General features: G+C 34.7%; 111 protein-coding genes, 6 tRNA genes, 1 rRNA gene, 2 other RNA genes, 1 pseudogene and 1 other annotated feature (1 of these 122 running past the window's edge). Of the genes and pseudogenes, 19 read left to right on the top strand and 102 right to left on the bottom strand.

The annotated features are described in order from the left end of the window. Positions 1-779, bottom strand: the 5' portion of a protein-coding gene (locus tag BHU33_RS00605; protein ID WP_054646462.1) for a class I SAM-dependent methyltransferase. It extends 397 nt beyond the left edge of the window; the window shows 779 of its 1,176 coding nt (coding positions 1-779); it begins with the start codon at positions 777-779; its stop codon lies beyond the left edge, outside the window. A 118-nt stretch (positions 780-897) separates the two neighbouring features. Here BHU33_RS00605 and BHU33_RS00600 point away from each other — a divergent pair, with 118 nt between their 5' ends. The 3 genes from BHU33_RS00600 to BHU33_RS00590 all read left to right on the top strand — a co-directional run bounded on the left by BHU33_RS00600 (position 898) and on the right by BHU33_RS00590 (position 3,390). Further along, positions 898-1,671 (top strand): Cof-type HAD-IIB family hydrolase, encoded by a 774-nt coding sequence (locus tag BHU33_RS00600; protein ID WP_054646461.1) that lies wholly within the window; start codon positions 898-900, stop codon positions 1,669-1,671. A 34-nt stretch (positions 1,672-1,705) separates the two neighbouring features. Continuing rightward, positions 1,706-2,072: a transfer-messenger RNA gene (gene ssrA, locus BHU33_RS00595) on the top strand. Positions 2,073-2,247: 175 nt separating this feature from the next. Then, positions 2,248-3,390 (top strand): ArgE/DapE family deacylase, encoded by a 1,143-nt coding sequence (locus BHU33_RS00590; protein WP_056997659.1) that lies wholly within the window; start codon positions 2,248-2,250, stop codon positions 3,388-3,390. 64 nt (positions 3,391-3,454) lie between these two features. Here BHU33_RS00590 and BHU33_RS00585 read toward each other — a convergent pair whose 3' ends face one another. From BHU33_RS00585 to glmS, 10 genes are all read right to left on the bottom strand, one after another. Continuing rightward, entirely contained in the window at positions 3,455-4,576 is a 1,122-nt protein-coding gene (locus BHU33_RS00585) for an alpha/beta hydrolase (protein WP_054646458.1), read from the bottom strand. A 117-nt stretch (positions 4,577-4,693) separates the two neighbouring features. Beyond that, complete coding sequence (locus tag BHU33_RS00580) at positions 4,694-6,046, bottom strand: FAD-dependent oxidoreductase (protein ID WP_056997660.1); 1,353 nt, start codon at positions 6,044-6,046, stop codon at positions 4,694-4,696. A 158-nt stretch (positions 6,047-6,204) separates the two neighbouring features. After that, positions 6,205-7,305 carry a M24 family metallopeptidase gene (locus tag BHU33_RS00575; protein ID WP_056997661.1) on the bottom strand — a complete coding sequence of 367 codons (1,101 nt, stop codon included), beginning with the start codon at positions 7,303-7,305 and terminating at the stop codon, positions 6,205-6,207. Between the two features lie 86 nt (positions 7,306-7,391). Beyond that, positions 7,392-8,048, bottom strand: a complete 657-nt coding sequence (locus tag BHU33_RS00570) for a class A sortase (RefSeq protein ID WP_056997662.1) — start codon at positions 8,046-8,048, stop codon at positions 7,392-7,394. 92 nt (positions 8,049-8,140) lie between these two features. Beyond that, complete coding sequence (locus tag BHU33_RS00565; protein ID WP_056997663.1) at positions 8,141-9,544, bottom strand: MFS transporter; 1,404 nt, start codon at positions 9,542-9,544, stop codon at positions 8,141-8,143. Between the two features lie 97 nt (positions 9,545-9,641). After that, complete coding sequence (asnS, locus tag BHU33_RS00560) at positions 9,642-11,036, bottom strand: asparagine--tRNA ligase (protein ID WP_054646456.1); 1,395 nt, start codon at positions 11,034-11,036, stop codon at positions 9,642-9,644. A gap of 289 nt (positions 11,037-11,325) precedes the next feature. Continuing rightward, positions 11,326-11,568 carry a hypothetical protein gene (locus tag BHU33_RS00555; RefSeq protein WP_054646455.1) on the bottom strand — a complete coding sequence of 81 codons (243 nt, stop codon included), beginning with the start codon at positions 11,566-11,568 and terminating at the stop codon, positions 11,326-11,328. Between the two features lie 20 nt (positions 11,569-11,588). Then, complete coding sequence (locus BHU33_RS00550; protein WP_054646454.1) at positions 11,589-12,632, bottom strand: lactonase family protein; 1,044 nt, start codon at positions 12,630-12,632, stop codon at positions 11,589-11,591. A 71-nt stretch (positions 12,633-12,703) separates the two neighbouring features. Then, positions 12,704-13,018: a hypothetical protein gene (locus BHU33_RS00545; RefSeq protein ID WP_054646453.1), complete on the bottom strand. Its 315-nt coding sequence runs from the start codon at positions 13,016-13,018 to the stop codon at positions 12,704-12,706. A 216-nt stretch (positions 13,019-13,234) separates the two neighbouring features. After that, positions 13,235-15,052, bottom strand: coding sequence for a glutamine--fructose-6-phosphate transaminase (isomerizing) (gene glmS / locus BHU33_RS00540; protein ID WP_054646452.1), 1,818 nt, complete (start codon positions 15,050-15,052; stop codon positions 13,235-13,237). A 246-nt stretch (positions 15,053-15,298) separates the two neighbouring features. Here glmS and BHU33_RS00535 point away from each other — a divergent pair, with 246 nt between their 5' ends. Next, positions 15,299-16,297: a LacI family DNA-binding transcriptional regulator gene (locus BHU33_RS00535; RefSeq protein WP_054646451.1), complete on the top strand. Its 999-nt coding sequence runs from the start codon at positions 15,299-15,301 to the stop codon at positions 16,295-16,297. A gap of 38 nt (positions 16,298-16,335) precedes the next feature. Here BHU33_RS00535 and BHU33_RS00530 read toward each other — a convergent pair whose 3' ends face one another. The 6 genes from BHU33_RS00530 to cdaA all read right to left on the bottom strand — a co-directional run bounded on the left by BHU33_RS00530 (position 16,336) and on the right by cdaA (position 20,993). Then, positions 16,336-16,593 carry a Txe/YoeB family addiction module toxin gene (locus BHU33_RS00530; RefSeq protein WP_103422766.1) on the bottom strand — a complete coding sequence of 86 codons (258 nt, stop codon included), beginning with the start codon at positions 16,591-16,593 and terminating at the stop codon, positions 16,336-16,338. After that, positions 16,586-16,849, bottom strand: coding sequence for a type II toxin-antitoxin system Phd/YefM family antitoxin (locus BHU33_RS00525; RefSeq protein ID WP_054646449.1), 264 nt, complete (start codon positions 16,847-16,849; stop codon positions 16,586-16,588). Before BHU33_RS00525 ends, BHU33_RS00530 begins: the two co-directional genes overlap by 8 nt. A gap of 167 nt (positions 16,850-17,016) precedes the next feature. Next, positions 17,017-17,586: a L,D-transpeptidase family protein gene (locus BHU33_RS00520; protein ID WP_054646448.1), complete on the bottom strand. Its 570-nt coding sequence runs from the start codon at positions 17,584-17,586 to the stop codon at positions 17,017-17,019. Positions 17,587-18,057: 471 nt separating this feature from the next. Next, positions 18,058-19,404, bottom strand: a complete 1,347-nt coding sequence (glmM, locus tag BHU33_RS00515; RefSeq protein WP_054646447.1) for a phosphoglucosamine mutase — start codon at positions 19,402-19,404, stop codon at positions 18,058-18,060. A gap of 27 nt (positions 19,405-19,431) precedes the next feature. Further along, positions 19,432-20,148 (bottom strand): CdaR family protein, encoded by a 717-nt coding sequence (locus BHU33_RS00510; RefSeq protein ID WP_054646446.1) that lies wholly within the window; start codon positions 20,146-20,148, stop codon positions 19,432-19,434. Next, a complete protein-coding gene (cdaA, locus tag BHU33_RS00505) occupies positions 20,145-20,993 on the bottom strand; it encodes a diadenylate cyclase CdaA (protein WP_180993506.1) in 849 nt (282 codons plus the stop codon). Before cdaA ends, BHU33_RS00510 begins: the two co-directional genes overlap by 4 nt. A gap of 171 nt (positions 20,994-21,164) precedes the next feature. Between cdaA and BHU33_RS00500 the strand changes: the two genes are divergently transcribed. Then, a complete protein-coding gene (locus BHU33_RS00500; RefSeq protein ID WP_056997664.1) occupies positions 21,165-21,815 on the top strand; it encodes a DUF1361 domain-containing protein in 651 nt (216 codons plus the stop codon). 96 nt (positions 21,816-21,911) lie between these two features. Here BHU33_RS00500 and murB read toward each other — a convergent pair whose 3' ends face one another. Then, positions 21,912-22,814, bottom strand: coding sequence for a UDP-N-acetylmuramate dehydrogenase (gene murB, locus BHU33_RS00495; protein WP_056997665.1), 903 nt, complete (start codon positions 22,812-22,814; stop codon positions 21,912-21,914). 110 nt (positions 22,815-22,924) lie between these two features. Here murB and BHU33_RS00490 point away from each other — a divergent pair, with 110 nt between their 5' ends. Both BHU33_RS00490 and BHU33_RS00485 read left to right on the top strand, forming a co-directional pair. Further along, positions 22,925-23,689 (top strand): exodeoxyribonuclease III, encoded by a 765-nt coding sequence (locus BHU33_RS00490; RefSeq protein ID WP_054646445.1) that lies wholly within the window; start codon positions 22,925-22,927, stop codon positions 23,687-23,689. Positions 23,690-23,706: 17 nt separating this feature from the next. Next, positions 23,707-24,240, top strand: coding sequence for a 3'-5' exonuclease (locus BHU33_RS00485; RefSeq protein WP_054646444.1), 534 nt, complete (start codon positions 23,707-23,709; stop codon positions 24,238-24,240). An 11-nt stretch (positions 24,241-24,251) separates the two neighbouring features. Here the strand turns inward: BHU33_RS00485 and BHU33_RS00480 are convergent, their stop codons facing one another. The 12 genes from BHU33_RS00480 to gap all read right to left on the bottom strand — a co-directional run bounded on the left by BHU33_RS00480 (position 24,252) and on the right by gap (position 36,174). Then, a complete protein-coding gene (locus BHU33_RS00480) occupies positions 24,252-24,737 on the bottom strand; it encodes a GNAT family N-acetyltransferase (RefSeq protein ID WP_054646443.1) in 486 nt (161 codons plus the stop codon). Continuing rightward, positions 24,730-25,206, bottom strand: coding sequence for a tRNA (adenosine(37)-N6)-threonylcarbamoyltransferase complex ATPase subunit type 1 TsaE (gene tsaE, locus BHU33_RS00475; RefSeq protein ID WP_054646442.1), 477 nt, complete (start codon positions 25,204-25,206; stop codon positions 24,730-24,732). Before tsaE ends, BHU33_RS00480 begins: the two co-directional genes overlap by 8 nt. Positions 25,207-25,215: 9 nt before the next feature. After that, positions 25,216-26,190: a phosphate acetyltransferase gene (gene pta, locus BHU33_RS00470; protein WP_054646441.1), complete on the bottom strand. Its 975-nt coding sequence runs from the start codon at positions 26,188-26,190 to the stop codon at positions 25,216-25,218. Between the two features lie 17 nt (positions 26,191-26,207). Next, positions 26,208-26,900: a uracil-DNA glycosylase gene (locus tag BHU33_RS00465; protein ID WP_054646440.1), complete on the bottom strand. Its 693-nt coding sequence runs from the start codon at positions 26,898-26,900 to the stop codon at positions 26,208-26,210. A 65-nt stretch (positions 26,901-26,965) separates the two neighbouring features. Further along, on the bottom strand, positions 26,966-27,439 hold the full coding sequence (gene smpB, locus BHU33_RS00460) for an SsrA-binding protein SmpB (protein WP_054646439.1): 474 nt from the start codon (positions 27,437-27,439) through the stop codon (positions 26,966-26,968). Positions 27,440-27,452: 13 nt separating this feature from the next. Then, positions 27,453-29,741 carry a ribonuclease R gene (gene rnr / locus BHU33_RS00455; RefSeq protein WP_054646438.1) on the bottom strand — a complete coding sequence of 763 codons (2,289 nt, stop codon included), beginning with the start codon at positions 29,739-29,741 and terminating at the stop codon, positions 27,453-27,455. 125 nt (positions 29,742-29,866) lie between these two features. Continuing rightward, complete coding sequence (gene secG / locus BHU33_RS00450; protein ID WP_054646437.1) at positions 29,867-30,103, bottom strand: preprotein translocase subunit SecG; 237 nt, start codon at positions 30,101-30,103, stop codon at positions 29,867-29,869. A 175-nt stretch (positions 30,104-30,278) separates the two neighbouring features. After that, positions 30,279-31,457, bottom strand: a complete 1,179-nt coding sequence (locus BHU33_RS00445; RefSeq protein WP_054646436.1) for a hypothetical protein — start codon at positions 31,455-31,457, stop codon at positions 30,279-30,281. Positions 31,458-31,565: 108 nt separating this feature from the next. After that, the gene (gene eno / locus BHU33_RS00440) at positions 31,566-32,885 is read right to left on the bottom strand and encodes a phosphopyruvate hydratase (protein WP_054646435.1); all 1,320 of its coding nucleotides are present in this window, start codon (positions 32,883-32,885) and stop codon (positions 31,566-31,568) included. 91 nt (positions 32,886-32,976) lie between these two features. Next, the gene (gene tpiA / locus BHU33_RS00435) at positions 32,977-33,738 is read right to left on the bottom strand and encodes a triose-phosphate isomerase (protein ID WP_054646434.1); all 762 of its coding nucleotides are present in this window, start codon (positions 33,736-33,738) and stop codon (positions 32,977-32,979) included. 114 nt (positions 33,739-33,852) lie between these two features. Further along, positions 33,853-35,073: a phosphoglycerate kinase gene (locus tag BHU33_RS00430; protein ID WP_054646433.1), complete on the bottom strand. Its 1,221-nt coding sequence runs from the start codon at positions 35,071-35,073 to the stop codon at positions 33,853-33,855. 96 nt (positions 35,074-35,169) lie between these two features. Then, positions 35,170-36,174 carry a type I glyceraldehyde-3-phosphate dehydrogenase gene (gap, locus tag BHU33_RS00425; RefSeq protein ID WP_054646432.1) on the bottom strand — a complete coding sequence of 335 codons (1,005 nt, stop codon included), beginning with the start codon at positions 36,172-36,174 and terminating at the stop codon, positions 35,170-35,172. Positions 36,175-36,434: 260 nt separating this feature from the next. Between gap and BHU33_RS00420 the strand changes: the two genes are divergently transcribed. Both BHU33_RS00420 and clpP read left to right on the top strand, forming a co-directional pair. Then, positions 36,435-36,506, top strand: a tRNA-Arg gene (locus BHU33_RS00420). Between the two features lie 213 nt (positions 36,507-36,719). Next, the gene (gene clpP / locus BHU33_RS00415) at positions 36,720-37,313 is read left to right on the top strand and encodes an ATP-dependent Clp endopeptidase proteolytic subunit ClpP (protein WP_054646431.1); all 594 of its coding nucleotides are present in this window, start codon (positions 36,720-36,722) and stop codon (positions 37,311-37,313) included. 52 nt (positions 37,314-37,365) lie between these two features. On the opposite strand, the gene whiA is transcribed toward clpP, so the two are convergent. From whiA to BHU33_RS00330, 17 genes are all read right to left on the bottom strand, one after another. Beyond that, complete coding sequence (whiA, locus tag BHU33_RS00410) at positions 37,366-38,304, bottom strand: DNA-binding protein WhiA (protein ID WP_054646430.1); 939 nt, start codon at positions 38,302-38,304, stop codon at positions 37,366-37,368. An 11-nt stretch (positions 38,305-38,315) separates the two neighbouring features. Beyond that, positions 38,316-39,323 (bottom strand): gluconeogenesis factor YvcK family protein, encoded by a 1,008-nt coding sequence (locus BHU33_RS00405; protein ID WP_054646429.1) that lies wholly within the window; start codon positions 39,321-39,323, stop codon positions 38,316-38,318. Positions 39,324-39,326: 3 nt separating this feature from the next. After that, the gene (gene rapZ, locus BHU33_RS00400; RefSeq protein WP_054646428.1) at positions 39,327-40,205 is read right to left on the bottom strand and encodes an RNase adapter RapZ; all 879 of its coding nucleotides are present in this window, start codon (positions 40,203-40,205) and stop codon (positions 39,327-39,329) included. Positions 40,206-40,295: 90 nt separating this feature from the next. Then, positions 40,296-43,160, bottom strand: a complete 2,865-nt coding sequence (gene uvrA / locus BHU33_RS00395) for an excinuclease ABC subunit UvrA (protein ID WP_054646427.1) — start codon at positions 43,158-43,160, stop codon at positions 40,296-40,298. 4 nt (positions 43,161-43,164) lie between these two features. Next, positions 43,165-45,177, bottom strand: coding sequence for an excinuclease ABC subunit UvrB (gene uvrB / locus BHU33_RS00390; RefSeq protein WP_054646426.1), 2,013 nt, complete (start codon positions 45,175-45,177; stop codon positions 43,165-43,167). A 130-nt stretch (positions 45,178-45,307) separates the two neighbouring features. Further along, positions 45,308-46,237: a thioredoxin-disulfide reductase gene (gene trxB, locus BHU33_RS00385; protein WP_054646425.1), complete on the bottom strand. Its 930-nt coding sequence runs from the start codon at positions 46,235-46,237 to the stop codon at positions 45,308-45,310. A 165-nt stretch (positions 46,238-46,402) separates the two neighbouring features. Next, positions 46,403-47,290 (bottom strand): UTP--glucose-1-phosphate uridylyltransferase GalU, encoded by an 888-nt coding sequence (gene galU / locus BHU33_RS00380; protein ID WP_054646424.1) that lies wholly within the window; start codon positions 47,288-47,290, stop codon positions 46,403-46,405. Positions 47,291-47,316: 26 nt separating this feature from the next. Next, complete coding sequence (locus BHU33_RS00375; RefSeq protein ID WP_054646423.1) at positions 47,317-48,333, bottom strand: NAD(P)H-dependent glycerol-3-phosphate dehydrogenase; 1,017 nt, start codon at positions 48,331-48,333, stop codon at positions 47,317-47,319. A gap of 17 nt (positions 48,334-48,350) precedes the next feature. Next, the gene (gene lgt, locus BHU33_RS00370; RefSeq protein ID WP_180993512.1) at positions 48,351-49,163 is read right to left on the bottom strand and encodes a prolipoprotein diacylglyceryl transferase; all 813 of its coding nucleotides are present in this window, start codon (positions 49,161-49,163) and stop codon (positions 48,351-48,353) included. Next, the gene (gene hprK / locus BHU33_RS00365) at positions 49,160-50,143 is read right to left on the bottom strand and encodes an HPr(Ser) kinase/phosphatase (RefSeq protein ID WP_054646422.1); all 984 of its coding nucleotides are present in this window, start codon (positions 50,141-50,143) and stop codon (positions 49,160-49,162) included. Before hprK ends, lgt begins: the two co-directional genes overlap by 4 nt. A 49-nt stretch (positions 50,144-50,192) precedes the next feature. Beyond that, entirely contained in the window at positions 50,193-50,540 is a 348-nt protein-coding gene (locus BHU33_RS00360) for a phage holin family protein (protein ID WP_054646421.1), read from the bottom strand. 61 nt (positions 50,541-50,601) lie between these two features. Then, positions 50,602-51,759 (bottom strand): PDZ domain-containing protein, encoded by a 1,158-nt coding sequence (locus BHU33_RS00355; protein WP_054646420.1) that lies wholly within the window; start codon positions 51,757-51,759, stop codon positions 50,602-50,604. A gap of 16 nt (positions 51,760-51,775) precedes the next feature. Continuing rightward, a protein-coding gene (gene prfB / locus BHU33_RS00350) for a peptide chain release factor 2 (RefSeq protein WP_103422764.1) occupies positions 51,776-52,886 on the bottom strand; the annotation gives its coding sequence in 2 pieces (ribosomal slippage) (positions 51,776-52,813 and positions 52,815-52,886; 1,110 coding nt in all). A gap of 52 nt (positions 52,887-52,938) precedes the next feature. After that, complete coding sequence (gene secA / locus BHU33_RS00345) at positions 52,939-55,305, bottom strand: preprotein translocase subunit SecA (RefSeq protein WP_054646418.1); 2,367 nt, start codon at positions 55,303-55,305, stop codon at positions 52,939-52,941. Between the two features lie 181 nt (positions 55,306-55,486). After that, positions 55,487-56,020 carry a ribosome hibernation-promoting factor, HPF/YfiA family gene (gene hpf, locus BHU33_RS00340; protein WP_054646417.1) on the bottom strand — a complete coding sequence of 178 codons (534 nt, stop codon included), beginning with the start codon at positions 56,018-56,020 and terminating at the stop codon, positions 55,487-55,489. 91 nt (positions 56,021-56,111) lie between these two features. Continuing rightward, a complete protein-coding gene (locus BHU33_RS00335) occupies positions 56,112-56,759 on the bottom strand; it encodes a ComF family protein (protein WP_141117410.1) in 648 nt (215 codons plus the stop codon). Between the two features lie 22 nt (positions 56,760-56,781). Further along, positions 56,782-58,101 (bottom strand): DEAD/DEAH box helicase, encoded by a 1,320-nt coding sequence (locus BHU33_RS00330; RefSeq protein WP_054646415.1) that lies wholly within the window; start codon positions 58,099-58,101, stop codon positions 56,782-56,784. A 47-nt stretch (positions 58,102-58,148) separates the two neighbouring features. Between BHU33_RS00330 and BHU33_RS00325 the strand changes: the two genes are divergently transcribed. From BHU33_RS00325 to lrgB, 3 genes are all read left to right on the top strand, one after another. Further along, entirely contained in the window at positions 58,149-58,790 is a 642-nt protein-coding gene (locus BHU33_RS00325) for a YigZ family protein (protein ID WP_054646414.1), read from the top strand. A gap of 87 nt (positions 58,791-58,877) precedes the next feature. Beyond that, positions 58,878-59,294: a CidA/LrgA family protein gene (locus BHU33_RS00320; protein WP_054646413.1), complete on the top strand. Its 417-nt coding sequence runs from the start codon at positions 58,878-58,880 to the stop codon at positions 59,292-59,294. A 15-nt stretch (positions 59,295-59,309) separates the two neighbouring features. Beyond that, positions 59,310-60,047, top strand: coding sequence for an antiholin-like protein LrgB (gene lrgB, locus BHU33_RS00315; RefSeq protein ID WP_054646412.1), 738 nt, complete (start codon positions 59,310-59,312; stop codon positions 60,045-60,047). 152 nt (positions 60,048-60,199) lie between these two features. Here lrgB and BHU33_RS00310 read toward each other — a convergent pair whose 3' ends face one another. From BHU33_RS00310 to BHU33_RS00295, 4 genes are all read right to left on the bottom strand, one after another. Beyond that, on the bottom strand, positions 60,200-62,038 hold the full coding sequence (locus tag BHU33_RS00310; RefSeq protein WP_054646411.1) for an APC family permease: 1,839 nt from the start codon (positions 62,036-62,038) through the stop codon (positions 60,200-60,202). 143 nt (positions 62,039-62,181) lie between these two features. Then, on the bottom strand, positions 62,182-63,804 hold the full coding sequence (groL, locus tag BHU33_RS00305; RefSeq protein ID WP_054646410.1) for a chaperonin GroEL: 1,623 nt from the start codon (positions 63,802-63,804) through the stop codon (positions 62,182-62,184). A gap of 39 nt (positions 63,805-63,843) precedes the next feature. Beyond that, on the bottom strand, positions 63,844-64,128 hold the full coding sequence (gene groES / locus BHU33_RS00300) for a co-chaperone GroES (protein WP_054646409.1): 285 nt from the start codon (positions 64,126-64,128) through the stop codon (positions 63,844-63,846). Between the two features lie 145 nt (positions 64,129-64,273). Next, positions 64,274-64,909 carry a redox-sensing transcriptional repressor Rex gene (locus BHU33_RS00295; RefSeq protein ID WP_054646408.1) on the bottom strand — a complete coding sequence of 212 codons (636 nt, stop codon included), beginning with the start codon at positions 64,907-64,909 and terminating at the stop codon, positions 64,274-64,276. Between the two features lie 154 nt (positions 64,910-65,063). Between BHU33_RS00295 and BHU33_RS00290 the strand changes: the two genes are divergently transcribed. Continuing rightward, the gene (locus BHU33_RS00290) at positions 65,064-67,013 is read left to right on the top strand and encodes an ABC-F family ATP-binding cassette domain-containing protein (protein ID WP_225355256.1); all 1,950 of its coding nucleotides are present in this window, start codon (positions 65,064-65,066) and stop codon (positions 67,011-67,013) included. A gap of 45 nt (positions 67,014-67,058) precedes the next feature. Here BHU33_RS00290 and tsaD read toward each other — a convergent pair whose 3' ends face one another. The 17 genes and pseudogenes from tsaD to BHU33_RS00205 all read right to left on the bottom strand — a co-directional run bounded on the left by tsaD (position 67,059) and on the right by BHU33_RS00205 (position 79,901). Further along, positions 67,059-68,093, bottom strand: coding sequence for a tRNA (adenosine(37)-N6)-threonylcarbamoyltransferase complex transferase subunit TsaD (tsaD, locus tag BHU33_RS00285; protein ID WP_054646406.1), 1,035 nt, complete (start codon positions 68,091-68,093; stop codon positions 67,059-67,061). Positions 68,094-68,112: 19 nt separating this feature from the next. Further along, a complete protein-coding gene (locus BHU33_RS00280; RefSeq protein ID WP_054646405.1) occupies positions 68,113-68,712 on the bottom strand; it encodes a GNAT family N-acetyltransferase in 600 nt (199 codons plus the stop codon). After that, positions 68,696-69,421, bottom strand: coding sequence for a tRNA (adenosine(37)-N6)-threonylcarbamoyltransferase complex dimerization subunit type 1 TsaB (gene tsaB / locus BHU33_RS00275; RefSeq protein WP_054646404.1), 726 nt, complete (start codon positions 69,419-69,421; stop codon positions 68,696-68,698). Before tsaB ends, BHU33_RS00280 begins: the two co-directional genes overlap by 17 nt. A gap of 14 nt (positions 69,422-69,435) precedes the next feature. After that, positions 69,436-70,188 carry an acyl-[acyl-carrier-protein] thioesterase gene (locus tag BHU33_RS00270; protein ID WP_054646403.1) on the bottom strand — a complete coding sequence of 251 codons (753 nt, stop codon included), beginning with the start codon at positions 70,186-70,188 and terminating at the stop codon, positions 69,436-69,438. A 24-nt stretch (positions 70,189-70,212) separates the two neighbouring features. Continuing rightward, positions 70,213-71,094 carry a 16S rRNA (cytidine(1402)-2'-O)-methyltransferase gene (gene rsmI / locus BHU33_RS00265; RefSeq protein ID WP_054646402.1) on the bottom strand — a complete coding sequence of 294 codons (882 nt, stop codon included), beginning with the start codon at positions 71,092-71,094 and terminating at the stop codon, positions 70,213-70,215. A gap of 4 nt (positions 71,095-71,098) precedes the next feature. Continuing rightward, on the bottom strand, positions 71,099-71,425 hold the full coding sequence (locus BHU33_RS00260) for a DNA replication initiation control protein YabA (RefSeq protein WP_065866296.1): 327 nt from the start codon (positions 71,423-71,425) through the stop codon (positions 71,099-71,101). A 21-nt stretch (positions 71,426-71,446) separates the two neighbouring features. Further along, positions 71,447-72,469: a DNA polymerase III subunit delta' gene (holB, locus tag BHU33_RS00255; protein ID WP_054646401.1), complete on the bottom strand. Its 1,023-nt coding sequence runs from the start codon at positions 72,467-72,469 to the stop codon at positions 71,447-71,449. Positions 72,470-72,472: 3 nt separating this feature from the next. Next, positions 72,473-72,799, bottom strand: coding sequence for a cyclic-di-AMP receptor (locus BHU33_RS00250; protein WP_054646400.1), 327 nt, complete (start codon positions 72,797-72,799; stop codon positions 72,473-72,475). 11 nt (positions 72,800-72,810) lie between these two features. Next, entirely contained in the window at positions 72,811-73,443 is a 633-nt protein-coding gene (tmk, locus tag BHU33_RS00245; protein WP_054646399.1) for a dTMP kinase, read from the bottom strand. A gap of 129 nt (positions 73,444-73,572) precedes the next feature. Next, a complete protein-coding gene (locus BHU33_RS00240) occupies positions 73,573-75,510 on the bottom strand; it encodes an ABC transporter ATP-binding protein/permease (protein WP_054646398.1) in 1,938 nt (645 codons plus the stop codon). Between the two features lie 150 nt (positions 75,511-75,660). Then, positions 75,661-75,903, bottom strand: a complete 243-nt coding sequence (locus BHU33_RS00235; RefSeq protein ID WP_054646397.1) for a YaaL family protein — start codon at positions 75,901-75,903, stop codon at positions 75,661-75,663. An 8-nt stretch (positions 75,904-75,911) separates the two neighbouring features. After that, positions 75,912-76,511 (bottom strand): recombination mediator RecR, encoded by a 600-nt coding sequence (gene recR, locus BHU33_RS00230; RefSeq protein ID WP_054646396.1) that lies wholly within the window; start codon positions 76,509-76,511, stop codon positions 75,912-75,914. A gap of 13 nt (positions 76,512-76,524) precedes the next feature. Beyond that, positions 76,525-76,842 carry a YbaB/EbfC family nucleoid-associated protein gene (locus BHU33_RS00225; RefSeq protein WP_054646395.1) on the bottom strand — a complete coding sequence of 106 codons (318 nt, stop codon included), beginning with the start codon at positions 76,840-76,842 and terminating at the stop codon, positions 76,525-76,527. A gap of 18 nt (positions 76,843-76,860) precedes the next feature. After that, the gene (dnaX, locus tag BHU33_RS00220) at positions 76,861-78,579 is read right to left on the bottom strand and encodes a DNA polymerase III subunit gamma/tau (RefSeq protein WP_056997667.1); all 1,719 of its coding nucleotides are present in this window, start codon (positions 78,577-78,579) and stop codon (positions 76,861-76,863) included. Between the two features lie 117 nt (positions 78,580-78,696). After that, positions 78,697-78,793: signal recognition particle sRNA small type (ffs, locus tag BHU33_RS00215), an RNA gene on the bottom strand. 40 nt (positions 78,794-78,833) lie between these two features. Then, positions 78,834-79,295, bottom strand: a complete 462-nt coding sequence (gene tadA / locus BHU33_RS00210) for a tRNA adenosine(34) deaminase TadA (protein ID WP_054646394.1) — start codon at positions 79,293-79,295, stop codon at positions 78,834-78,836. 1 nt (position 79,296) lies between these two features. Beyond that, positions 79,297-79,901: pseudogene (locus BHU33_RS00205) on the bottom strand (class I SAM-dependent methyltransferase). 151 nt (positions 79,902-80,052) lie between these two features. Here BHU33_RS00205 and nrdH point away from each other — a divergent pair. Genes nrdH through nrdF form a run of 3 tightly spaced genes read left to right on the top strand, consistent with a single transcriptional unit; the run spans position 80,053 to position 83,548 of the window. Next, positions 80,053-80,292, top strand: coding sequence for a glutaredoxin-like protein NrdH (gene nrdH / locus BHU33_RS00200; protein WP_054646393.1), 240 nt, complete (start codon positions 80,053-80,055; stop codon positions 80,290-80,292). A 56-nt stretch (positions 80,293-80,348) separates the two neighbouring features. Next, positions 80,349-82,517 carry a class 1b ribonucleoside-diphosphate reductase subunit alpha gene (nrdE, locus tag BHU33_RS00195; protein WP_054646392.1) on the top strand — a complete coding sequence of 723 codons (2,169 nt, stop codon included), beginning with the start codon at positions 80,349-80,351 and terminating at the stop codon, positions 82,515-82,517. Between the two features lie 14 nt (positions 82,518-82,531). Next, complete coding sequence (gene nrdF / locus BHU33_RS00190; RefSeq protein WP_078775139.1) at positions 82,532-83,548, top strand: class 1b ribonucleoside-diphosphate reductase subunit beta; 1,017 nt, start codon at positions 82,532-82,534, stop codon at positions 83,546-83,548. A 47-nt stretch (positions 83,549-83,595) separates the two neighbouring features. On the opposite strand, the gene BHU33_RS00185 is transcribed toward nrdF, so the two are convergent. From BHU33_RS00185 to BHU33_RS00095, 19 genes are all read right to left on the bottom strand, one after another. Next, a complete protein-coding gene (locus tag BHU33_RS00185; RefSeq protein ID WP_054646391.1) occupies positions 83,596-84,519 on the bottom strand; it encodes an L-lactate dehydrogenase in 924 nt (307 codons plus the stop codon). A gap of 58 nt (positions 84,520-84,577) precedes the next feature. Then, complete coding sequence (gene mmuM / locus BHU33_RS00180; protein WP_054646390.1) at positions 84,578-85,489, bottom strand: homocysteine S-methyltransferase; 912 nt, start codon at positions 85,487-85,489, stop codon at positions 84,578-84,580. Further along, the gene (locus BHU33_RS00175) at positions 85,470-86,879 is read right to left on the bottom strand and encodes an amino acid permease (RefSeq protein WP_054646389.1); all 1,410 of its coding nucleotides are present in this window, start codon (positions 86,877-86,879) and stop codon (positions 85,470-85,472) included. Before BHU33_RS00175 ends, mmuM begins: the two co-directional genes overlap by 20 nt. A gap of 384 nt (positions 86,880-87,263) precedes the next feature. After that, positions 87,264-89,813 carry a bifunctional lysylphosphatidylglycerol flippase/synthetase MprF gene (gene mprF, locus BHU33_RS00170; RefSeq protein WP_056997668.1) on the bottom strand — a complete coding sequence of 850 codons (2,550 nt, stop codon included), beginning with the start codon at positions 89,811-89,813 and terminating at the stop codon, positions 87,264-87,266. A 122-nt stretch (positions 89,814-89,935) separates the two neighbouring features. Then, the gene (rplL, locus tag BHU33_RS00165; protein WP_054646388.1) at positions 89,936-90,304 is read right to left on the bottom strand and encodes a 50S ribosomal protein L7/L12; all 369 of its coding nucleotides are present in this window, start codon (positions 90,302-90,304) and stop codon (positions 89,936-89,938) included. Between the two features lie 37 nt (positions 90,305-90,341). After that, positions 90,342-90,854 carry a 50S ribosomal protein L10 gene (gene rplJ, locus BHU33_RS00160; RefSeq protein WP_054646387.1) on the bottom strand — a complete coding sequence of 171 codons (513 nt, stop codon included), beginning with the start codon at positions 90,852-90,854 and terminating at the stop codon, positions 90,342-90,344. A 25-nt stretch (positions 90,855-90,879) separates the two neighbouring features. After that, positions 90,880-90,997: a sequence feature (ribosomal protein L10 leader region), on the bottom strand. A gap of 55 nt (positions 90,998-91,052) precedes the next feature. Then, positions 91,053-91,745: a 50S ribosomal protein L1 gene (rplA, locus tag BHU33_RS00155; RefSeq protein WP_054646386.1), complete on the bottom strand. Its 693-nt coding sequence runs from the start codon at positions 91,743-91,745 to the stop codon at positions 91,053-91,055. A gap of 99 nt (positions 91,746-91,844) precedes the next feature. After that, positions 91,845-92,270, bottom strand: coding sequence for a 50S ribosomal protein L11 (gene rplK / locus BHU33_RS00150; protein WP_054646385.1), 426 nt, complete (start codon positions 92,268-92,270; stop codon positions 91,845-91,847). A 125-nt stretch (positions 92,271-92,395) separates the two neighbouring features. Then, positions 92,396-92,950 carry a transcription termination/antitermination protein NusG gene (gene nusG, locus BHU33_RS00145; RefSeq protein WP_054646384.1) on the bottom strand — a complete coding sequence of 185 codons (555 nt, stop codon included), beginning with the start codon at positions 92,948-92,950 and terminating at the stop codon, positions 92,396-92,398. A gap of 112 nt (positions 92,951-93,062) precedes the next feature. Further along, positions 93,063-93,242, bottom strand: a complete 180-nt coding sequence (gene secE / locus BHU33_RS00140; RefSeq protein ID WP_054646383.1) for a preprotein translocase subunit SecE — start codon at positions 93,240-93,242, stop codon at positions 93,063-93,065. Positions 93,243-93,254: 12 nt separating this feature from the next. Continuing rightward, complete coding sequence (rpmG, locus tag BHU33_RS00135) at positions 93,255-93,404, bottom strand: 50S ribosomal protein L33 (RefSeq protein ID WP_078775138.1); 150 nt, start codon at positions 93,402-93,404, stop codon at positions 93,255-93,257. Between the two features lie 15 nt (positions 93,405-93,419). Continuing rightward, complete coding sequence (locus tag BHU33_RS00130; RefSeq protein WP_054646382.1) at positions 93,420-94,037, bottom strand: sigma-70 family RNA polymerase sigma factor; 618 nt, start codon at positions 94,035-94,037, stop codon at positions 93,420-93,422. 163 nt (positions 94,038-94,200) lie between these two features. Continuing rightward, positions 94,201-94,725, bottom strand: a complete 525-nt coding sequence (locus BHU33_RS00125; protein ID WP_054646381.1) for an NYN domain-containing protein — start codon at positions 94,723-94,725, stop codon at positions 94,201-94,203. A 13-nt stretch (positions 94,726-94,738) separates the two neighbouring features. Further along, positions 94,739-95,491: a 23S rRNA (guanosine(2251)-2'-O)-methyltransferase RlmB gene (rlmB, locus tag BHU33_RS00120; protein WP_056997669.1), complete on the bottom strand. Its 753-nt coding sequence runs from the start codon at positions 95,489-95,491 to the stop codon at positions 94,739-94,741. Beyond that, the gene (locus tag BHU33_RS00115; RefSeq protein ID WP_054646380.1) at positions 95,481-95,906 is read right to left on the bottom strand and encodes a Mini-ribonuclease 3; all 426 of its coding nucleotides are present in this window, start codon (positions 95,904-95,906) and stop codon (positions 95,481-95,483) included. Before BHU33_RS00115 ends, rlmB begins: the two co-directional genes overlap by 11 nt. Then, complete coding sequence (gene cysS, locus BHU33_RS00110; RefSeq protein WP_054646379.1) at positions 95,906-97,324, bottom strand: cysteine--tRNA ligase; 1,419 nt, start codon at positions 97,322-97,324, stop codon at positions 95,906-95,908. The genes BHU33_RS00115 and cysS overlap by 1 nt, the downstream gene beginning before the upstream one ends. A 113-nt stretch (positions 97,325-97,437) precedes the next feature. Further along, positions 97,438-98,928 carry a glutamate--tRNA ligase gene (gene gltX, locus BHU33_RS00105; RefSeq protein WP_056997670.1) on the bottom strand — a complete coding sequence of 497 codons (1,491 nt, stop codon included), beginning with the start codon at positions 98,926-98,928 and terminating at the stop codon, positions 97,438-97,440. A 76-nt stretch (positions 98,929-99,004) separates the two neighbouring features. Continuing rightward, positions 99,005-100,387, bottom strand: coding sequence for a DNA repair protein RadA (radA, locus tag BHU33_RS00100; protein ID WP_054646378.1), 1,383 nt, complete (start codon positions 100,385-100,387; stop codon positions 99,005-99,007). A gap of 12 nt (positions 100,388-100,399) precedes the next feature. Beyond that, positions 100,400-100,936, bottom strand: coding sequence for a dCTP deaminase/dUTPase family protein (locus BHU33_RS00095; protein ID WP_054646377.1), 537 nt, complete (start codon positions 100,934-100,936; stop codon positions 100,400-100,402). A 140-nt stretch (positions 100,937-101,076) separates the two neighbouring features. Between BHU33_RS00095 and rpiA the strand changes: the two genes are divergently transcribed. Both rpiA and BHU33_RS00085 read left to right on the top strand, forming a co-directional pair. Continuing rightward, positions 101,077-101,763 carry a ribose-5-phosphate isomerase RpiA gene (gene rpiA, locus BHU33_RS00090; RefSeq protein ID WP_054646376.1) on the top strand — a complete coding sequence of 229 codons (687 nt, stop codon included), beginning with the start codon at positions 101,077-101,079 and terminating at the stop codon, positions 101,761-101,763. Positions 101,764-101,801: 38 nt separating this feature from the next. Next, positions 101,802-103,136 carry a C1 family peptidase gene (locus tag BHU33_RS00085; RefSeq protein ID WP_054646375.1) on the top strand — a complete coding sequence of 445 codons (1,335 nt, stop codon included), beginning with the start codon at positions 101,802-101,804 and terminating at the stop codon, positions 103,134-103,136. A gap of 43 nt (positions 103,137-103,179) precedes the next feature. On the opposite strand, the gene BHU33_RS00080 is transcribed toward BHU33_RS00085, so the two are convergent. After that, positions 103,180-103,851 (bottom strand): 2,3-bisphosphoglycerate-dependent phosphoglycerate mutase, encoded by a 672-nt coding sequence (locus tag BHU33_RS00080; protein ID WP_054646374.1) that lies wholly within the window; start codon positions 103,849-103,851, stop codon positions 103,180-103,182. 187 nt (positions 103,852-104,038) lie between these two features. Here BHU33_RS00080 and BHU33_RS00075 point away from each other — a divergent pair, with 187 nt between their 5' ends. Beyond that, positions 104,039-105,208 (top strand): LCP family glycopolymer transferase, encoded by a 1,170-nt coding sequence (locus BHU33_RS00075; RefSeq protein ID WP_054646373.1) that lies wholly within the window; start codon positions 104,039-104,041, stop codon positions 105,206-105,208. 90 nt (positions 105,209-105,298) lie between these two features. Here BHU33_RS00075 and BHU33_RS00070 read toward each other — a convergent pair. From BHU33_RS00070 to rrf, 14 genes are all read right to left on the bottom strand, one after another. Continuing rightward, positions 105,299-105,384 (bottom strand) — tRNA-Leu (locus BHU33_RS00070). A gap of 57 nt (positions 105,385-105,441) precedes the next feature. Continuing rightward, entirely contained in the window at positions 105,442-105,873 is a 432-nt protein-coding gene (locus BHU33_RS00065; protein ID WP_054646372.1) for a SprT family protein, read from the bottom strand. A gap of 8 nt (positions 105,874-105,881) precedes the next feature. Next, on the bottom strand, positions 105,882-108,050 hold the full coding sequence (locus BHU33_RS00060; protein ID WP_054646371.1) for a Tex family protein: 2,169 nt from the start codon (positions 108,048-108,050) through the stop codon (positions 105,882-105,884). A 59-nt stretch (positions 108,051-108,109) separates the two neighbouring features. Continuing rightward, the gene (gene nadE / locus BHU33_RS00055) at positions 108,110-108,949 is read right to left on the bottom strand and encodes an ammonia-dependent NAD(+) synthetase (protein WP_054646370.1); all 840 of its coding nucleotides are present in this window, start codon (positions 108,947-108,949) and stop codon (positions 108,110-108,112) included. A gap of 9 nt (positions 108,950-108,958) precedes the next feature. Beyond that, positions 108,959-110,425 carry a nicotinate phosphoribosyltransferase gene (locus BHU33_RS00050; protein WP_056997671.1) on the bottom strand — a complete coding sequence of 489 codons (1,467 nt, stop codon included), beginning with the start codon at positions 110,423-110,425 and terminating at the stop codon, positions 108,959-108,961. Positions 110,426-110,524: 99 nt separating this feature from the next. After that, a complete protein-coding gene (locus BHU33_RS00045) occupies positions 110,525-111,226 on the bottom strand; it encodes a GntR family transcriptional regulator (protein WP_056997672.1) in 702 nt (233 codons plus the stop codon). Between the two features lie 55 nt (positions 111,227-111,281). After that, positions 111,282-111,353 (bottom strand) — tRNA-Gln (locus BHU33_RS00040). An 8-nt stretch (positions 111,354-111,361) separates the two neighbouring features. Next, positions 111,362-111,444: transfer RNA gene (locus tag BHU33_RS00035), tRNA-Tyr, on the bottom strand. Between the two features lie 105 nt (positions 111,445-111,549). Next, positions 111,550-113,004: a peptide MFS transporter gene (locus BHU33_RS00030; RefSeq protein ID WP_054646483.1), complete on the bottom strand. Its 1,455-nt coding sequence runs from the start codon at positions 113,002-113,004 to the stop codon at positions 111,550-111,552. 91 nt (positions 113,005-113,095) lie between these two features. Further along, the gene (gene glnA, locus BHU33_RS00025; protein ID WP_054646369.1) at positions 113,096-114,442 is read right to left on the bottom strand and encodes a type I glutamate--ammonia ligase; all 1,347 of its coding nucleotides are present in this window, start codon (positions 114,440-114,442) and stop codon (positions 113,096-113,098) included. 12 nt (positions 114,443-114,454) lie between these two features. Continuing rightward, entirely contained in the window at positions 114,455-114,841 is a 387-nt protein-coding gene (locus BHU33_RS00020; RefSeq protein WP_054646368.1) for a MerR family transcriptional regulator, read from the bottom strand. Between the two features lie 169 nt (positions 114,842-115,010). Continuing rightward, a tRNA-Thr gene (locus BHU33_RS00015) sits at positions 115,011-115,083 on the bottom strand. Positions 115,084-115,139: 56 nt separating this feature from the next. Continuing rightward, a tRNA-Asn gene (locus tag BHU33_RS00010) sits at positions 115,140-115,212 on the bottom strand. 6 nt (positions 115,213-115,218) lie between these two features. Beyond that, positions 115,219-115,335, bottom strand: a 5S ribosomal RNA gene (gene rrf / locus BHU33_RS00005). Positions 115,336-115,343: the final 8 nt, after the last annotated feature.

Genomic DNA, 115,343 nt, shown 5'->3' with positions numbered 1-115,343 from the left:
TTGGCAGCAAATTCTTGGACTAAATCTGTTTTAGCACGTTTGTTTTGATCAACATCTTCAGTTTGTACTGATCCACCCATAATCGTAGCCGCAACAAATCCAGTTTGATCAAACAGTAGATTCAAAGCAACTTTAGCTTGTGAATTTTTCTTAATCTGCTTACGAACATCACGATAGCCTATCTCAAGTCCAGTTTTAGTTGCACCAGCTAAATGAATTGGATAAATCGTTCCATTTTCAGTAATATTTTTTTCTACTTGAGGATTTGGTGCCATTCCATTAACTGCTTTAATTTCACTACCCTTTTCAAAATGTTTAACTTCATAGAGATTTTGATAGCTTTCTAAACTATTGGCAATTGCTTGCAATATAATTCGTCTTTGGTTAAAAATACCATCGTTTTCCCAACTGATGACAATTTCACCATCATAGTTATCAATGGTAAGCCCACCAAGTCCATCACCTTGTCCATTAAATAAACGATAAGCACTTAACCCTTTTTCTTGTAATGGAACTCGTTGATTAAAAGCATGCTTAAATAATTTAGTGAAGAAATTTTCATCAATCGGTTGATTTTCTTTACGACTTAAAATCCAGCCAATCCCATTTCCCTCTTTTGCTAAATAAGCACTGGCAACAAAATGACCGCCTTTCATTAAAGCAACCCATTCACCATTGTTAGTAAAATCATTTTCATTATCTAAATCTTTCAAACTTATTTGTGGGTAGCCGCCTTCAAACTTACTTGCGGCTGCACCTGTAATTTCAACTTCTCGCATAATTTCTCCTTAATAAATATTGTTAATAACTATATTGTAACTTTATTTCAAGTTAAATAGTAGGAACTTAAATTAAATGATATGATAAAATGATATCCAGAAATGAGGTTAAAAAAATATGTATAAGTATTTATTGTTTTTTGATTTAGACTGTACCCTTTTTGACAATAACTCAAAGATTAATGACGAAGTAGCAGCAACTATGGATCAAATTCGTGAGCACGGCGGATTACCAATTATTGCAACTGGTCGAACTCTCTATGAAATCCCGGATACATTGCAAAAAACTAAAATTAATACAGTAGTCGCTTCTAATGGTGATTATGGAATGTATCAAAATAAAAAAGTCTTTTCTCGGGTAATTGATCCAAACGTAATTGATAAATTAGCAGATTTTGCTGCTAAAAACGGTAACTCGATTACAGTATTAGACCAGCATGGTAAAGCATCATCTGCACATGATGACTTGCTAATTGAAGCCTGCAAGCGAGTTCACGCCCCCATTCCTAAACTAGTTGATAAAGAATACTGGCATGAACATCCGATTGACATGATGTTTGTTACTAATACTGATAAAGATAAATTATATGAAAAAGAATTTGGCGATAAATTAACTTTCTTCCGTAACTCTCCTTTCAGTATTGATATCGTCGACCATGGTGCATCCAAAGCAACCGGAATTGAACAATTGATTCAAACTGCCGGATTAAAAGGAATTCCTACTTATGCATTTGGTGATGGTGATAATGACATTCCCATGCTTGATTATGTTGACCATCCAGTTGTAATGGGCAATGGAAAAGATAATGTCAAAGAGCATGCTGAATTTATCACAACTAATAACGATAATCACGGAATTGTAAATGGTTTAAAACATTTTGATTTAATTTGACCAATAAATATGATATAATAATTCTATATCTATCGGGGTCGTTATGGATTCGACGGGTATGGTTCGTGCCTGAACTGCATTTCGTACTGCGATGCGTTAAATCGTCCAGTTCATTATAACTGCAAAAAATAATAACAATTCTTACGCCTTAGCTGCCTAAAAACAGTCGACGTAGATCCATCTAATCTCGTCCATGGATTAGTAATGGGTCCTAACTTAAGTGGACTCACGCTCCTCTGCCCACATCTGAGGTAGAGAGAAGAGATTAATCAGATTAGCTTTTCATATTAGCCTTGATTAATGGCGTCATGAAAAGTGAACTTTAAATAATTGATCTATAAATGTAGACGTTCAGGTGGCGACATACTCGGACGCGGGTTCAAATCCCGCCGACTCCATTTTTAACATCTTGCTTATTATCATTAACGCTTGAAACGTTGATATAATAAGCTTTTTATTTTTCTTAAAATTCATACAATCACTTCAAAAAAATTAAGTTAATCTTTTATAATAACAATTGACATTTCTCCATTTTCAGTTATCCTAGTAGAAATACAATTGAAAGGACGAACCGCAATGAATAAACAAGAAAAAATTAAAATTCTCGCTGACTTAGTTGCCATTCGTTCCGTAAATAACAATGAAGAAGCAGTCGCACAATATCTAACTACTTTGTTAGGAAAACATAGTATTGAAACTGAACTCGTCCAATATGCCCCACATCGTGCTAATCTAGTTGCTGAAATTGGAACTGGTAAACCCGTCACTGTTTTTAGTGGACACGAAGATGTGGTTGACGCTGGTGGTGATTGGGATACTGACCCTTTTGACTTAACTGAACAAGATGGAAAGTTATATGGTCGAGGGGCTTGCGATATGAAAAGCGGTGTAGCTGCAATGATTATTGCCATGATCGAACTTAAAGAAGCAGCAACTCCAATCAATGGAACCATTAAACTTTTAATTACCGTTGGTGAAGAAGTTGGAGAATATGGTGCTGAGCAACTCACCCAACAAGGTTTTATGGAAAATGCTGACGTCCTAGTCATTGGAGAACCAACTGGTTACCGAATTTGTTATGCCCATAAGGGTTCATTAGATGTTCAAATTAAGGCCAAGGGTAAAATTGCTCATAGTTCCATACCTACACTTGGTAATAATGCCGTCCAAAATCTCTTAGACCTTTTAACCCTTATTAATAACAAGATTCAAAAAGTAGATGTAAGTGATCCTGCTATCGGTGATTTTCTTTTTAATTTTACGGTTATCAAGGGTGGTAACCAGGTTAATTCAATCCCAGGAACTGCAAGTGTAGAATTAAACGCACGCACAATTGATGAATTTAATAATACAGACGTTCTTAAAATAATTAAAACAGCTATTGAAAAACTTGAACAACAGGATTCTAAATATCAATTTGAATTAAATATATTGATGGACTTACCTCCTGTCGATGGTGATAAGAAAAATAAATTAGTCCAAAGCGGACAAAAAATTGGAAAACAAGTAACCAATCAGGTAATTCCAACTTTTGGCGGTACTTATACAACTGATGCTGCAAAATTTTTAGTTGGAAAACAACCCACTTTTCCCTTTATGATTTTTGGCCCGGGAAATAGTTCTTTACATAGTTCTAACGAATACATTAGTACTAAAATGTATCTTAATTTTATTGAAATCTACAAAAAATTAATGCTTAATAATCAAAATTTTGCATAAATAAAAAGCCTATTTACAATAACTTTGAAAAAAGTTAACGTAATAGGCTTTTCAATTTTATGAATTATCTTTCAGCCCACAAAGACATCTCTCGAATCACGTCTTGTGATTGTGGCACAATTCCAACTTTATCAATAAAGGCATGCATCATTCCTCCATAATATAAATAAGTGGTATCATTTCGATGTTTAGCCACCGAACATGCATATTGGTATCCTTGATCATTTAAGCAATCAAATTCAGCTGCAATTACCATTGTTCTTGGCATTTTAGCGAATTCATTTTCTGACATTGCTGCTGGAGAAATTGTTTTATCCGTCATTTGATTATCAGAATCAGCATAAATATCTTTTAAAATATCAATTGCATCAATATTTCCAGCATCCATATCTCTAACCAATTTTTTTTGGTCGTCAGGCATTTCTCCTAATTCAAGTTGATGCGCCTTCTCTCGATTATCAACCATGGGATAAATTAAAACTTGACCCTTAATCAAATTAACATCATGAGCTGCATCCAAATATGACATAACTGCTGCGATGTTTCCACCAGCACTATCTCCACTTACATAAATTCGTTCTCGATTAATCTTTAACTCATCAGCATGTTGATTTACATAAGTCACCGCTTTTTGGCAATCAGCTAACAATTGTGTTGCAGTTACTTCGGGTGTCAAACGATAATCAACCGCAAAAACGATTCCACGACAATCAGCTGCTAATTTTTTACAAAAGTTCTTGGCGTTTAAAGCTGATCCGCCATAAAAATCCCCACCATGATAATAAACAAAACATGGTTTGCTTTGACTAGAGATATTTTCTGCTTCATATTTTTCTAAAATTACATCTCCTAAATCAATCTCGGTTTCTGAAACTGCAAATGAAATATCCAAATTTTCCGAACCCATAGCTGCTCTGATAGCCAACGTTTTTTTCGCTGTTTGAGAATAATTTTGATTCGTCATTCGCTTTGTCGCTTTGCTTCCTGGAACAAATCCCCCTTGTTTACTTGTTTCATACTTAACCAAAGCTTGGTCAACTTCCCCAGAAATTTCAGAAGCTTTTTTTAAAACTAAAACATTATTATCATCTCTTTTAAAATTAGCAAAGTCATAGTTAGGCGAAATCTTATTTAAACAGGTGTAATAATCTAGCGTCGTCGGTGACCAAAAATTTTTTGTCCTCATTGTAAAAATCTCCTTTTTATTTTTAAACTTAGTGTAATCCAAATAAAAGATAATTACGTTTTTAAACATTTAACTGAAACAAAAAGAGATTCAACATTATCGTTGAATCTCTCGAATTTATTTTTTAGTTTCCTTTGCTTGAGCAGCTTGAGCTAGAATATTTAAATAATTAAACGGACGATCAAATTGTGGCTGGAACAACATATCTACCATGGCTAAGTCATCAATAGTATTTTTATTTTGGATACATACTGATAAAACATTTGCTGATTGAGAAACATCGTACATACTAGTTAAAGCGCCACCTAAAATCCGACGTGAATCTGGATCATAAACTAATGACATCAAAACTGAATCAGTTGTTTTCATAAACTCTGGACGATAATTATCTTCCACAATCACTTGATGTGCATTGATGTTTTGTGCTTTAGCAGCTGCCATATTCAAACCAGTTGAAACATAAGTCCGACCGTATAATTTTAATCCTGATGAGGACTGAGTTCCCATATACTTTGTCTTATCTTCGGTTAAGTTTTCCCCAACTAACAATCCTTGACGAACTGCGTTAGTAGCTAATGGAATGTAAGCGTTTTGACCAGTTGGATTATAATGAACAGCCGCACTATCACCAGCTGCAAAAATATCATGATTCGTAGAATGCATGTAATCATCGGTTATGATAGCCCCATTATCCATCATATCAACTTGTCCATCTAGCAAGCTGGTATTTGGTTTAAACCCAATACATAAAATGGCAATGTCTGATTTAATCTCTTTATCATCATTGGTTTTTACGATGATTCCATCAGCTTGTTCTTCAAAAGCAGCAACTTTTGAACCTAATTCTAGGTTAACGCCATGATTCTCATAGTCTTCAGCCAAAATTTCAGTAAATTTAGGATCGAAGTATTTATAAAGAACTCGTTCAGATCCATCCACCAAATTAACATCAAAGTTTTGATTAGAATATGCTTCTGCTAATTCGGCACCAATATATCCTGAGCCAATCACTGTAATTGATTTAGCCTTAGGTGCTTCATCAAACAATTTTTTCGCATCATTCCAGTTCTTACATAAGTAAACCCGTTTACTATCAATTCCAGGAATTGGAGGCACAATTGGCAATGAACCAGTTGTCATAATCAATTTGTCATATGTTTCTTCTTTTTCTTCTCCTGAGGTTAAATCTTTCACTTTAATGGTCTTAGCCTTAGAGTCAATCTCAGTAACTTCGTGCTTCATCTGTACGTTGGCACCTAATGATTCCAACTCTTCTGGACTAGAATAGAAAAGTCCCTGGGGATCATTATTTTTAATTTCCTTACCAAGATACAATGCAATTCCACAAGACAAGAATGAAATATTGTCGTTTTTTTCATATACGGTAACTTCTGCATCTGGATGGTCTGCAATTGCCCTTTTAATGGCAAACGTTCCGGCGTGAGTACATCCTACAACAATAACTTTCATATTAATACCTCTTTCACAAAGATGTTTTAATAACTATTTATTTTACTAATATATCATGATGTGAAACCATACACAAGTAAATTAAGTAAAAGTTAATTTTACATAAAATAAAAGACTGATTAAGCAATCAACCTTGCCTGATCAGTCTTTTATTAGTTTCATTTTGCAACTTGTTGAAGTGTTTTAGCAGTATGAGTAAAGGGTTCACAACCATCTTTAGTAACTCTTACACAATCTTCAATCCGAACTCCTGCAACTCCGGGAATATAAATTCCTGGTTCAAGTGAAAAGCACATATTTTCTTTTAATTCTAACTGGTTTCCTTCCATAATCGAAGGATATTCATGCTCACTCATTCCCATACCATGTCCAAGACGATGAATGAAATATTTTCCATATCCAGCTTTATCAATAATATCACGTGCAATTTTATCCAAATCTTCCGCTTTGACTCCTGGTTTAACTGCCGCTTGAGCTGCTAATTGAGCTTCTAAACAAACTTGATAAATCTCTTTTTGGGTATCGTTTAATTCTCCAACGGCAACTGTTCGACTAGCATCACTAATATAACCATCATGAACCGTTCCTAAATCAAATAAAACCAACTCATTATCTTCAATCTTGTTTGTGCTAGTATCACCATGTGGTTGTGAAGCGTGCTTTCCAGCTTGAATCAAGGTTGGAAAACTCATCTGCATTACACCGCGCTTCTTCAATTGATATTCAATTTCTGCTGCAACATCAGCTTCGGTCATCCCCGGCTTAACTGTTTCAAAACCAACTTTAAATGCAAAATCAGCTTCTTTACCGGCAGCTCGCAACTTTTCAATCTCATCTGGAGTTTTAATTAATCGTAGTGATTCAACTTCAGGTGTTAAGTTATGCTTAAACTCAGCCTTGGGAAATTGTTCCTGGAGGGCATTTAACTTATCAACCGTTAAATTACTCATTTCAATGCCCCATTTTTGTGGATTAGGATTAATCTTTTTCACTTCGTCTGCAATCATAGCAAAAGGTTTTTCATGATCTAAATACCCGTAAACCGGGTAAGGCCAACCAGATTGTTGAATATCCTCCACTTCCAATGCTGGTGCGAATAAAAATGGATCAGCATCCGGAAAGACAATCAATGCTAGAACTCGTTCAACTGGATCACTACCAAAACCGGTAAAGTATTGAATATCTTCGTAGTTACTAATGTAAGCTGCATCAAGTCCCTGCTGTTTCACGTACTCTTGTAATTGCTTTAATTTTTCCATCGTTTTATCCTCTTTTAGTTTTTATCATATTTTAGCACTTTAGATATGAGATACAATTTTGTTACTATCACAAAAAATAAAATTAACTATTTTTCTAAATCAGCAGTTACAATTATACGACGTGTTTCGCCAGGATTCCCTGAAGCACAAGTGACCAATGTTAATTCTTTTTTGCCAGGTACATCGTTTATCACACTAACATCTGTTTCAGGGACAACTTTCACCTTGCTGATTTTATATTTATAGGTTTTGCTAGCATTAGATAATTTAATTAATTGACCCTCTTTAGCCTTAGCAAGGGGCGAAAACAATACATTAGGATCTTTCATATGATGTCCAGCTAACACATAATTTCCCTGACCCATTTTTTGGTCTGCTTTCATCGTACCAGCCCCAATCGTAAGGTTTTCGGAATCCAATCCTTTGAAAATAGGCAAATTAATTTTTAAAGCTGGAATAGTAATTTTACCGATGGCATTCTCTTTACGTGCTTTTTCACTTTCAGTAATGGCATTTCCAGAAACTGACTTAACGTTACTAAAGTCATAATTACCCTGCTTTTTTTCACCCTTTTTCACTTCATTTTTAGAAATACTGCTGACCTTTTGATTGGATTGCATCCCTAACCAAAAACTTTCAATTTGTGAATTAAAAACTAGTCCCAATCCAATGATTAAAATCAAAACAATCACTACATAACTAAAAATCCGTTTTATCCAATGCTTTTTTTGTTTCTTTGCCATTTAAATAATCTCCTTATTAGATGAAAAAGAAGTCATTGATTATCAATGACTTCTTTTATTTAACTTGTTTTCATCTTAGCATATACAGAACTTTATTCGCTATCATTTTGCGTATTTTTAATTAACAATGCAATTATAAATCCAATCACAGCAATCCCAAAGAACGTCCAATAAACCGCATGAAATCCAAATTGATTGGCCATTACTAATGATTTACCACTCAATGAAGCATGCTTGGTAAAATCAACTAATACCAAAGTCGCGACGGCTACCCCAGTTGATCCTAGCACTTGACGAACTGTAGTAATTACGGCCGTTCCGTGTGAGATTAATGGATTAGGAAGTGAATTAGCCCCTAGTGTAACTGCAGGCATCATTACAAAGGCATTACCACCTTCAATTAGCATCGCAATTCCAATCATGATCCAGATATCTGAAATAGTTAAAATTGAAAGCAGTCCCCAACCTAACACAATCATCGTCATTCCAATCAGCATCGTTGGCTTAAAGCCAATCTTATCTGCTAATGTCCCTGTTAGCGGATTTAAGATACTTAAAAAAGCTGCACCGGGAACTAATGCCATTCCTGAAATAAAGGGCGAAACGTGCAGGACACCTTGATAATAGAGTGGGAAAATAATGGTAACAACAATTAAAGAAATATATGAAAATCCAGTTAAAAGAACCGCTAAATCATAGTTAAAGCTCTTCATAACCCACAAATCAAGTAATGGATCTGGAATTGTCAGCTGACGATGAACAAACAACGCCAACATAATGATTGAAATTAATAAAATAATTCCTAATATTAACCAATCTGTACCCGACTTGCCAATCTCAGTAATCACGTACAACAATCCCACTAATCCTAATGAATAGAAAATTGAAAGCCAATCCAATTTCGTTTCAATTCGTGGCATTACATCCCGCATCACGAAAAAAGAGAGTCCTAAAATAATCGTAATCACTACCATGAAGAAAACGAACAATCCTCTCCAAGTCGTAAATTTTAAAAAAATTCCAGAAATAATCGGACCACAGGCTAAAGCTGATCCCATTACTAATCCAGCTACCCCCATAATGGTTCCCCGTTTTTTCTCCGGAGTGATTTCTAGCAAAACAGTTTGGTAAGATGGAAACAAAACACCAACGGCAGCGGCTTCCATCACCCTTCCTAGCATCACAATTAAAAAACTGCTTCCATAAAAAATGATTAGCGTACCAACATCAAATAAAAGGAGTGCTCCGATAAATAACTTCTTAAAGCTCATGTTGTTAAGCAACCAGGGACTGATTGGCATGGTAATACACATGACAATCATAAACCCAGTCGTTAACCATTGAATCGTATCGGCTGATACCCCGAAATAATTCATTAAAGTTGGATAAGCGGTTGAAAGTGAAGACTGACTGATGGACATTGTAAATGTTCCAACTAACATGGTTACGATGAACCAAAAACGGGTCAAACTACTCATTGACGAATCTTTTTCCATTATTCATTCCTTCTTCCTTTTGTACAATCTTTTATAAAGATTATTATATACCAACTTAGACAATAAAAAAAGAACGCAAATCTGCGTTCTTTTAATTTTAAAATTTAATACTTCCTTGAATCCGTGGATAAGGGATCACGTCACGAATATTATCCATTCCAGTTACGTACATTAAGAGACGTTCAAACCCAATTCCAAAACCGGAATGTTTAGTACCACCATATTTACGAAGTTCCAAATACCATTCATATTCTTCTTTTGGTAACCCAAATTCTTTCATTTTGGCTTCCAAAACATCTTCACGTTCTTCACGCTGACTTCCACCAATTAATTCCCCAATTCGTGGAACTAACAAATCAACGGCTGCAACCGTTTTTTCGTCAGGATTATCCCGCATGTAAAAGGCTTTAATATTACGAGGATAATCAGTAACAAAAACAGGTTTGCCAAATGCCTTTTCCGCTAAATATTGCTCATGTTCGGAGTTTAAATCAATCCCCCATTTAACTGGGAATTTGAAATCAACATCAGCTTTTTCCAAAATATCAATGGCTTCAGTATAAGTAATGCGAGCAAAATCTTCATCAACTGTATGATGTAATAATTCCAATAAATTATGATCAACATTATCATTTAAAAATTGCAAGTCAGCACTGGCATTTTCCAATAAATAATTAATTACATATTTTAATAAACCTTCAGAACGATCTAAAACATCCTTCAAATCTGCAAAAGCCATTTCTGGTTCAATCATCCAAAATTCAGCCGCGTGACGTTTGGTATGCGAATCTTCAGCTCTAAAAGTTGGTCCAAATGTATAAACATTGCGGAAAGCAAGCGCAAATGCTTCAACTGGAAGTTGACCACTAACGGTTAAGTTAGTTTCCTGACCAAAGAAATCTTGTGAATAATCAACTTTTCCATCATCAGTTTGAGGAGTATTGTCAGGATCCAAAGTACTGATTCTGAACATTTCCCCAGCCCCCTCAGTATCACTACTGGTAATGATTGGAGTATTAACATAGACAAAACCATATTTTTGTAAATATTCATGAATCGCAAATGCAGCAAGGGAACGAATCTTGAATACAGAATAAAAAGTATTGGTACGGGGACGTAAATGTGCAATCGTTCGCAAATATTCCAAAGAATGCTTTTTCTTTTGTAATGGATAATCCGGATCAGCAACTCCCTCAATCTTAACTTCTTCTGCATGTAGTTCAAATGGTTGTTGTGCATCTGGAGTTTCTACCAATTTACCTGTAATTTTAACTGTAGAACTAATTGGTAATTTCACCACATCATCAAAGTTAGCCAATGCATTTTTCTTTGCAATTACTTGGATATTTTTAATGTATGAACCATCATTAACTTCAATAAAAGCAATCTTTTTTGAATCCCGAATCGTCCGGATCCAACCAGAAATCGTAATCGGTTCATCACTAAAGTCACGTTTTTTAGTATATAAATCCTTTACTAAAACATTTTTCATTTTTAATTCCTCCGTTTTATTTTATGACAAAACAAAAAGACCTCATCGACAAGGGACGAGATCTTCTCGGTACCACCCAGGTTGTTTAAATTAATAAACCACTTTCATGCAAGAATAACGGTTAGCAGCCGTTGACATCACAAACAGAAAGTAAGGTGTTATTCGCTTTAAGACCTAGCTGAGCTTCCACAATCCTCAACTCGTTGAATAGGTTTCCTTAAAACTACTTTTCTTACCAATGTCAGTCATTATTACCATAAATATACAATATCAATGTTGAATTTGCAATTTATTTTTCTTCATCGTTAAAAAGAGCTGCATTAATTTGATGACGAATATTACCAAAATCAGTAAAGGCTTGTTCAATAGCATCATTCATTGATAAATCTTTTGTCATTTTCATTTCAGCATCTTTGACAATTGATTGTTTAAATGCAATCTTGAGCATTTCAATACGAGGCGTAGTTGGATAATCTTCAAAGATTTTATCTAAACGTCCAGCAATAATTGATTCAATTTCATTTTCTGACATTGTATTTACCTCTTTTGTTTTTATTTACGTAAAGTAATGCAAGTTCCCTCTGGAACCTCAAAGTCCTTTTGCAATAAAGTCAGCATTCCAGTTGCTGGATTACGAGCATATAGTGTTGCATTATTAGTATTTTGGTTTAAAGCAATCAGAAATTTCTGATTTTGATTAAAATTAAAATCACGAGGGAATTCCCCTTCGGTCGAAATTAACTGGATCAACTCTACGTTTCCATCCGGCTGAATCGCAAAGGCGGCAATACTATCATTACCTCGATTAGAAACGTAAACAAACTTATGATCTGCAGATAGATGAATAGCAGCTCCACCATTGTGTGAAGTCCAGTCCGCAGGGATAGTAGAAACAATTTGTTGAACTGAAAATTCACCAGTTTCTTCATTATAGTTTAATACCGCTAACTCACTGCTTAATTCTCCAACTAAGTATGCTTTGCCAGTTTCTTCCACAAAATCAATATGACGAGGTCCAAAACCAGGAGCCATGGTTAATTGACTAACTAAGTTTAATTTACCCTGATCAGAAATATCATATAAGTATACGCGATCTAGTCCTAAATCACAAATAACGAGACGTCCGTCAAATGCAACATCTGCATAATGAGGATGTGGTCCATCCGCCTGCTCTGGTTTTGGTCCGACCATTCCCGTATCATGAACTTGGTCTGTTTGGGTTAAACGTCCATCAGCTTCAATGTTAAAAACGGTCACATCACCAGTATGATAATTAGCAGTATAAACATTTTGTCGTTTTTCATCAACGGTCACATAAGCTGGACTACTTCCTTCAGAAATCAAGGTCTGAATTTCTTTAGCAGGCGTAGTTGATCCATCGAGATTAATTAACCCCCCACGAACTTGGTCGCCATCAGTTACTTTGTCCACTGCATAAATTTTTTGTGCATCAGATTCAGCCACATAAGTTGGTGAACCAGCTTCAGCAACTAATTCAGTGTTTTGCAATACTTGTTTATCAGTATCTAATTCGATTTGATAGATACCTTTACTTTGGTTATTGGTATATGTTCCAATCAGAAAATTTTCAATCATGGCAAACCTCCATCTGTCTTTTCATATATTATCCCATAATCCATTTTACTGGTAAAGAAAACGGTTGCAACTTAACCAATGTGATTTTCATTGAGAATCATTTGAACCTCTTGATCCATCTCTGGAGTTCGTTTCCATTCTTCAAATTCCTGTAATTTTTCGGTTGGCATCGTAAAATTATCATTAATGTAGTTTTCATAATTAATAACGTGGACAGAATGAGGAATATTAAGTTGCAAGATGCGTACCTGCTTAATTAACTTTCGTTCGGCCGCTAATTCAGCCCGTCCATTTTGCACCATATTACTAATTTCAACGTAGGTACTACCATCTAATCGAGTAATTTCTTCAATCAAAGTTAACGTTTCATGACTTTTTTGTGTCATAGCTTTCCCTTTCGTACTTACCAGTGCCTTTTCGTAACGGACTTAACTCCCTTACGATTGGCACTTAATTTATTTTGCTGATCCTTAAACTTTTGCCAGGTTTCTTCTTTGCGGTCATGTTTCTTTTGTTTCGTACGTTTAGTATATTTCAAAAGTTTCACCTTCTTTTAACTCTATAAAAAAAGAATTGTTTGCACAATTCTTCTTATTAAAATTCTATTCTACTGTGACACTCTTAGCAAGATTTCGGGGTAAATCGACGTTTAATCCCTTGTTCAAGCTAGTGTAATATGCAATTAATTGGGCTGGAATCACACTAAGCAATGGTGAAAGCATTTCGTCAACATCCGGAATCACAAATGTGTCTCCAGGTTTTGCCAAACTCTTTCTAACGATTGAAAGGGTTTTAGCACCACGAGTAGCAGTTTCAGCCAAGTTACTACGGGTTAAAGCAGCAGTATCTGCTTGTGTAATAATTCCAATCACCGGAGTACCTTCTTCAATTAAAGCAATCGTTCCATGTTTTAATTCACCAGAAGCAAATCCTTCGGCATGCACATATGAAATCTCTTTTAATTTTAAAGCAGCTTCAATAGAAACCGTGTAGTCAATCCCACGTCCAATATAGAAGGCTTGTTTAGCATCGACAAAGTAATCTTTGGCGACTTGATCCATTTTTGCTTTTTCATCAACAATACTCTGCATCCCGGTGGCAACTAAAGCCAACTGTCCTTTAAGATCAAAATCTTTGGCAGCTTGATTTCCAACGTATTCTCCGACTGCTTTGGCCAAAATGGCTTCTAATGCAATCTGAGCTGTATAGGCCTTAGTAGATGCAACTGAAATTTCTGGACCAGCATCGAGTAACAACGTAAACGTTGATTCACGGGAAAGAGTTGAATTAGCAACGTTAGTAACCGTTAAACTAGGCAGGTTCTTTTTATTAACATTTACTAATACTTGACGACTATCGGCAGTTTCACCACTTTGTGATAAGAAAATAAAGAATGGTTTTTTGGAAAGAATTGGATGTTCGTATGCAAATTCAGAAGCAACATGAACTTCAGTTGGAATTCCAGTTAGTTTTTCTAATTGAATTTTACCAACTAAGCCGGCGTGGTAACTAGTTCCAGCCCCAACAATGTAAATTCGGTCTGAATCCTTGATTTCTGATAATAATTTAGGATCAATCATAGGATTGCCGTCAAGATCAAGATAACGGGCGGAAAGTTTACGCATTACATTTGGTTGTTCATCAATTTCTTTTAACATGTAGTATGGATAAGTCCCTTTGTCAGATGCACTTGGATCAACATCAACTTCAAAAGTTTCTCGTTCAACTGTATTGCCATCCTTATCATCGACAAATACACTATCAGGATTTACCACACAAACATCCCCATCTTGAATTTCAAGGAAAGTATGCGTAACATCCAACATTGCAATTGAATCAGAACAAACTACATTACATCCGTTTCCTAGACCAATCAACAAAGGACTTTTGTTTTTAGCAACGTATAAAGTTTCAGGTTCTTCTTTATCCATTAACACGAACGCATACGAAGAATTCCCCAGTAACGATAAGGTCTTGTTAAATGCATCTTTAGTATTCATACCGTCTTGAGTAACAAATTTATCAATTAATTGTACGACTACTTCTGTGTCAGTCTGGCTATGAAATTTAACATCTTGTAAATATTCGTCCTTTAAAGCTTGGAAGTTTTCAATCACACCGTTGTGAACTAAATAAAAACGTTCATCACCAGAAAACTGTGGATGAGCATTTTCAATATTTACACCACCATGAGTGGCCCAGCGAGTATGACCAATCCCTGCAGTTCCTTGGACTTCTGGTCCAATTTTTCGTTTTAAATCAGCAATACTTCCGGTTGCTTTAACTAAATAATCAGGACCCTTTTTACTATCTACAAAGATTCCAGCCGAATCGTAACCACGATATTGCAACTTTTCTAATCCATTAACTAATATTTCAGTTGCATTCTTGTTTCCTGTAACTCCTACTACTCCACACATATTTTTTACCTCGTTTTTAAATTGGTATAGATGTTTATTTTTATTTTTTATTTATGGAACAACTACTATAATAGTATTCGCAGTGATTTATGTCAATCAATTTGCAAAATTGGTCTATGTCCGATTTGAAAATCAAAAATCTAAAAATCTTACAAACACATAATTAAATTTTACAATAAACTCAGCATAAAAAATAGGAAAAGCCGTGTAGAATTAATTTAATCTGCAATAGAAAGCGTGATTCAAATGACCCACCAAAAAATAACTATTACTGAAATAGCCCAAGAAGCGCAAGTTTCAACTGCAACCGTTTCTCGTTACTTAAATGGGAAAGCAGATTTAATGTCTGAAACAACTTACAAACGCGTTAAAAAAGTGATCAATAAATACAACTATGTCCCTAATACCATGGCACGCCAGTTAAAAAATAAAAAAAAACATATTGTGGCGGTTTCTGCGGCTGATATCACTGATTACTTTTCAATTGAAATGTTTAAAGGGATTACAGCAGAATTAGAAAAACATGGTTTTAACACCATTTTATTAAACTCGGCAAATAGTCCACAAAAAGAAAAACAAAATATTTTGTCATTTGATACGGACTTGTTGGCCGGACTCATCATTCAGCCTTTGACGAATAATTTAAAGTTTTTAAAAAGTGAAATTAAAGATGATTTTCCGATCGTGTTACTAGATCGGGAAATTCCTGAAACAAATTGGTCTAGTATCGTCACCAATAATTTACAAATCACTCGCGATGCCTGTCGCTATTTTAAGCAACAAAAAAACATTTCCAAAATCATCTTAGTTGCGGATGAATCCAAAAATGTTTCAACTATCAAGCAACGAATTGCTGGAATTAAAGAAGTTTACGACGATTCCGAGTTGCAAATCATCGATTCTGGAAAGTCTAAAACTAGTTTTACTCGTGCTTATAAAAAATTAAAACAAGCAATTAAACAAAATCCGCAAACTTTGATTTTTGCCATTAAAGAACGCTGGCTCATCGAAATACTGCCACGACTAATGTACGCAGGATTAATCGGTAAACATCAGCCTACTTTAATGACCGGCTTTTCTGATAGTAATTTAATTAATATTATTAATCCCACGATTAAAGTAATTCGCCAATATCCATTTAAAATGGGAGAAACGGCTGGAAAAGTGTTATTAAAACAATTAAAAAAGCCAGATAACTCAAATTTTAAACGGATTGAGGTGCCAGCTTCGTTTGATAGAGATTGAAAATCTACTTATTATATTCATAAATAATATTTTTAATTTTATTCATAATGAGTACGACAAGCCAAAATAATTATTTTATTATTTATAGCTTTATAAACGATACGATCTTTTTCATTTACTCTTCTAGACCAATAACCACTAAAATCCCCATGTAGAGGTTCAGGTTTTCCTAATCCTTCATAAGGAGTTCTAGAAATACTTTTTATTAATTTATTTACTCTTTTTAAATCTTTTTTACTATTTTCTTCATACCAAATATAATCTTTCCAGCCATTAATAGTAAATTCTTTATTCATCTTCATCCTCAAGCAATTTATGGTGAGCTAAATCACCATTTTCCGCTTGCATTTTACTTTCTTCTAGCCATTTTAAGTTATTAGGGTTCCCTAAAATAAATTGATTTTCTTTCATATTATTATATTCCTCGGCAGAAATTAAAACTGCGTTTCTATTATCTTTTCTAATAATTGTAATTGGTTCGTAATCATTAGTAGCTTTATCAATATAACTTTTTAATTTATTTCTAAAGTTTGAATAGGTAGTTGCTTCCATCAAAATCATCCCTTTCATGTGTACTTAATATTGTACAATTAGAACAAAACTAAAGCAATAAATTATTATGTATAGTTAATACACATTAATAATATACGCATAAAACTAGATTTTTTATACCAAAAGGCCAAGATTGTAAAAACAACCTTGGCCTTTTCAAAATATTTTTATTTCTCAATCACAACTTTACTTCTTGTCGGAATATTTTCGTAGAACCACTTAGCGTCTGACTTAGTCAAGTGAACACAGCCCTGTGAAGTTGGCTTTTTCCCAATCTCTTTGGCATCCGATTTAATAATTTTACCATTCTTATCAACTGGATTAGAGTGAAATAAATAAAGCCCGCGTTCCGCAAAAGAAACCCAATAATAAGCTCCTTCTTTGAACCTATCAGAGTAGAAATATTTTCCTCTCAAATTTTGAATATGGAAAATTCCCGTAGGCGTCTTAGTTTCCTTGCCTGGTCTGCCAGTCGATACATACATTGTATATAACAACTTTTTATTGTCATAAATATAAGCACGCTGCTTTGCAAGTGAGACTTTAACCCAAACGTTATGATTCTTTTTCAAATTGGGATATGGAACAGTTTCTGATGATTTGTTTGGAGCAATCGGAGTCCGCATCACATCCTTTTGCTTCGCAGAAGCACTAAGTGGATGTAGAAATCCAACTAATAAAATAATTTCTAAAATAAACCAAAATAAAGACGACACTTTTAATGTTTCTTTTCTCATTGAAGGCTCTCCTAATGTAACTATTTAATCAGTCTAACGTAGTATAACGCATATTAATAGCGCTTGTTATTAATTGCATACTACTTATTAAATAATTAATTTATCATCATTTAGTAAGTGTAGTGTGTTTATCTATTAATTCACTGGAATTAATAAATATAATTTAAAAGGAATAATGGAAACTATCAGTATATAAACAAGAAAAACTAATTAACATTCCAGTATCTAATATCTAAAATTCACAAAATTACACACATATAACTTCAAATTCAAAAATTAGATTTAGCAATCAGTCGATACATCAGTTAAATTTTAAATTAATTACAGTATGATATTAATACTTAAAAATAGAATAAATTATTGATTTTATTAAATTTAAAAAAGAACTTTACTATCAAAGAAAAGCCAAAAAACGCCTCATAATGATTAATTTTCAATCACTATGAGGCGTTTTAATTTTAAGTTTAAAATTTATTGATTGTATTTTTCAACAACATCAGCAATCCGATGTGCATATTCGTTACTTTGTTCCTGCGTTAAGGCCTCTACCATTACCCGTAATAATGGTTCGGTTCCACTAGGACGGACAAGAATCCGACCATTTCCATTCATTTCTGCTTCGACTTTTTTGATTTCAGCTTGAACTTCTGGATGATCCATGGCATGTGCCTTATCTTTAAATGTCACGTTTACTAAACTTTGTGGGTATTTAGTAACTTCGTCGGCTAATTCTGATAACGGCTTACCAGTTTCCTTCATAATCCACATTAACTGAAGACTAGTTAACATTCCATCACCAGTAGTATTAAAGTCTAAAAAGACGATGTGACCAGATTGTTCGCCGCCAAGATTATAGCCATTGGCATTCATTTCTTCAACCACATACCGATCACCGACTTTGGTCTTCACACTCTTCATTCCATGAGCTTCCATGGCTTTATACATCCCCAGGTTACTCATAACCGTTGTCACAATGGTATCGTGTTTCAAACGACCATGTTCATCCATGTATTTTCCACAAATGTACATAATCTTATCGCCATCCACGATATTTCCTTTTTCATCCACAGCGATACAACGATCACCATCGCCATCAAATGCAATGCCTAATTGAGCCCCGTTTTCAACAACCATCTTTTGTAGCTTTTCTGGATGCGTTGAACCAACCTTATCATTAATGTTGATTCCATTTGGTGTCGTAGCCATTGTTTCAAAATCCAAGCCTAAATCGGCATATAGACGTGGAACTAAAGCACTTGTGGCACCGTTAGCAGCATCAACTGCAACTTTAATGCCATCTAGATTCTCTGGAATACTTTGAGCTAGAAAATGAATATATTTCTGTCCAGCCTCAGTATAACTATCAGCGGTTCCTAAACCTTTAGCTGATGGTCGAGGTAAATTATCCTCATTACTTTCTAAAATATCTTCGATATCGGCTTCAATATCGTCAGAAAGTTTATAACCATCACCGCCAAAGAACTTGATGCCGTTATATTTGGCAGGATTATGCGAAGCGGTAATCATGACACCTGCATCCGCACTCTGATCGCGAACTAAGTATGCTACACCTGGAGTTGTAACAATCCCCAATCGAATCACTTCAATTCCGACTGACAAGAGTCCAGCAACCAAGGCATCTTCTAACATCTGTCCAGAAATCCGAGTATCGCGTGAAACTAAAACACGTGGTTGATGATCTTCAGCACTGCGTTTTGTAAGAGCATAACCTCCAGCACGTCCAGCTTTAAAAGCTAATTCAGGGGTTAACTCCTGATTAGCAACCCCGCGAATTCCATCTGTTCCAAAATATTTCATACTCCGTCTCCATTTCTATTCCGTACACTACTTATCTTCATTATCTTTATTGATTGGTAATTTTACTTTGGTGGTTGAAGGAGAAATAACTACGTTTACAGTTCTCCCCTTGCTATCTAAAGCATCAATCACCGTCGATTTATCAAAAGTTTTATCGGTATCTTTTGTTAAATTAACTTCAGCAACTACTTTTTTAATTTTATCCATTTCATCAGCAGGCCCAGTAACATTTACTTTATCGACATCTTTTTCAATCTTGCCAACTTTGTAGCCAGTGGCAATGTGACTCTTTTGGTACTTAACTGCTACTGGATATGAATCAGTTTCCCGGTTTTGAATGTTAACCTCAATTTTCTCAGGTTGAATTTTAGCATGCAGCTCTGAATTCAACCCGGATTGTTGCAGTTTAACAACGTGGCGTCCCGGTGTCAAATTACTTAAATCAGCAGTAACTTTGAAATTTTGCGTATTCGCAGTAGTAGTGACGAGTGCTGAAGGGCCTTTTAAATCAACTTTTACTTTATCGGGGTAACCGATGACAAAATATTTATCGGAGTCAACGTTTAACTGTAAGGGAACTTCAACTTGTTTAGACGCATTTGAGGTTAACTGCGGATCATCTTGTTGATAATTTGATCCGCTGGGATTAATTAATTTGTAATCGTGCACCATGAAAAATAATACTAGAGCAAAAATTAACGAAATAATTAAACAAAATGCTTTACTTTCAAAAAATTTTTTCATGATTTTTTACCCCCAAAGTGTTTGATGAAGAAGTCATGGATTTCTCCAAAGAGGGTCTTATGGTCTTTGACATTGGTATTAATTAATTGACTGCGTAGGTACTTCAAATAGTCAGCTTGTGTCATGCCACGTAACAATTCATTATTTCTCGTAATCGATACTTCACCGGTTTCTTCAGAAATAACGATGGTAATCGCATCAGTCACCTCTGAAATTCCAACTGCAGCTCGATGTCTAGTCCCAAGTTCTTTGGGAATCAAATTACTCTGTGATAATGGCAGATATGAAGCTGCAGATGCAATTCTTCCATCTTTGATGATAACTGCCCCATCATGAAGTGGAGTGTTTGGAATGAAAATATTAATCAGCAACTGACTAGAAACATCGGCATCCAACTGAATCCCTGTTTCAATATATTCTTCTAAACCAGTTTTCATTTGAATGGCGATTAACGCCCCAATCCGTCGTTTAGACATGTATTGAATTGCACCATTAAGAGCTTTAATCAGCTTTTCAGCCTTGGCATTCTGTTGTTGTGACTGTTTAAAAACTGAGCGTCGGCCTAATTTTTCTAATCCACGCCTAATTTCCGGTTGAAAGATTACGATACAACCGATTACTCCCCAGTTGATAACCTGATCCAAAATCCAGGAAGTCATTGTCAAACCTAAATACAAACTGATAACTTTGGCTAAAATCAAAATTACAATTCCACGTAAAAGTTGAATTGAACGTGTACCGCGCAGTAACATGATTAATTCATAAATCAGTACCCAAACGACCAGTACATCTAAGATATTGCTTAAATTATGTAAGGTTAATATATTACCCCAATCGATTCCCATCAACATTGTTCCCCCTGCTTTTATTCATAATAATTATATCACTCTCCAATCCCATTTTAATAGGTAGAGAGCAATGAAACATTTACTAAGTTTGGATTAATTCATACAAATTAATAGTTTTTTACTTAGATTTGCGGTTTAATTTAAGTAAGACATTTTGAGGTGATTTTTATGACAAGAAATAAAAAATGGCAAGTTAGATTATTTTTTCTAATCTGGTTAGTGTTCATTAAGATTTTTATCAAGGATTCTTTGTTTGGTTTTTTACTTTTAAATACCTTTTTAGGTTATATCCCGATTGAATTAAGTTTTCATATCGGCGATAATCCCAAACAAAATCCGCTCATTTTTTGGTTGTTAACAATAATATGGTTGTTATTTTATCCAAACGCACCATATATTTTAACTGATCTGTTACATTTGTCATGGCTGCATCCCAACAATATCAACGGAATGCTCAAGTTAGACAGTCACATTTGGTTCTTATATACTTGTTTGTTAATCAGTGCATTAGCTTGTGCTTTCATTGGTTTTTGGGGGTTAATTCACGTTGCCAAAGCGATGAATGCCAAATTACATATCAAAAATCAATTCACTGATTTTATTACTACATGTATTTTGATTGGGCTAAGTTCCGTGGGATTATTCATTGGTCGTTTCTTACGTGTTCATACCGTTTATCTGATCATTAAACCTAAGTTTTACGCGAAGCTGTTCATGACCATGTGGACCAGGCAAATGATTATCTTTGTCATCTTAATGACGATTGCTCAATTAGTTATTTATTGGATTTATACCATCATCACACCTGAATCCAAATAAGTATCCGTAAAATCCTTAAATTAAGTTTTAAGGATTTTTTTATTGCAATTTTTAGCCAGTAAAAAAGATTAACATGATAAGTGTTAATCTTTTTAATTATTTTGCTGCTTCACCGATAATGCGGACTTCAGTCTGCAAATGAATTCCGGAAGCTTGGTACACCGTTTCTTGCACATGCTTAATCACTTGAAGATAATCGGTTGCCGTTGCGTGATCGACATTTACAATAAAGCCGGCATGCTTTTTAGAAACCTCTGCTCCGCCATATCGATAACCTTGCAAACCAGCATCATGAATTAATTTCCCAGCAAAATGCCCTTTAGGACGCTTGAAAACACTTCCACAAGATGGGTATTCCAAAGGCTGCTTTGATTTTCTAAGATAGTTAAGATGATCCATTTCATGTTGAATCAAAATTGGATTCCCTTTTTCAAGTTTAAAAGTCGCTGCTAGGACAATCCCATGCGTATCCTGAATTTTACTGTGACGATAGCCAAACTCAAGTTCTTCATTAGTAAATACTTCAATATTACCTGCTTCTGTCAGTACCGTAGCGGTTTCTAAAACATGGTCAGTTTCTCCGCCATAAGCACCAGCATTCATATAAACTCCGCCACCAATACTACCAGGAATTCCAGCTGCAAATTCTAATCCGGTTAAACTGTGTTGTTGGGCTACTTTAGTGGTATCTACATAAGCTGCTCCGGCTTCGGCCATTACCCGGTCACCATCGACATGGATATGATTCATTTCTTTCAAAATCATCGTTAAGCCACGAATCCCGCCATCACGTACAATCAGATTACTAGCATTTCCTAAAACTGTTAGCGGCATCTTAATCTCATTAGCGTAGTTTAATAATTGTTCCGTTTCTTCGTAAGAACGAGGAAAAGCTAGATAATCAGCCTTCCCTCCCGTTTCAGTCCAAGAATAATTTGCTAATGGTTCATCTTTTAAAATTTTAATATTTTTAAATTTATCACGTATGTCAGTTGCCATTTTATCTATCCTTTCAATCGTCTTTTTCTATTTTAGCACGCACAGACAGCGAAAACCATTTGCCTTTCCCAATCGTGATATAATAGAGAAAAAATCTAGGAGGTCATCAAATGAATTTTATTTCTTGGAATGTCAATGGAATGCGTGCAATTGTCAAAAAGAACTTTTATGAATTTTTCAATGCTGCCGATGCTGATTTCTTTAACGTGCAGGAAACCAGAGTGGCTCCTGACGAAATTAAACTAGCTATTCCTGACGAATATTACCAATACTGGGATTCTGCCGAACGACCCGGTTATGCGGGAACAGCGGTTTTTACGAAACATAAACCAATCAGTGTGGCTTATGGTCTGGATGGAAACGATCTTGATCCGGAAGGTCGCACCATCACGCTTGAATATGCAGACTTTTACCTCGTAAACGTTTATGCTCCAGTTGCTGGCGAAGAATTACAACATCTGGCTGAAAAAGAAGTATGGGATGAAAAATTTATTAAATTTGTTGATAACCTTAAGCAAAAGAAAAACGTGGTAATTGGCGGTGATTTAAACATTGCTCATGACCCCATCGACATCTTTAATCCCGATGAACATCATGAGGCACCCGGTTACACCAAAGTAGAACGTGATCAATTTACAGAATTATTAGATAGCGGTTTTTGTGATATCTTTAGAAAATTACATCCAACTGAAACTCGTTATACCTTTTGGAGTTATCGTGGACATGCGCGCCGCGATAATCATGGATGGCGACTTGATTATTTCATCATCTCCGATCCATTGGTTAAAGATGTTAGAGTTGCAAATATTCTTGATACTGTGGAAGGCTCTGACCACTGTCCAGTTCAACTAGTCATTGACAATTTACAAGCTTAATTGGGGTGACATGACACATGAATTTTGTTGCAATTGATTTTGAAACAGCTGCTAGTCAGCGGGCTAGTGCCTGTTCGGTAGCCTTAACTGTCGTTAGAAATGATCAGGTGGTTGATGAATTTTATTCCTTAATCAATCCTGAAACTGATTTTAACTGGCGAAATGTAAATGTCCATGGAATTCACAGCGAGGATGTCGTAGATGCCCCGATTTTCCCAGAGATTTGGGAGATTATTAAGCCATTCTTTAAGCGAAATCGACTAGTAGTGGCACATAATAATCGCTTCGATAATAGTGTTTTAAGAAAAAGTATTGAACGCTATCGATTGCCAATGCCTCATTATCAAACTTTAGATACCGTTAAAACTTCTCGTAAATTTTTCCCACAGTTTCCTAACCATAAATTAAATACGGTTAGCAGCGAATTAGGGATTGAGTTAGAACATCATCATAATGCACTTGATGATAGCTTGGCATGTGCAAATATTTTAATTCATCAGCATCAACAATTTGGCAATGCTGTATTAAAATCTTTTATTACAAATATCTAAAAAAAGACCGATTAATATCGGTCTTTTTTTAGTTTCATTTCAATTAATTTTTCATTTTGACTAGTTACTACAAATCCTAATTTTTGATATAAAGAAAAGGCTTTAGAATTACTTTTTAGGACTGATAAACTTAAATCATCTAAGCGACTATCATATTTAACCCAGTCAATTATGGTCTCAATCATTGCCGTTCCTAGACCTATTCCTTGATAATCATGTAAGACCGCGATGCCTAATTCACCGGTTGCAGCTTTAATTTCATCAACGGTAGCAATTGCAATTAACTTGTTTCCAGCTGTGGCTAATAGGATTAGATTCGTACCGGAAGCATTGATTTTAGTAATCTCTTCCCGTTCATCAGCTGCCGTTACTTTTTCAAGATCATCTGCAATTACAAAATTAGCTGATTCAGCTTTAAGCTGAGTTAACAACGCTAAAACATTTTGCGCATCGTCTGATTTAGCTGCTCGTATCTTAATTTCAACTTCTTCACTCATTTAAAGCAAACACTCCCGAATTTAAAATAGTTTCAAAATGCTGCCCATGAGCTGTAATTTCAATCGTACGATCATTCTCACTTAAATCATCATTCCGCATAAACTTCAAACGCAGATAATTTTGTGGTAATTCATCCTCGGCAAATTGCGACCACTCTACAACACTAACTCCATCACCATTAAAATATTCATCAAGTCCAAGTTCATCACTACCACCTGCTTCTAAGCGATAAACATCCATATGATACAACGGTAATCGGCCAGCTTGGTATTCTCTCACAATCGTAAAAGTTGGACTTTTAATGTTTCGTTTAATCCCTAGTCCTTGAGCTAATCCTTTGGTAAAAGTCGTTTTCCCAGCTCCCAATTCACCATCTAACAATAAAACATCGCCTGCTTGTAACTGGCTTGCCAAATTTTGTCCGATTTTTTGGGTCTGCTCAGGACTATTTACTTTTAGTTTTATCATAATTGAATCCTAAAGAGTCTGAGCAGCTGTAATGATTGCTACTTTATAAGCATCTTCACTATTACAGCCACGAGATAAGTCAGAAACCGGTTTGTTTAACCCTTGAAGAATTGGTCCAATAGCTTCAAATCCGCCCAATCGTTGCGCAATTTTGTAGCCAATGTTTCCAGATTGTAATTCAGGAAAGACGAAAACAGTTGCTTTTCCAGCCACATCAGAATCAGGTGCTTTTGATTCCGCAACTTTAGGAACAATGGCAGCATCAAATTGTAATTCACCATCAATTGGCATTTCTGGATCTAATTTCTGCGCCAATTCAGTTGCTTTTTGGACTTTTTCAACTTCTGGACTCTTAGCAGATCCTTTAGTTGAAAAACTAAGCAAGGCAACTCGAGGATCAATATCGAATAATTGGGCAGTTTTGCCACTTTCGACAGCAATCTCTGCTAATTGTTCTTCGTTAGGATCAATATTAATAGCACAATCAGCAAATAAATAGCGTTCATCGCCGCGTTGCATTACAAATGCTCCACTAATCAAATTAACGTCGGGTTTAGTTTTAATAATTTGTAAAGCAGGACGAACAGTATCACCAGTAGGATGTGCAGCACCTGAAACCATCCCGTCAACGACATCAGTATAAACCAAAGCCGTTCCAAAATGGTTAGGATCTTTTAGCCATTCTAAAGCCTGAGAAGTAGATGTTTTCCCTTTTCGACGTGCAACGATGGCTTGAACCAATTGCTGAACTTCATCATTTGGAACTTTACTAATATCAACTAGCTTAACTCCATCCAAACTAACACCTAAGTCTTCGGCAACAGCTTTAATTTTTGCTTCATCACCTAATAAAACAGGAATTGCTAAGTTTTCTTGTGCTAAACGACTAGCTGCTTCAACAATTCTTTTATCTTCTCCTTCAGGAAATACTAATTTAATATCTTTACCTTTAATTTTTGCTTTTAAACTATCGAATAATTCCATAATTTTCTCCTATTAGTTTAATTACTTATCGTAACATGTTCTGGTAGTTGCCAATTAATTGGTTTTTCACCCATTGCTTCAAGAGCTGCATTGGTTTTTGAAAATGGACGCGATCCAAAAAATCCTCGATTAGCCGACAAGGGACTTGGGTGAGCAGACTGAATGACAATATTCGTTTTGGTGTCAATCAATTTAATTTTATTGCGAGCTGCTCTCCCCCATAAAATAAATACTACTGGCTCAGGACGTTTTGACAACTGCTCAATTGCATAATCAGTGAGTTGCTCCCAACCTTTTCCTTGATGCGAAAAAGCTAATCCATCTCGAACTGTCAAAACAGAATTAAGTAATAAAACTCCCTGATCTGCCCAACTTTTGAGATAACCATGATTTACCGGCTTGATACCCAAATCATGATCTAGTTCCTTATAAATATTACGAAGTGAAGGAGGAACCGGAACACTTGGTTCAACTGCAAAACTGAGACCAATTGCTTGATGAGGACCATGATATGGATCTTGACCTAAAATAACAACTTTCGTTTTACTAAATGGCGTCCATTCAAATGCTTGAAAAATCCGTTGCATTGCTGGATAAATCGTATGATTATTATATTCTTCTACCAAAAATTTTCGTAACTTTTGATAATACGGTTTTTCAAACTCCGGCTCAAGCACAGGCCACCAATCATTATCAATAAATTGCTTCACTTTTTTCACCTCGTGAATATTTTAACATAATCAGATACAAAAAAAGAACGAGAATTCTCGTTCTTTTAATAATGTTTCATAACCCGATCAATTTGCCGTTTTTGATCTCGTTGTTTAATCGTTTCACGTTTATCATACTCATGTTTACCTTTAGCAACGCCAATCAATACTTTAGCAAAATTGTGCTTAATATAGACTTTTAAAGGCACAACCGTAATTCCTTTAGTTTGGACCGCGTCGGCTAAATGTTTAATTTCTTTTTTTTGCAATAACAACTTACGATTTCGCAACGGATCATGGTTAAATTGATTCCCTTCTGAATATTCATTGATATGAACATTCATTAAATAGGCTTCACCATTGCGGATTGAAACAAATCCGTCTTTTAAATTTAGACGGCGCTCTCTAACCGATTTAATCTCAGTTCCAGTGAGAGAAATTCCAGCTTCATAAGTCTGTTCAATGAAATAATCATGACGAGCCTTACGATTTGTTGCCATTACATTATTATCATTAGGCTTACGTTTCTTTTTAGCCATTTTCACTCATCCCTTATTTATGCTTTTGAATCGTGAATTTATGTGAATCTTTTTTCCCTTTATTATTTTTTGAATTCTTAGATTTCATAACTGGTCCAGTATATTCATTGTGTGTTTTTTTAGGCAACAAATCACTAGTTGGAGTATTTTCTGGATGAACAATCTCAAAATCAACCGTGTTTTGATCAGTATCAACACCTACACACTTAACTCTTACGTCTTGACCAATCTTGAAAGTCCGCTTCGTACTCCGTCCTACTAATGCCATGAATTTTTCAACATATTGATAGTAGTCATCTTTCAAGCGACTAATATGAACTAACCCTTCAACTGTGTTAGGAAGTTCGACGAAAGCACCAAATTTCATTACAGAACTGACTACTCCGTCAAATTCTTGTCCAATACGGTCACTCATATATTCAGCCTTCATCATTGCATCAACGTCACGTTCAGTATCAACACCACGACGTTCTGTTTCTGAACAATGTAGTGCAACTTCGCCCACTTTACCAGCATATGTTTCTCTAGTTTTGTCGTTAATTCCATTGTCTTCGTAGTAATGAATCAAACGGTGAATAAACAAATCAGGATAACGACGAATTGGTGAAGTAAAATGAGTATAGTATTTAGCTCCCAAACCAAAGTGACCAGTGCATTTGTCACTATATTTAGCTTGTTGCATACTACGAAGCATCATCACAGAAACTACCCCTTCTTCAGGAGTTCCTTCAACCTTGGTTAAAATATTTTGTAAAGTTTTAGGTTCTAAATGATCTGGATCAGCTTTAACATTGATTCCAAAACCAGTTAAGAATTCAAAAAATTCTTTCACCTTGGTTGCATCTGGAGTTTCATGCACTCGGTAAATGAACGGAACTTTGGCTTTATGATAAGTTTCTGCCACAGTTTCATTTGCTGCCAACATAAATGATTCAATTAGTCGTTCAGCAGTTCCACGATGACGAACAACAATGTCAATTGGATGTCCTTTTTCATTAACAATGATTTTTGCTTCGTCATCGTTAAAATCAATGGCACCACGACGTCGACGTGCTTTATAAAGAATTTTATGCAATTCACCCATGGTTTCAAACATTGGTACCAAATCAGCATATTTCTTTTTAGTCTCATCATCTTTTGATTCCAAAATAGCGTTAACTGCGTTATAAGTCATCCGTGCTTTAGACCGCATTACACTAGGGTGGATTCGTGATTTAACAACTTTACCTTGTGGATTGATTTCCATATCACAACTCATACATAAACGAAGTTCTCCTTCATTTAAAGAACAAATTCCATTTGAAAGTCGTCTAGGCAACATTGGAATTACCCGATCAGTTAAATAAACTGAGGTTCCACGTTTGTATGCTTCACGATCTAACAGACTACCCTGCTTAACATAATGACTAACATCGGCAATATGAACACCAAGATGGTAGTTACCATTAGGTAATTTCCATGCAGTTACGGCATCATCTAAATCCTTTGATTCTTCAGCATCAATAGTCACCAAATCTTGATCAGTAATATCTTCTCTGCCTTTAATTTCTTCAGGTAAGACATGATCAGGAATTGCATCGGCTTCTTGTAAAACGTCTTCTGGAAATTGAGATGGTACATCATGAGAATACACAATTTGTAAAATGTTGATTCCGGGATCATCAACGCTACCAATTACTTGTTTAGCAACTACTACCATTGCATCTGGAGTTTTGGCATTAGAATATTCAGTAATATCAGCTGTTACAATTTCGCCTGGAGTTGGATGTAATCCTGCATCAGCAACATAACATCTAATTCCATCTAACTTTTTGTCTTTAACTTTAAGTTGACCTATGTAGCCATTATCTTCACGTGTTTTGAAAAATTCTCCAACCACGTGATCATAATGACGTTCAATAATTTTAACAACTTTTGCTTGTGGTCCACGATCTGAACCTTTACCGGCTGGTTTGATAATTTGAATTTCCACTTTATCCAAGTTCATCGCATTCATAGTATCATCAGGGGCAATGAAAGCATCTTGAAGATCATCATCATATGCCACGAATCCAAATCCCTTTGAGTTAGAATGGAAAATTCTTTCAATCTTCAACTCACTTGGGTTAATTTTAAAGCTACCATCTGTTGTTACTACAACAGTACGGTCTCTTTCTAGTTCAGCTAATGCTTGAACAATTAATTTAAATGCTGATGATCCATGATAATCTAATGCATCAGCAATTTTTTCTACATCAAATCCCTCATTAGGATGTGATTTTAATTCTGTTTCTATTTCAGTTTTTAATTTATTTTCTTGCAATGTTTTTTCCTCTTCTATTTCTACTTATAAAACATCTTTATTATAAGACATCTTTATTTTATTACATAATTTTAACAAACCATATTATAATAAAAAGCTCCTGCGAATACACAGGAGCTTTTTCATTAATGTTGTGACATCCACATCAAAATCAATGCGATTCCAAAAAACAAAATACCTAATACTACTGTTACTCTTTGGATAAATGACTCAAAGCCACGAGACTTTGATTCTGAAAATAGGTCGCTAGCTCCACCAGTAAATGATGACATTGCATCATTATTTTTGGATGGTTGCATTAAAACTGCACCAATAATCAGTACACTAACAATCCATAATAATATCATTAAGAAGTTAGTCAAAAAAATTCCTCCTAGCCACATTAAAAAAGGCCTATTAATTCTTAACTACTATTATAGCACATTTCATTTTATAAATCTAATCTTTATTTTTGGTTCTTACTTTATTAAATAAAATTACCATTAAGCTTAATATTCCTAAAACTAATAGCATCATTTTTGAGGCATGATTGTTTTCTCATAACGCAGGCAATTTTGCTTTTTCGGTTTTACTTTGCGTTCCATTAATATCTTTCAATTTTTTATTTTTTATTTTGACTGTTTTTCCTTTTACTGATTGTAATGTCACGGATGGCGTCATTTCACCATGTTCTTTTAAAAAATCATGATTATTAGCTACTTTAATTTCTGTAACTGCTGGAGCATCTTTTACATAATTTTTAAGTGATTTACTATCGTTAATGGGTTGATAAGGCACTCCCTTTGTTATGTTTTTAGCATTAAGACTACTTGTTTTAAGTGTTGGTATTTCATTATTTGTATAAATTAAAGCATCACTCTGTTTGGTTAAAGTAGATTTTGAATTTTTATCTGCTGCTGGAATCTGCTTAATTGACTTAGAAGGAATTTCAGTAATAGCTGCTGGGTTTTTTTCAGAAGGCTTTTCGCTTTTATTTATTTTAGATTCCATCTTATTATCGCCAACTAAATTTATTTTTGATTTATCAATTGCTTTGTCTTTGTTTTCATTTTTAGTTTCCCTTACTAAGGAATCATGTACTGATTTTGAATTTTCTTGTTGTTCCTGTACTTTATCATCTTTAGATTCTGTTTTATCAACTATTTCAGTTTTTACGTTGTCCGACTTTTTTACTTGAAGATTATCGTCTTTGGATTGATTTGATTCATCTGATTTAATTGAATTGTTTTGCTTTTTTTCAGTTTTATCTGTTTTACTTTCTAATTTGTCATCAGTTGTAGTTTCTATTTTTGCTTCATTATCAGCTTTATCTTGATGTTCTTTTTCAACTGGAATTGTTTTAGAGTTATCTATTTGTTTTGAATTCTCGGTGGGTATACCTGGGTTAGTTGTTGGTGTTGGTGTTGGTGTTGGTGTTGTCACTTCTTCATTTTTTTCATAATCAAAAATAACCGCATCAGATCCAGCAACCAACATTTTAGATCCTGGTTTTAGATGATATCCAGGTAAAGGAGGTGCTTGAATATCTTTAGCTGATTTAGCATCTACTGTTGTAAAATCAAAGCGATATTGTGAATTTATCTTACCATCTTTATCTTTAAAAAATTGACGAGCTGAAACATCAAAAATTTGTGCAGATGCGCTAATCGTGGTCGCAAAAGTTAACCCACTCATTACCAATAAACTTGTTCCTAAAATATATGCTTGCTTTTTCATCTTATAATCTCCTTTAAGTTTGTGTAAGAAGATACGTAAAAAAGTTAAAAATTTGTAGAAAAAAAGAACTTCTAGCTGGACTAGAAGTTCTTAAAATAATAATAAATATTATTTACTCATAATGTTTTCACGTGCTTGGTGATCTAAATTGTAGAAAGCATTGATACCTTTGTAAACCGCAACAGAACCTAATTGATCTTCGATTCTCATTAATTGGTTGTACTTAGCAATTCTTTCACCACGACTCATTGAACCAGTCTTGATTTGACCACTATTCATTGCAACAACTAAGTCAGCAATAGTAGTATCTTCAGTTTCACCAGAACGGTGTGAAATGATAGCAGTGTATCCGGCTTCTTTAGCCATGTTAACAGCGTTAACTGTTTCAGTTAAAGTACCGATTTGGTTAAGTTTGATAAGAATTGAGTTTGCAACGTGCATGTTAATACCTTTTTCAAGATATTCAGTGTTAGTAACAAATAAGTCATCACCAACAATTTGCACTTTTTTACCAAGTTTTTCAGTAGCAATTCTCCAGTCTTCCCATTCGTTTTCATCCAAAGGATCTTCGATTGAAATGATTGGATATTTGTCAACAATTGAGTCAAGTAAATCAACAAATTCTGATGCAGTGTATGATCTACCATCACCAACTAAGTTATATTTCTTAGTCTCTGGATCGTAAAATTCTGATGCAGCACAGTCAAAGGCGATACAAATATCTTTACCAGGTTTATAACCAGCACGTTTGATTGCTTCAACTAGAATCTCAAATGGTTCTTCGTTGTTCTTCAAGTTAGGAGCAAATCCACCTTCATCACCAACAGCAGTTGAGTAACCTTTTTCATTTAAAATAGCTTTTAAGTTATGGAAAGTTTCTGATCCCATTCTTACAGCTTCTCTAAATGTAGGAGCACCAACCGGCATAATTATGAATTCTTGGAAATCAACCTTGTTGTTAGCATGCTTTCCACCATTGATAACGTTCATCATTGGAGTAGGTAAAACATGAGCATCGAAACCACCTAAGTAGTTGTACAAAGGAGTACCAAGTTCATCAGCAGCTGCTCTAGCAACGGCAATTGATACTGCCAAGATTGCGTTAGCACCTAATTTTGCTTTGTTAGGAGTTCCATCAAGCTTAATCATAGCTTGGTCAATGCCTAATTGATCTGTAACATCGTAACCAATAACTTCCTTGGCAATTTTGTCGTTAACATTGGCAACAGCCTTTGTAACACCTTTACCCATGTATCTATCTTTGTTACCGTCACGCAATTCAACAGCTTCATGTTCACCAGTAGATGCACCGGAAGGAACAATTCCGCGTCCCATAGCACCGTCTTCTGTGTAAACTTCTGCTTCAACTGTTGGATTACCACGTGAATCTAAAACTTCGCGTGCATATACATCAGAAATAATTGACATAATAAATCTCCTTAGTAATCTATTTAAAACTATTTAATAATACATCTAAATTCTACATTTTTAAAAAGCCCAATGCAATGAATTTAAACATTTATTTTAGAGTTTGATAATTGGCAAGTTTGACAAATTCTTTTGGATTCAAACTTGCTTTTCCTGCTAATACTCCATCAATATCTGGCTCTTTCATCAAAGCAGCAATATTTTCCTGCGTGACACTTCCGCCATACAAAATTCGAATCTTATCAGCTGTTTCATCTGAATAGATATCAGCCAAAGTTTGGCGAATCAAATAACAACCTTCTTCTGCCTCTTCAGTTGAAGCACTATGTCCAGTACCAATTGCCCAACTTGGTTCATAAGCAATCACAATATCTTCAGCATCCGTTTCATCAACACCGTGTAATGCAGCAGTAACTTGATTAACTACCCAAGAAAAGTGGTCACCATTTTCAAAACGACCCATAGTTTCATCGCAACAAATAATCGGTTTCATATGGTTCCGAATCACCGCATGAACTTTTTTATTAATAATATCGTTAGTTTCATTAAAATAATTACGTCGCTCGGAATGACCCACAATTACATATTGAATCCCCATTTGACTCAACGCTTTAGGACTAACTTCACCAGTATAAGCGCCTTCATCCTTATAGAAACAATTTTCAGCCGTAACAAATAATGGGCTGTCTTGGTTGTTTTGCAGCATTGATTCTAAAAATAAAGGAGAAGCAGCAATTGCTGTTTCAACCTTATCGGCTGGAGGTAATTGATCTTTAATTTCTTTTACAAATTGAACTGCAGTATCTAGAGATAAATTCATTTTCCAGTTACCGCCAATAAAAGGAATTCGCATATTTATCCCTCCTCTCGTGTTGTTATCTTTTATTCTAGCTGAGTTTTTCAAAAATAACTAGTAAACAACGTCACAAAAAAACTGCCAGAATAACTCTGACAGCTTTTTTAAAAATTAATCTTTTTTATTAGATACACAGGCAATTCCAGGAAGAGTCTTTCCTTCAAGGTATTCAAGTGAAGCTCCCCCACCAGTTGAGATGTGGGTAAGTTTGTCAGCTACACCTAATTGCTTAACGGCAGCAGTTGAATCACCACCACCAACGATAGTAGTAGCATCCTTTAAGTTACCTAAGAAACGACCGATTGCTAAAGTACCTTCAGCAAATTTAGGCATTTCAAAGACACCCATAGGTCCATTCCAAACAACAGTTTTAGCATCTGAAAGAACTTCTTCAAAGAGTTTGATTGATTTAGGACCAATGTCTAATCCCATCCATCCATCAGGAATTGAACCATCAACAATCTTTGTTTGAGCATCGTTTGAAAATGCATCAGCACAAACAGAGTCGACAGGTAATACAATCTTGTCGCCACCCTTTTCAAGAATTTCCTTAGCAACATCAATCTTGTCTTTTTCAACAAGTGAATTACCAATTCCAATTCCTTTAGCAGCATAGAAAGTATAAGTCATTCCTCCACCGATAATAATCTTATCAGCTTTGTCTAATAAATGATCAATTACACCAATCTTATCAGAAACTTTGGCACCACCTAAAATTGCAACAAATGGACGTTTAGGATTATCAACAGCGTTACCTAAGAATTTGATTTCTTTTTCAAGTAAGAATCCAGCAGCAACTGGTTTGCCAGCTTTTTCCATTGCAGTAGCAATCCCAACGTTAGAAGCATGACTTCTGTGCGCGGTACCAAAAGCATCGTTGACGAAAACATCACCAAGTGAAGCCCAGTATTGACCTAATTTAGGATCGTTGCCAGATTCACGTTTAACTTGTTTACCATCAACTACATCTTGATATCTAGTATTTTCAGCTAACAATACTTGTCCATCTTTCATGTTATCAATTGCTTCTTCAAGTTGTGGACCTTCATTTACTGGGACAAAAATAACTGGTTTATCCAATAATTTTGAAAGTTTTTCAGCAACCGGACGAAGTGATAAACCGGGTTTGTCGTCTTCAGATTTAATTCTGCCCAAATGAGAGAAAAGAATGGCTTTACCACCATGATCAATTACCCATTCGATTGAAGGTAAAGCAGCAACGATTCGGTTATCATCACCAACAACACCGTCTTTAATCGGAACATTAAAATCGACCCGCATTAAGACATCTTTACCTTTTAAGTCTAAATCATCAATAATTAATTTACTCATTATGATTCCTCCTAATGAATTATTTTATAAAGAAAAAGCGAAGGAGTAATAACCTCCTCCGCCCTTTTTAATCAAAATCTAAAGAATAGATTTAAATTACATTGTAGCAAATTTCAATAAAGTACGAACCATGTTACAAGTGAAGCCCCATTCGTTATCATACCATGCAACAGTTTTAACTAATTGAGTATCACCACTCTCAGTGATTTCAGTCTGACCTGGATCAAATACTGAACCATGTGAGTTACCAATGATATCTGATGAAACAATGTAATCATCAGTGTAGCCATATGCTTCACTTTCATGTTTCTTCATAGCATCGTTAATATCATCAACAGTAACTTTCTTGTCTAAAATAGATACTAATTCAGTTAATGAACCATCAGCAACAGCAACACGTTGTGCATGTCCTTTTAAAACACCATCAAGTTCTGGGATAACAAGACCGATAGCCTTAGCAGCACCTGAACTATGTGGAACAGTGTTAATAGCAGCGGCACGGTCATTTTGTACCTTAGCTGAACGAGGTCCATCTTGAAGAGCTTGAGTTGCAGTGTAAGCATGAACAGTAGTCATAGTACCAACTTTAAGTCCAAATTCTTTGTTTAACCAGTAAGCCATAGGAGCTAAACAGTTAGTGGTACATGAACCAGCTGATACAATGTGATCATCTTTACGTAAAGTACCTTCGTTAACGCCAGGTACGATAGTAGTAACATCACCAGCAGGTGCTGAAATCAAGACACGTTTAGCACCGGCATCCAAGTGAGCTTGTGCTTTTTCTTTTGAAGTGTAGAAACCAGTACATTCAAGTACAAAGTCAACACCGTCGTTTTTAACCCAAGGAATATCCTTAGCATTGCGTTCAGCATATACAGGGATACGTTTGCCATCAACCACGATAGCATCTTCAGTTGATTCAACTTTACCAGGGAAACGACCATGGACAGAATCATATTTTAATAAGTAAGCTAACATAGAAGGTGTAGTTAAATCGTTGATTGCTGCAACTTCAATGTCCTTTGAACCTAATTCATGGATACGTCTGAATGCAAGACGACCAATTCTTCCGAAACCATTAATACCAATTTTTACAGTCATAATAGGTTTCCTCCTTTAAGGAATATCTAATTTATAATACAACTTAATATTACCACATTTTATTGGCAAATGTCAGCGATTTCATCGCAACAAAATTCAATAAAATTAGATAATTAAACATGGCATAAAATAAATCTACCACGATTTTTAGTATAGCAAATGGGAATTTGATTGCAACTAAAACACCTGTAAATCTAATCTTGAATCTTTGCTGATTTTCGGATATGATAGGTATTGCAACAAATTATACTTAATATACTGCGCTCCTAGTGTAATGGATAGCACGTAAGATTCCGGTTCTTGAGATGAGAGTTCGATTCCCTCGGAGCGCATATAAAATATTATTAGTCTCAATTTAAAGCCTCTATTAATTGGAGGTTTTTTATTTTTTTTAAATAACTATTTTAAATAACAATAAGCTTGGTTATAATTACCAGAATCATCCACAAGGGTAATTAATTGACCTTGATTGACCTATATTGTAAGATTAATGCACGAATTTAGATTATAAATTTATTACTATGTAAATTAGGAGGAGAAATACTATGCCTTTAGTACCAACTGTTGTTGAAAACTCGCCTCAAGGCGAACGAGCATACGACATCTACTCTCGACTTTTAAAAGATCGTATTATTATGCTTTCTGGTGAAATCGAAGATAACATGGCAAATGCTGTTATTGCTCAATTATTATTCTTAGATGCTCAAGATTCAGACAAAGATATTTACCTATACATTAACTCTCCAGGTGGTGTAATTACATCCGGAATGGCAATTTATGACACAATGAACTTCATCAAAGCTGATGTTCAGACAATCGTAATGGGAATGGCTGCTTCAATGGCCAGTGTTCTTGCCACTGCTGGTGCAAAAGGTAAACGTTTTGCTTTACCTCATGCTCAAGTCATGATTCACCAACCTTCTGGTGGAGCTCAAGGTCAGCAAACTGAAATTGAAATTGCGGCCAAAGAAATTTTACGTGCTAGAAAGATGATTAATAAATTACTGGCTGAACATTCTGGTCAACCACTTGAAAAAATTGATCGTGATACAGAACGGGATAATTATCTTAGTGCTCAACAAGCTGTTGATTATGGTTTGATTGATGGGATTATGACAAATAGCGACGATAAAAAATAGTTTCATAAAAATAGCGATACTTCATTTTTTGAAGTATCGCTATTTTTTTATCTTATTTTTCAGCATTATTCCGCAACTGATCAGCAAAATCATTAATTTTATGCAACCGATGATTAATACCAGATTTAGAAATTGGTCCATTAGGAACTAATTCGCCTAATTCTTTTAAACTAACCTCTTGATTTTTCATTCGTACAATTGCAACTTCTTGTAATTTTTGCGGTAAAATCTTTAAACCAGCTTTTTCAGAAATAAATTTAATGTTTTCAATTTGTTTCGTAGAAGCATTGGCAACTTTATTCATATTGGCATTTTCACAATTAACTAATCGATTAACAGAATTACGCATATCGCGTACAATTCGAACATCTTCAAACTTCAACATGGCATTTGTAGCTCCAATTAATTGTAAAAAATCGGCTATTTTTTCTCCTTCTTTTAAATAAACAATATGACCACTACGACGTTGAATCTCTTTTGCACCAAGGTTATATTTATTCATCATTTCAGCTAGCATTTGATTATGATTTTCATAAAGGGAATAAATTTCTAAATGGTAACGAGAAGTTTCTGGATTATTAACCGAACCTCCAGCCAAAAAAGCCCCTCTCAAATAGGAACGAACCTGCATATCATTTTTTAACAATTCTAAAGGAACCCGTTCAACAATTTGATTACCATCCAAAATTCCTAAATCATTTAAAATATCACGAACACTACGAACCAGGCGCACAATATATAAATTATTCTTTTTTAATTTCATTTTCCGCCTAACAACCACGGCTGCTTCAACATTATAAAAACGTAACAATAATTGATAAATGCGTCGTGAGATAGCAGAATTTTCTGATTGAACTTCAAGCGATAAGCGCCCGTTAGAAACTTTCAATGTTCCATTCATACGAATTAAAGCCATCAATTCGGCCTTTGCATTATCTCGATGTACTTCTAAGTTAGTCAATTCTTTTTTAACGTCACTTGCATATGACATTGTAACAACTCCTAATGACTGATTTTCGGCTGACCCAATAAACGAATTAACTCGTTAGTCACCAACTGACCATTATGAAAAGCCCCATGATCACGTAATTCCAAAAAATCAGAAGAAATAACCCGACATCCCAATTTTTTTAAACCGTCATAGTCGTGTTTAACTGGTTGCGATTCATCACTCCAACGCTGATGATCAATATAAGATGCAGGAACTTTTTTATTATTAACAAGGATAGTATCGACAAAATTGTAACCTAACTGGCGATCTAAAATTTTAACGTGATCAGCATCGGTGAAATTATCAGTTTCACCCTTTTGCGTCATAATATTACAAATATATACAACCTCAGCATTCGTCTCAATCACAGCTTTTCCAACATTACTGACCATTAAGTTTGGCAAAATACTCGTATACAAACTACCGGGGCCTAAAACAATCTGATCAGCATCCATGATCGCTTCAATTACATCTTTTACTGCTTTCGGTTTTTTATCGTTATTAGCAGATTCAACCCAAACCCGTTTAATCATTTTATCAGCATTAGTGATTTCAGATTCACCTGCAATTTTAGTTCCATCCTGAAACTCGGCATGTAACTCTAAACTCTCATCACAAACTGGAAAAACATGGCCTTCAACATCCATCATTTTTGTCAATTTTTGGACAGCTGCAAAAAAACCGCCTTCCATTTCTGACAAAGCTGTAATAATTAGATTCCCAATCGCATGCCCAGACAAAAATTTATCTGATGACTTAAACCGATATTGAAAAATATCTAAATCTAATTTTGGTAAATTAGAAAGTGCTACTAACACGTTCCGAATATCACCAGGGGGTAAAACGTTAATATAACTCCGCAAAATACCAGAAGAACCACCATCATCAGCCACCGTTACAATGGCAGTAATATCAACGTCTTTTTTCTTTAAGTTTCGCAGAATGACTGGAAGACCAGTCCCACCGCCAATCACAACCATCCGAGGACGATCAATTCTTTTTGCTACCTTATCTACCATTAATTAGTGCACTCCTTTATGCCGATTAATGTCTCGATGGGTAACGTTTACAGTAAATCCTAATTTTTTAAGTGCAGCAACTAGCCGTTCAGTCATCGCTACCGAACGATGCTGACCTCCTGTACATCCAATCGCAATAGTTTCACCCGCTTTTGCACTACTTTTAATCTTAGGTAACACAAATTTAAGTAAATCAAATACTTTTTCAAAGTATTCATCAGCTTCGGATTGTTCCATTACATAGTCATAAACTGGTTTATCTAAACCAGTTTGATTACGCAATTCGGAAATATAATACGGATTACTTAGAAAACGTACATCGAAAGACATGTCAGAATCAATTGGCAATCCATATTTAAATCCAAATGACATTAGTTCAACATGAAATTTTTCCGAACCATTTTTTTCAAATCTATTTATTATTTTATTTTGTAGTTGTTTAGGTGAAAGGTCAGTCGTATTAATAACAATATTAGCATTATCTTTAACCTGACTCATCAATTTTCTTTCTTTTTCAATCCCATCTATTACTCGACCATTACGGGCTAATGGATGGTCACGTCTACTTTCTTCATAGCGTGAAACAAGTTTTTCGTCAGAAGCATCCAAAAAAATAACATTTTCTTTTGGGTTATTATTTTTAGCAATCGTAATTAGCGAATTCACTACTTCCTGACTAGAGCCTGGAGCACGTAAATCAACTACCAGAGCAACTTTGTTAATCTCACTAGAGGTTCGCAGTAATTCTGTGAACTTGTAGATTAGCGTTGGTGGCAAATTATCGACACAAAAATAACCCAAATCTTCGAACGTTTGCATAGCACGAGTCTTTCCCGCACCACTCATTCCTGTGATTATTACTAATTGATCATCTTTTAACATCGATATCCCTCCAAACATTTTTTAAGTATAGCACACCGGGCGTTTCATACAAACTAAAAAAGAACCAATTACTAATTGATTCTTTCAAAATTATTTATTTGCCTTTAATGCTGCTTCTGTTCTTTTTGTATCTCGCTCTAAAATCGGCTTTAAATATTTACCAGTATAACTATCTTTAACTTGAACAATTTGTTCCGGTGTACCAACTGCTACTACGTTTCCACCAGCTGCTCCACCTTCAGGACCTAAATCAATTACATGATCAGCTTGTTTAATCACATCCATATTATGTTCAATAATAAGAATGGTATTACCAGCATCAACTAGTTTTTGTAAAACTTCCAACAAACGTTTGATATCATCAGTATGCAAACCAGTCGTAGGCTCATCGAGAATATAAAAATTCTTCCCTGATGAACGTTTGTGTAGTTCAGAAGCTAATTTCATCCGTTGAGCTTCTCCGCCAGATAAAGTAGTCGCTGGCTGGCCTAATTTCACATATCCTAAACCAACGTCTGCAATGGTCTGTAACTTGCGCGTGATTTTAGGGATTGCTTTAAAAAAGACCAATGCTTCTGAAACTGTCAAATCTAAAACTTCAGCAATATTTTTACCTTTATACTGAACTTCTAACGTTTCAGAATTATACCGTTTTCCATGACAAACTTCACAAGGAACGTATACATCCGGAAGAAAATCCATTCCAATTTTCAAAATTCCGTCTCCACGACAAGTTTCACAACGCCCACCTTTAATATTAAAACTAAAACGTCCTTTTTGATAACCACGCATTTGCGCTTCATTAGTTTTAGCGAACAAATCACGAATATCATCAAAAACTCCCGTATAGGTTGCTGGATTGCTTCGCGGGGTTCTCCCAATCGGACTCTGATCAATACTAACTAGCTTTTCAATATTTTTATAACCAGAAATTGATTTATATTTGCCTGGTTTCTCAGAATTATTATTTAATTTTTGTGCCAATGCTCGTTTCAAGATGTCATTTACAAGAGTTGATTTCCCTGATCCAGAAACACCTGTCACCACATCAAATTCGCCAAGCGGAAACTTGACTGTAATATCTTTTAAATTATTAGCTTGGGCACCTTTTACTATGACATTTTTCCCATTTCCTTTACGACGTTGCAATGGAACCGAAATGAATTTCTTGCCAGACAAATACTGACCGGTTAATGATTTTGGATTTTTGGCAACTTCAGCAGGTGTACCAGTAGCCATGATTTTACCACCATTTTGACCAGCTCCTGGGCCAACATCAACTAAATAATCAGCAGCCATCATCGTATCATGGTCGTGTTCAACAATTACTAAAGTATTTCCTAAATCACGCATTTTTTTCAAAGAATTGATTAGTCGATCATTGTCACGTTGGTGAAGTCCAATTGAAGGCTCATCCAAAACATATAAAACACCTGATAAGTTCGAACCAATCTGAGTTGCTAACCGAATTTGCTGTGCTTCACCACCCGAAAGGGTTCGTGCAGAACGTGATAAAGTTAAATAACTTAAGCCAACGTTTAATAGAAAATTCAACCGATCTGTAATTTCTTTAATAACCGGTTTTGCAACAGCAGAATCTTGTTCTCCAAATTCTGCATGCTGAAAAAATTCGTGTTCATCTGTAATATTCATGGCACAAACTTCACCGATATTTTTTCCATTAACTTTGACTGACAATGCCTTGCGATTCAATCGCAAACCATCACAAGTCTGACAAGTTGACTCACGCATATATTTACGCATTTGATCACGTGTATAATCGCTACTTGTTTCTTTAAAACGACGTGCAATATTATTAATCACGCCTTCAAATGGAGCATCTACATCCCGAACACCACCGAAATCACTATGATAGTGAAAATGAAATTTTTTCTTTTTTGACCCATATAACAATAAGTCACGTTGCTTTTTGGGTAATTTGCGAAATGGTACATCCATATCAATCCCAAAAGCAGTAGCAGCCTGCTTCAATAATTCAGGATAATATTTAGAACTAATCGGATTCCAAGGCTCAATCACACCTTCATTTAAAGTCTTATTTTTATCTGGAATCACTAAGTCTTCATCTACTTCTAACTTTACTCCTAGCCCATCACAATCTGGACAGGCACCTAAAGGTGAGTTAAAAGAAAAAAGACGAGGCTCTAATTTGCCAACTGTGAATCCACACACTGGACAAGCATAGTGTTCAGAAAAAAGCATTGGCTCTCTTTTACCAAGAAAGTCAATATTAGCATAGCCATCACTAAGTCGTAATGCCGTTTCTAAAGAATCTGATAAACGAGAATTAATCCCATCTTTCACTACAATTCGATCAATTACAATACTAATATCGTGACGTTTATTTTTATCGAGTTCAAGATCATCAGAAATATCGTGCATTTCTCCATCAACTACAACTCTAACAAATCCTTCACGCTTAATTCGTTCAAAAATTTTTTTATGCTGACCACGTTTAGAACGAACAATTGGAGACATGATTTGTAACTTGGTTCGTTCAGGTAAAGCCATAATTCGCTCAATCATTTGGTCAATTGACTGGCTTTTTATTTCCGTTCCATCATTTGGACAATATGGTGTTCCAACTCGTGCCCACAGTAAACGTAGATAATCGTTAATTTCAGTTACAGTTCCAACCGTTGAACGTGGATTTTTGGAAGTAGTCTTTTGATCAATTGAGATTGCCGGACTAAGTCCAACAATTGAATCTACATCCGGTTTGTTCATCTGACCTAAAAATTGACGTGCATAAGATGAAAGACTCTCGACATAACGTCGTTGTCCTTCTGCATATAAAGTATCAAATGCCAACGAACTCTTTCCTGAACCAGATAATCCAGTCATTACAACCATCTGATTCTTCGGAATATCTACATTAACATCTTTTAAATTGTGTTCTCGGGCACCTCTAATTTTAATTACATCATTTGCCAACTCATCACCTCATTTCACATTTGTTTTTTAATTTCTTAATTGTATCTCGTAATGATGCCGCTTGTTCAAAATCAAGCTGTTTAGCTGCTTCACGCATCTCATCACTCAAATTTTTCAGCATTTGTTTCTGTTCTTTAGTAGTCATTTGTTCAAAATCAGATTCAACAAATGGTTTCTTTTGATTATATTTATCGTCTTCAGTTTGTTTGTAAGCCGAAATTGATTTTGCAATCGGTTTAATAATAGTTGTCGGCGTAATGTGATGTTCTTGATTATATTTAATCTGAATCTTACGTCTTCTAGCAGTTTCATCCATCGCAGCCTGCATTGAATCAGTTATATGATCTGCATACAAAATAACGTGGCCATTTTCATTTCGAGCAGCTCGACCAATGGTTTGAATTAAAGAACGAGTATTTCGTAAAAATCCTTCTTTATCAGCATCTAAAATTGCAATTAAAGATACTTCCGGAACATCAATTCCCTCTCGCAATAAATTAATTCCAATTAAAACATCAAACTTTCCCAAACGCAAATCACGCAAAATTCTAGTTCTTTCTAACGTTTTAATGTCACTATGCAGATAACGAACCTTGATGCCTAAATCCTTTAAATAATCAGTTAAATCTTCTGACATTTTTTTAGTCAAAGTAGTTACAAAAGTTCGCTGATTATGTTTAATTCGTTCGTTAATTTCTCCAACCAAATCATCCATTTGATCTTTGGTAGGACGAACTTCAACAGTTGGATCTAATAAACCGGTTGGTCGAATGATTTGTTCAACCACTTGACTACTATGCTCAAGTTCATAATCACCAGGAGTTGCCGACATATATATTACTTGATTAATATGCTTTTCAAATTCATTAAAATCCAAAGGACGGTTATCGTAAGAACTAGGCAAACGAAATCCGTAATCAATCAATTGTTTTTTTCGAGCTTTATCGCCTTTTAACATTCCATGAACTTGGGGAATGGTTTGATGCGATTCATCAATAAACATCAAAAAATCTTTGGGAAAGAAATCTAATAAAGTATATGGTGGTTCTCCTGGTTTTCTCCGATCCATATAGCGAGAATAATTTTCAATACCAGTCGTATATCCCATCTCGCGCATCATTTCAATATCATAAGTGGTTCGTTGTTTTAGTCGCTGTGCCTCTAATAATTTACCTTCTTTTTCCAACTTATCGACTTGTTTTTTCATATCAGTCTTAATTTCAGGCAAAGCAACATCCATCACCTCATCATTCGTTAAGAAATGAGTGGCTGGGAAAAGCGTCACTGTTTCTGGTTCACCTAAAACTTCTCCAGTCAATGTATTTACTTGCGTGATTTTATCAATCTCATCACCAAAAAATTCAATTCGATAAGCATTTTGTGTTCCGGAAGCAGGGAATACCTCAACAGTGTCTCCATGAACTCGAAAACGGCCTCGATCAAAATCAATATCATTACGTTGAAATTGAATATTAACTAACTTACGCAATAAAGTATCCCGATCCATTTGATCGCCAACGTGGATAGAAATAGTATGGTTTTGATATTCTTCTGGATTACCTAATCCAAAAATTGATGAAACAGATGCTACCACAATCACATCGTTACGTTCTAATAATGCACTAGTAGCAGCATGACGCAACTGATCAATTTCATCATTAATAGAAGCATCTTTTTCAATATAAGTATCACTAGAAGGAACATATGCTTCTGGTTGATAGTAATCATAATAACTGACGAAATACTCAACTGCATTATTTGGAAAGAAATTCTTTAATTCATTATATAATTGACCTGCTAATGTTTTATTATGTGCTAAAACAAGCGTTGGCCTATTTTGATCTTTAATAATATTGGCCATCGTAAATGTTTTACCAGTTCCAGTTGCTCCTAGTAATGTTTGTTCCTTATCACCTTTTGCTAAGCCGGCATCCAGTTTTTTAATTGCCTCTGGCTGATCACCTGTCGGTTTATATTTTGAAACTAAATCAAATTTTTGATGTGACTTTGTAACCATAAAATACCTCATTTTTAAATTCATCTATGAAAATTGCCTAATAATATTAATTCTAGCATACGAACATACTTTCGCAAAATAAAATGATAAAAAAAGAAGCAGAATTAAATCTGCTTCATAATTATTACATTTATTTTGTTTTAACTGATTCTACATAATCAAAAATTGCTTGGCCAGCTTCACCGCCATCACCAACTGCTGTAGTAATTTGACGTAAATGTTTTTTACGAACATCCCCAACAGCATAAATTCCTGGGACTTTAGTTTCCATCTGATCATTAGTATCAATCCATCCTGCTTCATCGGTAATGCCAATGTCATTAAAAGCAGCCGTCATTGGCAAAATACCAACATAAATAAAGACTCCATCTGCTGAAATGGTTTCAATATTATCATTTTGGTTGTTTCTAATCTTAACTCCAGTAACTTTTTTACCATTACCTTCGATTTCTTCAACTTCACTATTCCAAACAAATTCAATATTATCTTTCGCAAAAGCACGTTCTTGCAAAATTTTTTGAGCACGAAGCTTATCACGACGATGAATCACAATTACTTTAGCAGCAATATTAGAAAGATAAGTTGCTTCTTGGATGGCTGAATCACCACCACCAACAACTACAACCGTTTCACCTTTAAAGAAAGCGCCATCACAAACAGCACAATAGGAAACACCACGCCCACTATATTCCTGCTCGCCTGGAACACCTAATTTACGATATTGCGAACCAGAAGCAATCACTACTCCAGGTGCTTCGTATTCGTCATCGGCAGTTTTAACTACTCTGCGGTTACCTGCAATATCAATCCCAGTAACTTCTCCATAACCGTATTCAACACCGAATTGAGTACTACTATCATACATTTTTTGTGAAAGATCCGGACCCAAAATTGACTTAAAACCAGGATAATTTTCAATCTCAGCGGTATTATTCATTTGACCACCATAAACACCACGATCAAGCATCAAAACTGATAATTCAGCTCGTGATGCATAAAGGGCTGCAGTCATGCCAGCTGGACCAGCTCCAATTACAATTACGTCATATTTTTTTGTCATATTAACCTCCTCAATCGAACATTTAGTAAAATAAGTATAGCACATCAGTTTCATACTTATGTTTTACAATTAAAATTGCGTACAATCATTTTAACACATGTTTAACGCAATCGTTATTAATAAGTCTAAAAAAGATATCGATGTTAACATCGATATCTTTTTTAATTATTGATCTTCTTTTTCTAATCTTTTACCAATCTTTTTAAGATATTCCCGAAATTCACCTTTAATTTCAGGATGATTAATTCCATATTCAATGTTAGTTTCAAGCCAACTTAACTTGTTTCCAGTATCAAATCGTTTACCCTTAAATTCGTGAGCAAATACACGTTGTTTTTTGTTTAAAGTATCAATTGCATCAGTTAATTGCACTTCATTACCCTTGCCTGGTTTTGTATTTTCCAAAACTTCAAAAATTTCTGGAGTAAACAAGTAACGTCCAATAATAGCAAGATCACTTGGAGCATCCTCTGGATTAGGCTTTTCCACAAAAGTTTTTACATCATAAAGTCCTGGTTTAACTTCATCAAGTGGATCAATCACTCCATATTTAGAAGTTTCTTCATGAGGAACTTTCATAACTGCTAAAGTAGAAGCTCCAGAATCTTGATAACTTTCAATTAACTGTTTAGTTAATGGAACTTTATCCTGCATTAAATCATCACCAAGCATAACTACGAACGGATCATTACCAATGAAACTCTTTGCAGTCAAAACTGCATCTCCCAATCCATCAGGATAAGCTTGTCGAATGAAGTAAATATTCATTTCGTTGGTTTTTTCAACTTCTTCCAACATTTTTTCTTTATGTTTCTTTTTAAGATTTTCTTCCAACATGTAATTTGGTGAAAAATGATCTTCAATGGCGCGTTTACCTTTACCAATCACAATTACTAAGTCAGTAATCCCGGAAGCTTTAGCTTCTTCGACAATGTATTGAATTGTTGGAGTATCAACAATTGGCAACATTTCTTTAGGCATTGCTTTTGTTTCCGGTAAAAATCTAGTTCCTAATCCAGCAGCTGGAATAATCGCTTTTGTAACTTTCTTCATCTCTATCTACACTCCTATGTAATTATCTATCCAATTTCTGAACGACCTTCACGGGTCATTAATTTGTTGATTGCTTCTTGGACCGTTTCTTGCTTATTTAGAACAGAATGGATTGCTTCAGTAATTGGCATTTCAACACCACATTCTTGAGCTAAATCATATGCAGCCTGACTGGTAGCTACTCCTTCGATTACCATGCCCATATCTTTCACAATATCATCAAGCTGCTTTCCTTTACCAAGCTGATACCCAGCTCTCCAATTTCGCGAATCTCTACTAGTTGCAGTTACAATCACATCACCCATTCCTGACAATCCAGTAAAAGTCAGTGGATTAGCACCGAATGAAACTCCCAAACGAGAAATTTCTGCGACACCACGGGTCATTAAAGCTGCTTTAGCATTATCACCATACCCTAGTCCATAGAGAGCTCCAGCAGCTAATGCAATAATATTCTTTAAAGCTCCACCAATTTCAACGCCAATTATATCATTATTTGTATAAACACGAAAATAGTCATTCATAAACAACTTTTGAAAATGAATGGCAGATGGCAAATCTTCACTAGCAGCCGTCACCAAAGTTGGATCATGTTTAGCAACTGCTTCTGCTTGACTTGGACCTGAAATTACAGAAACCGTTTTACGATTTTTAGGGTTAATTTCTGCTTCTAAAACCTGAGAAATTCGCTCATGAGTTCCAGTCTCCAATCCTTTACTACCGTGAATAATATATGGCTTAATATTTAACTGATCTAAAATTTGATTAACCTGTTTAGCAACTGACCGGGTTGCTTGAGAAGGAACAATAAATAAGATATCATCCACTCCGTCAATTGCTTCCTTTAAATCTGAGTAAGCTTTTAAAGATTTGGAGAAAGTGAAGTTTTTAATATATTTTTGATTAGTATGTTTTTCGTTCATTTCTTGCACTTGAGCAGGATTATGCGCCCATAAACGAACCTCATGTCCATTTTCATTCAAAATCTCGGCTAGCATACTTCCCCATGATCCTGCACCAAGAACTGCAATTTTTTCTGTCATACTTTTCTCCTTCAAACTTAACAATTATACCACACCAGTTTTTTGTCATTCTTACGACGATATAGTAATACGAAAAGAGCACCAAAGAACAAAATGATAGATAAAATTTGAGAAATACGAAATGTCCCAAGCATTAAACTATCAGTTCTCATACCTTCTGTAAAGAATCGACCAAAAGAATACCACATTACATAAGCTAAAAATATTTCTCCTCGTTTAAATAACTTATCAGAATGTCGCATAATCATCAACAACGCAAATCCAGTTAAATCCCAAATTGATTCATACAGAAAAGTTGGTTGGCGATAAAGCCCGTCAATCAGCATTTGCTGAATAATAAAACGGGGTAAATGCAACTGCTGCAAAAAGGACAATGAAGTCACTGCCCCAAAAGCTTCTTGGTTCATGAAATTACCCCAGCGACCGATTCCTTGGGCCATAATTACAGTCGGAGCAGCAATATCAAAAATTTGCCAAATTGATAAATTATGATGTTTACAATAAAAATAAATAAAAACTCCAGCACCCAACAACGCTCCATAGATAGCAATTCCACCATCCCAAATCGCAATAATTTCTCCAAGGTGCTGAGCATAGTACTTCCATTGAAAAATAACATAATAGATTCGAGCCGAAATAATCGCAATTGGAATCGCCCATAAAATCATATTATATAGGACATCTTCATTTAAACCTTGACGTTTGGCTTCTCTCATAGATAACCAAACTGCAATTAAAACGGCAGAGGCAATGATAATACCGTACCAGCGTACGTGAAAGGGACCAAAATTAATGGCAACCGGATTCATTGCTAATATACTAAACATTATTTAACCTCATTATTATCATCTTTAGATTTATCGTTCTGATTTTGACCATCATTTTTTTCATTTTTCTTAATGAGACCATTTAATTCTTTATTAAAAACATCGGTAGCATTATATCCCATTGAATTTGCTCTAAAGTTCATTGCAGCAGTTTCAATAATAATTGCTAAATTTCGACCAGGTTTAACTGGAATGTTCAATTCTTTTAATTCCACATCAAAAAACTGGACTGTATCATGATTATTACCTAAGCGATCATATTTAGTATCCTTGTTCCAGATATCCAAATGAACTACCAAGTCAACTTTGGTTTCAGAACGGACTGCTCCTGCTCCAAACAATGTCATTACATCAATAATCCCAATTCCTCGAATTTCTAGTAAATGACTCAAAATTTTAGGAGCCTGCCCTATCAAAGCTTGTTCGTCACGTTGATAAACCTCAACTCGGTCATCAGCAATCAATCGATGTCCACGCTTAACTAATTCAAGTGCCGTTTCACTTTTACCAATCCCAGATTCTCCAGTAATCAAAACTCCAAGACCATAAACTTCAACTAAAACCCCATGAACTGATTTTCTAGGAGCTAATTTAGCTTCCAAAAAATCAGTCATATTACTTAAAACTCGTGAAGTATTTAATTTCGACTCTAGAATTGGAATATGGGCCTTTTTAGTGGCATCAATCAACTCCTGAGGTGGCTCTAAATCAGTTGAAATTACAAAAGCAGGAGTATCTGGCTGACACATCCGATTCATATAATCTTTTAATTTTTCTTCCGGTAAATGCTTTGCAAATGAAGTTTCGGTAATCCCTAGTAACTGGATTCTTTCTGAAGGATAATAATCAAAATACCCCGTTAATTCCAAACCAGGACGCGAAATATCACTAGTGGTAATCGGACGGTCTAAATATTCTTCACCCGAAAAAACCTTTAAATGGGTGTTGTCGACTAATTCTTTTACACTAACACTTTTAACCATAACGAACCCTCCTTAACTAATATTCTATATTTTAACACTTATTAATAATTTAATTGTGCCATAGAGATGTAGTAATCACATAGTTAAACAATGACATTAATAATGAAACTACAAAGATAGTTCCAAATGACGAAAACTGAAAAGAACTTCCCATTAAATACGAAGTAAGCTCTAACATAATAGCATTAATAAATAAATTAAAAATTCCAAAAGTCAAAATATTAATTGGTAAAAATAATAATGACAAAATCGGTTTAACTAATGTTTCAAGGATAGAAAAAAGTACTGCTGCTCCTAAAGCTATTTTCCAGTTTTCAACATAAAAAATATCTTGAAACAAGCCAGCAAATGCAACAAACAATACAAAATTAACTACTATTCTACTAATAAATCTCATATTATCTCCATTATATTTTATCTATAAACTGTCATAAAAAAAGCGCCCCATGGGCACTTTTTTAATTATTTGGAAAAGTTACAATCCCAATCTCATGAGGAGATCCAGCGTAAATCGCAGATTCTTTCATTTCTAATTTCCCATTTCGATTCTTGATTTTCAAACGACAAAAAGTTGGATTACTCTGTAATGCTTTATATAATTGGTTTTCAGATTTAACTGGTTTCCCATTAACTTCTTGGATTAAATCTCCAATTTTTAAATTCATCTTGGCAGCTGGAGTATTAGGTTTAACAGCAAGAATTCTAATCCCATCAATAGACTGTTCGACGGTTTTGCCTTCATTTTGATCAACTTTTTTATAATGACGCAAAATCAATAAATAAGCAGCAAAAATTACTACAATACTAGCAATATCAAACCAAAGATTCTTCCAAATAAAAGCATCAATCATTAATCCTAAACTTAGCCAAGCAAGCCATCCAATTGCATTTGCCATTCTTTTAAGCAATTTTTCAGGCATTTCACCCATAAATTTAAATCTAAATCCAATTAAAAATGGAACAACTAAAATCGTTAGCTTAGCTCCGAAAATTTTAAATACATGCCATAATGGCGAAGTTGATTCAAATAAACTTCCAGGCACAAACAAAACTAATGGAACAACTGTCATTTTATTAAATACATATGAGGCAATCTTATTTCCTCTAATATTTTTAGTGATGATTGGAGAATTTACTGATTTACGATTAATTTTCAAAAAGACGTACTGAATAATCAACATTGCAGTAATCAAAGCCAAAAAGTCTAACCCTTCCGGCATCGTATTTTGCAAAGTAATCTTAAAATGTCCGCTAATGATATTGGAGTAAAATTTATTTCCAAATATCAAAATAATTATCATCGTTCCAAATAAAACTGTGAAAGGAATCATCAAACCTGGAATTAATAAAGCAATTGTAATAACAATTTCATAGAATATAATCCAAACATAGGAAACTTCAATTCCAACCAATGATGTGAAGAGCGAGCCAATAATTCCTAACACAATTAATGAAATAAAAAAAGTTCGCATCTCTGTATTTTTAGGATTAATAGCACTATCATACAACGATCGTTCCCGCTTCAAACGAGACCGGTAAGACAAGTAAGTTCTAATTATTCCCAACCAAAATGTAGGTACAATTAAGAAAAATAAAATATTTAATGCTAATTCCATGATTTAGTCACCTTTATTAATTTTTTTGTTGTAGTTTCCATTGTAAATAATCATTAATAAATGGATTAAGATCGCCATCCATCACTGCTTTTCCATTTGCAGTTTCGTGATTGGTTCGATGATCCTTTACCATTGTATAAGGATGAAAAACATAGGAGCGAATCTGAGATCCCCAACCAATCTCTAACTGCTTACCTTCTAACTTGGCTTTTTCTTGCGCTTTTTTTTCTTGTTCTAGTTCGTACAACTTTGATTTTAACATATTCATTGCAGTTACTCTATTCTGCAACTGTGAACGTTGTGCTTGACTAGAAGTTACAATACCAGTTGGCAAATGTGTGATTCGAACTGCGGAAGACGTCTTATTAATATGCTGACCACCGGCACCACTTGAACGAAAAACATCAATTCGTAAATCATCAGGCTTAATCTCAATATTAACGCTTTCATCTAATTCGGGCATTACATCTACAGATGCAAATGAGGTGTGACGTCGATTTGCCGAATCAAAAGGAGAAATACGAACTAATCGATGAACTCCTTTTTCGGATTTTAAATATCCATAAGCATTATGACCTATAACTGTAAACGTCACACTACTAATTCCAGCAACTTCTCCGGGTTGATAATCATCAATCATAACCTTAAATCCGTTTTGATCCGCCCAACGTGTGTACATCCGTAGTAACATTTCCGTCCAATCTTCTGCTTCTGTACCACCTGCTCCTGGATGAATTTCAACGATGGCATTATTTCCATCGTACTTACCATTTAATAATTGACCAAGTTTATATTCATTTAAATACTTTTCTACTTTTTCAAGGGTAACTTCAAATTCTTGTTGTAAGGCTGCATCCGGTTCTTCTTCCAACAACTGCAAAGTAAGTTGTAAATCTTCGCATTCTGCCGCTAAGCTATGAAAATTATCATACTTGGTTTTTAATTGATTGTTTTCATCAATCAATTTTTGTGCCGCTCTTTGATCATCCCAAAATCCTGGTTCAGCCATCTTTGACTCGTTAATCGAAATTGCTTCACTTAACTGATCAAGGTCAAAGAGACCTCCCAAAGTGGTCAATTTCTTGCTTGATCTCGTCCACTTTTACTTTTGCTTCACTTAATTCCATTATCCATCCTTACTCAAAAAAAGCGAAGAACCGCAGTCCTTCGTATTTTTGCTTATCTTTGAATATTTTGTCTAATTTCAGCCTTCATAAATAAACGGGTAACATCATAATCAATGTCTGCTACCATTTCTTCAAACATTCTATAACCTTCACGCTGATACTCAACTAGTGGATTTAACTGACCATAACCACGTAAACCAATTGATTCCCGCAATTGATCCATTGCATCAATATGATTAGTCCAATGTGAATCAACCACTCTTAAAATAACAACTTTTTCAAATTCAAGAATTTGACTTGGATCTTGAAGTTCCTTAGTTTTTTCATCATATGATTTTTCAGCTAATTTCATTAGGTATTGTTTAATTTCTTTAGCAGATTTATTTTGTAAATCTTCAATGCCAATTTCATTTGGACTAACTAATGAGCTGATAGCAAAATCAAGAATTGTATCAAGGTCCCAATTCTTTTTATCGCCTTGAGTATGCAAATCTACAATTCTGTCAATAGTTCTTTCAATCATAGGCATTAGAACCCACTTCAAAGAATCGGTTTCTTCAATCACACGGTTTCTTTCACCATAGATTACATCACGCTGTTCAGACATAACATTATCATATTTTAAAACATTTTTTCGAGAATCATAGTTATTACCTTCAACTCGCTTTTGAGCTGATTCAACTTGCTTAGTGATCATCCGACTACGAATTACGGCATCGTCATCTTCAACTTTTAAGGTTTTTAAGACGTTTTTAATTCGATCGGATCCAAAACGACGCATCAAATCATCTTCTAGTGAAAGATAAAATTGTGAATAACCTGGATCACCTTGTCGTCCAGCACGACCACGCAACTGATTATCAATTCTTCGCGATTCGTGACGTTCAGTTCCAATCACTGCTAAACCGCCTAAACCAATTACATCAGGTCCAAGTTTAATATCAGTACCACGACCAGCCATATTGGTTGCAATCGTAACCGCACCTTTTTGACCTGCATTTGCAACAATATCTGCTTCTTTAGCATGATTTTTAGCATTCAAAACTACATGTGGAATTTTCTCTTCATCAAGTCTCTGGGACAAATATTCAGAAGTTTCAACCGCCACAGTCCCTAATAAAATTGGTTGTCCACGACGATGCAAAACTTTAACTTTTTCAATTACTGTATCAAATTTTGATTTCAAGGTTGGATATAAAACATCCGATTCATCAACTCGGATAACAGGTTTATTAGTTGGAATTGCAACAACATTCATATTGTAAATTTCACGAAATTCTTCTTGTTCGGTTTTAGCAGTTCCAGTCATTCCGGCTAGTTTATGGTAACGTCTAAACAAGTTTTGGTAAGTAATGTTTGCCATTGTCTTACTTTCTTCTTGAATTGTAACGCCTTCCTTAGCTTCTAAAGCTTGGTGCAGTCCATCAGAAAAACGACGTCCGTCCATAATTCGTCCAGTAAAGGAATCTACAATTAAAACCTCATCATCTTTAACCACATAATCTTTATCACGTTCCATGACATAATTAGCTCGTAAAGCTTGGTCTAAATGATGAGTTAAAGCGGTATTATCAGTATCATAAATATTCTTTAAATTAAAAAATTTATCTGCTTTTTTAATTCCTTGTTCGGTTAAAGAAACGGTTTTAGTTTCTAAATCAACTTTATAGTCGTCTTTAGCAGTTAACGTTTTGGCAAAACGATCCGCCTGTTTATAAAGTTCGTTTGACCCCTGGGCTTGACCGGAAATAATCAAAGGCGTCCGAGCTTCATCAATTAAAATTGAGTCAACTTCATCAACTAAAGCAAAGTTTAACGGACGTTGAACCCGTTCTTCTTTGTAAACAACCATATTGTCCCGCAAATAATCAAATCCAATTTCACTATTAGTTGAATAAGTAATATCCGCATCATAAGCAGCACGTTTTTCATCCGGACCCATATCAGCTTTATTAACACCAACTGTCAAACCAAGCCAATTATACAATTGACCCATTTGTTCGGCATCACGTTCAGAAAGATACTCATTAACCGTAACCACATGAACACCCTTGCCAGACAAAGCATTTAAATAAACTGGCATCGTAGCTGTTAAAGTTTTCCCTTCACCAGTTTTCATTTCAGCAATGTTACCTTCATGAAGAACAATTCCACCCATAATCTGCACTCTAAATGGATTAAGTCCTAAAACTCGACGAGCTCCTTCACGAGCAACGGCAAACGCTTCTGGAAGCATGTCGTCTAATGATTCGCCATCTTGAAAACGTTTTTTAAATTCTGGAGTTTTTGCTTTTAATTCTTCATCACTTAATTTACGATATTTTGTTGAGTAGGAACTTACCTTATCGGCAATTTTACCAAGCTGTTTAACTCGGCGCTTATCGCTTTCTACCCATTTTTTTAAAACATTTGTTGCCATCGATTAATTTCTCCTCAATTGTTTCATTTTAATTAACGTTATTTTGTTTATACTAATACTTTATATCTTAACATTTTATTTTGATAATTAAAAACAAGAGTAAATGGCGCCACTCTAGTGACAAGAAAACCCCGAAAGAAGCGACTAGTTAGTCATCTTTCGGGGTTTAACTACTAAATAACTAACTTTCAGTAGTAATTAATCCATATTCACCATCTTTACGACGATAAACAATATCAATTGTCTCATTATTAATATCCTTAAAAGCATAAAAATCATGATCCAACAAATTCATTTGTAAGATTGCTTCATCAGAATCCATTTGTTTTAAGGGAATTCGCTTTTTCCGTACCACTTTAAGCTTAATTGGATCAGCGCCATCGGTTTTAAAGATTGTTTTTTCTCCACGGATTTTTGCTTTTTCATTAATTTTTTCTTTGTATTTTTTAATCTGCTGTTCGATCTTTTGAATTGCAGCATCAATACTGATATTAATATCAGCAGATGTTGCCTCACCTCGTAACAATAAAAATGGAAAAATAATGGTTATTTCAGCTTTTACATCGTTGTTTTTGTAACCAATTAAATTAATATGTGCAACGGCACTAACGCCATCTTCAAAATAATCGTCAATTTTACTAACATGATCTGAAATATATTCGCGAACATCGTCAGTAACGTCGACATCGTCTCCTCTAACATTAAAAGATAACATTTTAAAATCCCCTTTACAACTGACACTAATCACTCTATCTCTAACAATCGTTATTTCTATTATAGTTAATAAATCCTTAAATAACAATGACCTACCGTGCAAGTGTAATACTTCGAACACTTTGAGCGCCGTTATCAAGCAAAAGCTGAGCCGCATGATGTAAAGTGGTTCCAGTTGTATAGATATCATCGACCAAGCAAATTTGTTTTTGCTTTATCATTTCAACATATTTTTCATTCATCGCAAATGGTTGCTGTGTTTGTAACCGCTCTGATCTGTTTTTTTGAAATTGCGCTTTTAACTTCGGTTTGGCAGTCAATACCATAGTGTAATTAACTTCTTCCAACCATCCTGTAACCTGATTAAATTTTCTAACTCCCATGGTTACTTGATTAATTGGAATTGGAACTACTACCTCATACTTTTTTATTAATTCAGTTATCTGAGTAGCAACCAGCTTGCGTAACCGATAATCTCCTTGAAATTTATAACGGTCAATGTATTCTTTGATAACACCATCGTAAGAATATAATGATTGATTAATTAACTTAAATGACTTCACTTGATTCCATTTTAAACAATCTTCACAAAGTTCATTTATCGACTGAATCCGACCACATTGAAAACAATGTTTTTCAGAAAGCATAGGCTGAAATAATTTTTCGCAATGTAAACAAAGATAACGAGTCACAAACGGTTTAAAACTTAACATAAAATGAATAGATAACGTGCTATTCACAAAACCTCCACACCATAAGCAACTATCCTTCAATTTTTCGACCTCTGCGATTCATTTCGGCAATCTGTTGCCGTGCTAGTGTCACATTTTTTGAATAACCCCCAATAAAACAGTCCACATTTCCAAAGGGACGAGTTGCTTTTCTGCCTACTCGCCCTGCAATTTGTACTAGTGATGCTACTGAAAATGAACGTTCATCAGCACCCAAAATCATCACATCAATTCCTGGAAAAGTGACTCCACGTTCCAAAATCGTCGTGGTAATCAAAAACTGAACCTGTTCTGAACGCATCATTTGTACTTTTTCCATTCGTTGTTCATCTCCTGCATAAACTGTTTCCCAACATCTTTTTCCCTGATACTTTTTAGATAAAACTCGATCGACTACTGCTAAATCTTTAATTCGAGGTACAAATATCAAAAATCGCTGACCCATTTTGATTTTTTGTAATACCATTCTTACAAATTTAGCAGGTAATTTACCCTGATAAATTTTGATGTTCCAATTAAAGCAGAGATGAAGTTTCATTTGCGGCAATAAATGACGGTGAAAGCGAAGTGGCAAATAAGTCGTCTGATAATGCTGGAGTAAGTCTTTGCTAGGAGTTGCCGTCATTAATAAGCGGCAGCCAGTAACTTTAACTGCTCGTTTAGCTGCCATTTCTAACATTGGATTATTAGCAAACGGAAATGCATCTACTTCATCCAAAATCAAAATATCAAAAGCTTGTTTAAATCGTAATAATTGATGTGTAGTGCAAATAGTTAGTTGCCGATACTGATATTTTTCAGTACTTTTCCCATGTAAAAGTATCATTGAGGTATCTTGAAACGCCTCTTGATATCTTGGAAATAACTCAACACATACATCTACACGGGGTGATGCAATTGCCACTCGAAGTTGTTGTTGCAGAGCCCATTCAATTCCTGCAAACGAAATCTCAGTTTTACCGGCTCCGGTTACTGCCCATAACAACAAATCCTGCTGTTTCTTAAATGCCTGTACTACCTGATTAGAGCATTGCTGTTGTAACTCAGTTAATTTTCCTTTCCATGTCAGCGGAAAATCAATTTCTTTAAATTGGTTAATTTCCGGAAAAGCAGCAAGTTTCATCGTGCTATCTAATCTCCCTAAATTAACACATTCAAAACAATAATAAATTGTGTCTGAGATTCGTGCTGCACTCTTTTCACAATCACTTCCGCATCTAGTACAATGAATATAGGCTTTGTGAATAGTAATAGCTGGCACCAAATCAATTTTATGATGTTGTAACAGCCTCTCCGCTAAATCATCAGCAGGAACGAATCGACCTGCTATTTCTATCTCATTATCAATCAAATAACTCACCTCACAAATAAATACGTAATATAAGGAACTAAATCAAAATGGAAAATAAGTTTTTAACAATTGCTAACAGTTGTTCACACGAAATTGATATAAAAAAATCAAAATTTATTGCATCGATTAGTCGGGTTAACTCCGAAAAAGAAGCAAAAGAATTTATTCAAAATATTTCACTAGCTAATAAGAAAGCTAATCATAACTGCTTTGCTTACTTAAGTGGCAAACATGATGAAATCCAACGTGAAAGTGATAATGGTGAACCTAGTGGAACAGCCGGAGTACCAATTTTAGAGGTTTTAAAGAAAAATAATTTACATGATACTGCCATTGTTGTAACTCGATACTTTGGTGGAATTAAATTAGGTGCTGGTGGATTAATTCGTGCTTATAGTAATTCTGCTTCACAGGTAATTGAACAAACCGGAATTGTTGAAAAAATATTACAAACTAGAATAAAACTTACCGTCTCTTACAAATTGAACGACAAACTACAATACTTTTTACAGAAAAATAATTTTATAATTTACGATACCCAATATGGAAAAGAGATAGAAATAACAACAGCGGTAGCAGCTAATCAAATCGAATCGTTTCAAACTAAGATTACTAATTTATTAGCTGGCGACGTCAAAATCAAGAAAGAACATGATGAATACTTTGAAATCCCTTATCGTTCTAAATGAATATCATGAAATTGTATTTTGAATTAAGTTTGATATAATTAATATCATTGTGAATTAAGTCACATATTTTGAATAAAGGAGTCCATTATGGAAAATAAATCAAAACCAAAAAAATCAGAAACTTCAATCATTGTTCAAATGGGAATTTTTGCTGTTATTTTATTTGTCTCTTACTTAATTTCATCCCTTTTCCCCAAAAATTTCCCTGTCCCCGCACCAGTTGTTGGATTAATCATCTTATATCTTTTACTTACATTTAAAATTATTAAACCGGAACAAATTGAAAAATTAAGCAACTTTTTAATTGGTATTCTAGCATTTTTATTTGTTCCATCTGGAATTCAATTAGCAGCTTCACTAGACATTATGAAACAATCTGGAGTGCAATTAGTAATCATGATTATTATTTCAACAGTTGTCATGTTAGTATCTGTTGCCTTAGTCGCAACCTTTTTGATTTGGTTGCGTAACAAAATATTTGGTAAAAAAGATGAATTAAAATAAAAAGGAGCCAAGTTGATGCAAGCAGAATTATTAAAATTTTTAGGTACACCAATGTTTGGAATCGCCCTTTCACTAGTTGTTTATTTAATTGGTGACTTCCTGTTTAAAAAGACACATGGATTTTTCCTTTTTCAACCCTTATTTGTCAGTATGGTATTAGGGATCTTTATTTTATGGTTAATTGCAAAATCTACTAATATTAATATTACTTGGATTTATACTAATTTATATAAACCTGGTGGTGACATCATTTTCTGGTTTTTATATCCAGCAACAATTGCTTTTGCAATTCCACTTTTCAAACGTAATGATATCGTTAAAAAGTACTGGCTAGAAATTGTTTTATCATTAATTATCGGTTTAGGAATTTCTGTCGTCATTATGTATTTTGTTTCAAAATTAATTGGTTTAAATCAAGCTGCGATTGCTTCCATGTTACCTCAAGCAGCTACCACTGCTGTAGCAATGCCAATTGCACAAGGAATTCATGGTATTCCTGCAATTACTGCAATGGCATGTATATTAAACGCTGTTATTATTTATGCCATTGGTGACTGGCTGATCAAAATTTTTCGACTAAAAAATCCAATCGGAATTGGATTAGGACTAGGAACTGCTGGACATACATTAGGCTCTGCCAAAGCTTTGGAATTAGGACCAATTGAGGGTTCAATGGCTGCTATTTCGGTAGTTATTATTTCCATAGTAGTTGACATTGTGGTGCCACTCTTTGCAAACCTAGTTCATTTATAATTAAAATATTCAGTAAATAAATTTTGCTAGATTTTCATAAAATCAAGCAAAATTGTTTACAAATATGATTCATTATTTTAATGCATTTTCATTTCATAGTATAAAAACACCCACATCAATGATGTGGGTGTTTTTATATAAATTATTATATTTTAATTATTTAAATGGAAATTATAAGTGGCCACAATTATATTTTGTCTAGAATTCAAAGCAGCTCGTAATCTCAATCCACTTTGATTATGCAATACTTGTTGCCAATGATGTTTAGGTACAAATTGCGGTACCAAAACAGTAGTCGAATAATTAATTTCTTCATCTTTTCGAGAAATAACATCGCAAAAACGTAATACTGGATCATTAAGCGAACGATAAGAAGTATGAATACTAACAAATCGAATATCAGGATATTCTTTCTTAAATTTAGCTTCATTTCTTTTCTCATGTTCTGGGTCAGAATTAAAAGCCACATGGACTGCCACTACTTGGTCACCAATCGATTTAGCATAGCTAATCGCATCATGAGTCATTTGCGTGACATTACCAACCAATACAATCACAGTCGATCCATCATAATTCTTAATGACTGCTTTAGAATTTGCATTCTTAACGCGCAGTTGTTTGGCTACCTGCATATAGTGATTGTGAATCCGATAAAACATATACAAAATCAAAGGCATAATGATTAGATATGACCAAACATCTCCAAAATGAAGGGCGAATAAGAAGACAACTAACATTATAGAAATGATGGTTCCGATGAAGTTAATTAACATCTTCCCAGGCCAAAATCCCTCTTTATGGTGTAACCAGTGAACAATCATTCCTGATTGAGAAAGTGTAAAGGGAACGAAAACCCCAACTGCATATAACGGAATCAAAAGATTAGTTTTACCATTAAAAATTAAAATTAAAACAATTGCACCAATGGCTAATGAAATAATTCCGTTTGAATATCCAAGTCGATCACCTTTATCCAAATAAGCATGAGGTAGATACTTATCTTTGGCCATATTATATGCCAATATTGGGAAAGCAGAAAAACCAGTGTTAGCAGCCACCGCTAAAATTAAGGCAGTTGCCATTTGTAATACATAATATAAGAATCCATGTCCAAAGACACCAACACCGATTTGAGAAAGAACAGTATCTTTTGCTCCCGGAATAATTCCCATGTAGTAACTTAGAAATGTAATTCCAGCAAAGAAAACGGCCAAAATCGTTGCCATTAAGGCTAAAGTATTCGCAGCATTCTTTCGTTTCGGTGGTTTAAAGTTAGGCACCGCATTACTAATCGCTTCAACTCCAGTAAGTGAGGATGATCCAGAAGAGAATGCTTTAAAGAACAGTAACAGTGTCATTCCCTTAACGGAAGCATTTAATGGAGCATATGCATGATATGTAATTTTACCAGTTAAAATATTGTAACCGCCTAAAATAATCATGAAAACAATCATGAAAATAAAAAGATACACGGGAACAACTAGAAAAGTAGCTGAATCTTTCATTCCACGCAAATTTAATACCATGATAAATACCACAATAAAGATTGCAATAGGAACTTGATAATTATACAGCGACGGTAAGGCAGACGTAATTGCCTCTGTTCCAGATGTAGTAGAAACCGCCACGGTTAACATATAATCAACCAGTAATGAACCACCAGCAACTAACCCAGCGCCCTCACCCCAGTTAGTTCGTGCTACCACATATGCTCCTCCACCAGATGGATAAGCATAAATAATTTGTCGATATGACAAGGTAATGGCCGCTAATAGTACCAACACTAGCAATGCCACCCACATTTGATACATCAAAGCTGCAGTTGATAACGTAATCAAAACTGCTGTAATCTGCTCCGTACCATAAGCAACTGATGACAAAGCATCAGATGATAACAAAGCCAAACCACTAAACTTAGTTAAGGATTGTCCAGACTCATCATCACTTTTGAGTGGACGACCGATAATTAATCTTTTTAAATATCGCCACATGAACATTACTCCTATAATTCGTTAATTTGCCTCTTCTATTAAAAGCATGTGACTCTTATTGTACTATATTTTTGGTAAAAATCACCAACTGAATAAAAAAAGAAAGCCCACTTTTAAAAGTGGACTTTCTTATTATAGTTTAATTACATCATTCCTGGCATACCTGGTTGTGGCATTGCAGGAGTATCATCTTTTTCTTCTGGTTTATCAGCAACGACTGCTTCAGTTGTTAGTAACAATGATGAAACAGATGCAGCATTTTGAAGAGCAGAACGACTAACCTTGGTTGGATCAACAACGCCAGCAGCAATCATGTCTTCGAATTTACCAGTTGCAGCATTGTAGCCAATACCTGGTTTTTCTTGTTTCAAATGATCAACGATTACCGCACCATCAACTCCAGCATTTTCAGCAATTTGCTTAACTGGTGATTCAAGTGCACGAAGAACGATATCAACACCAGTTTGTTCGTCACCTTCTGCTTTGATAGCAGCAACGTCTTTCAAGATGTTAATGTATGCAGTTCCACCACCGGGAACGAATCCTTCTTCAACAGCGGCTCTAGTTGCATTCAAGGCATCTTCAATTCTGTATTTACGTTCTTTTAATTCAGTTTCAGTAGCAGCTCCAACTTTGACAACTGCAACTCCGCCAGCTAGCTTAGCTAAACGTTCTTGCAATTTATCTTTGTCAAAATCAGAAGTTGCAGCGGCAATTTGAGTTTTAATTTCAGCAACTCGTTTAGCAATTGCATCTTGGTTTCCTTTACCTTCAACGATAGTAGTTGTATCTTTGGTAACATTAACCTTGTTTGCTTGACCTAATTGATCAACAGTAGTGTCTTTTAATTCAAGTCCAAGATCATCACTAATAACAGTAGCACCAGTCAAAACAGCAATATCTTGAAGTTGAGCCTTACGACGATCACCGAATCCAGGAGCTTTAACTGCAACTACATTAAAGGTACCTCTCATTTTGTTCAATACCAAAGTAGGAAGAACTTCGCCACCAATATCGTCGGCAATAATTAATAATGAACGACCTTGTTCAACTACTGATTGTAACAATGGCATGATATCTTGCATGTTGTTAATCTTCTTATCAGTAATCAAGATATATGGATTATCAAGATCAGCTTCCATCTTTTCTTGATCAGTTACCATGTATTGTGACATGTAACCACGATCAAATTCCATTCCTTCAACAACGTCTAAGCTGGTATCAACCCCTTTAGAATCTTCGATGGTAATTACCCCATCTTTACCAACTTTTTCCATTGCTTCAGCAATTAAGCTACCGACTTTCTTGCTTGCAGATGAAATAGAAGCGATTTGAGCAATATCATCTTTGTTTTCAACTTTGTGACTCATGTTGTGAAGACTGGCAACAGCTGTTTCAGTAGCTTTTTCAATTCCACGGCGAACACCAACTGGATTTGCACCAGCAGTAACATTCTTCATACCTTCTTTAACGATTGCTTGTGTCAAAACAGTAGCAGTTGTAGTACCATCACCAGCAACATCGTTAGTTTTTGATGCAACTTCAGATACTAACTTAGCTCCCATATTTTGAAAATGGTCAGGCAAACTAATTGATTTAGCAATTGTAACACCATCGTTAGTGATTGTTGGATCACCAGCAGTTTCTTCTAAAACAACGTTACGACCTTTAGGACCCATAGTAGTCTTAACTGTATCTGCTAATTTATCAACACCTTTAAGCATTGAGCTTCTAGCATCATCAGAAAATTTAATTTCTTTAGCCATTTTAATCACCTCATAATATTATTTTTAATCATTTAATTTTTATTTAATAATTGCGAGTAAGTCGCCTTCGTGCATTACCAAGTATGAATTTTCATCATATTCAACTTTGGTACCTGCATACTTGTCAAACATAACCAAATCTCCAGTTTTAACTACTGGAGCAACCTTCGTACCATTATCAAGAACTCGGCCTTCACCAACAGCAACTACTTTTCCTTGCGTTGGTTTTTGCTTAGCATTTTCAGCTAACACAATTCCACCGATTGATTTTTCTTCTTGATCTTGAACTTCAATAATCACACGATCACCAAGTGGTTGTAACATGATAATCCCTCCAATTAATTCCATTTTATTTTGGCACTCAAACTATTCAAGTGCTAACTACATTATTAATATATCGCCATCGCCAATTTATTGCAAGAATTTTGCCCAAAATAAAAAGCATTCTAGTTAATTAGAATGCTTGCTACTATTTTTGATCATAATGATCAATAAAGTAAATTAAAGTTTGTAATTCATTAGTTAAATCAACGTTATGAACCCGGATATCGTCAGGAACTGATAATCGAATTGAAGTAAAATTAAGAATTCCCTTTACTCCCGCTTTAGCAACTTGATTAGCAACTTCTTGAGCCACATCTGATGGAACCGTTAAAATCACAACACTAATCTGTTGTTCTTTTAATTGAGTTACCATTTGACTCATGGGATAAATTGGAACTCCCCCTTGAATGGTATTAATGTTTTTAGGATTAACATCAAAAGCTGCAGAAATACGAATATTACTATCTTGGTGAAAATTAAAATTAAGCAGCGCATGTCCCAAGTTACCAACTCCAACTAAGGCCACATTTGTAAGACGATCCTGATGTAAAATATTCTTAAAGAATTCCATCAAGTTGTCAACATCATACCCATAACCACGTTTGCCTAAAGCGCCAAAATAAGAAAAATCTCTTCGAATAGTGGCTGAATCAACGTGAATAGCATCTGCTAATTCTGTAGAAGAAACTCGCGTTTTACCATCGTCATGAAGAGTATTTAAATAACGATAATATAACGGTAACCGTTTAGCGGTTGCACGCGGGATTTTTGTTTCTACCATTAATTCATACTCCTTTTATTATTATAAAATCCTAGTATTATTAAGTTTACCACAAAAATAAACAAGAAAACCAAAGTTTGTGAAAATCTACTTATTTATTAAACAGGCTTTTGCTTAGAATATGATAAAATTATCACAGAAAGCAGGTGTCTTCGTGATTATATTACAAGCCAATAATCTAACTAAAAGATTTAATGGCGAAACGTTATTTAAAAATATCAATTTAACTATTAGTGAAAAAAGTCATATTGGGCTAGTAGGTCAAAATGGGGCTGGTAAATCAACTATTTTAAAAATGTTGATTGGTATTGAAGCAGTCAGCGAAGGGACAATTACCAAAAAGAAAAACTTAAGCATTGGTTATCTCCCACAAAATACTGGGCTACATTCTGATAAATCAATTTTAGATGAAATGGAAACAGCTTTTGCTGATCTTATTAAAGAAGAACAGAAACTTCACAAACTTGAAGTAGAAATCAGTAACCAAGCAACTATTGAAAATCCAAAAAAATTAGCAGAAGTTTCAAAAAGTTATGATGAACTACAAGCTGATTTCACTAGACGAAATGGATATGGTTATAAAGCAGAAATCAGAACAGTTTTGAGCGGCTTTGGTTTTAAAGAAATCGACTTTAATCGCAAAATAAATGAACTTTCTGGTGGCCAACAAACTCGCCTTGCCATTGCCAAACTTTTGCTAGAAAAACCACAGTTATTAGTTCTTGATGAACCAACTAATCATATCGATATGGAAACTACAGACTGGTTGGAAAATTATTTACAAGCCTATAATGGCGCACTCTTAATTATTTCTCACGACCGTTACTTTATGGATAAAGTTGTGAATGAAATCTATAATCTAGACAATGGAAAGATAGATTACTATAAAGGCAATTACAGTAATTTCACTAAAGAAAAAATTCATCGTCAAAGCATTGCTGAAAAAGATTTTGAAAAACAACAGAAAAAAATCAAAAAAGAAGAAGAATTTGTTAAAAAAAATATTGTAAGAGCTTCTACTACCAAAAGAGCACAATCGCGGCAAAAACAATTAGATAAAATGGAAGTTCTTAATAAACCTAGTCATACTCATAAAACTGCTAAGTTCAGGTTTAATCCTGAACGAAAAAGCGGAAATGTAGTTTTAGATGTCGACAATCTAGCGATTGGATACCAAGACCAAGTTTTAAGTTATCCCATCAACATTCATTTAAAACGTTATCAACGAATGGCCGTCTTTGGTCCCAATGGAATTGGAAAATCAACTTTATTAAAAACAATTTTAGGTCAACTACCTAAAATCAAAGGGACGGTTCAATTTGGAACAGGCGTAAGTATTGGTTATTATGATCAGCAACAAGCTAGTCTTCATCCTCAAAAAGATGTCTTACATGAACTCTGGGATGATTATCCAACTACCCCTGAAGGCGAGATTCGTTCCATTCTTGGGAGTTTCTTATTTAGTGGTAATGATGTGGAAAAAAGTGTTGCTAATCTATCAGGTGGTGAAAAAGCAAGGTTACTTTTAACTAAACTATCCATGAATCGTGATAATTTTCTAATTTTAGATGAACCAACCAATCATTTAGATATCGAAAGTATTAATGTTTTAGAAAAAGCCCTTCTACAGTTTCAAGGTACGATTTTATTTGTTTCTCATGATCGTTATTTTATTAATAAATTAGCCACTCACATTTTAGAACTTAGTCCTAATGGATCAAAAGTTTATATAGGAAACTACGACTATTACAAAGCTAAAAAAAACGAAGAGCAAGAAATTTCTGAACATGAGCAACAGAAAAAATCAGATATAACAAAACAAGTTTCTAATTTAACTGAAACTAAACAACGTTATCAGGATAAAAAAACACAACAACGAGAAATTCGAAAGTTGAAAAGAAATATTGCAGATTTAGAAACCCAATTAAACCAAATTGAAATTGATAAAAAAGAACTTGAAAAACAAATGACTTTACCTGAAAACTATAATGATCGAACTAAAAGTCAAGATTTACAAACTCAGTTGGAAAAAATTAATCACCAACAAGAACAAGCTGAAACAGCATGGGAAAATGCTAATCTAAAATTAGAAGAAATTAATTAAATAAAAAATGAGCGTCACACTTGATTATAGTGCGACGCTCATTTTTTATTCTTCTTCATTTTCAGCCCATTCGAATTCAAGACCTGGATTAGCATTCAATGACATATCTGCTTTGGCACCATGACGTTGTAACATTTCTGCTGCAGCTCCAATCATAGCGGCATTATCTCCACACAATTTTAATGGTGCTTTGACAAATTCAACATCACGCTTTTCTAATTCTTGATCCAATCTTTCACGTAGTCCTCGATTAGCAGCTACACCACCTGCTAAGATAAATTCCTTTGCCGGATATTTATCTAATGCCCGCATAGCCTTACTAACCAAAACATCAATGACTGCCTGTTGAAAACTAGTAGCTAAATCATTTTTATCCAACGTTGCATTAATTTGATCTGCATGATGAACTGTATTAATAAAAGCACTTTTTAAGCCACTAAAACTAAAATCAAAATTATCATTTTTTTCCATTGCACGTGGAAACGCAAAGGTATCATGACCTAGATGTGCCATCTGATCTACTTGAGGTCCTGCAGGATAATTAATTCCCAGCACTCGCCCAATCTTGTCATAAGTCTCACCAGCAGCATCATCGCGAGTTTCACCAATAATTTTAAATTCGCCTTCTTTCGGCATCCACACTAACTCCGTGTGTCCACCTGAAACTACCAAAGCCAACGCTGGAAACTCAATTGGATGGTCAAAATTAGTTGCGTAAATATGTCCAGCAATATGATTGACCGGAATCAATGGTAATTGATGCGCCCAAGCAACCACTTTAGCAGCAGTGATTCCTACTAACAATGATCCTACCAATCCTGGACCATATGTAATAGCAACTCCAGTTAAGTCAGAATATGTAACTCCAGCCTTTTGTAAGGCATCATTAAGACAAATTGTAATTTGTTCAATATGATGGCGGCTGGCGACTTCTGGAACTACACCACCAAATCGTTGGTGGCTTTTTATTTGTGTAGCCACAATATTAGAAAGAATCTCTTTACCATTTTTGATGACTGCCACGCTAGTTTCATCACAACTAGTCTCAAATGATAAAATCAAACTATTTTCATTTTTCATTATTAATCACTTCACCATCTTATCTTCCAAAGTTATTTGAAGCTAAGTAATTTTTTTTGTCTAGATTTAACCGTAAAACAATCGCATTCTCACCATCATCATAGTAATTAGGTTTAACTTCTACTTGTACAAATCCCAGATCCTTAAATAAATCCTGAGTTTTAATATGACCAACTTGACAAATAAAGAAGACACAATTTAGTTCCATTTCACGAGCTCGTTCAATAATAGTCGTTATCAAAAAATAACTCAATCCTTGATGTTGAAATTTAGGTAACACCGCTACATTTTGAATTTGACAACACTTATTGTCACGTGAGATTGAAATACAAATAAAGCCAACTAATTCGTCATCTTTTCGTAAAATCAAATAAAAACGATCTTTATTATTGTTTAATTGCGTTTTAAATTGAGCTTTAGTCCACTTCATTTCATTTCCATAAGCAGCTTTATCAACACGAATAATGTCTGGAAGATCAGCAATCATTCCTTTACCTAAAAAATAAGTATTTCCACAAATATTAACAAATCGATTTTTAAATTCTAATGCTTCTTTAATTTTAGTTTCATTTTTATCATTAACATTTTTGCGATACCATTCTTTAAACTTGTTCAACATATGATTCGTGCCCTTCTCCTGGATGTAATTTTTGCCAATCTGATTCGGCTTGTGTCAATCTCAAATAATCTGGAACAAATGTATCTATATCACTAACCGGACGTTGTTGCTCTCCATAGATACCAATTCTAGCAGCTTGTGGTAAATTATCAATTCCAACGACTGACTTAAAGTTAGTTCCAAAATGGGCTTGCAATCGAGCTTTAAAATTAGCAACATCTTCACCTACAAAAACAATTGATTCATCAAATTGATCGAGTTGTTTTAACCATTCTTCAAATGAAATATGTTGATCAGGTAAAACACTTTTTGGTCCATTTGAGGTAATTCGATACAAACCTGTAAACAAAATATCATTGCGAGCATCAAATGTTGGAGCAACTAATTGGCCTTCTTTTTCCACATTTAAGGAAAGTGCTAACAAACTGGAAATACCCACTAAATCAATCTTTAAAGTATCAGACAACACTTTACCAATTGTGACTGCTACTCGTAATCCTGTATATGAACCCGGACCTTGTGCTACAACGACTCGATCTAAATCACTAGGCTTTAACTTCGCTACTTTAACTAAATCTTCAATAGTTTGCATAGCATAAGCTGCATGTTTTCTTTGCGTTGTAATAGTAGTAGTTGCCAAAACTTTATCATAATTTAAAACTGATACCGACAACGGACGGTTGGATGTATCTAACGCTAGGACCTTCATTTATTTCACTTCTTTTAATTAGTTTTTTTCCATTCAATTTGAGCAACCGATTTAATTTTCCCAGCAACTAAAATTTGATGAGCAGTCACGGCATGGTTGTCATCTGCTTCCACGATTTCTGCCTGACTAACTACATGATCCCCATAACGAACTTCATCAGCAAATTTAACACTAAATTTAGTTGCTACATGATTCTTTAAAAAGTCATAATCTAAAGTATTGCTCATACAACCAATATATCTAGTATTGCTGACATGTCCGTTAAAATCAATATCCGTAAAACAAACTGGATACTTCATTTCAATTGGATCTATACCTTCAATCTTTTTAATTTTACGCATTTTTTCAATTCGTTTAACTTTATCGCTTCCATATGGAGTAACCACATCAACATCGATTTTAACCATTTTACGAGTATCTAAATTCATCATGACCCATAAACTATTAACCGAAACTAAAATATTATCATCCATATCACGAATCCAAAAATGACGATCAGCAAAGTTTCTCGTATAACTAGTACCTTGAGTTTGAATTTTAACAGATTCGTTTGCTTTAGGAAGTCGATTAATATCAACATCATATTGAATTACTACCCAGGTAACGCCACTTTGCTGCACAATATTAGTCCCCACTTGAAGATTTTGCGATTGATCTTCTGAAACTTGAACGATTACATCAAGCAAATATTGGAGTGTCACATCACTTCTAATGTCGGTTTCGAAATTTGCAATTCGATAATTTTCTGAAAAAATTGTACCTGCCATAAAAATACTCCTAATTATTTTCCTTTAAATATGATGAAATTGATTATAAACATCCTGACGTACTAATTGATTCAACTTTGCCACTTGCTTAATCGCTGCATTGGGTTTGTTTCCACGATCAATCAATGTTTGTACTTGCTCTTCAACGGGTAATTTTTTTATTTCATCATACTCTGTTTTAGTCTTTTCATTATTATTTGTGTTTCCTGCCACTAAAATCACAAATTCCCCACGCATTTGATTATCCTCAGTCCATTTAACCAAGTCATCAATCCCGCCACGAACGTATTCTTCATATTTTTTAGTTAATTCGCGTCCTAGAGCTGCTTGACGATTACCAAATACCTTTTTCATATTAGCTAAAGTTTTCTTTACCCGATAGGGAGATTCATAAAAAATCAAAGTTGGATATTCGTCGGCTAAATTTTGTAGTTCTTCGACTTGATCCTTTGGCTTACGCTTCAAAAATCCATAAAATAAAAATGGTTGTGGCTTTAACCCTGAAGCTATTAGACTAGTTAAGCCTGCGCTTGCTCCTGGAACACTGATGACCGGAATATCAGCTGCAATACATTGTTCTACCAATTCATGGCCGGGATCGCTAATTGACGGCATTCCTGCATCACTTACCTGCGCAATGGTAAGTCCCGCTTTTAACTTCTCAATCAATTCAGGTGCTCTTGATTCAGTATTATGCTCATGAAAACTAATTTTTTTGGTTTTAATTTCAAAATGATTGAGTAACTTTTGCGTATTACGAGTATCCTCAGCAGCAATTAAATCTACTGATTTAAGCACATTGATTGCTCGAATCGTCATATCCTCTAAATTACCAATTGGAGTTGGTACCAAATATAACTTTCCAGATTCGCTATTTGCAAAACTCATTTGCGTTTGTAAAGTCATCTACTTACCTTTCTCCATAAATAATATCAGTACAGAAAATACAACTTTCATTTTTCATTCGCCGTTTACCATAATATTGATTACAAATATGATATCCCTGATTATAAAGTTTTTCTAAGTTCTTTTTCGACATCGATAACTCTTGAACACCTTTATTTTTATTTTTAGAAGAGTTAAGTAACTCTCTGAGATGTTCATTTTCAATTTTCAATTCGGTGTTTTCTTCCAAAATAGTATTTACTTTCCCACGCATTTCGGAAATCTTAGTGACCATTTGTTCAAATTGAATGGTAAGATTATCCATTCCTTCATCCATTTTATTTGTATTCAATTTGGTCGTTCCTTTCATTTGTTATCTCATAAAGTTCAAACAATCCAAAGTCACAACTTCTAAAATACTTTGAAAACCAACGTTAATATTTTGTTTTCTAGCATTTATCAGGATATCTTCAATGATACTGAGTAATTGATTATCTGACAATTGATTTCCCGTTTGTTTAATCAAATCATAAATATTTCCGAAGGCCAATTCATTGGCAGGCGTGTTTTTAAACTTAACGTTAAAAACATCCCTAAATATTAAACACATCATATTAAGTGTAACTTTTTGATCTTGGCGATCACGAATTAACGGCATCATATTAGTTTGAATCAAGGGAAATGCTTGATAATCTTTATGAGCTAATTTTGTAAACCACTCTTCAACTTGTTGTTTCATTTTAGTTAGCCAGTTATCTTCGCATAAACGATTGATTTCATTGAGATCACTGGTTAATTTCAATGCAAGGTTAATCTCAGTTTTGGTTAGCTGCTGTTTTTCAAGATAATTTACTAATGCTACCCGATTAACTTTTGGAAACTCAATTAGCTGAGTTCGAGAAACAATCGTATCCAATAGTTTATGATAATCATCCGTCAACAAAAATGAATTAACATTCCCAACTGGCTCCTCAATAAATTTAAGTAAGCTATTGGAAGCACTAGTTGTCATTAAATCGGCATCATCAATAATAAAAACTTTTCGATTACCCTCAACAGCACTTTTAGAAAATTCACGCTTCAGCAATCTTATTTGTTCAACTTTAATACTTTGTCCGTCAGGTGCTAATACAAGCACATCTGGGTGTTCATTATTTGAAATTCGTAAGCATTCATTACAAATTCCGCAGGGATACCCATCATCTTGTACATTTATGCAAAAAAGACGCATTGCAATAACCTTTGTTATCGCTAGCTTGCCTAGTCCAGCTGATCCAGAAAATAAATAAGCGTGACTCAAATCACCTTTGGCAACCACGGACATTAAATGTGAAATAATTTGCTTTTGATCATTTTTAGCTTGTTTAATTAGTTGTTGTGCTTTAGTAACTGGCATCTTTTAAAAGCGATGGAAACTGTCAACTGGAAGTACCATGACAGTTGCCCCTCCCACTTGTACTTCAACTGGATATGAATTGTCACTAATACTTCCCGCTAAGCTGATTGGTGGAGTAACATATTGTTTTCGCGATTGACAAGCTGCTTTGATAATATCAAGAACTTCAGGAACTCGTTCATCGTCAACTCCAATAAAATAAGTCAAATTTTTAGATTTTAAAAATCCGCCTTTGGTTGGTAGTTGGGTGGCAATAATTTTTTGTTTATTTAATTCTGATTGTAATTTTGGGACATCTTTTTCTTGAACAATGGCAAGCACTAATTTCATTATAATCTCCTCTATTCAAAATATTGTGGGAAACGCTGCTTTATAATTTTTAATACGTTTGCAACGACCTCATTAACTGGCTTTGTTGCATCCACTTTTACAACTCGTTTGGGATTGGATTGAGCAATTTCATCATAGGCGTCATGCACTCTGATATAAAAATCATGTTGTTGGCGATCTAACCGATTAATTTCATTGGTACGATGCTGCATAATTCGCTTAAGTCCAACTTCAACTGGAACATCAAAGTAAATTGTCAAGTTTGGCATCACATGATTAGTTGCAAATTGATTCATGTCAGCAATCTGCTTTTTACCAATTTTCCGACCAGCTCCTTGATATGCAACTGAACTATCAACATAACGATCACATAAAACTAATTTATGCTGTTCAAGAGCTGGAATTATCTTTCGCACCAAATGTTCGCGACGAGCAGCTGCAAACAAAAGAGCTTCCGTACGAGCATCCATTTCATTGTTCATAATAATATTACGAATTTTTTCCGAAACTAAATTTCCGCCAGGTTCTCTAGTAGTTACTAATTGGTTGCCCAATTTAGGTTGTAAAATCTCAATAATTCGGTTTAAAACAGTTGTTTTACCAGCACCATCATTGCCTTCAAAAGTAATAAATTGTCCATCCATTAGTGATCATTCCCATCATTTTCTACATTAATTGTACTTTAAGTTAAATTCAATGTCTATTTTGACAGTGTATGCTAATTTATCTTTAAACAAAAAAGACTGATTAAAAAATCAGTCTTTTTCTTATAATTATTCAGCACTTAAACTAACGACTGGATCAACTTTTGCCGCTTTATGAGCTGGTGCTAAGGCAGCCAATAAACAGATGACAACTGAAATTACAATTCCAAAAATTGCATTTCCTGGACTAATCTGCATCAAAGAATAATGAATAGTCGAATTTGTCAAATGATTAATCCCAAACTCTGCTAAATAAGCTAAGATATCAGCTAAAATAGCTGAGAATAATCCTAAGAAAAATGCTTCAAAAATGAACAAATTTCTTACATTTCTTTTAGTAAATCCAAGTGCCCGTAATACCCCAATTTCTTTGGTTCGTTCTGAAACACTGATATACAATACCACAATAATCATAATTGCTGAAACCAATAAAGAAATGGCAGCAATTGAAGTTAAGACAGCAACTGCTAAATTAACATAAGTATTTAATGTAGAAACAATACTTCCAGCACCAGTAATTTGAAAATCAGATTTACCATCACTGCTCTTCAATGATTTAATTGCATCTTGAACTGGTTGAACATTGCTAACGCCACCAGAAATATCAACTGCTAAATAATTAGGACTAAATTTTAATCCATTATTTTGGTACATTGATTTCAAAGTATCATATGAAATTGCATCAACACCATGAGTAGAATTAGTTACCCCACTAACCTTAACCTGTTGTTGTAAAACTTTTGGTTTAGATTTATCACTAGATGCATTTACATACAAAGTAATAGTTTTACCTGTCATATCATATGGATGATGTTTATTGAACTTCATGGCTTCATCTTTATTAATCAAAATCTCACCTTTGCCAGGCGTCGTTCCAGATTTTATGTTTTTCTTTTTAATCGTACCATCATAAGTCTGTAATCCCGAAAGATCAGTGGTTTTGTTACCAGCCTTTAACTGTCCGCCACTCATAGAGTAATAACCTTTTTGAACACTTTTAACATGTTTGATTTTTTTGATTTGCTTTTCATCATGACTAGTTAAATTAACTTTGTTAGCTTGATCATCATTAGCAGCTTTAGTAGTTACTTGAATCGTATTAGGATTAATTTCAGAATAAATTTCATGATTAATATATCCTTTGGCTCCATTGCCTAGTCCTAACATAATCACAACACTAAAAATCCCAATGGCAGCTCCAAACATTATCAGTAAGTTTCGTTTTAAATTATACCTAAAGTGCTGCCATGCCATCATTGCAATTGAACCTGCACTTGCAACTTTTGATTTAAAAGGACGTTTTTCCTTTGGAATCGGATAAGGAGGTTTTAATTCTTTATCTTCATCAATTAAACTGTCTGCCAAATGAACAATTCGTGTCCCATAGTTAGCAACAATTTGAGAATGAGTTACAGCAATCACAAGTTTGCCGTCTTCGGCAATCTCATTCATCAACTTTAAAATATCATCAGTATTTTTAGCGTCTAATGCTCCCGTAGGTTCATCGGCAATAATGATGTCTGGATCAGCTGCCAAGGCTCTAGCAATCGAAACTCGCTGCTTTTGTCCACCAGATAACTGATTAGGGTATTTATTAGCATGATCTGCTAAACCAGCTTTAGTTAATAATTCATCAGCTCGTTTTTCCTGTTGTTTATGAGATAAAGTCGTCATTTCCAATGACACCATGACATTATCACGAACAGTTAAATGACTAATCAAATTAAAACTTTGAAATATAAATCCAATCGTACTACGACGATATTCATCCAGTTGTTTAGCAGTATCATGTTTTAAAGATTTTCCTTCAAGAAGAACATCACCTGAATAGTTGCTGTCTAAACCAGCAATGATATTCATTAATGTTGTTTTTCCACCACCAGACTCTCCTAAAATTGAAACAAATTCGCCGCGTTCAAAACTAAGATTGATTCCATTTAAAACATGAAAATCCTGGTTATCAACTCGGTATGATTTTTTAATGTCTTTTAATTGTAAATATGGCATTATTATCTCCTTCTAAATTACAAACTATGTTGAACTCCGTTTTTTAATATTATACATGATATAATATCAATTTAACAATAAAAAATATAAATAAAAAAACATTTTAAATTTTTATGTAAATTTAAAATGTTTTTTTATTTATATTGAAAATTAACGGTCATATACATTTGGTTGAATACGATCATTCTTAATATTACGTTTGCGTGCTTGACGATACATAAATTCAAACTTTTGTTTAGCAAGTTCAGTATGTGCAAGCAGTTGCTGATCAACATCTGCAACTGCTTGTTCAGTTTGCCTAGCTTGATCCCAATCCTGTTTTAAATAATTAATTGAATTTAATAGTTCTTCATCATAAATTTTTTCAAAATTTTTTCTTTTAAATCCAAACATGCATTACCTCACATTTCAGTTCGTCCTTCAACTGCTTTAAACAATGTCATCTCATCGGCGTATTCAATATCACTTCCGACAGATAATCCTCGAGCTAAACGGGTAACTTTAATCCCAGCAGGCTTTAAAAGACGAGATAAATACATTGCGGTTGCGTCACCTTCTGGAGTTGCATTAGTTGCAATGATTACTTCTTTAATTGCTTCATTTTTCTGCAATCGCTTGATTAAAGAACTAATGTTGATATCATCAGGTCCTTTACCTTCCATTGGAGACAAGACTCCGTGAAGGACATGATATAGTCCGTGATAATCCTTCATTTTTTCCATCGTAACAACATCTTTAGGCTGTTCAACAACCAAAAGTTTTGACTGATCACGAGTCTCATCTAGGCAAATTTCGCAAGGATCATTTTCAGTAATATTGCCACAAATAGAGCAAAACGTTAATTTTTCTTTTGTATCTTTTAAGGCATCAGAAAAATTTTTAACATCATCTTTATCCATATCGATGGTATAAAATGCTAGCCTTACAGCGGTCTTTTTTCCAATTCCAGGTAAGTGCATGTAACTATCAATTAGTTTTGCAACTGGTTCTGGATATTGCATTTAAATCCCCTCTTTACATACCTGGAATATTCATTCCTTTGGTATATTTACCCATTTTATTTTGAGTGGTTTCTTCAATTTTAGCAAGTGCATCATTAACAGCACTAATTACTAAATCTGAAAGCATATCAGGATCGTCTGGATCAATTGCTTCTGGTTTAACTTGCATATCTTTCATTTTGCGGTTGCCGCCAAAAGTGACCGTTACCATTTCTTCAGGTGAAACTCCCGTAAAGTCCTGATTTTCAATTTCTCCTTGTTCAGCAGCCATTTTCTTTTGCATTTCCTGTGCCTGCTTCATAATTTTACCCATATTCATTCCATTCATAATTCATTTCTCCTTTATTATTTAATCATCTTCAATATTAACCAAATCATCGCCAAACAATTCTTTAGCTTTTAAAACCGAACTACTTTGCTCTTCAACATCTGCATTCTTAACCGACTGTTTATTTTTTTTAATGGGATTTTTTTCTAGATACTCTTTACGAATCGCAGGCCATTCGTCATTTGGAACAAATAACAAATCTGCCACTCTTCCAAATATTTGGTCCATACCATTTTGTAAAGCATCCATTAAATCTTGATCATTACCAGCTTTTTGATATAAAAAGCCGTAATCAAAAGCAACCACTACCCCATCATGGCTTGCAGCTACTGGTTTTGAAACATGCATAATCGCCCGCTGTGTAACGGTCAATGACTGCATCAACTCATCCCAATGCTGCTGGTATTCACTAAGATCTTTTCTAGTAGCAGAACCTAAGACTGCAAAAATCTTGGTTAAGTTAATTTTAGGCTTTGGTTCTGAATCATGAGATTCACGACTTCTAGATTTATTTTCTGAGGTTTTATCAGTTGTTTGAACGTTCTCTACTTTGTGCTGTTGAAAGTTGTTTAGTTGATCAGTCAAACTAGCAATTTGCTCTTTTAATGATACCAATTCTTTATTCGTTTCGCCATTATCTACTTCTTTAACAGTTTCTTTTTGATTTGCTAAGCGAACTGTTAAAATATCGAGATAAACATCTGGATGATAAGTATAACGAATCTGTTGTTGGACATTATTCATAGTTTCAACATACTGATAAATTAATTTACTATCAATCATTTGCGCGATATCTGCAAATTTATCGCCCAACAAACCTAGTTCGCTATCACTAATAATTTGGGAATCTTGTTGATACAACAACAAATGTTGACAATAATCAATTAAATCTTCAATGAATTGACTAGCATCTTTTCCATTGTCTAAAATTGTTTCAACAACTTGTAGCCCTTCGCTAACATTTCCTTTAATGACATATTGAACATAATTTTGCAAATCATCACGTGCGACACTGCCAGTGACTTGAAGTGCACTTTCATAAGTAACGTGATCGTTACTATACGAAAGGGCCTGATCCAAAATGCTCAATGCATCTCGCATCCCACCTTCAGCACTCTTAGCAATCACTTTTAAAGCTCTTTCATCATATTTAATATTTTTAGAAGTTAGAATTTTTTCCATCTGCTCTAAAATGTCATTGGCCTTGATTCGTTTAAAATCAAACCGTTGTACCCGCGAAATAATAGTAGCAGGAATTTTATGTGGTTCCGTTGTGGCCAAAATAAAAATCACATGTGCAGGCGGTTCTTCCAAAGTTTTTAATAATGCATTAAAGGCTCCCGTTGATAACATATGAACTTCATCAATAATATAAACTTTATAATCAGCTTCAGTGGGTGCATATTTAGCTTTATCACGAATATTACGAATTTCTTCAACACCGTTATTAGAAGCGGCATCAATTTCAATCACATCATTTAATGAGCCATTATTAATGGCAATACAAGTTTCGCATTCATTACAAGGTTCGCCATCCTTTAGATTCTTACAGTTAACTGCCTTAGCTAAAATCTTAGCAGTCGAAGTTTTACCAGTTCCCCGCGGACCACTAAAAAGGTAAGCGTGACTAGTTTGATCTGTTATTAATGCATTTTTTAAAGTTTGCGTAATAACCTTTTGACCTACAATTTCATCAAACCGTTGTGGTCGCCAAACTCGATACAAAGCCTGATAGCCCATGAAGAACTTCCTTTCTGTTTAAATCTAATTTACTTAACTATTATAGCTTGAATAATGGGCAAATGCCACGCAAAATAATTGCAAAAAAAATCTCCCAGTCAATTGACTGGGAGTTTATTAGCTAAATCAAGAAGCACAAAGCAGGAAATACTTAGTGCTGCTTCCTTCCGGATCTGACACGGTTCGTAAGTCTGCCTTTGCTTCAGGGCCTTACGGCAATTACTATATTAGCTCATAAATCTATAATTGTCTAGTTATTTACTTGATTTTCTTTTTGCTTTAAAAAAGGATTGCATAATTTTAGCAGCTTGAGTTGCTGCAACTCCTTTTAAAACTTCAGTCTGATGATTTTGACGTGGATCAGTTAACAATTTATATAAACTATTAACTGCACCACCTTTTTTATTGTTTGTTCCATAAACAACCCGTTTAATTCTAGAATTCAAAATCGCACCTGAACACATCAAGCACGGCTCAACTGTTACATACAAAGTACAATCATTTAGTCTCCAACTATGAAGAGCGACACAAGCAGCTTCAATAGCAATAATTTCAGCGTGTTGAGTTGCAATCTCAGTATGTTCTCGTAAATTATGGCCTGTGGATATCACTTTCCCATCTTTCACAACTACTGCTCCAATTGGAACTTCTCCAACTGATGCAGCAAATCGAGCCTCTCGTAATGCAAGATTCATATAATACTCATCTTTTTTCATATTAATCTACCCGTTTACTAACCAGAATGTAATAGCCCTTGTCACGTTTAACGATTTTTACGTTTCCAAAAATTTGCTTCATTAGTTTCTTAGCTGATGGAGCTCCTTGTTTCTTTTGTAAAACAACTGTCAATGTCCCATTCTTTTCTAAATGATCAATTGAACCGGTAATCATTTGATCTACAATCTCTTTTCCAGCTCGGACTGGTGGATTGGTTACAATAGCGGCAAACTGGCCAGTCACATTTTCATAAACGTCAGATGAAAAAACGTTAACATTATGAATATCATTATTTTCAGCATTCCTTTTGGCTAAATCCATTGCTAAATTATTAACATCTACTAAATCAAACTGGCGTTGCGGATATTTTTTTGCCAAAAACAATCCAATTGGACCATAACCACAACCTAAATCTAAAACTTTCCCAGCGGGAATTTTATCCAAATCCACATTATTAATTAAAACGCGTGATCCATAATCCACTGTTTTTTTAGAAAACACTCCGTTGTCAGAAACAAAACGTAATGTTTGATTCAGCAATGAATAATTCCATTTTTTTCTTCGTGTTTAACGTCGGGATTCGGTGTATAATAATAATTACTCAAAAAAATCACATCCTAAATTTATTTTTTTATGTTTCACACACCATATATAGTGTGTTTCCCAAAAAGGGAACGCTATATGTGGTGTTTTCTTATTGAAAGATTGTCAAAACGTAGTAGAATTTAGTCATGAACTAATAAGGAGCTGACGAATATGAATCATGTAACTGTATTTACTAAAGATAACTGTATGCAATGTAAAATGACAAAACGTTTCTTAACGGAACATAATGTTAGTTTTACTGAACAAAATACTACTGAAAAACCAGAATTAGTCTCATACCTTAAGGATCAGGGATTTCAAGCTGTCCCAGTTGTTGAAAGCGACTTTTCTGAATCATTTAGTGGTTTTCAACCAGGTCAACTTAATCAATTAATTGCTAAAATTAGCTAATTAACTGATTTTAAACCTATTACTTTCATTATACACATTAAGGGGAGTCACAGTATATGTCGTTAAAGGATCAAAAAGACATAAATTATTTTAGATTAAATAACGAAATTAATATTCCAAGCAAAGATGGAAAAATTAGACTTGAAAAGGATCAGGAAGCGTTAGAAGCGTTTTTGAAAGAAAATGTTATTCCAAATACCATTAAGTTTGATTCATTGAAAGATCGTTTCGATTATTTAACCAAAAACAAATATGTCGAAACAGAATTTCTCAACAAGTACCCTTTCTCATTCGTAGAAAAAATATATCAATACTTGCAAGAACAAGATTTTCACTTTAAGTCATTTATGGCAGCTTATAAATTCTACGCTCAATACGCTATGAAAACGAATGATGGAAACCAATATCTTGAAAATTATATTGATCGTGTTGCCATGAATGCTCTTTATTTAGCCGATGGAAATCAAGAATTAGCAATGGAATTAGCCGATGAGCTAATTCATCAGCGTTTTCAACCTGCTACTCCAACCTTTTTAAATGCTGGAAAAAAGCGACGTGGCGAACTAATTTCTTGTTTCTTAATTCAAACTACAGATGATATGGATAGCATTGGAAGAACTATTAATTCAGCACTACAGCTTTCTAAAATTGGTGGCGGAGTTGGAATTAATCTTTCCAATTTAAGAGCTGCTGGAGATCCAATCAAACATATTCAAGGCGCAGCCAGCGGTGTCATGCCAGTTATGAAGTTACTAGAAGACAGTTTTAGTTATTCAAATCAACTTGGGCAACGTCAGGGTGCGGGAGTGGTATATTTAAGTGTTTTTCATCCAGATATTGTTGATTTCATGTCTGTTAAACAGGAAAATGCCGACGAAAAAATTCGAGTTAATACTCTTTCTCTTGGTATCACGGTTCCAGATAAATTCTACGAATTAGCTAAAAATGATCAACAAATGGCCCTTTTTAGTCCCTATGATGTTGAAAAAGAATATGGCGTACCATTTTCATACGTAGATATTACCAAAGAGTATGACAACATGGTTAAAAATCCTAATATTCGCAAAAAATATATGAAAGCTCGTGATTTAGAAACTGAAATTGGTAAATTACAGCAAGAATCCGGCTATCCTTACATTATGAATATTGATACTGCTAATCGAGAAAATCCCGTTGATGGAAAAATTGTCATGAGTAACCTTTGTTCTGAAATTATGCAGGTCCAGACTCCATCGATTATTAATGATTTACAACAATACGATCAATTAGGAACTGATATTTCTTGTAACCTGGGTTCAACAAATGTTGTTAACTTGATGAAATCGCCTGATTTTGGAAAATCAGTAGATGCTATGGTTCGAGCACTGACTTTTGTAACTGATTCTAGCAAAATTAATGTAGTCCCCTCAATTCGCCGTGGTAACGACTTAAGTCATTCTATCGGCGTCGGTGCTATGGGACTTCATTCTTATTTTGCTTTAAATCATATGTATTATGGATCACCAGAATCAGTTGAATTTACAGGTGTATACTTTATGTTACTTAATTATTGGACGCTTGTAGCTTCTAATAAAATTGCTAAAGAACGTGGTGAATCATTTCACAACTTTGCTAAAAGCAAGTATGCCGATGGCAGTTACTTTGATAAATATACTAGTAAAGATTGGGGTCCCCAATCTGATAAAATTAAAGAACAGTTTAAAGACGTTTTTATTCCAACTACTGCTGATTGGAAAAAACTTAAACAATCGGTTCAGGAATATGGTCTCTATCACCAAAACCGCATGGCTGTTGCACCAAATGGATCAACAGCGTACATTGGTGATGCCACCGCTAGTTTGACTCCAATCGTTAGTCGAATTGAAGAACGACAAGAAGCTAAAATTGGTACAATCTTTTATCCTGCCCCTTACCTTTCCAATGACACTTTAAAATATTATCAATCAGCTTATGACATTGACATGCGTAAAGAAATTGATATTTTCGCTGAAGCTCAAAAACATGTGGATCAAAGTTTAAGTATGACCATGTTTATGCGTTCTACTATTCCAGAAGGAATGTACGAATGGAAAGATGGTCGCTCGGAAAAAATGTCAACTAGAGATTTAACTATTCTTAGAAATTATGCTCACTATAAAGGAATTAAATCAATTTACTACGTTAGAACATTTACTGATAATAACGATACCATTGGTGCTAATCAATGTGAGAGCTGTGTCATTTAGGAGGCCTTGATTCAATGAATATGAACGAAGTATTAACAGGTAAATTAAAAGGTAACTATAAAGCAATTAATTGGAATCAAGTCGATGATGAAATTGATAAAGCTACATGGCATAAGTTAACCGAACAATTTTGGCTTGATACCCGAGTACCCGTTTCAAATGATTTAAAGGACTGGCGTGAACTTGATGATGATCATCAATGGTTAGTAGGTCACGTTTTTGGTGGATTAACATTACTAGATACGCTCCAATCACAAGATGGAATGGCTGCATTACGAAACGATACCACTACTCAACATGAAATTGCTGTTTTAAATAACATTCAATTTATGGAATCTGTTCATGCTAAAAGTTATTCAACTATTTTTTCTACTTTAAACACTCCTACTGAAATCAATGAAATTTTTGATTGGAGTGATACCGAAGAATATCTTCAAAATAAAACTAAAAAGATTTACACCCTATATCACGATGATGGCAACCCACTCAAGAAAAAGATTTCCAGTGTCTTTTTAGAAACCTTTCTCTTTTATTCCGGTTTTTTCACTCCCCTTTGGTATTTAGGACACAACAAACTAACCAATGTGGCTGAGATTATCAAATTAATTATTCGTGATGAATCAGTTCATGGAACTTATATTGGTTACAAGTTCCAAGTTGCCTTTAATCAATTGGGAGAAAATGAACAAAAAGAACTAAAAGATTGGATGTACAACTTTTTATATGATTTATATGAAAATGAAGAAAAATATACTCATTTATTATATGATGGCGTTGGCTGGACTGATAAAGTTTTAACTTTCATTCGTTATAATGCAAATAAAGCACTCATGAACTTAGGTCAGGAACCAATGTTTCCTGACACTGCCGAAGATGTTAATCCTGTTGTAATGAATGGAATTTCAACTTCTACAGTTAACCACGATTTCTTCTCTGAAGTTGGTAATGGCTACCGATTAGGAAATGTTGAAACCATGAACGACGATGATTACAAGATTGGCTCTTGGGAAGACAAACACAAAAACAAATAAATATTAAAAGACGTAAACGCGTGTTAAGCAACGTGTTTACGCCTTTTTTATTTACTATACTTTTTAAAATTAGATTTAATAAAATCAGCTGAATCTTGTAATTTAGCTTTTTCTTCATTCGTCAAATTCAAGTCTACTTTTTCAACAACTCCCTCACGACCAACTACTACTGGATAAGAGAGATAAACACCATAATCTTCACGATAATTAGAAACTGGCAACTCAGTGCGAGCATCGCTTAACACAATATTCGCAAGTCGCACAGCCGCTGTAGCAACCCCATAATTAGTGTATCCCTTGCCTTTAAATACAACAAACCCACCATTTCTGGCATCCTGATCAATTTCTTGTAAATCAAGCTTACGAATTTGCGCCAATTCTTCTAAAGGTTGATCAAGCGCTCGAACTGTTGACCAAGCAGTGAATTGAGAATTACCATGTTCACCTAAATTATAACCACTCACAGACCGTGCATCGATATTTAATTTCTTAGCAACCGCTCGTTTCATTCGTGCAGAATCTAATAAAGTTCCAGTTCCAATCACATGTGCTTTGGGCAATCCAGTAATTTCTTGATAAAGTTGGGTAATGACATCTACTGGATTGGTGATGGCAATAATAATTCCATTAAATCCAGCATCTCTGATTTTAGCAGCAACTTCCTTTACATTTTTGCTTGTAAACGGTAGTTCTGCAAAACGATCATTATCAGCATTATCATTTAATCTAACATTGCCGAGGGCAGAAATAATCACATCTGCATCCTCTAAAGCTGCATAGTCATTCACAATAATATTAGTATGAAATGGTAAATTAGGCATTGCCTTTTCAAAATCCAAAGCATCAGCATTTACTTTTGCTTCATTTTTATCAATCAAAACTAAATCATCTGCAAATCCATTAGCAACAATATAGTGAGCCACAGTTGAGCCAACATGACCGTCGCCAATAATGCCAATTTTACGTGTCATTTTTCTACCTCCTATTTTTAATTAAATGTATTGTAACAATCATTTTAATAAATTAACATTAATTTTTTAAGATTTTTGCGATTTGTGCAATATCTTCAGGAGTTGTTCGACAACATCCCCCAATAATGTTAGCTCCTTGAGATAACCAATTAGGTACTTCTTGTTGAAAAGTATCCACATGCGGAACTGTGGTCCAAGTCTTAGTTTTAGGATGATAAATATCGCCGGGATTAGGATAAACTACGATTGGTAAATTAGAAATATCACGTATTAAGTTTACAATTGGGGTAATATTTTCAATTTTTGTACAATTAACACCAATTCCATCTATATTATCCTGCTGACTTAACCATTTAATTACAACTTTTAAATCGGTTCCATCACCTAATTTTGTTACATCTTTGACACTTAAACTTATCCAATAAGGAAGCTTATTTGGTAAATCATTAATAATTTTTACTAAAGCTTTGACTTCCTGAAAATTTGGAATAGTATCAATCGATAATAAATCGGATCCTGCATCAATTAATGCTTTGATTTTTTCTTGATGAAAATTCTGATAGTCATGAAAAGACAACTCATAATTCCCAGTATATTCTGCTCCGTTAGCTAGATAAGCACCATAAGGGCCAATACATCCCGCAATTAAGCCGTTAGAATCATAGTCATCACGAGCCTGTTTAGCAATTTTAACTCCTGATTTTATTAACTCAATTGCCTCATCATGCTTAATTCCATTTTTAGCAAATGCTGCTACATTAGCTTGATAGGTATCCGTAATTGCAATGTCAGCTCCTGCTTTAAAATAACTGGCATGAACTTGATAAATTGCTTCAGGATTATCAATTAAAGCATTCGCTGACCATAATTCATCATTCGTTTTTACCCCTAATTTTTCTAGTTCCGTTCCCATTGCCCCATCTAAAACTAAACGTTGTTTCAATCTTTGCTTAACGGCTTCCTTTGTCATGTGCGACCCCTTTTCTTCTTTGATGTCTAAGTTTAATTTCATAAAATAAGTAACAAATTAAAACAAATGGAATTGTGTAATACAATGCAATTCTTTGATTTGGATCAAACCAAATTAAAACGCAAGATAAAAAACATAAAATAAAAGCCAAAATCGGAGTCCAAGGATAAAATGGGGTGCGATATACAAGATCACTTAATCTTTTGCCACTTGCTAAATATTTTTTTCTAAATTGTAATTCTGACAGTGCAATTGCCATCCATACAAATACAACTGCTAACCCCGAAATTGAAACTAATACTAAATAGACTGATCCTGCAGCATAAACTGCTGAAAATAAAGCGAAAATACCGCCAATCATACTAGCAGTTAAGGCATAGATAGGAATTTGCTGTCGATTAGTTTTTTGAAATACTCTGGAAATTAATCCTTCATTTGCTAGAGACCATAACATTCTAGTTGAAGCATATAAACCCGAATTAGCGGCTGAAATAATTGCTGTTAAAACGACTAAATTCATAATGTCAGCAGCAAACGGAATTCCCATTTCAGAAAAAATAAGCACAAAAGGACTCTGAGTAACACCTGCTTGTTGATATGGAATCAAAGCACTCATTACAACCATACTGCCAATAAAAAAGAGAATTAAGCGCCACAAAGTTGTTTTAATAGCCTTAGGAATAGTAGTAGCTGGATCTTTAGTTTCACCAGCTGTAATTCCAATCAACTCAGTTCCTGAAAAAGCAAAATTAACGGTTAACATCGTTGTAAACACACCACTAAAACCATTAGGAAACCAGCCATGAGCATAAAAATTTTTAAATCCAATAATTTGATGAGTTCCATGAAAACTAAATATACCAAAGATTGCGGCTGAGCCTAATAATATAAAAGCAACAATTGCAGCCACTTTAACACTTGAAAACCAAAACTCAGTTTCAGCGAACCACTTTACTGAAAATGCATTAATAACAAAAATCAAAATAATCAATCCTAAACTCCAAATCCAAGTTGAAATAGTAGGAAACCAATGCTGCATAATCAAACCAGCCGCTGTAAATTCTGAACCTAGTGCAATTGTCCAAGTTAACCAGTACAAAATTGCCACTACAAAGCCAGCGCTTTTTCCCAAATATTTTTGTGCATATACGTGAAATGAACCAGTTTCAGGCATTGCTACCGATATTTCTCCTAAACAAAGCATTACTAAATATACAATGATTGCTCCAATTAAATAAGCGATAATAGTTCCGATTGGCCCCGCTTCATGAATAGTATATCCAGAACTTAAAAACAAACCAGTTCCGATTACTCCTCCCAAAGAAATCATCAAAACTTGCCTAGATGTCATTTCTCGAGCTAAATGTTTCTTATGTGATTGTGCTGCCATGTTGCTCCCCCCTTAATTAAAAACAAATAAAAAACACCCGTCCTCATAAAAGGACGAGTGTAATCGTGATACCACCTTAATTTATATGCTTTTCGCAAAACATGCCTTAATAAGTTTCACTGAAATATGTTTCAGTATAACCTTGTGATGATATCGGTAACAAACCCGTTATTGGCTAATTATTCACCAACAAAGTAATTTAAAGTCCATTTTCTAAACTTCAATTTCATTCTTTTCCACCAACCAAGAACTCTCTGAGAAATTTTAGTTTATACTCAACTTTTACTTTTTTTATTTGATTTTGTTATTAAGATTTTAGCTAACAAAAACCGAACTGTCAACCATAAAAATAAAAAAGTTTCGGAAATATTCCGAAACTTTTTGTTATAATTTGTTTGGTCGTTCGTTAACAACTTCTAACAATTGTAACATTGTAAATACCAACGAATTATTTTTACGATAGACAAAATATTTTGATTCCCATTTATCAACATATTTTTGTTTATAAGAACGCAATCCTTGGAAACTATAGAATGCATCACCATATTCGTAAATCAAATGAGCAATTTTATCATTAATAAAACTAAATCTTGAATTACCAACATTAGCAAGTGGTGCCATCCCCAAGTTAAACCATTGATAACCTTCATCCATGGAATATTTAAATAAATCAATGAAAATCGCATCCATAATCCCAGAAGGTGCGTCATCTCCTGATCTCATTAAATCAATTGATGTCATTACATGATCTCCAGTAGGCATAATATTAGCAAACGCAACAATATGATCATCTTTATCACTAATTACAGCTATTGGCGCTTGATTTAAATAATATGGATCAAAGAAACCAAGTGAGAAACCTTTTTCATCACGACCTTTTAGCCATTCATCAGAAATTTTCTTTAGCTTATCCATCAATTCAGGACTAAACGGCGGCTGTAAAATTTCAAAATGAAACCCTTCTCGATCAAATTTATGCATTAAGGCTCGTTCGCCACGATGTCTCTTACCAGACAAAGTGAAGTTTTTTAAATCAACTTGGCCTTCTTCACCTGCTTTAATAAAGTCAAATCCTTTATCATGTAGCAACAGTGTCAATGATTCGCCAACTTCATAAAATACTAAAGTCAAATCAATATTATCAGCATCAATCATAAACTTATCAATCGCTGCATTTAATTTATCTTTATTACCAAACGGCTCGCCCATCACAATCAATTTATTAGCTTTTTGTTTATACATAAACACAACTTGATCTTTTCCATCCTCAGTATAAAAATATACTTTTTTATCACGTAAAAAGACCAAATGACTAACTTCATTACCACCATATTCTTCAATTACTTTTCGAACTCGTTCTTGATCAAATGGTTGATAAAGCCAAGGTGTATTGGAATAAGTTAAAAATCGATATAAACCATATAAAATACAAATTGCAATAATAAAACCAATTAGTCCAACAATCCAAACTTGTTGTGATGGTAAAAGATGGGCATTACTAACTTTGATTGGAGAATGACTATTACCCATGTATACTCCAACCAAACAATACACAGCAAAAGCAGCTAAAAAGATGGCTGCATCAGTTATTAATGCTCCCCATGAATAAGTTAATCGTTTTCGATACATTCCTTTTCTTGCAAACCATAAACAAATTAAAATAAAGCACAAAAAGATTGCTAAATGAAGCGGAAAGTCCTCTTTCCATAAGGTATTTCCAATTGCAAAAATCAACAATGCAACCGTAGGCCAAAAGGCTTTTCTAACTCGTGAACCAACTCCTCGAGCTAATCCGATTAATAAACATCCGATAATTACATTTGAAAGCTGTCCTAAAAAGTACAGTGTAAATGGTGCTAATGATAGATACAATGGATTAACTAAAACTACATTCGGTACTGTGGCTAATAAGATCATCATAATCCCAGAAAAATACATAAATACCGTAATAATTATTTGAGCCGACCGCTGAATAATATTATCAGGAATTTCATCTAAAAATTTATTAAATCGTTGCCAAAGCTCATGAGCAAACAAGACAATTCCAATTGCAAAAGGAATAAAGTAATAGAAGACTCGGTAAAGCAAGACCCAAACTGTAGCAACAGTTGGTGAAACACCAAGTGCTCCTAATCCTAAAATCATGGTTGCATCAAACGTTCCTAAACCACCTGGTAACATTGAAATTACACCAATGACATTAGCAGCAACAAAAAGCGGAAAGACACTAATCAGATTAATGTGGAGATTCATAAAACTACCAATGATTAAAAATAAAGCTCCACATGAACCCCATTCTAAGCAGGAACCCACAATTAGTTGTACTTCACGACTAATAGTTAAATCAGCAAAAAATTCTGAATTGTTTAACCTTGTGACTAAGAAAATAATTGGAAAATAAATTCCGCCGCCCAGTAATAGAATCCAGTAGCCAGCGAACTGATGCCCAATGCCAAAACCAAAAATTAATACTAATGAAACTAAACAATATGTCGATAGACCTGCTAGTAAAAATAAAGCAATTTTAGAAATACCATACAATATTTGTTTTTTTGTAGCATCTTTACTATAAAAACTAGCTCGTAAACTAGCTCCTAAAAATCCACCAAATCCAGCAATATTCGTAAAAGTGTTCGTAATCCACCCACTTTTAATTACATACAGAGGCTTAAACTTACCCGGCAGAAATTCTGTAAAGGTAAAATCATAAATCAGCATTGGAGTGACGGCTAATAATCCCAATACTGTCATAATTAGTAAATGCAATGGCGACTGTGAAGCCAAGCTTTGCTTCATTTGTTGACCATTAATTTGTTTTAAAATGTCATGAGCTTCAAAAATAACAAATCCAATTACTACAATTAGAAATACAATTTTTATAATATTAAGATATTTATTGAATAAATCAACTATTTTTTTTGCAAATTTTTTCAAAGGTTTCCTCCAAAGTTTATGGTCGCCTTAATTATCTCAATTTAATTTAAAAGTAACAACCATGATAGTAAAAAAGGATGTGTGAAATACACACATCCTTCTCTATTTTATCTAAAGTTAAATTATTTAAGGGTAACTGTTGCGCCTTGAGCTTCAAGTTTTTCCTTGATGTCATTAGCGTCATCTTCAGAAAGACCTTCTTTAACAACTGATGGTGCACCATCAACCATTTCTTTACATTCTTTCAAACCAAGACCAGTAATTTCCTTAAGAGCCTTGATTACTTTAATCTTACCAGAACCACCTGAAGTTAATTCAACATCAAATGAACTCTTAGCAGCGCCACCATCGCCGCCTGCAGCACCTGCAGCAACAACTGGAGCAGCAGCTGAAACGTCAAATTCGTCTTCAATTGCCTTTACCAAATCATTTAAATCAGTAATTGAAGCATCTTTTAATTGTGCAATAATACTATCTTTATCAAAAGCCATTTTATTTTCCTCCTATTTAGGACATTAAATTTTTAATTTAAGCAGCGTCGCCATCGTCTGATTCTTTTTCTGCAACAGCTTTAACAGCATATGCAACCTTACGAACAGGTGCTTGTAAGACATTAGCAAGTGTTGCAAGCAATTCTTCACGACTAGGCAATGTAGCAAATTCGTTAATCTTATCAATTGGAGCAACTTCACCTTCAATAACTCCACCCTTAATTTCAAGAGCATCGTTATCATCAGCAAATTTCTTCAAAATCTTAGCAGGGGCAACTGGATCCTCATCTGAGAATGCAACTGCACTTGGTCCATTAAAAATATCTTTCAAATCTTCATAACCACTCTTATCAGCAGCACGTTCTAAGATTTTGTTTTTAATAACCATTAACTTAACACCATTTTCACGTAATTCCTTACGTAATTCAGTGTCTTGAGCAACTGTCAATCCACGAGAGTTAACTACGATTGCTGAAACAGCTTCTGTAAAGTCATTAGCAATTTCGTCAACCTTCTTGGCTTTGGCATCAATAACTTCTTTCTTTGGCATAAAATTCACCTCCCAATGTATTTTGGGACCTAATAAAAAATCCCTATGCTCGCCAAAACATAAGGAAAAGTCGTTAAACTCCTCGGCAGGCATGGTTAAGGCAATTAAGCCACCTGAGTCTTAGGCGATTCATATTCAATTAACAATTTATCATATCGATAAAAATTAGTCAATTAGGGATTTATTTAGATCAAAACTTTAAAATGATTCTGGTGTAACTTTAACACCAGGACCAAATGTTGATGATACAGAAATATTTTGAATGTAAGTTCCGTGAACTGAAGCAGGACGGTTCTTAACTAAAATATTTTCAATAGTCTTAAAGTTTTCTACTAATTTTTCTGGATCAAACGAAGCCTTACCAATTGCAACGGCAATGTTTCCATCACGGTCGGTACGGTAAGTAACTTTACCAGCCTTAGCATCTTTAACGGCCTTTTCAACATCCATTGTAACAGTACCAGTCTTAGGATTAGGCATTAATCCTTTAGGTCCAAGTACTCGACCCAAACGACCTACTTGAGCCATCATATCAGGAGTGGAAACAGCGACATCAAAGTCTAACCAACCATCCATAATTTTTTGAGCTAAATCTTCTTCACCTACGACATCTGCGCCGGCAGCTTCAGCTTCTTTAGCTTTTTCACCTTTAGCAAATACTACAACCTTTTGATCTTTACCGGTACCATTAGGTAAAACTACGGCACCACGTAATTGTTGATCAGCTTGTTTAGTATCAACGTTTAATTTAATAACAACTTCGATTGAATCGTCAAAGTTAGCACTATCTAATTTTTGAACTAGTTCTACTGCTTCATCAACAGGGTATGCTTTACTCTTGTCGATTTGTTCAGCAGCATCTCTATACTTTTTACCTCTTTTACGAGCCATGTAACTTCCTCCTTGCAAATGTGGTTATGACGGAAAGAAAATCCTCCCACTCTCACGCACTATCTTTTGATAGCACAGCGTCCTACAACATACTAGAAATTAACCTTCAACAGTGAATCCCATACTACGTGCAGTACCTTCAATCATACGCATAGCTGCTTCTACATCAGCGGCGTTTAGATCTTGCATTTTGGTTTCAGCAATTTCCTTCACTTGGTCTTTGGTAACTTTAGCGACCTTTTTAGTGTTGGGTTCGCCAGAACCTGATTCAACTCCGGCTGCTTTCTTTAAAAGAACAGCGGCTGGTGGAGTTTTAGTAATGAAGTCAAATGAATGATCTTCATAAACAGTAATTACAACTGGAATCAACATTCCTGCTTGATCAGCAGTACGTGCATTGAAATCCTTTGTAAATTCCATGATGTTAACACCGGCTTGACCTAATGCAGGTCCAACTGGTGGAGCAGGTGTTGCTTTACCCGCTGCAATTTGTAACTTTACGATATCAGCTACTTTTTTAGCCACGAGACATACCTCCTTAAGTCCGTGTGTGGTAAATGAAGACTAAATTTCTTCTCCCACGTTGTTTATGCATAAATACACTAGAACAATATAACACATTAAAGTATTAGAAACAAGTGTACTTCTTTTTACTCATGTGCAATTGGTTTAACCTGATTAAAATCAAGTTCGGTACTAGTTTCTCTACCAAACATATCGATATTAACTTTTAACTTGCCTTTTTCATTGTCAATACTAGTAATTTTACCGGAAAGATCTTTAAAAGCCCCTTCAGTAATGGTAACAGTATCACCAACTTGACTGTCAAGCGGCTGAATATTTTGTTTCATACCAAGGTTTTCCATAACACGATCAACTTCGTCTGGCAATAATGGATTAGGTTTTGATCCCTGTCCATGTGAACCGATAAATCCGGTAACTCCAGGAGTATTTCGTACAACATACCAAGCTCGATTGGTCATTACCATTTGTACTAAAACATAACCAGGGAATGTTTTATCCATCACAACTTTGTCTTTACCATTTTTCACTTCATGTTTTTCCGTTTCAGGGACAACAATGTCAAAAATGAAATCTTGCATTCCCATTGAATCTCTTCTTGATTCAAGGTTTTCTTTAACTTTATTTTCATATCCAGAATAAGTATGAAGAACATACCATTGTTTTTCGACTGATTCTACCAAATTTAACTATCTCCTTCACTTAAATCAAATACTTTTAAATCAAAATAAAAAAACCTCGCGCACACGAAGTTCTTAAAATAAACTATAACAGAATCTAATTTAATTCGCTAGTTTAACCCAATCTAAGTAAGATAGTTTCTAATCCCCAATCAATCAAACCTAAGAAAATTGTGAAAAAGACAGTCGTACCAATTACTGTAATAGTATCAATTCTAGTTTGTTTTGGTCCAGGCCATGTAACTAACTTCATTTCTTTTACGACACTCTTTAAAAAGTTCCATAAACGTTTCATACTAAAATCTCCCTAGCGCGTTTCTTTGTGTAATGTATTTTTACCGCAGTGTTTGCAATATTTTTTTAATTCTAATCGTTGTTCACGGTTACTATTACCGTGCATGGTGTAGTTTCTAGCACCACAAACAGAACATTCTAATGTAATCTTCTTTTGGGACATCTACTACACCACCCTTCATACGCACTTAACTTTATCATCAATCATCTTAGTCGTCAAACAAGTTTGTTGTCGATACTTGCGTCGACAGCGTAATAATGCACTATTGACTTTAGCAGTTGAAACTTGTTGTTCGTTTGCAATTTGATCTAAAGAATTATGTCTGAGAGCCGAAACCAAAACTTCTCGTTCAAATCTGGAACAGTTTTTACAGACTAATGACACATTTTCATAAAATTCACACATTGAAAGCGGATTAAGCGCTGTTTCATCTTGAATTGTTTCGGCATAAAATTCGGCATAACTACTAAATGAAGCTTGCATACGGGCTGGCACTCTTTTCTTTGCCCGTTTTTTTCGCAAAATATCATATAAACGATTTCTTAAATTAGTTTTATAAAAACTACCGAAAGTGACACGTTTTTCAAAATCGTACTTGCGAATCGTATAATAAAAAACAATTGCTGCTTCTTGTCCCCAATCGCAAAGTTCCATATCGTTAAGGTAAAATTCGTTCCAAAGTTTTAAATAGACTGGTGAAAATTGACGAAACAGGGTTTCAAAACTGTCATCATTTATTTGAGCATCAATAATTAAATTTGGATCACACTTACAGTTAACATTTGTAAAATTCATATTATTCTCCTGTGAAAACGTTTTTTTATAAACTTACTTAATAAACCAATGAGCTCACAAGAGAACGATTGTTCCGACACACCTTTAATCCTTGTACCAATTAAAAAACATTTCAACTCACCTAATTAATAAGCATAAAAAAATAAGAACTAGTGAAAATTCACTAATTCTTAGATAATTTATCTCGTAATTCACTTAAATTTTTCATTTGTTGATCATTAAACGAGATGCGATTCTTTACTTTTTCTTGATGATAATTTTTAGTAATTCGTTTAATCTCTTTTTTAGCTAATTTAACATCTCGTAACAAATCCTGACCAGAGACCCGTAAAGCACCCGCACTGAAAATAGTCCACTGTTCTGCATGATCACTAGTTGCCACTTCCACTTGAGTAAATAACGACTGTTCACGAGCTGCTAGTTTTTCAATATAACTATCGGCAGTTTCATTTTTGCTCGTCCACACTACTTCTAGGTTTTTTTGTTTCGAAGATTTAGCCAATCCAGGAACATACATCGCATCAAATACAACAATGATTTCTTTACCACTGTATTTTTGATACTCAGATAATTCCTTTAAAAGTTCATCTCGTGCTTCGGGAAGCTGATTAGCCAACTTCATTTGATTCAAATGTTGCCAGCTGCCAATAATATTATAAGCATCAACAATTAATAGTTCTTTCTTCATTCTTATTCCACCTTTAAAGCGGATGTCTAGAATTAAATCCCTGATACATTAATAAACCTGCAGCAACAGACGCATTTAAACTTTGAATATCACCTACCATTGGAATAGTCAGCATTTCATCAACTTGTTTTTTCAACAGCGGTGAAATCCCTTTTCCTTCACTACCAATAATTAATACCGAGGCTCCTTTAGCATCCCAGCGACGATAATCTGTTCCCTGCATATCAGTTCCAAAAGCCCAAACTCCACGATCTTTTAAATCATTAACTGTATTCACCAAATTAGTTACCCTGGCTACTGGAACTCGTTCAATGGCACCGGCAGATGTTTTGGCAACCGTTGAAGTTAATCCTACTGCACGGTGTTTGGGAATGATTACTCCATGCACTCCGGCAGCATCCGCTGTTCTCAAAATTGAACCTAAATTATGTGGATCTTCAACGTTGTCAAGAATTACAAAAAATGGCGGTTCATCATGTTTTTTAGCATTTTCAAATAAATCATCAATCGTTGCATATTTAAAGGCTGCAACTGCCAACATAACTCCCTGATGATTTTGATGATCTGACATTAAATCTAATTTTGACTTAGGCACATTTGAAATGACCAAATGACGTCCTTTAGCAAGTGTCAAAATTGTTCGAACAGTTTCGTCATCTTTACTAATCCCTGACTGTAAAAATACCTTGTTAATATCTTGATTAGGGTTTCTCAATGCAGCCACTACTGGATGTCTGCCAATGATAAAATCTTCATTATTTTTCATAAATCACTCTCCCGTTATCCACTTGTTCAATACACCATTGCGCTAAATTGTCTAAGCGCTTTTGCTGGTTACTCAATGACAAAAAGCCAAATAAAGCTTCAAAACCAGTTGAGACACGATAAGTAACCACACTGGTATTTTTAGCATGCGTATAACTTTTTGCGTTTCGTCCCCGCTTATAAAAATACCACTCTTCTTCATTTAGTTTTTCATCTTGTTCCATCAATGCAATCAAACCTGCCTGAGCCTTAGCTGAAACATATTTAGTTGCTCGACGTTGTAATTGGTTCGGGCGAGTAATTCCATTATCTAACAAATGTCTTCTAACATATACCTCATAAACGGCATCGCCTAAATAGGCTAAGGTAACCCCATTTAACTGACGAAATTCAAGATTTTGTTCTGCTTCATTCATTAAACTTTATTTTCCCTTCTAAATCGGGTTCCTTGCGGGGTATCCTCTAAAATAATTCCTTGTTCTTTTAATTCATCACGAATCTCATCACTACGAGCAAAATTTTTATCTGCACGTGCTTGATTTCGTTCTTCAATCAAATTTTCAACCTCTTGATCATTAAATGATCCAATCTTTAAATCTACTCCAAAAATCGAAGTTAATTGTTGCAGTCTTTGCATAATTAATTTAATCGTATCTGCAAAAACCACTGGTCGTTCTGAATAAACATTGCCTAGTTTAGCTAATTCATAAACTTCAGTAATCCCGTTTTGTACGTTAAAATCATCATCCATCGCATCTTGAAAATCAGCTTGAATTTGACGAACTTCCTGATCAACTTTGGGATCATTATCAGCGTCCGCATCTTGTAACCGATAATCGAGATTACGATAAGCAGTTTGGATTTTATTTAAATTCGTGGCTGCTTCATTAATTCCAGCCTGACTAAAATGAACCGGTCGTCGATATTGGGTCGTTGACATCATAAAACGTAATACTTCAGGATCGACTTTTTGTAATAAATCATGCACAGTCACAAAATTACCTAATGATTTACTCATTTTCTCGTCATCATCACCAACTGTGACAAAACCATTATGCAACCAATAGTTAACAAATTTTTCCCCTGTTTTTGCTTCACTTTGAGCCCGTTCATTTTCATGATGTGGAAATTCCAAATCAATTCCACCACCATGAATATCAAAGTTATCACCTAAATATTTAGTTGACATTACTGAACATTCAATATGCCAGCCTGGACGTCCTTTGCCCCACGGAGAATCCCAAGATATTTCTCCTGATTTTGCTGCTTTCCAAAGAGCAAAATCAATGGGGTCTTCTTTTTGTTTTAATTCTTCTTTAGATACATGTTGACTAGCACCACTCTCTAAAGTATCTAAATCTTCATGACCTAATTCGCCGTAAGTTTTAAACTTTCGAGCACGATAATAAACGTTGCCATCAACACTATAAGCATAGCCTTTATCAATTAAATCAGACACAAATGCAATAATATCAGCAATATTATCAGTTGCCCGTGGATTTTTGGTTGCAGGTTCCACATTAAGTGCCTTGGTATCTTCAAAATAAGCCTTAATAAACTTATCAGCCAATTCGGAAACCGTAATTCCCTGTTCAGCAACTGCTTTAATCATTTTATCGTCTACATCGGTAAAATTTGAAACATAATTCACGTCATAGCCAAGATATTCAAAATATCTTCTAATTGTATCAAATGCTACTACACTACGAGCATTACCAACGTGAATATAATTATAAACTGTTGGTCCACAGACATACATACTAACTTTTCGGGCCTGAATTGGTTCAAAATTTTCTAATTTATTAGTTAATGAATTATATACTTTTAATACCATGAACGATTACCTCCACTTACCTTTAACAGCTATCATATCACACTAAAACGATGATTTCCCAAAACAAAAGGCCTAGTTTATTTACTAGACCAATCATTTAAAAAATATTTTATTTATTTGTTAATTTGATCCAAAGTTTGTTGCAAATGCTGCAAAGTTTTATCACGACCGATTAATTCAATTGATTCTGGAAGTTCTGGTCCTTCCATTTCATGGGTAACAGCAATTCGAATTGGCATCCATAACTTACGTCCCTTAATGCCTGTATCTTTTTGAACAGCTTTAATCGTTTTTAAAATTTCAACTTTATCAAAAATTGGTAATTGTTTAATTTTTTCCGAAAATTCATGTAAAACAATCGGAGCAGTATCATTACTGATTTCTTCTAAAGCTTCTCCTGTAACTTGGTCAGGTTCAGTAAAGAAGACCCCCGCCATTTCATTAATTTGAGCCATATAACTCATTTGTTTTCGGTAAACATCGATTAATTTACGTGCCCATTCAATGGTTTTAGCATCTGGATTTTGAGGAAGATTCCCTGCTTTAATCAACTGACGCAATGCAGCATCAACAATCACATCTTCATCAGCATCTTTAACGTAGCGGTTATTAATCCATTCTAGCTTTTTACCATCAAAAGTAGCTGGTGATTTGCTTAAACGTGATTCGTCATACATTTTAATAAATTGTCGTTTAGTGAAAATTTCATCTTCACCCACTGGAGACCAGCCTAATAAAACAATGAAGTTAAACAAAGCATCTGGTAAATAGCCTAGTTCGTGGTACTGTTCAATAAATTGCAAAACAGTTTCATCACGTTTACTCAACTTTTTACCGGTATCAGCACTAATAATTAAACTCATATGGCCAAATTTAGGTGCCTGCCAGCCAAAAGCTTCATAAATCATTAATTGTTTAGGCGTGTTGGCAACGTGGTCATCACCACGGAAAATATGACTAATTTTCATATTGTGATCGTCAGCAACTACCGCAAAGTTGTAAGTAGGCATTCCATCTCGTTTGACAATCACAAAGTCCCCACCGATAGTATCGGAGTTAAAGGAAACATGTCCTTTTACCATGTCATCCCATTCATACGTTTTATTCTTTGGTACTCTAAAGCGAATAACTGGTTTTAATCCCTTAGCCTTAGCTTCATCAATCGCTGCTTGACGTTCTTCAGCAGTCATTCCCGCAAATTCATACTCATAATGAGGCATTACTCCACGTGCTTTTTGTTCTTCACGTTCTGCTTCTAATTCTGCTTCAGTTTTGTATGAGTAATAAGCTTTATCTTTATCTAGTAGTTGTTGAATTAACGGATCATAAGTAGCTTGACGTTCCGATTGGCGGTAGGGACCGAAATCGCCACCAACATCAGGACCTTCATCCCAGTCAAGTCCAAGCCATTTTAAATTATCAAGCTGACTTTTTTCCCCATCAGTTACATTTCGTTTAGTATCTGTATCTTCAATTCTAATAATGAACTTGCCCTTGTAGTGGCGAGCAAATAAGTAGTTAAAAATTGCAGTTCTTGCGTTACCAATATGCAAGTGTCCCGTTGGACTAGGTGCATAACGAACACGAATCTTATCATTTGCCAATATAATTCTCTCTTTTCTTTATCTATTTATTGTTAAGTTTACAATTATCAGGACTAAAAATAAAGTCGTCTTGGTGCTATTTTTTTAATGATGTCTTTAAAGCCTCGCGTAAGGTAGTGACACCTACAACTTCAATATTGTCCGGAACATGAAGTCCATCCAAGTTATGTTTAGGCACAATTACCTTTTTGAAACCTAATTTAGCTGCTTCTCGAATTCGTTGTTCAATTCGGTCTACCCGTCTAATTTCACCAGTCAAACCTAACTCGCCAATATAACATTCCCGGGGATCGGTACTAATATTTTCATAACTAGAGGCAATACTAATAGCCATTGCTAAATCAATTGCTGGTTCATTTAGTTTAACCCCACCAGCAGCCTTTAAATATGCATCTTGATTCTGCAGCATCAAACCGGCTCGTTTTTCTAAAACTGCCATAATCAACGATACTCGATTTCGATCAACCCCAGTAGCAGTGCGTTGTGCATTGCCAAATACAGATGGAGTAATTAGTGCTTGAATTTCTACTAAAATGGGACGAGTTCCTTCCATAGCTACAACGATTGCAGAACCAGTTGCATTTTGTAATCGTTCTTCTAGAAAAATTTCGGAAGGATTAGCTACTTCATGTAAGCCAGTATCTGCCATTTCAAATATTCCTAGTTCGTTCGTGGAACCAAATCGATTTTTAACGGCTCGCAATAAGCGATATGAATGATGTTTATCGCCTTCAAAATATAAAACCGTATCAACCATATGTTCTAACGTTTTAGGCCCAGCTATTGCTCCGCCTTTAGTCACATGTCCAACAATAAAAATTGTAATATTATTGGTTTTGGCAACATTCATTAAATCAGCTGTCACCCCACGAACTTGTGAAACCGATCCGATGGCAGAAGCGACTTCGTCTTCTCGCATTGTTTGAACAGAATCAACAATTACTACATCAGGCTTAACGTTTGCAATTGCCTCTCGAATTGCTGTCATATCAGTTTCTGGAAAAACATATAGATTATCATTTTGGTTAACTTTTAAGCGGTCAGCTCTCATCTTAACCTGATCAGCACTTTCTTCTCCTGTTACATATAAAATACGTTTCCCAGCCTGACTTAACTGTCCAGAAACCTGTAATAATAAAGTTGATTTACCGATTCCTGGATCACCACCGATTAAAACCAATGATCCAGGAACAATACCTCCACCTAATACCCGATTTAACTCATTAGATTCAATCTGAAAACGAGGTGCATCATGGGCGTCAACATCATCAATTAATTGAGGACGTGATTTTTTTCCTTCAAATGAAACCCGACTGGTATTAACCTTTTGTGGATCAGTTTTAGTTACACTTTCCTCTTCAAAGGTATTCCACTCCCCACAATTAGGACAACGACCTAAGTAATTAGGAGAAATATAGCCACAATTTGAACATACAAACTGAGTTTTTGTTTTACTCATTTATCTCATCCTCTATTTTCCGGAGGAACCAAATCCTCCAGTTCTTTTTGCCTTTGGAGCTGTTTCATCATCAGCTAACAAATAAGGCATAAAAATCCCCTGCCCAATCCGTTCACCTTTTTTAATTTTACGATCTTTAATTCCAAAATTTACCATTTGGACAAAAATTTCGCCCTCATTATTTTCATTGTCATAATAATCAGCATCAATTACTCCAATTCCATTGGGAATAATCATTCCTCTCTTAAGGGGGTTACTAGAACGATTAGCAATAATTAACACTTCGTTTGGCTGCATATAAGCTTTAATCCCCGTTGGAATTAAATATGGTTTTAAAACTTTTTGTGCTGTTTCAGACTCTACTTCATCTAAATGTCGATTGGTTTGAATAATTTTTAATGCTTTTAAAAAACCAATTTTCCAAATAGATGGAAGTACCATATCAACTGAACTGGCAAAATCATAGCCTGCAGCATTTTCAGTTGCTCGTTTGGGTAATTCAATTCCTGAATCAACTGCTTTTGAAATCACTTTAAACCCTCTTTGCATTATTAAAACTCCTGACCTTTTATTAATTGGATACTACCATTCTAACAGTATTTGTAGCACATTAACATTACTTGACAAAACTAAAAAAACCACGGAAAATTAAGTATAACTTAAAAAATGAGCGATTAAGGGGACAATCAATGGATAGTGAAATTGTTAAACAGCAAAAAGCCCAAGTAGGACGTGAAGCCGTCAACTATATTCATGACGGAATGGTGATTGGAATTGGAAGCGGCTCAACAATGTGGTATTTAGTTGAAGAACTAGGAAAACGCGTTAAAGCTGGATTAAACATTATCGGAGTACCAACTTCTAATTTTACAAAAAAGCATGCCGAAAAGCTTGGCATTCCAATCAAAGACATTGATGACGTAGATCACATCGATTTAACAATTGATGGAGCTGATCAAATTGATGCTAATTACCAAGGGATTAAAGGCGGTGGTGCTTCCCATTTAATGGAAAAAATCGTAGCCACTAACTCCACTAAAAACATGTGGATTGTAGATGAGACCAAAATGGTACCTACACTTAATTATCCAGTTCCATTGGAAGTAATCCCCTATGGAAGCAAACAATTAGAAAAAAAATTAAAAAAAATGGGATTAAATCCACGATTGCGTTACAAAGATAACGGTGAGTTTGTTCGAACTGATTCTAATAACTATATTATTGATTTATACTTGCCACATATTAACAATCCTACTAAACTCGCTGAACAACTTGATACTATGGTTGGAATTGTTGAACACGGTCTCTTTTTAGATATTGTAAACACCATCATTGTTCAGCATCCTGATGGTCCACAAATCATTGAGGCCCGCTAATAAATAGTTGAATAGATTATAATAAGGAGACTTTAAGAATGGATCAACCGATTGAACCAAAAAATATTGAACGTTATGCCAATAATTTAAATGATTATGACGACTCAAATGTTGTACGTCGGGCCGTAACTCATAATGGTATTTTGAAAACCGCTGCTGATTTCGAAGCTAATCCAAAAATGGACCCAGTTTTTTCCATTGATGTTTCCGACCAACGTGTTTCTGACCAAAAACGGAGCGGACGCTGCTGGTTATTTGCGGCTCTCAACACCATGAGAACTAAAGTTGAAAATGATTTCAATGTACCAAAAGATTTCGAGCTTTCTCAAGCTTATATTTTCTTTTGGGATAAATTCGAAAAATCAAACTACTTTTTAAACAACGTCATCAATACAGCCGAACAACCCCTTGATTCACGAAAAGTGAGTTTCTTAATGGCTACCCCGCAACAAGATGGTGGTCAATGGGATATGTTATGCGCATTAATTGAAAAATATGGCATTGTTCCTAAGTCCGCTATGCCTGAAACAGCTAATAGTGAAAATTCTAGTGAACTCAATGCAGCCCTTAATACACAGTTACGTCATGATGCCGTTATTCTTCGTAAAATGATTAATGATGGCCAAAAAGCAGAAATAATTAATGCTAAACGCGATGACATGATAAATGAAATCTATCGAATGTTGGTTTATTCATTGGGCAAGCCAGTTGAAAAATTCAACTTCGAATATCGCGATCAAGAAAAAGAATATCATATCGATGAAAATATCACGCCAAAAGCATTCTTTCAAAAATACATTAATCTTGATTTAGAAGATTACGTTTCACTTATTAATTCCCCTACTGAAGACAAACCTTATAACAAAACTTATACAGTTGAAATGTTAGGAAATGTCGTTGGCGGACGTCCAATTAAGCATTTTAACCTTCCAATTGAAGAATTAAAAAAATTGACCATCAAACAACTTGAAGCTGGAGAAACAGTTTGGTTTGGTAGCGATGTTGTTAAAGATACCGACCGAAAACAAGGGATTATGGATACCAGGCTTTACCATGTTGATGAATTAATGCACACGGATATGTCATTAACCAAAGCCCAACGTCTTGACTATGGTGAAAGTGTCATGGATCATGCAATGGTGATTACAGGAGTCGATATCGTGAATGGTAAACCAACTAAATGGAAAGTAGAAAATAGTTGGGGTGATAAAGTCGGAACTAAAGGTTACTTTGTCATGAGTGATGACTGGTTCAACGAATTCGTTTATCAAGTTGTCATTAATAAAAAATTCTTGAGTGAAAAAGAAAAAGAAGAGCAGCAACAAGCTCCAAAAATCTTAGCTCCTTGGGATCCAATGGGTACTTTAGCTTAAATATCAAATAAAAGAACTATTCTCAATCACGAGAATAGTTCTTTTATTTGATCAACTCTTTATTAACCACCTGTAATTCGTGATTAAAAGTATAGATAATTGGAGTAGCATTATGAACTTCTACTCCATCAATCCCGGTATCAGTAATATTTTCAATATATTTAATCAATGCCCGTAAAGAACTTCCATGTGCAACTACTAATTGATTCTTTCCATCAATTAATTTAGGTACAATTTCATCCTGCCAATAAGGTATCAATCGCTGATATGCCATTTTCAAACTTTCTGCTGGCGGTTCTTGAATTCCAGCAGTTTGGTAACGTCGTTTGGGATCAACTTCTTGTAACCTTGGAGGAACCGCTGCAAAACTACGACGCCAACGCATAAACTGCTGTTCACCAACTTCTTGTTTGACTTGTTCTTTATTTTTACCACGTAAAGCGCCATAATGACGTTCGTTCAATCTCCAAGTCTTATGTTGTGGAATCCACAATTGATTAATTTCATCTAATACAATATTTTCAGACACAATTGCCCGTTTTAAATAAGATGTATGGGCATCGGAAAATTGAATTCCAGTTTTATTTAATTTACGCCCAGCTTCATGAGCATCAGCTTTTCCCTTAGCAGTTAAAGAAACATCACTCCAACCAGTAAAGGTGTGATCATAATTAGCGGTACTTTCTCCATGACGCATCAGTACTAGTTTACTCATCGCAATCCCTCATTCGTTTCTTAATATCAATCTCACAGAATATTGTAGCATATGCTGTACATACTTTAATTAATCAGCATGTTCCACTTAACTTTATTAAAATATTATAAAGTTACTTAAATGTCCATACAGTCAATTATTAATGGGTTATAATGTAACTTGGTTTACTAAGGATTGAGGTTTACATATGTCAGATAATAAAAATAACTCTAATAATCAACAATCAAGAAAACATCGTCGTTCTGGAAAAAATCATTTTATTGATAAAACAACTCCTAAATCTAGTATCCCAACCAAAAGTGAGGTTCCCTCATCTAATACTGAAGAGGAATGGCACCCAGTTGCGTGGTCTATAATGGTCGTTTTATTAGTATTATCCATTATTTTACTAATCTTTGCTTATGTACAATACCACAAAGCAGCTTCAACCTTCGAAGATACATACATGGCTGGGAAAAATTCTCGAAATGTATCTAACATTTTGAAAAAACGTAAGCCATTTTCAATTTTGTTAATGGGAACTGACACGGGAGCATTAGGTCGGCATGATAAAGGTCGAACTGATTCGATGATTATTGCTACTGTTAATCCCAAAAAGAAAACTACTTATTTTACTAGCATTCCCCGAGATACTAAAGTCGTCGTGCCTGGAGACTCGCAACCTTATGAAAAGATTAATGCGGCTTACACAATTGGTGGTCCCGATTCTGCGACTGATGTCGTTTCTAAGTTATTTAATGTTCCCGTTGATTTTTATGCAGTGGTTAATATGAAGGGCATTAAACAAATGGTAAATGCAGTAGGCGGAGTTGATATCACTCCTAATCTAACTTTTAAATACGAAGGAATTAGTGTTAAAAAAGGGAAAACTGTGCATATGAATGGAGAAACTGCTCTTCAATACACCCGAATGCGTCATGAAGATCCATTAGGAGATTACGGACGTCAGATTAGGCAACGACAAGTCTTAGAACAAGTTCTTCAAAAAGGAATGAAAATTTCATCGGCTTCCCGCTATAGCGAAATTTTAAAATCGTTACAAGGTAATTTAAAAACTAACTTAACTTTTGATGATATGATGACTGCTGCTATTCAATATCGTGGTGCTACTCAAAATATTAACGAGAGTGCTTTACAAGAAGATAATGCTGATGTTGATGGTGTTAGTTATCAAGTCGCCCCTAACAAACAATTATTGACTGTTTCCAACCATATTCGTGAATCGTTAGGTCTACCAGCAGTGAGTCAATTAACTTCTAAACAAAGAAAAATCAACTCTAATAAAGAAGCAAATTCTGAAGATAGTCTCTTTAAAAATGGCAATTCAACTACTAAAAACAATGAATTAGCTAAATAACAATTAAGGAATTCCAATCGGAATTCCTTTTTTATATAAAAATTATTTAAAAACAAAAAACCAGCTCTTAAAATAAGAGCTGGTTTAAGATGCGGCCAAGAAGATTCGAACTTCCACCGAGAAAACTCCCGACAAGATCCTTAATCTTGCGCGTCTGCCAATTCCGCCATGGCCGCAAATCAACAATTACAATTGTATCAAGGATTTGGCAGAAACACAAGAACATTTTAAAATTACCGAGTTTGAATTAATTTTCCTCTACATTTACTACAAACATATCTTTGCAGATTTATTCTACGTTTTCGATAGTATTTTTGACCACAATGAGAACATCTATATAAATATTTAAAAGAACGATCCAATCTAGGAGCATAACGACTACCACCAACCTGTTGCAATAAATACTTAAATTCGTGGGTATTATGCTTACCTGAATATCCTGCTAAATGCAAATGGTAATGAACCAATTCATGTTTAATAATGCCAATTAACACATTTTGATCGATCGCCATTTTGGGATTAATATCAATATTATGACTTTTTAAATGATATCTCCCACCAGTCGTTTTAAGTCGACTATTAAAATAAGCCCGATGTTTAAATTCTTTTTGAAAATATTTTAAAGATAGCTCTTCAACAACAGCTTGTAATTCTTGATCGTTCATAATTTCTCCTAATCAGGTTCAATCATAGATAATTGAATCCGATTCCGATCTTTATCCACTGATAATACCCATACATCAACGATATCACCGACAGAAACTAATTTAGATGGATCATTAACAAACTTCTCACTCATCTTAGAAATATGCACTAAGCCATCTTGTTTAACGCCAATATCTACGAAAGCACCAAAATCAATCACGTTTCTAACAGTTCCTTGTAACTTTAAACCTGGTGTTAAATCATCAATCGTCATTACATCTGATTTTAATAATGGTGCTGTCATTTTATCTCGCAAATCACGTCCAGAATTTTTCAAACCAGCCAATAAATCTGCTGCTTGCATTTCATCAATCTGTAATTCATTGGCAATCGTTTTAACATCCTTTTTTTGTAATTTTGAAGTTGCTTTTGGACTCCCAAGATCTTCTAAATTAATTTCTAAATATTTTAATATCTGAGTTGCAGTAGCATAACTTTCGGGATGAATATCAGTATTATCTAAAGGATTACTACCACCTATAATACGTAAAAATCCAACAGATTGTTCAAAAGCTTTAGGTCCAAGTCGTTTAACTTTTTTCAGCTGACTGCGATTTACAAAACTTCCATTTTCCTCTCGATAACTAACAATATTATTTGAAATTGCTTTTGAGAGTCCAGAAATGTGTTCCAATAATTCTGGACTGGCAGTATTTAAGTTAACTCCAACTTGATTAACTGCAGTTTCAACTACTCGGCTAAGCTGGGTATCCAAATTTTTTTCTGATACATCATGTTGATATTGTCCTACCCCAACGGCTTTTGGATCAATTTTAATCAATTCAGCTAACGGATCTTGCAGACGACGCCCAATGCTAATGGCAGAACGTTCCTCAACATGTAATTTAGGAAATTCATTTCTAGCATTTTCACTGGCCGAATAAACAGAAGCACCTGATTCGTTCACAATCACATAGTGAACTGGGAAATCAATGTCTTTGATTGCATCGGCCACAAATTGTTCTGATTCACGTGAAGCAGTTCCATTTCCAATCGCAATCATTTCCACATGATATTTTTTAATCAAAGCAATAAATTCTGTTCTTGCTTGGGAAATTTTAGTTTCACTGGCTGGTTTAGTTGCAAAAATAATTTGTTTATCCAAAAATTTACCATTTTTATCAATTATTGCTAACTTACATCCAGTTCGATAAGCTGGATCAAATCCGAGAACAACTTTCCCTTTCATCGGCGTTTGCATTAATAAATGATATAAATTTTTCCCAAAGACTTCAATCGCGTGATTTTCAGCCGTTTCAGTTAGTTTATTTTCTACCTCGCGGGAAATTGCAGGCTTGATAAAATGCCGATACCCTTCTTTAATTGCATTTTTAACGAAATCCACGGTCATCTCTCGATGTTTCCCAATCATATGAAAATTTAAATGACTAAGAATCACCGTTTCATTCACATCAATCTTAACTTGCAAAATTTTATTCTTATTTCCACGATTAATTGCCAATACTCGGTAAGAAGGAATATCCTTAACGGATTCAGAAAAATCATAATAATTTTCATAAACCCCATTTTCATCCAATTCTTTACCATCAGTTTTAACTTTTGTTTGTAACTTACCATTGTTTTCTGTGTAATTTCTTATCCATTCACGAAAGTTAGCATTATCGCCCACTTTTTGACTAATAATATCGGTTACTCCAGCTAAAACATCTGTAACACTAGATAAATCTACTTTGGGATTAACATAGGCAGCAGCTAATATTTCAGGAGATTGATTGGGAAATTGCATAATTTGATTTGCAAGAGGCGTTAAACCTTTTTCATCTGCAACCATTGCTTTTGTTTTACGTTTTTGTTTATAAGGTAAATAAAGATCTTCAACCGTTTGTAAATCATCAGCTGTATTAATATCATTTTGAAGCTGATCAGTTAGTTTTCCTTGTTCATCAATCTGCTTCATGATTTCGGTCTTACGTTTAGCAAGTTTTTCCAATCGATGATAATTATCTTCAATATCACGAATTTGCACTTCATCAAGGTTTCCAGTTCGTTCTTTTCGGTAACGGGCAATAAATGGTACTGTGTTACCATCTTCCAACATGGATAACGTAGTTTGAATTTGTTTTCGATTAATCCCTTCTAATTGCTGACTAAGTTGACTAATAATTGTTTGATCCATAAAAATTCCTCCATAAAATACAAAAACTTCGTTAACAATAACGAAGTCTAATCCAAAACTTATTTCCAAAATGTGTCATAAATTGTAATAGGTAAATGACGTTTGTGAGCTGTTTTTTGATACCAATTTTCAATAACACTAGCGGCCTTGGAACTAATATCTTTTCCTTCCAAGAAATCATCAATATCTTGGTAACTAACTCCCAAAGCAACTTCATCAGGAAGTGCTGGACGATTATCTTCTAAATCAGCCGTTGGAGTTTTTTCGTAAAGATTTTTAGGGGCATTCAGAGCTTCTAATAATGCCTTCCCTTGTCGCTTATCAAGACGCCAAATTGGAGTAATATCAGCAGCTCCATCGCCAAATTTAGTGTAAAAACCAGTCACTGCCTCGGCAGCATGATCAGTCCCAAGTACAATCCCATGATGAGCACCAGCAATCGTAAATTGAGCAATCATTCGTTCTCGTGCTTTAATATTTCCTTTGTTAAAATCAGAAATCACATCACCATTAGCTTCAACTGCAGTTACCATACTATCAGTTGCTGCTTTAATGTTAACCCGTTCTACCTGATCAGCATCAATAAATTTAATTGCTTCCATTGCATCTGATTCATCAGCTTGTTCACCATATGGCAACCGAACCGCGATAAACTGATAATCATTATTTCCAGTTTCTTCACGTAATTCGGTCATTGCCATTTCACCCAATTTACCAGTCAGGGTTGAATCTTGGCCGCCAGAAATTCCCAATACAACTGATTTAATGAAAGGATTTTTTTTAAAGTAATCCTTAATAAAATTAACACTGTTACGAATTTCTGTTTGCGGATCAATTTGTGGTTTTACTTTTAAAGCTGAGATTATTTCACGTTGAATTTGTTTTTGTTTAGTATCCACATTTTTCACCTACTGTAATCTTTTTTCTGAACCATTCCGAATTTCTTTTATCAATTTCATCTTGTTATCCCAAGCTTCTTGAGATAAATCAACCGGATAAGCTTCTGGATTTAGCATCCGTTTGTATTCTGGCCATAACATTTCACGAACCTTGTTGGCATGTTTTTTAATTTTATCAAGACTAGGCATCTCATAAACTAATTTTCCATCACGATAAATATCTTTTAACAATGGTTCAGCATTAAAATCATGAATTGTTTTGTTGATATATGTGTATTGTGGATGAAACATGTATAATGAATCTTCTTTACGAGGATCTTCATCAGCTAAGGTAACGTAATCCCCCTCCGATTTACCATCCTTTTTCTCAGTAATTCGCCAAACTTGTTTTTTACCAGGAGTTGAAACCTTTTCTGCATTATTAGAAAGTTTGATTGTATCAACCATTTTGCCATTTTTATCTTCTACTGATACTAGCTTGTAAACTGCTCCTAAAGCTGGTTGATCAAAAGCAGTTATTACTTTAGTGCCGACTCCCCAAACGTCAATTTTAGCATGTTGCATTTTCAAACTACTAATTGTGTACTCATCCAAGTCATTAGATGCATAAATTTTTGCATCTGGAAAACCAGCTTTATCAAGCATTTCACGCACACGTTTAGAAATGTAGGCCATATCACCAGAATCAATGCGGACTCCATTAAAATTAATCTTGTCGCCCATTTCTTTGGCAACTTTGATTGCATTTGGCACCCCACTCTTTAATGTATCAAAAGTATCCACCAAAAAAACACAGTTGCGATGAGTCTCTGCATATGCTTTAAAAGCGTCATAATCATTTCCAAATGATTCTACTAAAGAATGCGCATGAGTCCCAGAGATAGGAATATTAAATTCTTTTCCAGCTAAAACGTTTGAAGTAATATCAAATCCGCCAATGTAACAAGCTCGTGTCCCCCAAAGAGCTGCAGAAACTTCCTGAGCACGACGACTTCCGAATTCCATTAATGGATCTTTACCAGCAACACTTCTAATTCTAGCAGCTTTAGTGGCAATCAGAGTTTGATAATTAACGATGTTTAAAATTGCTGTTTCGACCAATTGGCATTCAGCAATCGTTCCTTCAACTTGCATAATAGGTTCTTTATTAAAAACCAAATCTCCTTCTTGAGCGGATCTAATGGTTCCTTTGAATTTAAAATTACGTAAATATTCCAGAAATTTTTCTGAATAATCACCGTGTTCTCGTAAATAATCAACATCACTATCAGTAAATTTAATATTATTAATATAATCAACTACATGTTCTAAACCAGCAAAAACAGCATATCCATTTCCAAATGGCATATCGCGAAAATAAACTTCAAAAACCGCATGACGATTTTGCATGTTTTTTTCAAAATAAGTTGCCATCATATTAATTTCATAATCATCTGTATGCATGGTTAAATTATCAGTAGCATCAATTGTAGACATTTTATTCCTCCATAATGAAGTAAACATTTTAAGTATTTTCATTTTACCATTATTAAAGGCAAATATAAAAATGCAACCATCAACTAACTAAAAATAATTTTATTGATTTAAATAAAATTCAAATCTTTCTGCTACATATTGGGTCTCAACAAATTCAAAAGGTTTTTGATTTTTAAAATAAGAAATCTGCTTCAATTTTAAAATAGGATCACCAGTTTTAATTTTAAGTAATTCTGCGGTTGGATCAGAAGCTAAAATCGCAGAAATATATTGTTTAGCTCCAACTGGGATCAATCCCATCTGTTGCTCTAAAGAACGATAGAGAGAACTAGTAACATCTTCTTGACTCATTTCTTTTACTAGATTAGCACTAACCGTGGTTGTTTCCAAGCAAATCGGAATTTGATTACCATAACGTAATCGTTCCATTCGAAGTACACGCTCATTTGGTGCTAATTCCAATACTTCTGCTTCTTTAAATGTTGGTTCAATAATTTTATACGATAAAGTTTTACTAGATGGTGTTTTCCCTTGAGAAATCATAGTGTCCGTAAAACTAGAAATTCCTGACATATGTTCTTGTACCTTTTTACTAGTAACAAATGTTCCAGAACCAATTTCTCTTCGTAAAAGACCTTCATCAATTAATGCTTGAACTGCTTGCCGTAATGTCATCCGACTCACATCATAATGCTCAGCTAATTTCCTTTCAGAAGGGATTTTAGTTCCAACTAACCATTTCTCGTTTTCAATCTTTTGTTTCATATCATTATGAATTTGAATATAAACTGGTATAGTCATATGAACCTCCTGATAATAAAAAAATCGCCTGACTTTAGTCAGACGATTCATAATATTGGGCTAGCTGGGATCGAACCAGCGCATACCAGGATCAAAACCTGGTGCCTTACCACTTGGCTATAGCCCAAAAATAAATGGAGGGGAGTGGATTCGAACCACCGAACCCGAAGGAGCGGATTTACAGTCCGCCGCGTTTAGCCAGACTTCGCTACCCCTCCAAAAAGATTAAATCACTCAATCAACATATATTATATTAAAGGAATTCCGACTCCGCGTCAAGCATAAATTAAAAAAAATCCCAAAAAATTTTGGGATTTTTTTATTTATTTAACACCATCCATTAATTTAACAACAGGTTTTACAAAGAAAAGTAGAATGATACTTGCCACAATTGCAACTAACCCAATGATACCAAAGTAAGCAGTTTCAGTACCTGGTGTGTAAAAACGAGCAATCTGTGAATTAACTGCTTGTCCAGCAGCATCAGCTAAGAACCACATGCTAACCATTTGAGCACCAAATGCTTTTGGAGCTAATTTGGTGGTAACTGACAGCCCAATTGGAGAAATCAACATTTCACCAATTTCAATGATTGCCCAACTTCCTACTAACCATAAAGGACTAATCTTAGTTCCAACTCCAAACATTGATAAAGGAATAACCATCAATAGAAATGAGAGACCAGCAAAGAACAATCCATAAGCAAATTTCTTTGGAGTAGAAGGTTGTCTCTTGCCTAACTTTGTCCATAATAACACGAATAATGGAGTATAAAGCATGATAAACAATGGGTTTAATGATTGATACCAACTAGGATCAATATGCAACCATCCTAAATTATTGTTAGTTTGCGTTAAAGCAAAACTAGCTAAAATACTAGATCCTGATTCTTCAATTGCCCAAAATACTAACGCCCCGATAAATAATGGGATATAAGCTAGTACTCTTGAGCGCTCAATTTTAGTAATCTTTTTACTTCGAATGATAATAAAGAAATAAACAATTGGAGTAATAACAGCAATTAAACTTAATAAACTAACGAAATTATCAAGGGTTAAAATTTTTGCAAAATACATTCCAACTATAATAACTGCAAAAACAATAATTCCAGCTATAACATTAAAAGTAATTTTCTTAACTTCATTAGCTTTAATTGGATCAGTTGGAACTAATCCATCTTTGCCTAAAGTTTTATTTCCACCAAAGTAATAAAATAATAAACCAATGAACATTCCAAATGCTGCTAATGAGAAACCAACATGATAATCAAATTTGGTAGCTGTCCATCCACAAATTAATGGGGCAATGAAAGCACCTAAATTAATTGCAAATGTAAAGATTGTAAACGCACTTTCACGTCTTTGATCTTCTGATGAATATAACTTACCTACCATGTCAGAAATATTAGGCTTTAATAATCCTGTACCAGTGGTAATCAAGGCAATAGACCCAAACAGTCCCCATAATCCAATCGGAATCGATAATGCAATATGTCCAAACATAATCAAAATTCCACCAAAAAATACAGTTCGACGACTCCCTAAAATTCGATCACTAATAAATCCTCCAGTAACAGAAGCAAGATATACTAATGAACCATAGATAGCCATAACTGACAAACCGGTTGTTTGTGAAAGACCCAATCCACCTTTAGCTGCCGTAGCAACCATGTAATAAAGCAGAATTGCACGCATACCATAGTAACTAAATCTTTCCCAGAATTCTGTACCAGCTAAGAATTCCAAACCTTTTGGTTGTCCAAAAAAGGCATTATCCATACTTTTTTTCTTTTCCAAAATATAAACCTCTTTCTTTTTTCGAATTAAAAAGAAATTATACTCTTAGTATTTTCTTAATACAATCATTTTTTTAAAGCATATCTAAATAACGTTCACGTTCCCATTGAGATACATTTTGGCTATAGGCAGTCCATTCCATGTTTTTAGCATCAAGAAAGTTCTGGTAAATATGTGAACCAAGTGCATCTTCCATTACAGAATCTTCCTGTAAATCAAGTAATGCATTATGGAGTGTTGCAGGTAATTTTTTAATATGATCTAATTTGAGTTCCTTGCCATCCATTCGATAAATATTACGGTCAATTGGTTCATCTGGTTCAATTTTATTCCTAATCCCATCTAACCCTGCTTCCAAAATTGCAGCAATGGCTAAATATGGGTTAGCCGAAGGATCGACACTACGCAACTCTAAACGGGTCCCTTTGCCACGTGCAATTGGTACACGAACCATCGGAGAACGATTGGCACCAGACCAAGCAATATATACCGGTGCTTCAAATCCAGGAACTAATCGTTTATATGAGTTAACTGTTGGATTACAAATAGCCGTTAATGCTTGAGCGTGTTTCAAAATTCCGCCAAGAAAATAATAAGCAGTTTGAGAAAGTCCCCCTTCTCCATTTTCATCATAAAAAGCATTATTACCATCTTTATCAAAAAGTGACATGTTCATGTGCATTCCTGAACCATTTACTCCATTTAAAGGTTTAGGCATGAAAGTAGCGTATAATCCATATCTTCTAGCAACTGTTTTAACTACCATCTTAAATGTTTGAATGTGATCAGCTGCTACGACAGCATTGTCATATTCAAAATCAATTTCATGTTGACCAGGCGCAACTTCATGATGTGATGCTTCAACATTAAAGCCCATTTTTTCAAGTTCAAGTACCATATCACGACGAACATTAGCTGCTAAATCCATTGGAGCTAAGTCAAAATAACTTCCTTTATCATTTAATTTTTCAGTAGGATTGCCATTTTCATCTAATTCAAAAAGGAAAAATTCAGGTTCTGGTCCAATATTAAAATCACTAAATCCAAGGTCTTTCATTTCTTTTAATACTCGGATTAAATTATTTCGTGGATCACCTACGAACTTTTCCCCATCAGATGTATACACACTACAAGTCAAACGAGCTACTTTACCATGCTCATCCCCCCATGGAAAAACCATCCAAGTTGATAAGTCAGGCTTTAAGTACATGTCACTTTCTTCGATACGTACAAAGCCATCGATTGATGAACCGTCAAACATTAATTTACCTGCTAATAATTGATCTAACTGACTAATTGGAACTTCAACGTTTTTTGCTGTTCCAAGTAAATCTGTAAACATTAAGCGAAGAAACCGAACATCCTCTTTACTTACCATTTCTCGAATATCATCAGGTGTATATTGTTTTCTTTTGTTCATGTCGTTCTCCTTTTATAAATGTCCTTGTTTGAATTGAGAGTCGTCGTCAGGATATAAGCCTCCAGCTTTCAGAATATCATCACGCAAATACTCACGAACCCGTCCATCACTAATAGTCTTCTTATATAGATTTTGTTTCTTTTCTAATCGACGCTGCTGTTTTTCGTAAACTCGTTTTACTTGTTCAATATTCATCCCTTCATTCAGATAGTCTTTAACTTCTAAAATGCGATCAATATCATTTAACGAGTACAATCTACGATTACTATCAGTTCGTTTAGAATTTACTAAACCGTGATCATCATAATATCTAATTTGTCGAGCAGTTAACGATGTTAATTTCATTACAGGTCCCATGGGTAAAACTGCTAACGATCTTCTTAATTCTTTTTCACTCATATTAACAGCTCCTCAATGACTGTAATAATAAAAGTATTTTCAAGAATCGTCAACGGATGATGTAGTGTTTTGTTACATGAGTAACTTTTTTTGATTACTACGTTTAATCATTAATAAATCAATACAAAAAAGAGATACTAAAAAATTAATTTTAGTATCTCTTAGATTATGCCGACTGCAGGAGTCGAACCTGTGACCTTCGGTTTACGATGCCGATGCTCTACCAGCTGAGCTAAGTCGGCATAATAATATTATGTAACAAAAATGCCAACCATTAGTTAGCATTTTTACTATATAACTCCGACAGGCGGGCTCGAACCGTCGACAACCTGATTAACAGTCAGGTGCTCTACCAACTGAGCTATGTCGGAATAATTGCGTGGCAACGTCCTATCCTCGCAGGGGGCGATCCCCCAACTACTTTTGGCGTGCTGAAGCTTAACTTCTGTGTTCGGCATGGGAACAGGTGTATCCTTCAGGCTATCGCCACCACACTATGCTT

It is taken from the genome of Fructilactobacillus lindneri DSM 20690 = JCM 11027 (assembly GCF_002907375.1).
GTDB lineage: Bacteria > Bacillota > Bacilli > Lactobacillales > Lactobacillaceae > Fructilactobacillus > Fructilactobacillus lindneri.
The sequence above is the reverse complement of the archived record's forward strand: the minus strand, read 5'-3'. Positions and strand labels throughout refer to the sequence as shown.

Bases quoted from the DNA above. Each gene is read 5' to 3' on its own strand.
- BHU33_RS00580 (WP_056997660.1), bottom strand. From the start codon at position 6,046: ATGAAAGTTATTGTTGTAGGATGTACTCACGCCGGAACGTTTGCCATT.
- BHU33_RS00320 (WP_054646413.1), top strand. From the start codon at position 58,878: ATGGAAAATAAATCAAAACCAAAAAAATCAGAAACTTCAATCATTGTT.
- tpiA (WP_054646434.1), bottom strand. From the start codon at position 33,738: ATGCGAATTCCTTTTATTGGCGGTAACTGGAAAATGAATTTATCTCTA.
- BHU33_RS00080 (WP_054646374.1), bottom strand. From the start codon at position 103,851: ATGAGTAAACTAGTACTGATGCGTCATGGAGAAAGTACCGCTAATTAT.
- BHU33_RS00445 (WP_054646436.1), bottom strand. From the start codon at position 31,457: ATGAAAAAGCAAGCATATATTTTAGGAACAAGTTTATTGGTAATGAGT.
- BHU33_RS00485 (WP_054646444.1), top strand. From the start codon at position 23,707: ATGAATTTTGTTGCAATTGATTTTGAAACAGCTGCTAGTCAGCGGGCT.
- rpmG (WP_078775138.1), bottom strand. From the start codon at position 93,404: ATGTCCCAAAAGAAGATTACATTAGAATGTTCTGTTTGTGGTGCTAGA.
- BHU33_RS00075 (WP_054646373.1), top strand. From the start codon at position 104,039: ATGTCAGATAATAAAAATAACTCTAATAATCAACAATCAAGAAAACAT.
- hprK (WP_054646422.1), bottom strand. From the start codon at position 50,143: ATGGTTAAAAGTGTTAGTGTAAAAGAATTAGTCGACAACACCCATTTA.
- BHU33_RS00575 (WP_056997661.1), bottom strand. From the start codon at position 7,305: ATGGAAAAATTAAAGCAATTACAAGAGTACGTGAAACAGCAGGGACTT.
- galU (WP_054646424.1), bottom strand. From the start codon at position 47,290: ATGAAGAAAGTTACAAAAGCGATTATTCCAGCTGCTGGATTAGGAACT.
- tadA (WP_054646394.1), bottom strand. From the start codon at position 79,295: ATGAAAAAAGATGAGTATTATATGAATCTTGCATTACGAGAGGCTCGA.
- tsaE (WP_054646442.1), bottom strand. From the start codon at position 25,206: ATGATAAAACTAAAAGTAAATAGTCCTGAGCAGACCCAAAAAATCGGA.
- BHU33_RS00270 (WP_054646403.1), bottom strand. From the start codon at position 70,188: ATGGCAGGTACAATTTTTTCAGAAAATTATCGAATTGCAAATTTCGAA.
- BHU33_RS00250 (WP_054646400.1), bottom strand. From the start codon at position 72,799: ATGAAATTAGTGCTTGCCATTGTTCAAGAAAAAGATGTCCCAAAATTA.
- BHU33_RS00355 (WP_054646420.1), bottom strand. From the start codon at position 51,759: ATGGAATTAGCATTAAATATTTTATTTTTCTTAATTGTACCTACATTT.
- nrdF (WP_078775139.1), top strand. From the start codon at position 82,532: ATGAATATGAACGAAGTATTAACAGGTAAATTAAAAGGTAACTATAAA.
- BHU33_RS00115 (WP_054646380.1), bottom strand. From the start codon at position 95,906: ATGAATGAAGCAGAACAAAATCTTGAATTTCGTCAGTTAAATGGGGTT.
- BHU33_RS00175 (WP_054646389.1), bottom strand. From the start codon at position 86,879: ATGGCAGCACAATCACATAAGAAACATTTAGCTCGAGAAATGACATCT.
- BHU33_RS00535 (WP_054646451.1), top strand. From the start codon at position 15,299: ATGACCCACCAAAAAATAACTATTACTGAAATAGCCCAAGAAGCGCAA.
- BHU33_RS00045 (WP_056997672.1), bottom strand. From the start codon at position 111,226: ATGACTATACCAGTTTATATTCAAATTCATAATGATATGAAACAAAAG.
- secE (WP_054646383.1), bottom strand. From the start codon at position 93,242: ATGAAACGTTTATGGAACTTTTTAAAGAGTGTCGTAAAAGAAATGAAG.
- tsaD (WP_054646406.1), bottom strand. From the start codon at position 68,093: ATGAAAAATGAAAATAGTTTGATTTTATCATTTGAGACTAGTTGTGAT.
- BHU33_RS00295 (WP_054646408.1), bottom strand. From the start codon at position 64,909: ATGGTAGAAACAAAAATCCCGCGTGCAACCGCTAAACGGTTACCGTTA.
- glmM (WP_054646447.1), bottom strand. From the start codon at position 19,404: ATGAAATATTTTGGAACAGATGGAATTCGCGGGGTTGCTAATCAGGAG.
- rlmB (WP_056997669.1), bottom strand. From the start codon at position 95,491: ATGAAAAATAATGAAGATTTTATCATTGGCAGACATCCAGTAGTGGCT.
- BHU33_RS00240 (WP_054646398.1), bottom strand. From the start codon at position 75,510: ATGCCATATTTACAATTAAAAGACATTAAAAAATCATACCGAGTTGAT.
- recR (WP_054646396.1), bottom strand. From the start codon at position 76,511: ATGCAATATCCAGAACCAGTTGCAAAACTAATTGATAGTTACATGCAC.
- cysS (WP_054646379.1), bottom strand. From the start codon at position 97,324: ATGGTATTAAAAGTATATAATTCATTAACTAATAAATTAGAAAATTTT.
- nrdH (WP_054646393.1), top strand. From the start codon at position 80,053: ATGAATCATGTAACTGTATTTACTAAAGATAACTGTATGCAATGTAAA.
- BHU33_RS00490 (WP_054646445.1), top strand. From the start codon at position 22,925: ATGAATTTTATTTCTTGGAATGTCAATGGAATGCGTGCAATTGTCAAA.
- BHU33_RS00545 (WP_054646453.1), bottom strand. From the start codon at position 13,018: ATGACACAAAAAAGTCATGAAACGTTAACTTTGATTGAAGAAATTACT.
- BHU33_RS00325 (WP_054646414.1), top strand. From the start codon at position 58,149: ATGGAAAATAAGTTTTTAACAATTGCTAACAGTTGTTCACACGAAATT.
- BHU33_RS00525 (WP_054646449.1), bottom strand. From the start codon at position 16,849: ATGGAAGCAACTACCTATTCAAACTTTAGAAATAAATTAAAAAGTTAT.
- BHU33_RS00510 (WP_054646446.1), bottom strand. From the start codon at position 20,148: ATGAAAAAATTTTTTGAAAGTAAAGCATTTTGTTTAATTATTTCGTTA.
- uvrB (WP_054646426.1), bottom strand. From the start codon at position 45,177: ATGGTTACAAAGTCACATCAAAAATTTGATTTAGTTTCAAAATATAAA.
- groL (WP_054646410.1), bottom strand. From the start codon at position 63,804: ATGGCTAAAGAAATTAAATTTTCTGATGATGCTAGAAGCTCAATGCTT.
- rpiA (WP_054646376.1), top strand. From the start codon at position 101,077: ATGGATAGTGAAATTGTTAAACAGCAAAAAGCCCAAGTAGGACGTGAA.
- pta (WP_054646441.1), bottom strand. From the start codon at position 26,190: ATGGAATTATTCGATAGTTTAAAAGCAAAAATTAAAGGTAAAGATATT.
- BHU33_RS00430 (WP_054646433.1), bottom strand. From the start codon at position 35,073: ATGAGTAAATTAATTATTGATGATTTAGACTTAAAAGGTAAAGATGTC.
- glnA (WP_054646369.1), bottom strand. From the start codon at position 114,442: ATGAACAAAAGAAAACAATATACACCTGATGATATTCGAGAAATGGTA.
- BHU33_RS00405 (WP_054646429.1), bottom strand. From the start codon at position 39,323: ATGGTAGATAAGGTAGCAAAAAGAATTGATCGTCCTCGGATGGTTGTG.
- trxB (WP_054646425.1), bottom strand. From the start codon at position 46,237: ATGACAAAAAAATATGACGTAATTGTAATTGGAGCTGGTCCAGCTGGC.
- BHU33_RS00310 (WP_054646411.1), bottom strand. From the start codon at position 62,038: ATGTGGCGATATTTAAAAAGATTAATTATCGGTCGTCCACTCAAAAGT.
- BHU33_RS00050 (WP_056997671.1), bottom strand. From the start codon at position 110,425: ATGTCTACAATTGATGCTACTGATAATTTAACCATGCATACAGATGAT.
- BHU33_RS00360 (WP_054646421.1), bottom strand. From the start codon at position 50,540: ATGAGATTTATTAGTAGAATAGTAGTTAATTTTGTATTGTTTGTTGCA.
- BHU33_RS00530 (WP_103422766.1), bottom strand. From the start codon at position 16,593: ATGAATAAAGAATTTACTATTAATGGCTGGAAAGATTATATTTGGTAT.
- rapZ (WP_054646428.1), bottom strand. From the start codon at position 40,205: ATGTTAAAAGATGATCAATTAGTAATAATCACAGGAATGAGTGGTGCG.
- BHU33_RS00020 (WP_054646368.1), bottom strand. From the start codon at position 114,841: ATGAGTGAAAAAGAATTAAGAAGATCGTTAGCAGTTTTACCCATGGGA.
- asnS (WP_054646456.1), bottom strand. From the start codon at position 11,036: ATGAAAAATGTTTTAGTAAAGGATTTATATACTAAAAAACGTGACTTT.
- dnaX (WP_056997667.1), bottom strand. From the start codon at position 78,579: ATGGGCTATCAGGCTTTGTATCGAGTTTGGCGACCACAACGGTTTGAT.
- BHU33_RS00565 (WP_056997663.1), bottom strand. From the start codon at position 9,544: ATGGAAAAAGATTCGTCAATGAGTAGTTTGACCCGTTTTTGGTTCATC.
- eno (WP_054646435.1), bottom strand. From the start codon at position 32,885: ATGTCAATTATTTCTGATGTATATGCACGCGAAGTTTTAGATTCACGT.
- BHU33_RS00065 (WP_054646372.1), bottom strand. From the start codon at position 105,873: ATGAACGATCAAGAATTACAAGCTGTTGTTGAAGAGCTATCTTTAAAA.
- BHU33_RS00085 (WP_054646375.1), top strand. From the start codon at position 101,802: ATGGATCAACCGATTGAACCAAAAAATATTGAACGTTATGCCAATAAT.
- rplL (WP_054646388.1), bottom strand. From the start codon at position 90,304: ATGGCTTTTGATAAAGATAGTATTATTGCACAATTAAAAGATGCTTCA.
- cdaA (WP_180993506.1), bottom strand. From the start codon at position 20,993: ATGGGAATCGATTGGGGTAATATATTAACCTTACATAATTTAAGCAAT.
- BHU33_RS00375 (WP_054646423.1), bottom strand. From the start codon at position 48,333: ATGACAGAAAAAATTGCAGTTCTTGGTGCAGGATCATGGGGAAGTATG.
- rplA (WP_054646386.1), bottom strand. From the start codon at position 91,745: ATGGCTCGTAAAAGAGGTAAAAAGTATAGAGATGCTGCTGAACAAATC.
- BHU33_RS00130 (WP_054646382.1), bottom strand. From the start codon at position 94,037: ATGAATTTTACAAATGTTAACTGTAAGTGTGATCCAAATTTAATTATT.
- tsaB (WP_054646404.1), bottom strand. From the start codon at position 69,421: ATGAAGGTCCTAGCGTTAGATACATCCAACCGTCCGTTGTCGGTATCA.
- hpf (WP_054646417.1), bottom strand. From the start codon at position 56,020: ATGTTATCTTTTAATGTTAGAGGAGACGATGTCGACGTTACTGACGAT.
- BHU33_RS00590 (WP_056997659.1), top strand. From the start codon at position 2,248: ATGAATAAACAAGAAAAAATTAAAATTCTCGCTGACTTAGTTGCCATT.
- holB (WP_054646401.1), bottom strand. From the start codon at position 72,469: ATGCCAGTTACTAAAGCACAACAACTAATTAAACAAGCTAAAAATGAT.
- BHU33_RS00185 (WP_054646391.1), bottom strand. From the start codon at position 84,519: ATGACACGTAAAATTGGCATTATTGGCGACGGTCATGTTGGCTCAACT.
- mmuM (WP_054646390.1), bottom strand. From the start codon at position 85,489: ATGACAAAGGAAGCCGTTAAGCAAAGATTGAAACAACGTTTAGTTTTA.
- BHU33_RS00600 (WP_054646461.1), top strand. From the start codon at position 898: ATGTATAAGTATTTATTGTTTTTTGATTTAGACTGTACCCTTTTTGAC.
- BHU33_RS00520 (WP_054646448.1), bottom strand. From the start codon at position 17,586: ATGAGAAAAGAAACATTAAAAGTGTCGTCTTTATTTTGGTTTATTTTA.
- BHU33_RS00235 (WP_054646397.1), bottom strand. From the start codon at position 75,903: ATGTTTGGATTTAAAAGAAAAAATTTTGAAAAAATTTATGATGAAGAA.
- BHU33_RS00550 (WP_054646454.1), bottom strand. From the start codon at position 12,632: ATGATTGAAAATTTTCTGATTGGAACATATACCAATAACCAAAGTAAA.
- glmS (WP_054646452.1), bottom strand. From the start codon at position 15,052: ATGTGTGGAGTAGTAGGAGTTACAGGAAACAAGAATGCAACTGAAATA.
- lrgB (WP_054646412.1), top strand. From the start codon at position 59,310: ATGCAAGCAGAATTATTAAAATTTTTAGGTACACCAATGTTTGGAATC.
- BHU33_RS00030 (WP_054646483.1), bottom strand. From the start codon at position 113,004: ATGGATAATGCCTTTTTTGGACAACCAAAAGGTTTGGAATTCTTAGCT.
- gap (WP_054646432.1), bottom strand. From the start codon at position 36,174: ATGACTGTAAAAATTGGTATTAATGGTTTCGGAAGAATTGGTCGTCTT.
- secA (WP_054646418.1), bottom strand. From the start codon at position 55,305: ATGGCAACAAATGTTTTAAAAAAATGGGTAGAAAGCGATAAGCGCCGA.
- BHU33_RS00500 (WP_056997664.1), top strand. From the start codon at position 21,165: ATGACAAGAAATAAAAAATGGCAAGTTAGATTATTTTTTCTAATCTGG.
- nrdE (WP_054646392.1), top strand. From the start codon at position 80,349: ATGTCGTTAAAGGATCAAAAAGACATAAATTATTTTAGATTAAATAAC.
- BHU33_RS00570 (WP_056997662.1), bottom strand. From the start codon at position 8,048: ATGGCAAAGAAACAAAAAAAGCATTGGATAAAACGGATTTTTAGTTAT.
- rplJ (WP_054646387.1), bottom strand. From the start codon at position 90,854: ATGCCAAAGAAAGAAGTTATTGATGCCAAAGCCAAGAAGGTTGACGAA.
- BHU33_RS00060 (WP_054646371.1), bottom strand. From the start codon at position 108,050: ATGGATCAAACAATTATTAGTCAACTTAGTCAGCAATTAGAAGGGATT.
- clpP (WP_054646431.1), top strand. From the start codon at position 36,720: ATGCCTTTAGTACCAACTGTTGTTGAAAACTCGCCTCAAGGCGAACGA.
- BHU33_RS00480 (WP_054646443.1), bottom strand. From the start codon at position 24,737: ATGAGTGAAGAAGTTGAAATTAAGATACGAGCAGCTAAATCAGACGAT.
- smpB (WP_054646439.1), bottom strand. From the start codon at position 27,439: ATGGCTAAAAAGAAACGTAAGCCTAATGATAATAATGTAATGGCAACA.
- murB (WP_056997665.1), bottom strand. From the start codon at position 22,814: ATGGCAACTGACATACGTGATAAATTTAAAAATATTAAAATTTTAAAA.
- BHU33_RS00555 (WP_054646455.1), bottom strand. From the start codon at position 11,568: ATGTCAGAAAATGAAATTGAATCAATTATTGCTGGACGTTTAGATAAA.
- BHU33_RS00280 (WP_054646405.1), bottom strand. From the start codon at position 68,712: ATGTTGAACAAGTTTAAAGAATGGTATCGCAAAAATGTTAATGATAAA.
- whiA (WP_054646430.1), bottom strand. From the start codon at position 38,304: ATGTCATATGCAAGTGACGTTAAAAAAGAATTGACTAACTTAGAAGTA.
- radA (WP_054646378.1), bottom strand. From the start codon at position 100,387: ATGAGTAAAACAAAAACTCAGTTTGTATGTTCAAATTGTGGCTATATT.
- BHU33_RS00095 (WP_054646377.1), bottom strand. From the start codon at position 100,936: ATGCAAAGAGGGTTTAAAGTGATTTCAAAAGCAGTTGATTCAGGAATT.
- groES (WP_054646409.1), bottom strand. From the start codon at position 64,128: ATGTTACAACCACTTGGTGATCGTGTGATTATTGAAGTTCAAGATCAA.
- BHU33_RS00125 (WP_054646381.1), bottom strand. From the start codon at position 94,725: ATGAAGAAAGAACTATTAATTGTTGATGCTTATAATATTATTGGCAGC.
- tmk (WP_054646399.1), bottom strand. From the start codon at position 73,443: ATGGATGGACAATTTATTACTTTTGAAGGCAATGATGGTGCTGGTAAA.
- rsmI (WP_054646402.1), bottom strand. From the start codon at position 71,094: ATGACTTTACAAACGCAAATGAGTTTTGCAAATAGCGAATCTGGAAAG.
- BHU33_RS00585 (WP_054646458.1), bottom strand. From the start codon at position 4,576: ATGAGGACAAAAAATTTTTGGTCACCGACGACGCTAGATTATTACACC.